Annotated in this window: 110 protein-coding genes, 1 pseudogene and 1 other annotated feature (2 of these 112 cut by a window edge); of the genes and pseudogenes, 27 read left to right on the top strand and 84 right to left on the bottom strand. The window is 37.5% G+C overall.

Going from position 1 to position 115,343, the window contains the following annotated elements:
* The 7 genes in view from FRX51_RS02030 to FRX51_RS02000 are tightly spaced (at most 58 nt apart) and all read left to right on the top strand, a layout consistent with a single transcriptional unit that may run on beyond the window.
* Positions 1 to 137, top strand: the end of a protein-coding gene (locus FRX51_RS02030) for a thymidine kinase (protein WP_146495397.1). The gene continues 442 nt to the left of window position 1, outside the view; the window shows 137 of its 579 coding nt (coding positions 443-579); its start codon lies off the left edge, out of view; its stop codon occupies positions 135 to 137.
* A gap of 18 nt (positions 138 to 155) precedes the next feature.
* On the top strand, positions 156 to 1,235 hold the full coding sequence (gene prfA / locus FRX51_RS02025) for a peptide chain release factor 1 (RefSeq protein ID WP_146495395.1): 1,080 nt from the start codon (positions 156 to 158) through the stop codon (positions 1,233 to 1,235).
* Complete coding sequence (prmC, locus tag FRX51_RS02020; RefSeq protein WP_146495393.1) at positions 1,235 to 2,089, top strand: peptide chain release factor N(5)-glutamine methyltransferase; 855 nt, start codon at positions 1,235 to 1,237, stop codon at positions 2,087 to 2,089. Before prfA ends, prmC begins: the two co-directional genes overlap by 1 nt.
* Positions 2,058 to 2,708 (top strand): L-threonylcarbamoyladenylate synthase, encoded by a 651-nt coding sequence (locus tag FRX51_RS02015; RefSeq protein WP_146495391.1) that lies wholly within the window; start codon positions 2,058 to 2,060, stop codon positions 2,706 to 2,708. Before prmC ends, FRX51_RS02015 begins: the two co-directional genes overlap by 32 nt.
* Positions 2,709 to 2,766: 58 nt before the next feature.
* Positions 2,767 to 4,020, top strand: coding sequence for a serine hydroxymethyltransferase (glyA, locus tag FRX51_RS02010; RefSeq protein WP_146495389.1), 1,254 nt, complete (start codon positions 2,767 to 2,769; stop codon positions 4,018 to 4,020).
* 1 nt (position 4,021) lies between these two features.
* Complete coding sequence (locus tag FRX51_RS02005; RefSeq protein ID WP_146495542.1) at positions 4,022 to 4,996, top strand: nucleoid-associated protein; 975 nt, start codon at positions 4,022 to 4,024, stop codon at positions 4,994 to 4,996.
* Positions 4,993 to 5,607 (top strand): lysozyme family protein, encoded by a 615-nt coding sequence (locus FRX51_RS02000; RefSeq protein ID WP_146495387.1) that lies wholly within the window; start codon positions 4,993 to 4,995, stop codon positions 5,605 to 5,607. The genes FRX51_RS02005 and FRX51_RS02000 overlap by 4 nt, the downstream gene beginning before the upstream one ends.
* A 26-nt stretch (positions 5,608 to 5,633) precedes the next feature.
* Here the strand turns inward: FRX51_RS02000 and FRX51_RS01995 are convergent, their stop codons facing one another.
* The 4 genes from FRX51_RS01995 to FRX51_RS01980 form a co-directional block, all read right to left on the bottom strand.
* On the bottom strand, positions 5,634 to 7,352 hold the full coding sequence (locus FRX51_RS01995) for a phospho-sugar mutase (protein ID WP_146495384.1): 1,719 nt from the start codon (positions 7,350 to 7,352) through the stop codon (positions 5,634 to 5,636).
* Between the two features lie 88 nt (positions 7,353 to 7,440).
* Complete coding sequence (locus tag FRX51_RS01990; protein WP_146495382.1) at positions 7,441 to 8,007, bottom strand: ECF transporter S component; 567 nt, start codon at positions 8,005 to 8,007, stop codon at positions 7,441 to 7,443.
* Entirely contained in the window at positions 8,000 to 8,545 is a 546-nt protein-coding gene (gene coaC, locus FRX51_RS01985) for a phosphopantothenoylcysteine decarboxylase (protein WP_146495380.1), read from the bottom strand. The genes FRX51_RS01990 and coaC overlap by 8 nt, the downstream gene beginning before the upstream one ends.
* Positions 8,538 to 9,227: a phosphopantothenate--cysteine ligase gene (locus tag FRX51_RS01980; RefSeq protein WP_146495378.1), complete on the bottom strand. Its 690-nt coding sequence runs from the start codon at positions 9,225 to 9,227 to the stop codon at positions 8,538 to 8,540. The genes coaC and FRX51_RS01980 overlap by 8 nt, the downstream gene beginning before the upstream one ends.
* Before the next feature lie 129 nt (positions 9,228 to 9,356).
* On the opposite strand from FRX51_RS01980, the gene FRX51_RS01975 reads away from it, so the two are divergent.
* From FRX51_RS01975 to FRX51_RS01960, 4 genes and pseudogenes are all read left to right on the top strand, one after another.
* Positions 9,357 to 11,027, top strand: coding sequence for a formate--tetrahydrofolate ligase (locus tag FRX51_RS01975; RefSeq protein WP_146495376.1), 1,671 nt, complete (start codon positions 9,357 to 9,359; stop codon positions 11,025 to 11,027).
* A gap of 451 nt (positions 11,028 to 11,478) precedes the next feature.
* Positions 11,479 to 13,077, top strand: a complete 1,599-nt coding sequence (cls, locus tag FRX51_RS01970; RefSeq protein WP_146495374.1) for a cardiolipin synthase — start codon at positions 11,479 to 11,481, stop codon at positions 13,075 to 13,077.
* Between the two features lie 535 nt (positions 13,078 to 13,612).
* Positions 13,613 to 14,211: pseudogene (locus tag FRX51_RS01965) on the top strand (IS3 family transposase); the annotation flags it as partial.
* A gap of 166 nt (positions 14,212 to 14,377) precedes the next feature.
* Complete coding sequence (locus FRX51_RS01960) at positions 14,378 to 14,545, top strand: hypothetical protein (RefSeq protein WP_261379784.1); 168 nt, start codon at positions 14,378 to 14,380, stop codon at positions 14,543 to 14,545.
* A gap of 96 nt (positions 14,546 to 14,641) precedes the next feature.
* Here the strand turns inward: FRX51_RS01960 and FRX51_RS01955 are convergent, their stop codons facing one another.
* Together FRX51_RS01955 and FRX51_RS01950 are read right to left on the bottom strand one after the other, a co-directional pair.
* The gene (locus FRX51_RS01955) at positions 14,642 to 15,886 is read right to left on the bottom strand and encodes a restriction endonuclease PLD domain-containing protein (protein ID WP_261379783.1); all 1,245 of its coding nucleotides are present in this window, start codon (positions 15,884 to 15,886) and stop codon (positions 14,642 to 14,644) included.
* Between the two features lie 64 nt (positions 15,887 to 15,950).
* Entirely contained in the window at positions 15,951 to 17,201 is a 1,251-nt protein-coding gene (locus tag FRX51_RS01950; RefSeq protein WP_146495370.1) for a DNA cytosine methyltransferase, read from the bottom strand.
* A gap of 134 nt (positions 17,202 to 17,335) precedes the next feature.
* Here FRX51_RS01950 and FRX51_RS01945 point away from each other — a divergent pair, with 134 nt between their 5' ends.
* From FRX51_RS01945 to FRX51_RS01925, 4 genes are all read left to right on the top strand, one after another.
* Positions 17,336 to 18,637 carry a hypothetical protein gene (locus FRX51_RS01945; RefSeq protein ID WP_146495368.1) on the top strand — a complete coding sequence of 434 codons (1,302 nt, stop codon included), beginning with the start codon at positions 17,336 to 17,338 and terminating at the stop codon, positions 18,635 to 18,637.
* A gap of 607 nt (positions 18,638 to 19,244) precedes the next feature.
* Positions 19,245 to 19,454: a hypothetical protein gene (locus FRX51_RS01935; RefSeq protein WP_146495366.1), complete on the top strand. Its 210-nt coding sequence runs from the start codon at positions 19,245 to 19,247 to the stop codon at positions 19,452 to 19,454.
* Positions 19,455 to 19,535: 81 nt separating this feature from the next.
* Positions 19,536 to 20,606, top strand: a complete 1,071-nt coding sequence (gene xerS / locus FRX51_RS01930) for a tyrosine recombinase XerS (protein ID WP_146495364.1) — start codon at positions 19,536 to 19,538, stop codon at positions 20,604 to 20,606.
* Positions 20,607 to 20,730: 124 nt separating this feature from the next.
* A complete protein-coding gene (locus FRX51_RS01925; RefSeq protein WP_146495362.1) occupies positions 20,731 to 21,450 on the top strand; it encodes a PASTA domain-containing protein in 720 nt (239 codons plus the stop codon).
* Between the two features lie 55 nt (positions 21,451 to 21,505).
* Here FRX51_RS01925 and trmFO read toward each other — a convergent pair whose 3' ends face one another.
* Positions 21,506 to 22,840: a methylenetetrahydrofolate--tRNA-(uracil(54)-C(5))-methyltransferase (FADH(2)-oxidizing) TrmFO gene (trmFO, locus tag FRX51_RS01920; RefSeq protein ID WP_146495360.1), complete on the bottom strand. Its 1,335-nt coding sequence runs from the start codon at positions 22,838 to 22,840 to the stop codon at positions 21,506 to 21,508.
* Positions 22,841 to 22,996: 156 nt separating this feature from the next.
* Between trmFO and FRX51_RS01915 the strand changes: the two genes are divergently transcribed.
* Positions 22,997 to 23,887: a transporter substrate-binding domain-containing protein gene (locus tag FRX51_RS01915; protein WP_146495358.1), complete on the top strand. Its 891-nt coding sequence runs from the start codon at positions 22,997 to 22,999 to the stop codon at positions 23,885 to 23,887.
* Between the two features lie 79 nt (positions 23,888 to 23,966).
* On the opposite strand, the gene topA is transcribed toward FRX51_RS01915, so the two are convergent.
* From topA to FRX51_RS01890, 5 genes are all read right to left on the bottom strand, one after another.
* A complete protein-coding gene (gene topA / locus FRX51_RS01910) occupies positions 23,967 to 26,084 on the bottom strand; it encodes a type I DNA topoisomerase (protein ID WP_146495356.1) in 2,118 nt (705 codons plus the stop codon).
* A 180-nt stretch (positions 26,085 to 26,264) separates the two neighbouring features.
* On the bottom strand, positions 26,265 to 27,119 hold the full coding sequence (gene dprA / locus FRX51_RS01905) for a DNA-processing protein DprA (RefSeq protein ID WP_146495354.1): 855 nt from the start codon (positions 27,117 to 27,119) through the stop codon (positions 26,265 to 26,267).
* 82 nt (positions 27,120 to 27,201) lie between these two features.
* Positions 27,202 to 27,960 carry a ribonuclease HII gene (locus FRX51_RS01900; protein WP_146495351.1) on the bottom strand — a complete coding sequence of 253 codons (759 nt, stop codon included), beginning with the start codon at positions 27,958 to 27,960 and terminating at the stop codon, positions 27,202 to 27,204.
* Positions 27,950 to 28,804, bottom strand: coding sequence for a ribosome biogenesis GTPase YlqF (gene ylqF / locus FRX51_RS01895; RefSeq protein WP_146495349.1), 855 nt, complete (start codon positions 28,802 to 28,804; stop codon positions 27,950 to 27,952). The genes FRX51_RS01900 and ylqF overlap by 11 nt, the downstream gene beginning before the upstream one ends.
* Positions 28,805 to 28,949: 145 nt before the next feature.
* Positions 28,950 to 29,660, bottom strand: a complete 711-nt coding sequence (locus tag FRX51_RS01890) for a CPBP family intramembrane glutamic endopeptidase (RefSeq protein WP_146495347.1) — start codon at positions 29,658 to 29,660, stop codon at positions 28,950 to 28,952.
* Between the two features lie 130 nt (positions 29,661 to 29,790).
* Between FRX51_RS01890 and pepF the strand changes: the two genes are divergently transcribed.
* A complete protein-coding gene (pepF, locus tag FRX51_RS01885; RefSeq protein WP_146495345.1) occupies positions 29,791 to 31,584 on the top strand; it encodes an oligoendopeptidase F in 1,794 nt (597 codons plus the stop codon).
* 42 nt (positions 31,585 to 31,626) lie between these two features.
* Here pepF and FRX51_RS01880 read toward each other — a convergent pair whose 3' ends face one another.
* The 4 genes from FRX51_RS01880 to FRX51_RS01865 all read right to left on the bottom strand — a co-directional run bounded on the left by FRX51_RS01880 (position 31,627) and on the right by FRX51_RS01865 (position 34,775).
* Entirely contained in the window at positions 31,627 to 31,965 is a 339-nt protein-coding gene (locus tag FRX51_RS01880) for an ATP cone domain-containing protein (protein ID WP_146460474.1), read from the bottom strand.
* A gap of 152 nt (positions 31,966 to 32,117) precedes the next feature.
* Positions 32,118 to 33,680 carry a signal recognition particle protein gene (gene ffh, locus FRX51_RS01875; RefSeq protein ID WP_146495343.1) on the bottom strand — a complete coding sequence of 521 codons (1,563 nt, stop codon included), beginning with the start codon at positions 33,678 to 33,680 and terminating at the stop codon, positions 32,118 to 32,120.
* A gap of 9 nt (positions 33,681 to 33,689) precedes the next feature.
* Positions 33,690 to 34,022: a putative DNA-binding protein gene (locus FRX51_RS01870; protein WP_146460478.1), complete on the bottom strand. Its 333-nt coding sequence runs from the start codon at positions 34,020 to 34,022 to the stop codon at positions 33,690 to 33,692.
* A gap of 54 nt (positions 34,023 to 34,076) precedes the next feature.
* Positions 34,077 to 34,775 carry a GntR family transcriptional regulator gene (locus FRX51_RS01865; RefSeq protein WP_146495341.1) on the bottom strand — a complete coding sequence of 233 codons (699 nt, stop codon included), beginning with the start codon at positions 34,773 to 34,775 and terminating at the stop codon, positions 34,077 to 34,079.
* A gap of 162 nt (positions 34,776 to 34,937) precedes the next feature.
* Here FRX51_RS01865 and guaA point away from each other — a divergent pair, with 162 nt between their 5' ends.
* Complete coding sequence (gene guaA, locus FRX51_RS01860) at positions 34,938 to 36,500, top strand: glutamine-hydrolyzing GMP synthase (RefSeq protein ID WP_146495339.1); 1,563 nt, start codon at positions 34,938 to 34,940, stop codon at positions 36,498 to 36,500.
* A gap of 110 nt (positions 36,501 to 36,610) precedes the next feature.
* Here guaA and FRX51_RS01855 read toward each other — a convergent pair whose 3' ends face one another.
* The 10 genes from FRX51_RS01855 to FRX51_RS01815 form a co-directional block, all read right to left on the bottom strand.
* Entirely contained in the window at positions 36,611 to 37,081 is a 471-nt protein-coding gene (locus FRX51_RS01855; RefSeq protein ID WP_146495337.1) for a hypothetical protein, read from the bottom strand.
* A 134-nt stretch (positions 37,082 to 37,215) separates the two neighbouring features.
* The gene (locus FRX51_RS05870; protein ID WP_261379782.1) at positions 37,216 to 37,404 is read right to left on the bottom strand and encodes a hypothetical protein; all 189 of its coding nucleotides are present in this window, start codon (positions 37,402 to 37,404) and stop codon (positions 37,216 to 37,218) included.
* A 19-nt stretch (positions 37,405 to 37,423) separates the two neighbouring features.
* Positions 37,424 to 37,936: a tyrosine-type recombinase/integrase gene (locus tag FRX51_RS05865; RefSeq protein WP_261379781.1), complete on the bottom strand. Its 513-nt coding sequence runs from the start codon at positions 37,934 to 37,936 to the stop codon at positions 37,424 to 37,426.
* A 406-nt stretch (positions 37,937 to 38,342) separates the two neighbouring features.
* Positions 38,343 to 38,711, bottom strand: coding sequence for a 50S ribosomal protein L7/L12 (gene rplL / locus FRX51_RS01845; RefSeq protein ID WP_146460436.1), 369 nt, complete (start codon positions 38,709 to 38,711; stop codon positions 38,343 to 38,345).
* A 71-nt stretch (positions 38,712 to 38,782) separates the two neighbouring features.
* Positions 38,783 to 39,283, bottom strand: coding sequence for a 50S ribosomal protein L10 (gene rplJ / locus FRX51_RS01840; RefSeq protein ID WP_146460434.1), 501 nt, complete (start codon positions 39,281 to 39,283; stop codon positions 38,783 to 38,785).
* Between the two features lie 26 nt (positions 39,284 to 39,309).
* Positions 39,310 to 39,438: a sequence feature (ribosomal protein L10 leader region), on the bottom strand.
* An 85-nt stretch (positions 39,439 to 39,523) separates the two neighbouring features.
* A complete protein-coding gene (gene yihA, locus FRX51_RS01835) occupies positions 39,524 to 40,120 on the bottom strand; it encodes a ribosome biogenesis GTP-binding protein YihA/YsxC (RefSeq protein WP_146495335.1) in 597 nt (198 codons plus the stop codon).
* A gap of 9 nt (positions 40,121 to 40,129) precedes the next feature.
* Positions 40,130 to 41,341 (bottom strand): ATP-dependent Clp protease ATP-binding subunit ClpX, encoded by a 1,212-nt coding sequence (gene clpX, locus FRX51_RS01830; protein ID WP_398586610.1) that lies wholly within the window; start codon positions 41,339 to 41,341, stop codon positions 40,130 to 40,132.
* A 26-nt stretch (positions 41,342 to 41,367) separates the two neighbouring features.
* Entirely contained in the window at positions 41,368 to 41,541 is a 174-nt protein-coding gene (locus tag FRX51_RS01825) for a hypothetical protein (RefSeq protein WP_146460428.1), read from the bottom strand.
* An 8-nt stretch (positions 41,542 to 41,549) separates the two neighbouring features.
* A complete protein-coding gene (locus FRX51_RS01820) occupies positions 41,550 to 42,053 on the bottom strand; it encodes a dihydrofolate reductase (protein WP_146495333.1) in 504 nt (167 codons plus the stop codon).
* Positions 42,054 to 42,066: 13 nt separating this feature from the next.
* Positions 42,067 to 42,906 (bottom strand): thymidylate synthase, encoded by an 840-nt coding sequence (locus FRX51_RS01815; RefSeq protein WP_146495331.1) that lies wholly within the window; start codon positions 42,904 to 42,906, stop codon positions 42,067 to 42,069.
* Between the two features lie 186 nt (positions 42,907 to 43,092).
* On the opposite strand from FRX51_RS01815, the gene FRX51_RS01810 reads away from it, so the two are divergent.
* Both FRX51_RS01810 and FRX51_RS01805 read left to right on the top strand, forming a co-directional pair.
* Positions 43,093 to 44,262 carry a hydroxymethylglutaryl-CoA synthase gene (locus FRX51_RS01810; RefSeq protein ID WP_146495329.1) on the top strand — a complete coding sequence of 390 codons (1,170 nt, stop codon included), beginning with the start codon at positions 43,093 to 43,095 and terminating at the stop codon, positions 44,260 to 44,262.
* A 1-nt stretch (position 44,263) separates the two neighbouring features.
* The gene (locus FRX51_RS01805; protein WP_146495327.1) at positions 44,264 to 45,550 is read left to right on the top strand and encodes a hydroxymethylglutaryl-CoA reductase, degradative; all 1,287 of its coding nucleotides are present in this window, start codon (positions 44,264 to 44,266) and stop codon (positions 45,548 to 45,550) included.
* A 73-nt stretch (positions 45,551 to 45,623) separates the two neighbouring features.
* Here FRX51_RS01805 and FRX51_RS01800 read toward each other — a convergent pair whose 3' ends face one another.
* From FRX51_RS01800 to udk, 33 genes are all read right to left on the bottom strand, one after another.
* Complete coding sequence (locus FRX51_RS01800; protein ID WP_146495325.1) at positions 45,624 to 46,082, bottom strand: hypothetical protein; 459 nt, start codon at positions 46,080 to 46,082, stop codon at positions 45,624 to 45,626.
* Between the two features lie 92 nt (positions 46,083 to 46,174).
* Entirely contained in the window at positions 46,175 to 46,633 is a 459-nt protein-coding gene (locus tag FRX51_RS01795; RefSeq protein WP_146460415.1) for a hypothetical protein, read from the bottom strand.
* 93 nt (positions 46,634 to 46,726) lie between these two features.
* The gene (locus FRX51_RS01790; protein WP_146495323.1) at positions 46,727 to 47,185 is read right to left on the bottom strand and encodes a hypothetical protein; all 459 of its coding nucleotides are present in this window, start codon (positions 47,183 to 47,185) and stop codon (positions 46,727 to 46,729) included.
* A gap of 93 nt (positions 47,186 to 47,278) precedes the next feature.
* Positions 47,279 to 47,737: a hypothetical protein gene (locus tag FRX51_RS01785; protein WP_146495321.1), complete on the bottom strand. Its 459-nt coding sequence runs from the start codon at positions 47,735 to 47,737 to the stop codon at positions 47,279 to 47,281.
* 15 nt (positions 47,738 to 47,752) lie between these two features.
* Positions 47,753 to 47,902 carry a DNA/RNA non-specific endonuclease gene (locus FRX51_RS05915; RefSeq protein WP_398587220.1) on the bottom strand — a complete coding sequence of 50 codons (150 nt, stop codon included), beginning with the start codon at positions 47,900 to 47,902 and terminating at the stop codon, positions 47,753 to 47,755.
* An 82-nt stretch (positions 47,903 to 47,984) separates the two neighbouring features.
* Positions 47,985 to 48,983 (bottom strand): type 2 isopentenyl-diphosphate Delta-isomerase, encoded by a 999-nt coding sequence (gene fni, locus FRX51_RS01775; RefSeq protein ID WP_146495319.1) that lies wholly within the window; start codon positions 48,981 to 48,983, stop codon positions 47,985 to 47,987.
* Positions 48,980 to 49,981: a phosphomevalonate kinase gene (locus FRX51_RS01770; RefSeq protein ID WP_146495317.1), complete on the bottom strand. Its 1,002-nt coding sequence runs from the start codon at positions 49,979 to 49,981 to the stop codon at positions 48,980 to 48,982. Before FRX51_RS01770 ends, fni begins: the two co-directional genes overlap by 4 nt.
* Positions 49,974 to 50,918, bottom strand: a complete 945-nt coding sequence (gene mvaD, locus FRX51_RS01765; protein ID WP_146495315.1) for a diphosphomevalonate decarboxylase — start codon at positions 50,916 to 50,918, stop codon at positions 49,974 to 49,976. Before mvaD ends, FRX51_RS01770 begins: the two co-directional genes overlap by 8 nt.
* A complete protein-coding gene (gene mvk / locus FRX51_RS01760; RefSeq protein WP_146495313.1) occupies positions 50,900 to 51,775 on the bottom strand; it encodes a mevalonate kinase in 876 nt (291 codons plus the stop codon). Before mvk ends, mvaD begins: the two co-directional genes overlap by 19 nt.
* A gap of 149 nt (positions 51,776 to 51,924) precedes the next feature.
* Entirely contained in the window at positions 51,925 to 54,333 is a 2,409-nt protein-coding gene (gene pheT / locus FRX51_RS01755; protein ID WP_146495311.1) for a phenylalanine--tRNA ligase subunit beta, read from the bottom strand.
* 23 nt (positions 54,334 to 54,356) lie between these two features.
* Positions 54,357 to 54,866 (bottom strand): N-acetyltransferase, encoded by a 510-nt coding sequence (locus tag FRX51_RS01750; RefSeq protein WP_146495309.1) that lies wholly within the window; start codon positions 54,864 to 54,866, stop codon positions 54,357 to 54,359.
* An 8-nt stretch (positions 54,867 to 54,874) separates the two neighbouring features.
* On the bottom strand, positions 54,875 to 55,915 hold the full coding sequence (pheS, locus tag FRX51_RS01745; RefSeq protein ID WP_146495307.1) for a phenylalanine--tRNA ligase subunit alpha: 1,041 nt from the start codon (positions 55,913 to 55,915) through the stop codon (positions 54,875 to 54,877).
* Positions 55,916 to 56,219: 304 nt separating this feature from the next.
* Complete coding sequence (locus tag FRX51_RS01740) at positions 56,220 to 57,095, bottom strand: DNA/RNA non-specific endonuclease (RefSeq protein ID WP_146495305.1); 876 nt, start codon at positions 57,093 to 57,095, stop codon at positions 56,220 to 56,222.
* 5 nt (positions 57,096 to 57,100) lie between these two features.
* The gene (locus FRX51_RS01735) at positions 57,101 to 57,289 is read right to left on the bottom strand and encodes a DNA-directed RNA polymerase subunit beta (RefSeq protein ID WP_146495303.1); all 189 of its coding nucleotides are present in this window, start codon (positions 57,287 to 57,289) and stop codon (positions 57,101 to 57,103) included.
* A complete protein-coding gene (gene murA, locus FRX51_RS01730) occupies positions 57,282 to 58,562 on the bottom strand; it encodes a UDP-N-acetylglucosamine 1-carboxyvinyltransferase (RefSeq protein WP_146495301.1) in 1,281 nt (426 codons plus the stop codon). The genes FRX51_RS01735 and murA overlap by 8 nt, the downstream gene beginning before the upstream one ends.
* 26 nt (positions 58,563 to 58,588) lie before the next feature.
* Entirely contained in the window at positions 58,589 to 58,822 is a 234-nt protein-coding gene (locus tag FRX51_RS01725) for a DUF1146 family protein (protein WP_146460392.1), read from the bottom strand.
* Positions 58,823 to 58,905: 83 nt separating this feature from the next.
* A complete protein-coding gene (locus FRX51_RS01720; protein WP_146495299.1) occupies positions 58,906 to 59,325 on the bottom strand; it encodes a F0F1 ATP synthase subunit epsilon in 420 nt (139 codons plus the stop codon).
* A 12-nt stretch (positions 59,326 to 59,337) separates the two neighbouring features.
* Positions 59,338 to 60,744 (bottom strand): F0F1 ATP synthase subunit beta, encoded by a 1,407-nt coding sequence (atpD, locus tag FRX51_RS01715; protein WP_146495297.1) that lies wholly within the window; start codon positions 60,742 to 60,744, stop codon positions 59,338 to 59,340.
* Between the two features lie 25 nt (positions 60,745 to 60,769).
* On the bottom strand, positions 60,770 to 61,651 hold the full coding sequence (locus tag FRX51_RS01710) for a F0F1 ATP synthase subunit gamma (RefSeq protein ID WP_146495295.1): 882 nt from the start codon (positions 61,649 to 61,651) through the stop codon (positions 60,770 to 60,772).
* 11 nt (positions 61,652 to 61,662) lie between these two features.
* Complete coding sequence (atpA, locus tag FRX51_RS01705) at positions 61,663 to 63,168, bottom strand: F0F1 ATP synthase subunit alpha (RefSeq protein WP_146495293.1); 1,506 nt, start codon at positions 63,166 to 63,168, stop codon at positions 61,663 to 61,665.
* Positions 63,169 to 63,183: 15 nt separating this feature from the next.
* Positions 63,184 to 63,708: a F0F1 ATP synthase subunit delta gene (locus FRX51_RS01700; protein WP_146495291.1), complete on the bottom strand. Its 525-nt coding sequence runs from the start codon at positions 63,706 to 63,708 to the stop codon at positions 63,184 to 63,186.
* A 3-nt stretch (positions 63,709 to 63,711) separates the two neighbouring features.
* Positions 63,712 to 64,206, bottom strand: coding sequence for a F0F1 ATP synthase subunit B (gene atpF, locus FRX51_RS01695; protein WP_146495289.1), 495 nt, complete (start codon positions 64,204 to 64,206; stop codon positions 63,712 to 63,714).
* A 14-nt stretch (positions 64,207 to 64,220) separates the two neighbouring features.
* Positions 64,221 to 64,934 carry a F0F1 ATP synthase subunit A gene (gene atpB, locus FRX51_RS01690; RefSeq protein ID WP_146495287.1) on the bottom strand — a complete coding sequence of 238 codons (714 nt, stop codon included), beginning with the start codon at positions 64,932 to 64,934 and terminating at the stop codon, positions 64,221 to 64,223.
* Between the two features lie 33 nt (positions 64,935 to 64,967).
* Entirely contained in the window at positions 64,968 to 65,168 is a 201-nt protein-coding gene (locus FRX51_RS01685; protein WP_146495285.1) for a F0F1 ATP synthase subunit C, read from the bottom strand.
* A gap of 191 nt (positions 65,169 to 65,359) precedes the next feature.
* Entirely contained in the window at positions 65,360 to 66,376 is a 1,017-nt protein-coding gene (locus tag FRX51_RS01680) for a diacylglycerol kinase family lipid kinase (protein WP_146495537.1), read from the bottom strand.
* 4 nt (positions 66,377 to 66,380) lie between these two features.
* Positions 66,381 to 68,339, bottom strand: a complete 1,959-nt coding sequence (ligA, locus tag FRX51_RS01675) for an NAD-dependent DNA ligase LigA (protein ID WP_146495283.1) — start codon at positions 68,337 to 68,339, stop codon at positions 66,381 to 66,383.
* A gap of 106 nt (positions 68,340 to 68,445) precedes the next feature.
* A complete protein-coding gene (locus FRX51_RS01670; RefSeq protein ID WP_146495281.1) occupies positions 68,446 to 69,591 on the bottom strand; it encodes a mannitol-1-phosphate 5-dehydrogenase in 1,146 nt (381 codons plus the stop codon).
* Between the two features lie 27 nt (positions 69,592 to 69,618).
* Positions 69,619 to 70,056, bottom strand: coding sequence for a PTS sugar transporter subunit IIA (locus FRX51_RS01665; protein WP_146495279.1), 438 nt, complete (start codon positions 70,054 to 70,056; stop codon positions 69,619 to 69,621).
* 1 nt (position 70,057) lies between these two features.
* Positions 70,058 to 72,019, bottom strand: a complete 1,962-nt coding sequence (locus tag FRX51_RS01660; protein WP_261379787.1) for a BglG family transcription antiterminator — start codon at positions 72,017 to 72,019, stop codon at positions 70,058 to 70,060.
* Between the two features lie 18 nt (positions 72,020 to 72,037).
* On the bottom strand, positions 72,038 to 73,780 hold the full coding sequence (locus FRX51_RS01655) for a PTS mannitol-specific transporter subunit IIBC (RefSeq protein ID WP_146495275.1): 1,743 nt from the start codon (positions 73,778 to 73,780) through the stop codon (positions 72,038 to 72,040).
* Positions 73,781 to 73,928: 148 nt separating this feature from the next.
* Entirely contained in the window at positions 73,929 to 75,593 is a 1,665-nt protein-coding gene (gene dnaX, locus FRX51_RS01650; protein ID WP_146495273.1) for a DNA polymerase III subunit gamma/tau, read from the bottom strand.
* Positions 75,593 to 76,090, bottom strand: a complete 498-nt coding sequence (locus FRX51_RS01645) for a GAF domain-containing protein (RefSeq protein WP_146495271.1) — start codon at positions 76,088 to 76,090, stop codon at positions 75,593 to 75,595. Before FRX51_RS01645 ends, dnaX begins: the two co-directional genes overlap by 1 nt.
* 13 nt (positions 76,091 to 76,103) lie before the next feature.
* On the bottom strand, positions 76,104 to 76,727 hold the full coding sequence (gene udk, locus FRX51_RS01640) for a uridine kinase (protein WP_146495269.1): 624 nt from the start codon (positions 76,725 to 76,727) through the stop codon (positions 76,104 to 76,106).
* A 94-nt stretch (positions 76,728 to 76,821) separates the two neighbouring features.
* Here udk and FRX51_RS01635 point away from each other — a divergent pair, with 94 nt between their 5' ends.
* The gene (locus FRX51_RS01635) at positions 76,822 to 77,904 is read left to right on the top strand and encodes a DEAD/DEAH box helicase (protein ID WP_146495267.1); all 1,083 of its coding nucleotides are present in this window, start codon (positions 76,822 to 76,824) and stop codon (positions 77,902 to 77,904) included.
* 33 nt (positions 77,905 to 77,937) lie between these two features.
* Here the strand turns inward: FRX51_RS01635 and FRX51_RS01630 are convergent, their stop codons facing one another.
* From FRX51_RS01630 to FRX51_RS01615, 4 genes are all read right to left on the bottom strand, one after another.
* On the bottom strand, positions 77,938 to 79,191 hold the full coding sequence (locus FRX51_RS01630; RefSeq protein WP_146495265.1) for a polysaccharide deacetylase family protein: 1,254 nt from the start codon (positions 79,189 to 79,191) through the stop codon (positions 77,938 to 77,940).
* Positions 79,192 to 79,261: 70 nt separating this feature from the next.
* Positions 79,262 to 80,689, bottom strand: a complete 1,428-nt coding sequence (locus FRX51_RS01625; RefSeq protein WP_146495263.1) for an NADP-dependent glyceraldehyde-3-phosphate dehydrogenase — start codon at positions 80,687 to 80,689, stop codon at positions 79,262 to 79,264.
* A gap of 135 nt (positions 80,690 to 80,824) precedes the next feature.
* The gene (gene ptsP / locus FRX51_RS01620) at positions 80,825 to 82,558 is read right to left on the bottom strand and encodes a phosphoenolpyruvate--protein phosphotransferase (protein WP_146495261.1); all 1,734 of its coding nucleotides are present in this window, start codon (positions 82,556 to 82,558) and stop codon (positions 80,825 to 80,827) included.
* Positions 82,559 to 82,563: 5 nt separating this feature from the next.
* Positions 82,564 to 82,827: a phosphocarrier protein HPr gene (locus FRX51_RS01615; protein ID WP_146460337.1), complete on the bottom strand. Its 264-nt coding sequence runs from the start codon at positions 82,825 to 82,827 to the stop codon at positions 82,564 to 82,566.
* Positions 82,828 to 83,158: 331 nt separating this feature from the next.
* Here FRX51_RS01615 and nrdH point away from each other — a divergent pair, with 331 nt between their 5' ends.
* From nrdH to nrdF, 4 genes are read left to right on the top strand one after another with little or no spacing between them, the layout of a single operon-like run.
* A complete protein-coding gene (gene nrdH, locus FRX51_RS01610) occupies positions 83,159 to 83,383 on the top strand; it encodes a glutaredoxin-like protein NrdH (protein ID WP_146495259.1) in 225 nt (74 codons plus the stop codon).
* A complete protein-coding gene (nrdI, locus tag FRX51_RS01605) occupies positions 83,383 to 83,748 on the top strand; it encodes a class Ib ribonucleoside-diphosphate reductase assembly flavoprotein NrdI (protein ID WP_146495257.1) in 366 nt (121 codons plus the stop codon). Before nrdH ends, nrdI begins: the two co-directional genes overlap by 1 nt.
* Entirely contained in the window at positions 83,738 to 85,897 is a 2,160-nt protein-coding gene (gene nrdE / locus FRX51_RS01600) for a class 1b ribonucleoside-diphosphate reductase subunit alpha (protein WP_146495255.1), read from the top strand. The genes nrdI and nrdE overlap by 11 nt, the downstream gene beginning before the upstream one ends.
* Before the next feature lie 13 nt (positions 85,898 to 85,910).
* Positions 85,911 to 86,870: a class 1b ribonucleoside-diphosphate reductase subunit beta gene (gene nrdF / locus FRX51_RS01595; protein ID WP_146495252.1), complete on the top strand. Its 960-nt coding sequence runs from the start codon at positions 85,911 to 85,913 to the stop codon at positions 86,868 to 86,870.
* 74 nt (positions 86,871 to 86,944) lie between these two features.
* On the opposite strand, the gene ftsY is transcribed toward nrdF, so the two are convergent.
* The 19 genes from ftsY to cdaA form a co-directional block, all read right to left on the bottom strand.
* Complete coding sequence (ftsY, locus tag FRX51_RS01590) at positions 86,945 to 88,243, bottom strand: signal recognition particle-docking protein FtsY (RefSeq protein WP_146495250.1); 1,299 nt, start codon at positions 88,241 to 88,243, stop codon at positions 86,945 to 86,947.
* A gap of 2 nt (positions 88,244 to 88,245) precedes the next feature.
* Positions 88,246 to 89,067 carry a Cof-type HAD-IIB family hydrolase gene (locus FRX51_RS01585; RefSeq protein ID WP_146495248.1) on the bottom strand — a complete coding sequence of 274 codons (822 nt, stop codon included), beginning with the start codon at positions 89,065 to 89,067 and terminating at the stop codon, positions 88,246 to 88,248.
* 13 nt (positions 89,068 to 89,080) lie between these two features.
* Positions 89,081 to 92,623 carry a chromosome segregation protein SMC gene (smc, locus tag FRX51_RS01580; RefSeq protein WP_146495246.1) on the bottom strand — a complete coding sequence of 1,181 codons (3,543 nt, stop codon included), beginning with the start codon at positions 92,621 to 92,623 and terminating at the stop codon, positions 89,081 to 89,083.
* Between the two features lie 2 nt (positions 92,624 to 92,625).
* On the bottom strand, positions 92,626 to 93,318 hold the full coding sequence (gene rnc, locus FRX51_RS01575; RefSeq protein ID WP_146495244.1) for a ribonuclease III: 693 nt from the start codon (positions 93,316 to 93,318) through the stop codon (positions 92,626 to 92,628).
* A 122-nt stretch (positions 93,319 to 93,440) separates the two neighbouring features.
* On the bottom strand, positions 93,441 to 94,250 hold the full coding sequence (locus FRX51_RS01570) for an MBL fold metallo-hydrolase (protein ID WP_146495242.1): 810 nt from the start codon (positions 94,248 to 94,250) through the stop codon (positions 93,441 to 93,443).
* Positions 94,250 to 95,614: a cell wall metabolism sensor histidine kinase VicK gene (gene vicK, locus FRX51_RS01565; RefSeq protein WP_146495240.1), complete on the bottom strand. Its 1,365-nt coding sequence runs from the start codon at positions 95,612 to 95,614 to the stop codon at positions 94,250 to 94,252. Before vicK ends, FRX51_RS01570 begins: the two co-directional genes overlap by 1 nt.
* The gene (gene yycF / locus FRX51_RS01560; protein WP_146460315.1) at positions 95,607 to 96,317 is read right to left on the bottom strand and encodes a response regulator YycF; all 711 of its coding nucleotides are present in this window, start codon (positions 96,315 to 96,317) and stop codon (positions 95,607 to 95,609) included. Before yycF ends, vicK begins: the two co-directional genes overlap by 8 nt.
* Positions 96,318 to 96,398: 81 nt before the next feature.
* On the bottom strand, positions 96,399 to 97,415 hold the full coding sequence (locus tag FRX51_RS01555) for a DUF3114 domain-containing protein (protein ID WP_146495238.1): 1,017 nt from the start codon (positions 97,413 to 97,415) through the stop codon (positions 96,399 to 96,401).
* Positions 97,416 to 97,483: 68 nt separating this feature from the next.
* Positions 97,484 to 99,427 (bottom strand): threonine--tRNA ligase, encoded by a 1,944-nt coding sequence (gene thrS, locus FRX51_RS01550; RefSeq protein ID WP_146495236.1) that lies wholly within the window; start codon positions 99,425 to 99,427, stop codon positions 97,484 to 97,486.
* A 14-nt stretch (positions 99,428 to 99,441) separates the two neighbouring features.
* On the bottom strand, positions 99,442 to 99,762 hold the full coding sequence (locus FRX51_RS01545; protein WP_146460312.1) for a MazG-like protein: 321 nt from the start codon (positions 99,760 to 99,762) through the stop codon (positions 99,442 to 99,444).
* A 267-nt stretch (positions 99,763 to 100,029) separates the two neighbouring features.
* Positions 100,030 to 101,361: a glycosyltransferase family 4 protein gene (locus FRX51_RS01540; RefSeq protein WP_146495233.1), complete on the bottom strand. Its 1,332-nt coding sequence runs from the start codon at positions 101,359 to 101,361 to the stop codon at positions 100,030 to 100,032.
* A 127-nt stretch (positions 101,362 to 101,488) separates the two neighbouring features.
* Positions 101,489 to 103,318, bottom strand: a complete 1,830-nt coding sequence (lepA, locus tag FRX51_RS01535) for a translation elongation factor 4 (protein ID WP_146495231.1) — start codon at positions 103,316 to 103,318, stop codon at positions 101,489 to 101,491.
* A gap of 82 nt (positions 103,319 to 103,400) precedes the next feature.
* A complete protein-coding gene (locus FRX51_RS01530) occupies positions 103,401 to 104,021 on the bottom strand; it encodes a TIGR01906 family membrane protein (protein ID WP_315897490.1) in 621 nt (206 codons plus the stop codon).
* Positions 104,008 to 104,784, bottom strand: coding sequence for a TIGR01457 family HAD-type hydrolase (locus FRX51_RS01525; protein ID WP_146495229.1), 777 nt, complete (start codon positions 104,782 to 104,784; stop codon positions 104,008 to 104,010). Before FRX51_RS01525 ends, FRX51_RS01530 begins: the two co-directional genes overlap by 14 nt.
* Entirely contained in the window at positions 104,774 to 105,508 is a 735-nt protein-coding gene (locus FRX51_RS01520; protein ID WP_146495227.1) for an acyl-ACP thioesterase domain-containing protein, read from the bottom strand. Before FRX51_RS01520 ends, FRX51_RS01525 begins: the two co-directional genes overlap by 11 nt.
* A gap of 6 nt (positions 105,509 to 105,514) precedes the next feature.
* The gene (gene hemW / locus FRX51_RS01515) at positions 105,515 to 106,648 is read right to left on the bottom strand and encodes a radical SAM family heme chaperone HemW (protein WP_146495225.1); all 1,134 of its coding nucleotides are present in this window, start codon (positions 106,646 to 106,648) and stop codon (positions 105,515 to 105,517) included.
* Positions 106,649 to 107,176: 528 nt separating this feature from the next.
* Complete coding sequence (gene glmM, locus FRX51_RS01510; protein ID WP_146495223.1) at positions 107,177 to 108,526, bottom strand: phosphoglucosamine mutase; 1,350 nt, start codon at positions 108,524 to 108,526, stop codon at positions 107,177 to 107,179.
* Between the two features lie 50 nt (positions 108,527 to 108,576).
* Positions 108,577 to 109,539 (bottom strand): YbbR-like domain-containing protein, encoded by a 963-nt coding sequence (locus FRX51_RS01505; RefSeq protein WP_146495221.1) that lies wholly within the window; start codon positions 109,537 to 109,539, stop codon positions 108,577 to 108,579.
* A complete protein-coding gene (gene cdaA, locus FRX51_RS01500) occupies positions 109,532 to 110,383 on the bottom strand; it encodes a diadenylate cyclase CdaA (RefSeq protein WP_146495219.1) in 852 nt (283 codons plus the stop codon). The genes FRX51_RS01505 and cdaA overlap by 8 nt, the downstream gene beginning before the upstream one ends.
* A gap of 105 nt (positions 110,384 to 110,488) precedes the next feature.
* Between cdaA and murT the strand changes: the two genes are divergently transcribed.
* Both murT and gatD read left to right on the top strand, forming a co-directional pair.
* The gene (murT, locus tag FRX51_RS01495) at positions 110,489 to 111,832 is read left to right on the top strand and encodes a lipid II isoglutaminyl synthase subunit MurT (RefSeq protein ID WP_146495217.1); all 1,344 of its coding nucleotides are present in this window, start codon (positions 110,489 to 110,491) and stop codon (positions 111,830 to 111,832) included.
* On the top strand, positions 111,833 to 112,621 hold the full coding sequence (gene gatD, locus FRX51_RS01490) for a lipid II isoglutaminyl synthase subunit GatD (protein WP_146495215.1): 789 nt from the start codon (positions 111,833 to 111,835) through the stop codon (positions 112,619 to 112,621).
* A 44-nt stretch (positions 112,622 to 112,665) separates the two neighbouring features.
* Here the strand turns inward: gatD and FRX51_RS01485 are convergent, their stop codons facing one another.
* Positions 112,666 to 114,681 carry a hypothetical protein gene (locus FRX51_RS01485; protein WP_146495213.1) on the bottom strand — a complete coding sequence of 672 codons (2,016 nt, stop codon included), beginning with the start codon at positions 114,679 to 114,681 and terminating at the stop codon, positions 112,666 to 112,668.
* Positions 114,678 to 115,343 carry the 3' portion of a glycosyltransferase family 2 protein gene (locus FRX51_RS01480; protein ID WP_146495211.1) on the bottom strand. The gene runs 279 nt beyond the window's last position, so 666 of the gene's 945 nt are visible here — the last part of the coding sequence; its start codon lies off the right edge, out of view; the stop codon is at positions 114,678 to 114,680. Before FRX51_RS01480 ends, FRX51_RS01485 begins: the two co-directional genes overlap by 4 nt.

Genomic DNA, 115,343 nt, shown 5'->3' with positions numbered 1-115,343 from the left:
AAAAAGCGACGATGGTACTACGAACTGAAGATGGCAAACCAATCTATGTTGGTAATCAAATTCAAATTGGCGGTAATGAAAGTTACACATCTGTTTGCCGCAAACATTATTTTAATCCAGAACCATTAACTATTTAAATTACAAAGGAGAAACGGATGAATATTTATGATCAATTACAAGCAGTAGAAGACCGTTATGAAGAGTTAGGCGAGCTACTGAGTGATCCACAAGTGGTATCGGATACTAAGCGATTTATGGAATTATCTCGTGAAGAGGCTAACACTCGAGATACGGTAACGGCTTATCGTGAATATAAACAAGTGATTCAAAATATTGCTGATGCAGAAGAGATGATTAAAGATGCTGGTGGCGATGCAGAATTGGAAGAAATGGCCAAAGATGAGTTGAAAACAGCAAAAGCAGAAAAAGAAGATTATGAAGAAAAGTTAAAAATCTTGCTACTGCCAAAAGATCCTAACGACGATAAAAACATCATCTTGGAAATTCGTGGTGCAGCAGGTGGTGATGAGGCGGCTCTTTTTGCTGGTGATCTCTTAGCCATGTATCAAAAGTATGCTGAAAGTCAAGGCTGGCGTTTTGAAGTCATGGAGGCCTCAACAAATGGTGTCGGTGGCTTAAAAGAAGTTGTAGCTATGGTATCAGGGCAGTCTGTTTACTCAAAACTTAAATATGAATCAGGTGCCCATCGTGTTCAGCGAGTACCTGTAACAGAAAGTCAAGGACGTGTCCACACATCAACGGCGACAGTTTTAGTGATGCCAGAAGTAGAAGAAGTTGAATATGATATTGACCCTAAAGATCTTCGCGTAGATATTTACCATGCTTCTGGTGCAGGTGGTCAGAACGTCAACAAGGTAGCAACAGCAGTACGTATTGTTCACTTGCCAACTAATATCAAGGTTGAAATGCAGGAAGAGCGAACGCAGCAAAAAAATCGTGAAAAGGCGATGAAGATTATCCGAGCTCGTGTTGCAGATCATTTCGCTCAGATTGCTCAAGACGAACAAGATGCCGAGCGTAAGTCAACTATTGGTACAGGTGATCGCTCAGAACGTATTCGAACTTATAACTTCCCACAAAACCGTGTGACAGACCATCGTATTGGTTTGACGTTACAAAAATTAGATACCGTATTGGGTGGTAAGATGGATGAAGTAGTAGATGCCCTGGTTCTTTATGATCAAACTCAAAAATTGGAAAAATTAGCTAACTAATGAATTATGCAAGCTTACTAAATCATTATGGTGATCAGTTAGAGCTGGTTGGTGAAGAAAGAGAAGCTCTGAATTTCGTTTTTAGAGAAATGAAAGCTTGGTCTTACACTGAGTTTGTTCTTAAATTGTCCCAAGAAGTTGAAGTCGAAGATGCTTCTATCATAAAAGAAATTTTTGAGCAACTTTATAGGCACTATCCAGCTCAATATATTTTAGGAAAAAGTCAGTTTTATGGGCTAGACTTGATGGTGGATGAACGTGTTTTGATTCCACGGCCAGAAACAGAAGAATTGGTGGATTTGATTTTGGCTGAGAATTCTGCTGCTATTTTAGACGTTTTAGATGTTGGAACAGGTAGTGGAGCTATTGCTTTGAGTTTAGCTAAAACTAGACCTAAATGGCAAATAACTGCTAGTGATTTGGCACAAGAGGCTCTTGATTTGGCACAAACGAATGCTCAAAAAAATAACTTAGAGCTTACTTTTGTTCGGTCTGATTTACTGACAAATATTGAAGGTAAGTTTGATATTATTGTTTCTAATCCCCCCTATATTGCCTATGAAGATAAGGAAGAAGTTGGGCTAAATGTGCTGACTTCTGAACCGCATTTAGCACTTTTTGCTGACGAGAAAGGACTAGCCTTGTATCGTCGTCTGGCTGAGATCAGTGCTTCTTACCTTAAACCAAAAGGTAAAATTTATCTAGAAATTGGTTACAAACAAGGACAGGCAGTGAAAGACTTGTTTACCAAATATTTTCCCAATCATAGAATTAGAGTCTTAACGGATCAATTTGGTCAAGATAGAATGGTGGTGATTGATCATGAGTTTATTACTAGAACAACTGGTGACTAAGTTAAAACGAGGTGACGCTCTTGTGTTACCGACTGAAACAGTTTATGGGCTATTTGCTGATGCCATGAATGAAACAGCAGTCAATCATGTGTACCATTTGAAAAAACGACCAAGAGATAAGGCCTTAAACCTTAATGTTAGTAGTCTAGAGGACATTTTAGCTTATTCTAAAAACCAGCCTGCTTACCTAAAAAAGCTCTATCAGGCTTTTTTGCCAGGCCCATTAACGCTAATTTTACTTAGTAACGATGCGGTGCCAACATGGATTAACTCAGGACTAGATACGGTTGGTTTTCGACTGCCTAGTCACCCAATCACTCGAGAAATCATTCAGCAAGTGGGACAACCTTTGATTGGTCCATCTGCGAATTTGTCTGGTCAAGTCAGTGGTCGGGTATTTGAACAAATTATTAAGGATTTTTCTAATCAAGTGACTGGTATAGCTGATGATGCTGCAATTTTGGGAGTGGATTCGACAATTTTAGACTTGTCTAGGCCACAAGCTCGTATTTTAAGACAAGGCAGTATTACCAAGCAGCAACTACTTGAGAAAGTACCAGAACTTGTTTTTGAAGAAGATAGTTTATCAGGTTATCATGAGATGGATTCATCAATCTAATTTGTGATTACAAGAGTGAACAGCTCAATAGACAATTTTTAGAATTTAGGAGAAAAAGATGATTTTTGATAAGGAAAATTACCGAGATTTTGATCCGGAACTTTGGCAGGCTATTGATCAAGAAGGACTTCGCCAACAAGATAATATTGAGCTAATTGCCTCGGAAAATGTGGTGTCAAAAGCAGTTATGGCAGCTCAGGGTTCTCTATTGACGAATAAATATGCTGAAGGTTACCCAGCCAAACGTTATTATGGTGGCACAGACGTGGTGGATGTGGTGGAAAATTTAGCTATCGAACGTGCCAAGAAGCTTTTTGGTGCTAATTTTGCTAATGTACAACCCCATTCGGGTAGTCAAGCCAATGCAGCAGCCTATATGGCTTTGCTTGAACCAGGTGATACGGTTTTGGGAATGGATTTATCAGCTGGGGGGCATTTAACTCATGGTTCTCAGGTTAATTTTTCAGGTAAGACTTATCATTTTGTTGCTTATGGTGTTGATAAAAAGACCGAACAATTGGACTATGAGGAAATCTTGTCCTTGGCTAAAGCACATCAACCTAAAGTGATTGTTGCTGGAGCATCTGCCTATTCTCGTACGATTGATTTTGCTAAATTCCGTGAGATTGCAGATCAGGTTGGGGCAAAGCTCATGGTCGATATGGCTCATATCGCAGGTTTAGTTGCGGCTGGTTTACATCCAAATCCTGTTCCTTATGCTGATGTGGTAACTTCAACTACTCATAAGACCCTGCGTGGACCTCGTGGTGGTTTAATTTTGACTAATGATGACGAACTAGCTAAAAAACTCAACTCCGCTATCTTTCCAGGTTTGCAGGGTGGGCCATTGGAGCATGTCATCGCAGCTAAGGCAGTAGCTTTCAAGGAAGCCTTAGATCCAGCATTTAAGGATTATATGAAGGCAGTTTTGGCGAATAGTCAAGCTATGGCTCAAGTTTTTGAAAAAGACTCTGATTTTCGTTTGATTTCTGGTGGCAGTGACAACCATCTTTTCTTGATTGATGTGACGAAAGTAGTGGAGAATGGAAAAATTGCTCAGCACATTCTAGAAAGTGTTAATATTACCTTAAATAAAAATAGTATTCCATTTGAAACCTTATCACCGTTCAAAACGTCTGGTATTCGTATTGGTACTCCAGCCATTACCAGTCGTGGTATGGGGATTGTAGAAAGTCAGACAATCGCCCGTTTGATGATTAAGGCTTTGAAAGAAGCTGATAATGAAAACACTTTGTTTGAAATTCGCCGTGACATTAAACGATTGACTGATAAATTCCCTTTATATGACTAAGATAGACGATTTTTACTTAAAAAAGATTATTATTCATCAATTTAGCCCTGCGGATACTGATTTGCTCTTATCTGATAGGGAAATTGTTTTAACCCCTAAACTAGATGATTATTTTAGAAAAAAACTTGCCAAGGTTTTTTCTGATGAAGCCAAACGAGGTCAGTTTTCAACTGACAGCCCTTTTCTTTCTCATTTATCTGATGATTTTCTGTTGACTTCCATTAAGATTAGTCAGATATGGAAAGAAGAATTTGTCATTAGTGAAGATCAAAAGGTCAACGACTTAATTTTTATTCAATTTGATCGTGAAGGCCAAGCTTATTTTGCCTTTTTACGCCTAACCCTTCGTGAACAATTAGCACATATTGGTCAAGAAGATCGACCAATAAAACTTAGTCAAAATAATCTACCTAGTCCTAGTCAAACGCCAGATGAAGCTCTAGTTATTAACTTGGATAATTTAACTTATTATCTGATTGAAAAACGTGTCAAGCATAATGGTTCATTTGCCAATTATTTTTCTGAAAACCTGTTACAAACAACTCCACAAGAGTCCGTTAAAAAATCAATCAAGGTGCTAGAACAAGCGGCACAAAAGGTAGCCAACCAATTTCACCAAGATGATTTTACTTTTCAATCTAAGATGAAATCAAGCATTTATGATCAACTAGAAGAAAAAGCAGAATTATCACCAGAAGACTTGGCTAATCAATTGTTTGATGATAATTTGACAGCTCGCTTAACTTTTGTTGATCAAGTTAAGGAAAAAATTCCAGAGCCAATTAAACTAGCGGATATTGATCATTCACGTCAGATTAAGAAATTGGAAAATCAAAAATTATCCTTATCTAATGGCATTGAGTTAATTGTGCCTAATAAGGTTTACCAAGATGCAGAAGTAGTGGAATTTATCCAAAATGATAATGGAACCTACTCAATTCTAATTAAAAATATTGAGGATATTAGTAATAAATGAAAAAATGGCTTGGCCGATTTATCTCCTTTTTTATATTGCTTGCGATTTCGATAGCTTTTTGGTTAATTTATCAAGATAGTCAGCGAGTATTGTCTTATAGACCTTTGGTTAAACAAGTGTTGAACACGCGTCAGAGTAACCTAAGTGAAGAACTAATTTTAGCTATGATTTACACGGAAAGTAAGGGAAAAGGACAAGACATCTTACAAGCTAGTGAGAGTTTGACTGGTCAAGTCGGTCAGATTAGTAGCTCTAAATCTAGTTTGGAAGTTGGTATTGACTTATTTGAGCAAAATGTAAGTTTAGCGACTAAGAAAAAGACAGATAGTTGGACAGCTGTTCAGGCTTATAATATGGGTACAACTTATATTGATTATGTAGCTGAAAATGGTGGAAAAAGTAACATAAATTTAGCAAGAAGATTTTCACGAGATGTTGTTGCTCCTAGTTTAGGCAATACTAATGGCGCAACCTATACTTACTATCATCCTTTGGCTATCATGTATGGTCAGCCTAGTCTGTATCAAGATGGTGGCAATAGTTATTATGCTGAACAGGTTAAACTTAATCGTTTTATTTTGAAAATCATGTCGTGGCTAATCAAAAACTAGAAGAGTTGAAAACTCTTCTAGTTTTTTTATTTGATAAAATCATTGATTTCTTGTTCAATATTAGCGATTTTTTCTTCAGCTTGAGCAAGACTCTCACCCACCGTAGCAATATAGAATTTAATCTTTGGTTCTGTTCCAGATGGACGAACTGCAAACCAAGAATCGTCAGCTAGAGTGTATTTGAGAACATCACTTGGTGGCGTTGTAAGTTTTGTTACTGAGCCATCTTCATAAATGGCTGTTTGTTGATCAAAATCTTCAAATAAACGAATAGCCGTTTGATTGAACTGACTTGGTGCTTGTTCACGGAATTTAGTCATAATGGATTTGATTTGAGCCGAACCGTCAACACCAGATAATTCAATTGAAATTGTTTTTTCAGCAAAGTAACCATATTCTTGATAAATTTGTTCAATACCATCAGCTAAGGTCAAGCCTTTTGAACGATAGTAGGCAGCAATCTCAGCAACGAGTAGAACAGCTTGGATCGCATCTTTATCACGAACGAAAGGTTTAATGAGATAGCCAAAACTCTCTTCAAAACCAAACATGTAGGTATGATTATGTTTCTCCTCAAATTCTTGAATTTTTTCAGCAATAAATTTGAAACCAGTCAAAACATTGAACATGGTTGCCCCATAGCTTTGAGCAATCTTAGTTACCAAATCTGTTGACACAATTGATTTTGCCAAGGCAGCATTTTCAGGTAGAGTACCTGCTTGCTTATGGGCTTCTAAGATATATTTGGCAATGATGGCTCCAATTTGGTTTCCAGAAAGGTTTTTATAAGAGCCATCAGCTTGACGAATTTCAACGCCTAGACGATCTGCATCAGGATCAGTTGCTACTAATACATCAGCATTGACTTGACGACCTAATTCTTCAGCTAGGGTAAAGGCTGCTTGACTTTCTGGATTTGGTGATTTAACTGTTGAAAAATCTGGATCTGGCATGGCTTGTTCAGATACGATTTCAATGGATTCAAAGCCAGCTTGTGCCAATGCACGTCGAGTCAACATCTCCCCTGTTCCATGCAATGGGGTATAGACAATTTTCATGTCTTTACCATATTGTTCAATGAGATTTTTGTTAATGTTAACCGATTTGACTCCCTTGAGGTATTCAGCGTCAATAGCTTCACCAAGTATGTCAATCAGTCCTTGAGCTTTAGCTGTTTCAAAATCAGCGATTTCAATGGTAAACGGATCGTCAATAGAACGGATAAAATCAGTTAAGGCCGCTGCATCTGTTGGTGGCATTTGTCCCCCATCTTCACCATAAACCTTGTAGCCATTAAAAGGTGCAGGGTTATGACTAGCTGTAATCATGATACCCGCAAAGGTTTTTAGGTGACGAACTGCAAAAGATAGTTCGGGTGTTGGGCGTAGGCTTTCAAAAACATAAGATTTGATGCCATGTTGAGCCAAAACACGTGCTGAATCTTGAGCAAATTCTGGTGAGAAGTGGCGTGAATCATAAGCAATGGCAACACCACGTTCTTTAGCTTCCTGACCTTTACTTTCAATCAATTTAGCTAGTCCTTCAGTTGCTTGACGAACAACATAAGTATTGATACGATTAGTTCCAGCTCCGATATAGCCACGCATACCAGCCGTTCCAAATTCTAGGTTGGTATAAAAGGCATCTTCTTTTGTTTTTTCATCCATAGCTAAGAGTTCTTCTCTAAGATAGCTTGGTAGGTTGGTCACAGTTAACCATTTGTCGTATTGTTCTTGATAAGACATGGATTTCTCCTCTATTTTATATTGTAAATCGCTTTCATTATATCACATTTAAGCAAAAAAATCATGAATTTAGTCATGATTTTTTGATTTATTTGAATTTTATTAGGCGAGGAACGATAGTAGCTGTGAAAAAACTAGCGAGTAACATTTCAGCCAAGGAATTGATGGTTAAGATACTTGCCAAGAGAAGTTTGACATTACCATTATAACGTTCTGCAAAAAAGAGAAAAATACCAGATAGGACAAAAACGGTATTGGTCAATGAGCCAAGAGCACCAGCTAAGATCAGTCCAACTTTATTTTTCATTAGACAATAGACTAAATAAGGACTAAGGCCGATAAGGAATCTAGGAATAATGGCAATGAGTACAGAATAAAGATTGCCACCTTCGACAAATGGAGAAAAGAGATAGCTAGCTGGAGAAATGACGAGACTATTTGTGATTAAGCTAAGTAAGCCCATGAGACCGCCAAGTAAGACTCCTGTACGCCAACCATAAGCAATAGAGGCAATGATGACTGGAATATGAACCAATGTTGGCTTAATAGGTAGTGGCAAAATACTAAAAACAGTCGTGGTTAAATACTGGATAACAAGCATCAATCCAAAGAAAATAGCAATTCTAGCAATTTGAGATGATTTTTTTTTATTCACTAAGTGTATCTTCAACTTTCTGTAAAATAATGTCAAGGTCAGCTAAAGCTCCCTGACCAATCTCTCCACAGGCTAATAAACTATCGCGTGGAGTGATTTCCTTATAACCAATTTCTTGTAGGATTTTAAGATTTTTTTGGGTAAGGGGATGGCAATACATCTTGGTATTCATGGCTGGAGCAATTAGTTTAGGAGTATCTGCTGGTAAGGCCAAGGCAGTCGCTGTCAACATATTACCAGACAGACCCTGAGCCAGTTGTGCAATCGTGTTGGCGGTTGCTGGAGCGATTAAGAAAAGATCTGCCTCCTTACCAAGATCAATATGATTGATTCGATTAGCCAATTTTTCTTCCATGATATCCAAATGAACAGGTTGTTTGGATAGGATTTGTAGAGTTAAGGGAGTGATAAACTGAGTGGCTGCTTGGGTCATGATGACATGAACCTCATAACCTTTCTTGGTTAGTTGACTGACTAAATCAGCCCCCTTATAAGCTGAAATACTGCCACTTAAAGCTAGAACAATGGTTTTAGCCATTTTGTTTCACCACTCTTTCGTAAATTGCTTTGGCAATCTCCTGTTTAGAATGAACTTCTTGATAACCATCTTTATCTAACAGGTAGGCCTTGTGCTGATCACCTGTAATATGACTGAGATCATTAGCAACAATCAATTCTGCTTGATTGATTTTCAGACTTTTTTTGGCTACTTGGAGTAGCTCTTCTTGAGAAACATTAACCAAGAGCTTAAAACCAATCAGACGAATGGCAGGATTCCACTCTTTAACTTTCTTGATGAGCTTTGGTGTTTTTTTCAAAAAGAGAACTTGGTAGTCAGCCGTAGAAGAAATCTTATCTTGAGTATTTTGCTTGCTTAGTAATCGAGCGACATCTGTATTTTGTTTTAGCTCGTCAAGGTCAGTCATATAAATAGGGCTATAATCAGACACTGCCATACTATGAATTAAGACCTCATGTTTAGTAATCTGTTCTTGTAAACAAACTTGCAAATCAGCGACTGTTCTCACTTCAATCAGTTCTAAGTTAGAATGAGGTTGGGGGCGATGACTATTTGGGCTAGTGATTAAGGTCACGTTATGACCATGATTTAAAAAGGTCTGGGCGATAATTTGCCCTAAGCGACCTGTTGCATGATTGGTGATACTTCGTACCCGATCAATAGGTTCGCTAGTGCCACCAGATGTTATCAAAATTTTCATATTCCATATTATACAAGAAAAAGCGAGTTTCGTAAATGTAAAACATAGAAAGTAAGATATTATCTAGGCATTTAACTGAGGATATGATAAAATGACAATATTAAATTGAAGGAAAAGGATGGGTTAGACATGAAAACAGATATTGAGATTGCACAAGAAAGTCGTCTGAAGCCTATTAGCCAAATTGCTTATAAGTTAGGCTTAACGGAAGCGGATTTAGAACTTTATGGTTCTTATAAGGCCAAGTTATCTTTTGATAAAATCAAGACTTTGGAACATCAAGCCTTGGGTAAATTGATTTTGGTGACAGCCATCAATCCAACACCAGCAGGGGAAGGGAAGTCAACGGTGACCATTGGCTTGGCAGATGCCTTAAACCATCAAGGTCATCAAGCTATGATTGCGCTTCGTGAGCCGTCTTTGGGGCCTGTTATGGGCGTAAAAGGTGGTGCAGCAGGTGGAGGCTATGCACAAGTCTTGCCTATGGAGGACATTAATCTTCATTTTACTGGAGATATGCACGCTATTACAACTGCTAATAATGCCTTGTCTGCCTTGATTGATAATCATCTTCATCAAGGCAATTCCTTGAATATTGATCCAAGACGGATTATTTGGAAGCGTGTTCTGGATTTGAATGATCGAGCTTTGCGTCAAGTGACTGTTGGCTTGGGTGGGCATTTGAATGGCATTCCTAGAGAAGATGGTTTTGACATTACGGTTGCTAGTGAAATGATGGCGATTCTTTGTTTAGCGACGGATTTGGCGGATTTGAAAAAGCGTTTGGGTCAGATTCTTATTGCTTATCGTTATGATCAGACCCCTGTATATGTTAAGGATTTAGCTGTTGAAGGTGCCTTGACTCTAATTTTGAAAGATGCGCTTAAACCCAATTTGGTTCAGACAATTTATGGCACACCAGCTCTTGTTCACGGAGGCCCTTTTGCCAATATTGCTCATGGTTGTAATTCCGTTTTAGCAACTAAAACAGCCTTACAACTGGCAGACTACACGGTTACTGAAGCTGGTTTTGGGGCGGATTTAGGAGCTGAAAAATTTCTTGATATTAAAGTCCCCAATCTTCCCAAGGCACCAGATGTTATTGTCATTGTAGCAACGATTAGAGCCTTAAAAATGCATGGTGGTTTGAATAAGTCTGACTTGACTAAGGAAGACCTAATTGCTCTTGAAAAAGGATGTGCCAATTTGGAACGTCATATTAAAAACATGCAGTCCTATGGTATTCCAGTAGTGGTCGCCATCAATCAATTTGTTTCAGATACTCAAGCTGAACTAGTTTGTTTGAAAGCATTTTGTCAAAAACAAGGTGTCGCAGTTGCCTTAACTAAGGTTTGGGAACAAGGTGCCAAGGGTGGTGTTGAACTAGCTGATTTAGTTGTTCAAACGATAGAACAAGAAAGTAGTTCTTACCAAGCAATTTATCAAGCAGAAGATAGTTTGACTGAAAAAGCTAGAAAGATTGTGACTAAAATTTATGGTGGTCGTTCGATACAGTTTTCAGCTAAAGCTCAAAAACAACTGGTTCAGTTTGAAACAGATGGTTTAGAGAATTTGCCACTTTGCATGGCAAAAACCCAGTATAGTTTTTCAGACAATCCTCAACTTCTAGGAGCACCAGTTGATTTTGACATCACTATTCGTGAATTTGTTCCTAAAACAGGTGCAGGATTTATTGTTGCCTTGACTGGTGACGTTTTAACCATGCCAGGTTTACCTAAACAACCAGCCGCCTTAAACATGGATGTCACAGTTGATGGTAAAGCACTTGGATTATTTTAAGTGACAGTTTAGACAAAACAATATATAATAAAGAAGAGGAATAGAAGTAGAAAAATATCGGCCGCACACGCACCTAGCAATAGGTATCTGAGAGGTGGGGAAGGGCCGTCCCACCTATTCCTAAGCACTTAGTATTCTAAGTGTTTTTTTGTCTGTCCAAATTGTGCTGAAGACATTGTATCACTGATTGAAATGTAATGTCGTTTGGAGCAGGGATGAAAAGTAAGGGACAATTTATCGGTTAATGGAAAGATGTCCTGGATACTCTGGTAGAAAAATTGAAAAGAGAATGCTATTGAGTTGTACATGCGTTATTGTGATTGTTTTAATAGGCATGATATTATTAGTTACTCTATTTTTGGATTATTTTAATTTTTGCCAGCCTCTTCTTTCAAAAAATTGCTCAATTATGATAAAATATGATGAAGCATAAAAGATGGAAAGGATTAGAATGAGCACCAAGAAAAATCAAAAAAACAAGAACAAACTAAAGACCAGGTATTTATTAGATAAGGGACGACGTAGTTTATTAAGAGGAATTTTTAGTCGAACAACGGTGATTGCCATTCTCTTAATTATTCAAGTTCTTTTTCTTATGGCAACATTTTCTTGGTTTAATCAATATCAAGCTTATTTCCGAGCCTTAGAAATTGTCTTAGGTTTGGCAGCTATTTTATACTTAATCAATAGTGAGATGGATGCCCTTTCTCGTCTGACTTGGTCGTTATTGATTATGTTGACGCCACTTTTAGGCGTTTTATTCCTGATTTATACCAAAGTTGATTGGGGTTATCGTGGTTTAAAAACTCGATTGGCTGAATTAACGACCATGAGTCAGCCTTATTTATCTGATAATATTAAAGTAACCAATCAATTAAAAAAAGAAAAATCGACTACCTATAATCTTGTCAAGTATTTTCAACGAACTCGAGATGGTTTTCCAGTCTATCAAGGGACTAAAGTGACTTATTTCCCTAGTGGTGAAGCTAAATTTGCTGAACTCAAACGTCAGCTCTTGCAGGCTAAAAAGTATATCTTTTTAGAATACTTTATTATTGATGAAGGTCTGATGTGGGGGGAAATCTTAGCGATTTTGGAAAAAAAAGCTAGCGAAGGAGTAGAAGTCAGAGTGATGTATGATGGCATGATTGAGTTTTCAACGCTATCATTTGATTATACAAAACGTTTGGAAACTTTGGGAATCAAGGCTAAGGCCTTTCTAGGTATCTCTCCTTTTATTTCGACCTATTATAATTATCGTGATCATCGAAAAATTGTTGTGATTGATGGTAAGGTTGCATTCACAGGTGGTGTCAATCTAGCTGATGAATACATTAACCATATTGAACGTTTTGGTCATTGGAAAGACAGTGCCATCATGTTAGAAGGTAAAGCTGTTGATACTTTTACAGTTTTATTCTTGCAAATGTGGTCAATCACAGATAGTAATCCTGATTTTTCTGCTTATCTGCCTAGGCATCAAGAAGCAAGTAAAAAAGAAGATGGCTATGTGATTCCTTATGGTGATTCCCCTCTTGATTCTGATAAGATAGGGGAAAATGTCTATATTGACCTGCTTAATCATGCCCGTGACTATGTTTATATCATGACCCCTTATTTAATCTTAAATAGTGAACTTGAGCATGCCATTAAGTTTGCCGCTGAACGTGGTGTAGATGTTTGTTTGATTTTACCTGGTATTCCTGATAAGCAAGTACCTTATGCCTTGGCTAAGACTTATTATAAAACCTTGTTAAAATCTGGTGTTAAAATCTATGAATACACTCCTGGTTTTGTTCATGCTAAAGTGTTTGTTAGTGATCATATTAAAGCTGTTGTTGGAACTATTAACCTAGATTATCGTAGTTTGTATCACCATTTTGAATGTGCAACCTATCTTTATAAAGTCCCAGCAATCAAGCAAATTGAACAAGACGTTCAGCAAACCTTAAGTCACTGTCGTCAAGTCAGCTTAGAAAACTTAAAAGAAGAACCGTTAGCAACAAAACTAACTGGTTATGTCGTTAAAACTATTGCACCTTTACTTTAAATATGATATGATAAATAACATGCGATGAGTCGATACATGATTTAGTTAATAAATCATTATTGAGCATGGGACGTCATAAGGCAGGAGCCGACGTTGATAGGTTGTGTGAACCTTCCTATCACATCATGATTTGATGCCCTATCCCCTCTATATCAGAGGGGATTTTTTTATTTTTCTTCATGGGGTACTTGTTATTTGCAAATGAGTTAACAGACAACGAGACTTATTTCAAAAGTATCTAGTAATATTTATAAGGAGAGGTTGGCTAGTATTGTTCAGAGTGAAAACTAAAAATTTATGTACTTTATATCTAACAGTACCTAAACCCTTGATACATCTACAATTGAAGCATAAAGTACATAATTTAAAAAGTGTACTTTATTTTTATTATGTACTTTATTTTAGAGTGCAATATGGTACATAATTTAGTTACGATATTCCAGTTTGGATGGGAATTCAATTGAATAGGTTACACTAAACTTAAACTAGACAGAAATTATAAAGTGTTCTACACTAAAACGATTAAGAAGTTAATATGTCTAGAAAAGTACGTCGCCAATTCACAGATGAATTTAAACAACAAATTGTTGATCTTTACAATGTTGGTAAAAAACGTAGTGAGATTTTCAAGGAATATGACTTGACGCCATCCAGTTTTGATAAATGGGTCAAACAAGCTAAAACAACCGGTTCCTTTAAGAACGTTGATAATCTAGCAGATGAGCAACGTGAGTTAATAGAGCTCAGAAAGCGAAATAAGGAGCTGGAGATGCAGGTCGATATCCTAAAGCAAGCGACAGTGATTATGGCACAAAAAGGAAAGTAATCACTGCCAATAAAGAAAAATACAGTATTTCAGCCATGTGTCGTTTATTGGGAATGCTTCGCTCAAGCTATTATTATAAAGCTGTGGAGCAGGTAGCTGAAGCGGAAGCTGAAGATGCTGTTCAATCTATGTTTTTAGAAAACAAGGCTCGGTATGGTGCTAGAAAAATAAAACAAGCTCTTGAAACGAAAGGGATTATGATATCACGTCGCCGTGTTCGTCGTATGATGAAACGACTTAATCTGGTATCCGTTTATCAAAAAGCTAGCTTTAAGCCTTATACTAAGGGTAAAAACAAGGCCCCTATTACTATATCAAACGCGCATGGCATAGAGAGTTATTGCTTAGGACGTAGAAGAACTTTATGATAATCTATCGGTTGAAATATCAAACTTAGGGATTCATCTTGATAAAAATGTATATCAGGGGACTCAGAAGCAAACACTATTAGATTTTTTAAAAGAATTTGAAGTATTGTGCAAAGATAAGGAGTTTAATGTAGAATTTACTCAAGTAGTTTCCTTGGCTAGTTATGAAAATTTAATTAAGGTCACTGCTCAAGAAAGTGTTGAGTATGTAGCTAATACCATCCAGAAATTCTATACTGATTTTATTGAATCAATCAAGGATGAATTGTACTAACAATAAGTAAAAAAGAGGTGATTCCTCTTTTTTATTCTTCTTTTTCAATTGCTTCATTATTCATAAATGCTTCGAAACTACCAATTGGTGCAAAATCTATATAAATGGTTGAATAATCGTCTTTTTTCTCCAAAGTCTCACTGAATCTGTCCCCTTTTTTTGAAGCCAATCTCTGGTAACAATTTGTCTTTCATTTAGCCCAAGTACATCAACTAGGAGCCATTGACCTAGTGCTGACTGTCCGTAACGTTTATTTGTCTCAGGGTCACGCTCAGTCAAACTACCCGATTGTAGACTTTTCATTCTTTCTTGGCCAACAAGAGCAGGGATCAACTTTCCATTCGGTAATTTTAAATGAAATCGAACTTGTGGTTTATTCTTCTTATCCCCAGTATAGTTATTTTGCATTCGTTCTACTTCAAAAATATCGGAACAGAAAAAGTTAGGAACTTTTTTATGAAATTCTCTTGGGATCGGGATGTATATTTCATTGAGTGGACGTAGTGTTGAACTTCTACGATTTTTAGGTGCGGAATTCCAAGAATTAAGTCCTGATTTTTCTTCTACTTCTTTGCTACGATATGAATAAAGCGGTAAATACACTTCAATAATATCATCCTGATGTGATTTGTTTTTGAAATCATCTATGAAATTAAAATACGATTGTAAGAGAAATTCAAATGGATCATCAATAATATTGACATCAAATGTATTAAGAACTAAAGTATCTTTTTTATTTGAGTCAAAATGTTGCCATATTTGTGAATCACTATAAGTAAATTTATAATCTTTATGACCATCAGACCATTGAAACGCAGTAGAAGTACGTTTAAAATCTCTGAGATTATTCAAGTCAACCAAAGGGTATAGAGTTTCTTGAATAACAAATTTTCCTGCGTCCCTAGTAATATAATGATAGATGTTACCATCTTCTGTGAGCCCTAGACGTTTATAGTCAGCTAACATTCTATCATTTTTAATTTGGGATAATTTTAAAGCGAGTTCTTCATCTGATTTGCTAAAAAATGGATCAATTTCAGCTTTATAGCGTTTCAGTTGCATTACTTTTTGAAAAGATGGGCTTGAGTTCATCCATGTTTTCAAACCTATACCTATTCTTTTATCAGCAAATATTGATAAGATATCATGAGGAGTATTACCGATGTCAACATTCTCACTTTTAAAAACCTTTGCATAGATTGTCTCTTGAAACTTTGAATCAAGATATGGAATAGGATCTCCATGTTTTTGTCTAAAAAGGTTAGTTAATGCACCATATATCTGAAGAAATTTTATATATTCCTCTCTTTCCTCCTTAGTATACTTTTCCCATATTGACATATTCGTCTCCTTTGTAATTCTTGTCTACATACTCTTTATTATAACAGAAAAAGCTAGTCTAAAACTAGCTTTTATCATATTCATTTTCTACGATACTATAAAATTCTAAATTGCCTTTTTTCTTGATAAATCTAAAATATTCTTCGTCTGAAAAAATACTCAATCCATCTTTATAAGATTTAATAATTTTTTTAGCTTGTTCGTAGTTGTCAACAAATTCCTTAACATAAGATTCCCCTTCAAATTGTCCGTTCATCTTAGTATAAATAATTGCAAATTTACCATTTCTAGCTAGTTGTGATTCTCCTTGTTGATTCAAAGCAACAGAAATATTTTCCGCAATACGTTTAATTACTGGGACAACCACACTATTACCAGCCTGTTTATACAGTTGACCATTTGATAGTTTTTCTGGAAGTTTAAACTCTTTAGGAAAACCTTGAACATTAAACGTCTCTTTAGGTGTCAATTTACGAATCTCATGATTATTGGTTAAAATCAATGGCACATTATGCCCACCTGTTCCCATATTAGCAGTTAAAGTAGGTACAACTCCATTTTTATTCTCGCGTACATATTGTCTACGCCATTGATATACTGTATCCTGACTATCAATAGCATGTTTCAGTTCTTCATAAAATTTTTGTTTACCTTCACGGTAGTAATAGGTTTCATCTATCTCTGCCCCAAAATCAATAACGTCTTTTAGTGTTGTTGTTAGTTTAATTTCTTCAGGAAATTCAAAAGCATCATAAGATTCTTTATTATCAAAACCTACTATATAAATTCTCTCCCGATTTTGTGGAATGTTACCATAGTCTTTACCATTTAAGACTTTCCACTTAATAAAATAGTTATTATCCGTCAAAGCTTCTCGTATGACTTTAAAAGTATTACCATGATCATGGGAAACCATATTTTTTACATTTTCGATAAAGACAACTTTTGGTTTCTTGGCTTCAATAATTCGGAGTAATTCAAAGAATAAATCTCCTCTATCATCATCAAAACCTTTTCTATAGCCCGCTATACTAAAAGCTTGACAAGGAAATCCACCAACAACAACATCAATGTTGTCTTTTCCAGTCTCATCCAATACTTCATCAGCCGGTACTTTGTGAATATCTCGGCTATCAAGAGGGGTGTTGGGATGGTTGAGAGCGTAAGTAGCACGAGCATACTTATCAAATTCATTAGCATACACCACTCTGAACTCGTTGGTTTGTTCAAAACCTAACTCAATTCCACCAACTCCACTAAAGAAAGCAGCGATGTTCTGCTTCATGGAAGTTTTGGAACTTACAGAATTTGTCATGTATTTTCTCCTTAATTTAATTATCAACTTGATAATTATATCACTATTAGGTGAAAAAAGCAGCTAGGAGACCTAGAAATATCGTAAAAAAAATAGTAGAATATCTTTATAATTATATAGGAGATATATAAAATATGGAGTTATCCAACTATTCTGATATTGAACAGTTTGCAAAAGATAATTTTACATTATTTGAATCGGACAGTAGACATTATAATATTTCTAGTCAGAGAAAAGCTTTTGAAAACCAAAAACAGGAGCCCCCTAAATCTTTACACAAATCAACTTTGATAAAAGCTGAACTAGAAAATATTGTTAAAGAGCGTTTAAGCTCTATTGAACAATCAATTTTAAGCTACTATCGAGAAAATAGGTATAATAAGGATATTACTATTGAGCATTATCAAAATACACCTTGTTTATCAAGTAATAAGTTAAGAGCATTTTTAATAGAAAAAGATAAAGAGATAGATATAATTTTTACGGAAGAGCATTTTACAGATCCCAAAAAAGAAATTGATAAAATTGATGAAATTGGAGACTTTGTTCGTAATAATATTGTTGCATTTAATTCACAGCCATCAAGGTTTAATAAAAATACAATAGAAACCTATGCAAAACCACTCTTTAGCATCGAACGACCAGAACTTTATTACCGTTCTGATATTGAAAGATATTTAAAGCAAAGATTTTTTGAATTGGATAGTGAACAGCGTGAGTTAATTTATTCACATTATATGCAGGGACATACTCTCTCTCAAACTGCTAAATATTTTTCTGAGAAACTAATACTTAATAAAAATGATATTGAACATTTTTTAACTCAAACCTCTTTTGAAAAGTTAAATGAAAATATCGAAAATGAACAAGAGATTGTAAATGAATTAACCTCAGTATTTGAAAAAAAATTCGACTTAACAGGTATTAAAAATGATTTAAAAAATATTATATCTCGATTTTTACCTTTAATTTTATCCAATGGCTTTCCAACTAACATCACAAATGTAGATTCTGGAATTATGGTAGCGAACGCTGGAGATTCAGCTCAATTTATTTTTATTGCAAGAGCCATTTTAGCAGGGTTTGATAGCTCGAATGTAGATGTTAGAAGTTCTAGATATGATTGTATTGTAGATTTTAAAAATAAAATCTTCCGAGTGCAAGTAAAAGGTATTTCTAAAAATACTGTACATTACAAAGATAGAGATAGAGGCGGTAAGGGAAATACACATAGTGCGAGTACAAATAGAGGTCGAAGAATAACCTCTGAAGATTGTGATATTTACGCAGCTGTCGACAAGAAGACAGGAGTTATTTATCTTATTCCAATTAGCCATTTAGATGAAAATTCAGCTAAAAATTCTGAAAATATTAAAGACTTAGTTCAATTTAGAGAGAATTGGGATATCTTTGAAGAGTTGAGTACCCCTGATTAAACTGAGGTATCGCTACATTCTTCTTATTGACTTTGATACAGTTCTCCTTAAAGTGAGTTATCACAAGGATGGTATTATGTATCATAAATATCAAGTTAGTTTATTAAATCTATTTCCGAGATGACATTTTAACAAAAATATGCTATAGTACGAAAAAAGTAAAAATAACAAAAGTAAACGAAACTTAGTAAAAGAAAAAAGTAAATATCCAACCATAGTGGACATCACACTCATTGCTTGAGGAATTCTACTATGGTTGTTAAGGTTGCTGAACTATTTAATAGTTCCAATTACTAAGATGAAGTTACTTTTGTTATTAGATCAATTTTAAATATCATAACGATCAATGAAAGTACTCATCGATGTTTCCTCTTTGCAGTTTGTTGCATAGATGAGAATGGTACTGAATTGGTCGTTTTTTTTTGTGTGTTTCTGAAATCAGTGAATTAATGTCAGAACGCGGAGACAAGTCCCCTGAGAGTGCTTGGGTGTATTTACAAAACAAAGGGGAAATCGCAAAATAGTATGGTCAGGTAAATGATGGAGTATTTGATTATATGAGTCGGCAAGCAGAAAACTTATTTGGTAATGAGTAAAGGAGGGAACAGTGAGCATTTATGTGAAAGATTTTCTTGAAAAGATATTGAGAGACTTGAATAAGGATAACTTTAAAGTTAGAGAAAAGATAAGTCAATTTTTACTTGATAATAATTGGTTTGGCATCTCAGTGAATACAGATAATAAATACTTTCAAACCTATTTAGCTGAAAATGATTATATGATGTGTAATATTGTTCAGAGTGAGTTTTCCCTATAACATCTTTCCGAAAAACTATAATTTTCTTGAAAGATGGTGAGGTATATGTTATACTAGCTATATAAATATGGAGGATATCTTATGCGTCGTGAACTACTACTCGAAAAAATTGATGACTTGAAACAGATGATGCCTTGGTATGTTTTGGAGTACTATCAGTCCAAACTGGCAATTCCTTATAGTTTGACAACCCTCTATGAATATTTGAAAGAATACCGACGTTTTTTTGCTTGGATTTTAGATTCTGGTTTAAGTCAGGTGGCGACTATTTCTGAGATTCCTTTAGAGACTTTGGAGCATTTGACTAAAAAAGATATGGAGGCTTTCATCCTTTATTTGCGTGAACGTCCTTTATTAAATGCCAATACCCACAAAAATGGTCTATCTCAAACGACAATCAACCGTAGCTTATCAGCCTTATCTAGCTTGTACAAGTATTTGACCGAAGAGGTTGAAAATCAAAATGGTGAACCTTATTTTTATCGCAATGTCATGAAGAAAGTTTCAACAAAGAAAAAAAAAGAAACCTTAGCAACTAGGGCTGAACAAATTAAACAAAAATTATTTTTAGGGGATGAAACCACGGCGTTTTTGGACTATGTTGACCACACTTACGCTACCAAGTTATCCCCACGAGCCCTCTCCTCCTTTCAAAAAAACAAGGAACGTGACCTAGCAATTTTAGCACTACTGCTTGCTTCAGGTGTTCGTCTGTCTGAAGCTGTTAATCTTGATTTGCGGGACCTTAACATGAATCTAATGATTATTGATGTGATTAGAAAAGGTGGGAAACGTGATTCTGTTAATATTGCTGCTTTTGCTAAGCCTTACTTGGAAAATTACCTGGCGATTCGCCAAGTACGTTATAAAGCTGATAAAACTGACTTAGCTCTCTTTTTATCAGAATATGCAGGCAAGGTGAACCGCATGGATGCTTCAAGTATTGAAAAAATGGTGGCTAAATACTCTGCTGACTTTAAGGTTCGTGTTACCCCACATAAATTGCGTCACACGCTAGCTACCCGACTGTATGATGCGACAAAATCTCAAGTTTTGGTTAGTCATCAATTAGGTCATGCCAATACTCAAGTCACAGATCTTTATACTCATATTATTGATGATGAGCAAAAAAATGCCTTGGACAACTTGTAAACATAATAAAATTTATGTAAAATAACTATCTACTGCTTAGGACGGATTTTTTAAAAGTGGAGCACAAAAAAAGACAAAAAGACTGATATTTTGTATAATCAAGGCATAGAAAGAGGAGAATGAGATGAAAAAAGCAGGAAATTTAACAAAAACCTCAGGTAAATTATTGGGAAATGTTAGTAAGGTTTTTGGGCTCTTAGATACGGTTGATATTGTGAGCAAGGTGACCGATAGTACCATTCCCTTAATTGATAAAGCCTTAGATCGTCATCATGAACATCGTCGTAGCTTAGTTCGTTTGGATAATCTAGTTCATATGGATCTCTTTGAAGCCAAGGCGCACTTAGAACAACAAGGTTTTATTGTAAGTACTATTTTAGCCAAACCTAGTAAAAAATATCAACAAGCAAAAATCAATGAAGTGGTTGAGATGTCGCCCAAATCTGGTAAATTACCAATTGGGTCTTTAGTTAAACTATACTATTTGGATCACAGTCTTATGAATCAAATCAAGGAAATGATTAGTTTACCAGATTTAGTTGGTTTACCCATTAGTCAAGCTCAGGACATTCTTGACGAACTAGGTTTAAAGCCTGTTCCACTTCTATTGCCAGCGAGTAAGGAATATGCTAAATATCAGCCTAATCAAGTCATTAACATGTCACCCAAACCAAACTTGGTTAAAAATCAAATCAAAAAAGGAAGCTTGGTTAAACTGAATTATTTAAATGAAGAGAATTTACTAGCCAGTCAAGCATTGGCACAAGCTTGGGCAGAAAAACAGGCAAACCGTCAGGAAAAAGTATTAAAGACTCTTAAACAAACAGGGAAAATCTTTAAGTAGTCTAATTTTGAAGATAATAAAAAGGAGTTGTTTATACAACTCCTTTTAAATTTGTTTAATAAGTTAAATAAGTTTCTAGGTCAGTCAAGGCACGTTTGGCAATGGCTTCATAACGTTCTTTTTTATCGCGGATGCGTGGGCCATCTAATTCTTTGATGATTCCAAAGTTAACATTCATGGGTTGGAAATGTTTGCTTTCTGTATGGGTGATGTAATAAGGCAAGCTACCGATAGCCGTTGTTCGTGGAAAGACAACTTCTGCTTCTGATTTGAATAGACGAGCCGCGTTGATTCCTGCAACTAAGCCACTTGCAGCAGATTCGACATAACCTTCAACCCCTGTCATTTGTCCAGCAAAAAAGAGATTATCTTGACGTTTTGAACGGAATGTCTGAGTTAAGAGATTTGGTGAATCCATGTAAGAATTGCGATGCATCACACCATAACGAACAAAATCTGCATTTTCTAATCCAGGAATCATTGAAAAGACTCGTTTTTGCTCTCCCCATTTCAGATGGGTTTGGAATCCAACAATATTATAAAGGCTACCTGCAGCATTATCTTGACGTAGTTGGACAACAGCATAAGGCGTTTTATAGTCTCCGTCACGTTTGCCAGTATAGTCTTCTGGGTATTCCAAACCAACAGGTTTCATTGGGCCATAAAGCATGGTTTTAATGCCACGCTTTGCCATAACCTCAATTGGCATACAACCTTCAAAATATTTCTCTTTTTCAAAGGAATTAAGTGGTGCCTCTTCAGCATTAACCAAGGCCTCATGGAAAGCCATAAATTCTTCCTTAGTCATCGGACAATTTAGATAGGCTGCTTCTCCTTTATCATAGCGAGATTTCAAATAAACCTTGTTCATATCAATGCTTGATTTATCAATGATTGGAGCTGCTGCGTCATAAAAATAAAAACCAGTGCCACCATTTAAGGCATGAATTTTTTTAGCTAAACGATCACTAGTTAAAGGCCCTGTGGCAATAACGGTAATGGCATCGGTTGGTAAATCTGTAATTTCCTCACGCATTACCTCAATTAAAGGATGTTGATGAAGCTCTTCAGTAACCATTTGTGAAAACTGATCACGATCAACTGCTAAAGCTCCACCAGCCGGGACACGATGAGTTTCTGCAGCTTTCAAAATAAGAGAATCTAACCGTCTCATCTCTTCTTTTAAAAGCCCAACAGCATTGGTTAAGGCATCGCCACGCAAAGAATTTGAACAGACTAATTCCGCAAACTGATCAGTCTTATGCTGAGGTGTTGCTTTAACCCCACGCATTTCATAAAGTTTAACAGGAATACCACGTTTAGCAATTTGATAAGCTGCTTCACTACCAGCAAGACCAGCTCCAATAACATTAATATAAGTTGCAGTCACAATTTTTCCTCCTAGTTTTTACTTGGCTTATTATAGCAAAATTGAGGATAAAAGACCATTACTTTGTAGTTTTTTGCTAAGAGTTTACCTAAAAAACTTGTAAGCGATTAAATTTTTAGATATAATGACATTATCTTACTTTTGAAAGGACTTATTATGAAAAAACGACATTTTTTGGCAATTTTGGGAGCAACTGCATTACTAACAGCCTGTTCTAGCCAAACATCAACGACCCAATCAACAACTTCTGACAGTAAGACAACTTGGCAGGTAATTCAAGAAAAAGGAGAGTTGACAGTAGCAACGCCTATGACTTACCAACCAACTTCTTATTATAATGATAAAAAAGAATTAGTTGGTTATGAAGTTGATCTGATGAAAGAGATTGCTCAACGTCTAAAAGTCAAGGTTAAATTTGTTGAAACTGGCTTTGATCAAGCATTCTCAGCTGTTGACAGTGGGCGTGTTGATGTATCACTTAACAACCTTGACATCACACCAGATCGTCTAGAAAAATATAATATTAGTGAAGCTTACAAATACAGTGTTAGTGGCATGATTGTTCGTGCAGATGACTCTTCTAGTATTTCAGCTAAGGATTTAAGTGACTGGAAAGGCAAGAAGGCGGCTGGTGCTGCTGGGACAAACTTCATGAAGATTGCTAAAAAACAAGGGGCAGAGCTAGTGACTTATGATAACGTTGCTGGTGATGTTTACCTAAACGATGTGGCTAATGGTCGTACAGATTTTATTCCAAACGATTACATTTCTCAAAAGTTATTTGTTGAAGCTATGAAAAAAGAGAACCCAGATCTAAATGTTAAGGTTAGTGATGTTCTCTATAATCCAAGTCAACAAGGGATTGTGATGAGCAATAAAGATGATACCCTAGTTGATGAAATTGATCGTGTCTTGCATGATATGAAAGCAGACGGTAGCCTTAAAAAACTAGCTGAACAGTATTATGGCGAAGATGTTAGCAAGCCTTACGAATCAGATCAAGAAATTCCAACCATTGACATCAGTGATGTTGATAGTGCAGAGTAAAAAATAGAGCCGTTCTAGGCTCTATTTTTTATTTATTAACATAAATAAAATTATGTAACATTAAAATAGGCAATAAGACCTATTTTATTTTTGCTTCTTGATAGTCACAGTTTTCCGTATTACTACAAATAATTTGCTTACCACCACGGATTTTCTTTTCAATCAGATAAGATTGGCATTTAGGACAAGAACGGTCAATCGGAATATCCCAAGATGTAAATTCACACTCTGGAAAACGATCGCAACCGTAGAAAATACGATTTTTCTTACTCTTTCGCTCGATAACCTGTCCTTTTTGACAAGTTGGACAAGTTACACCAATCTCCTTGGTAATAGCTTTGGTATTGCGACAGTCAGGGAAATTACTACAAGCATAGAATTTACCATAACGACCTAATTTGATGACCATGTCATGTCCACAATTATCACAACTAAAGCCAGCAGGTTCATCCTTAATTTGAATTTTTTCGATTTCTTCTTCTGCCTTAGAAAGCTCCTTAGCAAAAGGATGATAGAATTGATCAATGACTTTTTGCCACTGAGCTTCTCCTAGCTCTACCTTGTCTAATTTCCCTTCCATATCGGCAGTGAATGCCACATTAACAATATCTGGGAAAAACTCGACAATCAGGTTATTAACAATCTCACCTAACTCAGTCGGTTCAAAACGCTTGGCTGCTAACTTAACGTAATAACGTCTTTGAATGGTTTCCAGAGTCGGTGCGTAGGTTGAAGGACGACCAACCCCATTTTCTTCCAAGGTTTTAATCAAGGTTGCTTCTGAGTAGCGAGCTGGGGGTTGAGTAAAGTGTTGTTCAGGATTAAGTGATAATTTATGAACAACTTCTCCTTCTTCCATCTCAGGTAACATCTTATTTTTATCTGAATCATTGTAAACGGCTAAATAGCCGTCAAATTTAATTTGACTACCATTAGCAGTAAAGATAACTTGATTTTGAGTTAAAGTGACTTTAACCGTATCAAAGATAGCCGCTGTCATTTGACTAGCTACAAAACGATTCCAAATTAATGTATAAAGTTTTAATTGATCTTTATCAAGGTATTTTGCGATTGATTCTGGCGTTTGATAAACATTTGATGGACGAATGGCTTCGTGGGCATCTTGAGCACCAGAAGTGTTTTTAGTTGGGTTAGTATTTTTACTATAATGTTTACCAAATTTTTCAGTAATAAATTTAGCAGCGTCAGCTTTAGCCAATGGACTGATACGAGTAGAGTCTGTACGCATATAGGTAATCAGACCTTGTTGGCCACTACTTCCAAGGTTAATTCCTTCATAAAGTTGTTGAGCAACCATCATGGTTTTACGTGTTCGGAAGTTGATTTTGTTAGCGGCATCTTGTTGCAATGAAGAGGTTGTATAAGGAAGAGGAGCATGACGTCGTCTTTCTTTCTTTTCAACCTTTTCGACTAAAAATTCATCAGAAGTCAGACGTGCTAAAACTAGCTTAACATTTTCATTTGTTGCTAATTTGAACTTTTTCCCATCTAGACCATAAAAATTAGCCTTGAATTTCTTAGTTCCTTTTTTGAAAATCCCATCAATAGACCAGTATTCTTCAGGTTTGAATTGTCGGATTTCTGCTTCGCGATCGATAATGAGTTTCAGAGCAACGGATTGAACTCGGCCGGCTGAAAGTCCTTTTTTAACTTTCTTCCATAATAAAGGCGAAATCGAATAACCAACAATACGGTCAAGCACGCGGCGAGCTTGTTGAGCATCGACTAGATCCATATCAATTTCTCTTGGTGCGATAAAGGCATTTTTGACAGCATCTTTGGTAATTTCATTGAAAACCACTCGGTTTTTATCGGATTTATCTAGCCCTAAAATATGAGCTAAATGCCAAGAAATCGCTTCTCCTTCACGATCCGGGTCACTTGCCAAATAGACTTGTTTGGCATTTTTAGCTTCTTTTTTTAGGGAATTGATGAGTGGTCCTTTACCACGGATATTGATATATTCTGGTTCATAATTATTATCAAAATCAATCGACATGGTTGATTTTTTCAAATCACGAATATGGCCAACACTAGCTACAACTTTATATTGACGGCCAAGATATTTTTCAATGGTTTTTGCCTTGGCTGGTGATTCGACAATAACTAAATTTTTTTTAGGTGTGGTCTTTTTACGACCGGTGCTTTTCTTTTTTGTTGCAAGGGTACTTGCCATAGAGTATGATTACACTTTCTTTGAAAATTAAAACTTATAGTATAATATACCACTTTTATTAAACTGTCAAGACTTACCCTAATATAGAAGAAGTCTGTTAAAAAGTGTGGACTACTATTGAATATAAAAGTGCAATCAATCGGTTTTCTTTATTGAAATCAATTACCTTTTCGCTACCAGCTATAGTGATGTTCCTACTTGTAGTTCTGCTAAAATATCGCTAGCTGAGGTGGTACACTTGGCCCCTTCTTGTATGAGATGATGGCAACCGTCTGAATAGCCACTTAAAACATCACCTGGAACAGCAAAGACTTCTCGCCCTTCTTCCAAGGCACGTTCGCAAGTGATTAGACTACCAGAACGTTTCTTGGCTTCTACCACTACTAAACCTCTTGCTAGTCCTGCAATAATGCGATTTCTTTCAGGGAAATGATGGCGTAAAGGTTGGGTATTAACGGGATATTCAGATAAAATCAAATGATTTTTGCCAATATAATCCTGTAGGCTGCGATTTTCCTTTGGATAATAGACATCAAGTCCTGTTCCGATGACTGCAATGGTTGCCCCGCCATTTTTCAAACAAGCTAGATGAGCTGCAGTATCAATACCACGCGCTAAACCACTCACAATAACAAACTGATTGGCAAGTTCACTGACCAGCTTTTTGACAATTTGAGTGCCTGATTTTGAACAGTTTCTAGCACCGACCATAGCTAATTTAGGTTTCTGTAACAGCTCTAAGTTGCCTTGATAAAAGAGTAAGACAGGTGGATTGTAGATTTCTTTCAGTGCGTCTGGATATTCCTTGTCTAAAATAGAGATACAAGGAAATTGATTAAATTCCTGTCGAAGTGTCTTACTATCTAATTTTTTATAGGTTTCGATGAATTGAATGGGATGTTTGCATTTAGACACAACTGCTATGTCACGCAAGGCTAGAGATGATTTAACATTTTTTTGATAAGTTAAGATGTTGAGAAGATTTAGATTGGTTAGTCCAGCTTTTTTAAATTTATACAGTTCAAAATTATTCATGTCTGACCTCCTTATTTTTCTATTCGTAAGAAGCTAATATAAAAAAGACTTTCTAAAACAATTCTTAGAAAGTCTTTTTTGTTTATTTTAGCCTACTTTTAATTGGTTCAAAGCTATGACGATGAATAGGACTGATACCATGTTGGGAGAGAGCTTTTAGATGGTCAGGTGTCCCATAGCCGGCATTTGTTTCAAAATGGTAATTTGGATAAAGATCCGCATAGCTTGCCATAATTTGATCACGAGTGACCTTGGCCACAATAGATGCTGCGGCAATTGACAAGGAGTTAGCATCTCCTTTAATAATAGCTTTTTGTGGTAAATCAACAGGCAATTCCATGGCATCAATCAAAAGGGCATCAGGTTGAGAAACCGCATTAAGTGCATCGAGCATCGCTAGTTTAGTTGCTTCATAAATATTGATTTGATCAATGACCTGATGATCTCGAATACCAAGACCTACTGAGATAGCCTTGTCCATAATTTCTTGATAGAGAGCCTGATGTTTCTTTTTAGCAATCTTTTTGCTATCATTTAAGCCTGTAATATTGCAGTCCTTGGGTAAAATAACACAGGCAGCAACTACAGGACCAGCTAGTGGGCCACGTCCCACTTCGTCAATCCCAGCAACTAGCTCATAGCCTTTAGCCCAATAAGATTTTTCATAGCTAAGCATGGCCTCTAAACGTTCTAGTTCTTTGATTTCTTTGATAATAGCTTTTTTACGTTGACTGATAGCAGCTTGGACTCCCTTACGTTCATCTGCTTCAAATTTTTTCCAACGTTTATCAGTCAATGATGTGATTTTTTTAAGTTCTTCTTTAATTTCTTTAATTGTCATCCTTATTAAAATCTCCAATTCTATCTAGGGTATAATAGCCTAGTTTTCCATCTCGAACATCTTTGATAAATAATTGGTAAAAGCGATCATAATCATCTCGAAAGCCTAACTTTCGTGTTAAATCCATAATAATTTCAGGAGCTTCTGCTTCTAAATTGACTTGCTTAAAGCGTTGAATCAGTCGTTCTGGATAATGCTCTTTAAAATAATTAAGACCAAAAATGGTGACCTCATCTAAAGGTAGCAAATTATCTTTTATTGCTCCTGTTAACGCCAATTTTAAACCAACCAGTTGATCTTCAAACTTCGGCCACAAAATACCAGGTGTGTCTAGAATTTCTAATTCCTTGTTTGATTTTAACCATTGTTGCCCCTTGGTTACACCAGGTTTATTGCCCACAACAGCAATCTTTTTACCGGCTAAGCGATTCATCAAGGTTGATTTTCCTGCATTGGGAATACCGATAATCATGGTTCTAAGCGTTTCTTTTTTGATGCCACGTTCTTGCAACTTATGCAATTTATCAGCCATTAAACTTTTGGCAGCTTCTGTAACTTTTTTAACCGTGGCTTGTTCTTTGGAGTTAATGGCTAAAGTGGTAATTCCTTGTTTTTCAAAATAGTGTCGCCATTCTTTTGTCTGTGCTTTATCTGCCAAATCAGCCTTATTTAAAATTAAGAGTTTAGGCTTATCTCCAACAATCTTAGTCAACATAGGATTTTGACTAGACAAGGGTAGGCGAGCATCTACTAGAATCGTCACAAAATCTACAAATTTTAGATTTTCTTGAACCTGTCGTCTAGCCTTGGACATGTGACCAGGAAACCACTGAATTGTTGCCATAACATTTTTCCTTTCATAACAATAAATAATAATTGAGATAAGTAGGATAAAAATACTTTAATTGTTATACTATTATATCATAAATATCAGATTTTTTAATATTAAGACATAAAAAACTCCCAGTTTTTATGGGAGTTTTAGTATATTATTGCCCTAGTAAGAATAAAATGTAATTGATTACTGATCCGATTACAAAAAGACCGTTATTCAATCCATGGACGACCATAGCATCCTTGATATTTCTTCGACGAGCATAGGCAAGGTAGAAAATAGCTCCCAGAGCAAAATAAATAATGAATTCAATGAAGTTAAATGCCCAAAGATGTGGTAATGAAAATAGCGTTGAGCTAACGATTAAAGGGAGTATTATTTGGTTGTCACGGAAGAAATACCGACTGAGGAATCCACGATAAGCTAATTCTTCTAAAATTGGAGCAAAAAGTCCAATAGCTAGATGAAAACAAATAAAATAAAGTGGGAATGTTTCCTTTAATTGTTGGGCTGTGGCCATAATGGCCGCATCATTTGCTGTTATATCATTGCCATTGAGATAGGCATTAAGAAGGGTGCCCAAAATAGCAATTATTCGAGTGGCTAGAAAAAATAACAAAGCAATTCCAAAATCTTTCCATCCAAAACGTAATTGTTTGACGTGTTCAGATTCCTTAGTGGAATAGTTTTTCCAGACGAATTTAATGATAACAGTTGCAACGAATAAATAAGCCAAGCCAGTTACCCATTGAAGTGGAATTGATAGCTCATTTTGTGCTGCAATTAAAATAAAAGGTGTGCTATTTAAGACCAAAATAAGCAAGAACAATCCAAATTGCTTGGCTAGTTTTTTCATAAAATTCATGGTTTGAGTGACCTTTCTATTTTTGATGAACGGTATGGCGTCTAGTCTTTGACACCTTTGTTATGCTATTATACCACATTACAATTGAGAAAAATATGATATAATGAGAGCAAAATGAGAAAAGGAGACTATTATGAAAGCTATGCTTAAACGTCAAGAAGTTGATACTCAATTAACTTGGGATACCAGTCTTATCTTTGAAACAGATGCAGATTATCAACAAGCACTAAAAGATTACGCTCAAGCAGTTGGTGAATTTGAAAACAACTATAAAGGAAAACTAAATCAAGCAGATGCTATTGTTGCGGCTTTGACAGACTTTGAAAACTTATCAATTTTGCGTGACCAACTGAGCCATTATGCTTTTCTTCCCTTGGAAGTGGATCGGATGAATACCGAATCAGCAAGTCTATCTAATGAATTTGATTTGTTAATGGAAGACACCCTGCCTCGTTTATCCTTTTTAAATATTGAGCTAGGGGCTTTGGAAACAACTTTTTTAGAAGAGTTAATCTCCAAACAGCCACAATGGAAGGCTTACTTTCAACAGTTGATTGATTTTAAACCACATCAACTTCCCCCGCTTCAAGAAGAACTATTAGCTAGTTTATCTACTGTTTGGCAACAGCCCTATAATGCTTACAATACGACCAAGTTTGAAGATTTGACTTTTGAGGCATTTGAAGTTAATGGGCAAACCTATGAAAACAGCTATGTTTATTTTGAAAATGACTATGAACTCAGTCATGATCAAGAAATTCGTCGTCAGTCGGCTAAAAGTTTCTATCGCACCTTAAAGAACTATCAGAATACCGCTGCCACAAGTTTACTTGCTCAGATGAAAAATGAACAAATTCAAGCCAAGTTGCGTGGTTTTGAATCGACGATTGATTATTTGTTATTCCAACAACAGGTATCAAGAGAGTTGTTTGACCGTCAGATAGATGTTATCATGAAAGAGCTAGCCCCTCACATGCGACGCTATGTTAAGCTAGTTGCTAAGGCCCATGGTCTTAAAGAAATTACCCATGCCGATTTGAAAATCAGTATGCCATCAAGTTTCAATCAACGCATTACTCCAGAAGAATCTAAAGCATTCTTGTTAGATTGTCTAAGTATTTTGGGTTCAGATTATCAAAAAATGATTGAGCAAGCATTTGATGAACGCTGGATTGACTTTGCACAAAATGAAGGCAAATCAACAGGTGGATTTTGTGCGACACTTTATAATGGGCCATCTTATATTTTGTTGTCTTGGACTGGTTTGATGAATGAGGTTTTGGTATTGGCTCATGAACTGGGGCATGCAGGTCATTTCCAACTGGCTAAAAAGCAGAGCATTCTCAGTTATGAGCCGTCACTCTACTTTATTGAAGCCCCATCAACTGCCAATGAGGTGCTAACTTGTAATAGCCTACTGAAGAAAAATCAAGATCCTGATTTCCAAATTTACCTAATTAGTGAATTGATTAGTCGAACTTATTTTCATAATATGGTCACTCATTTACTTGAAGCGGCTTTTCAACGAGAAGTCTATACCCGTTTGGATAATAATGAGTATCTAAATGGTGATATACTTTGTCAAATCAAATTGGATGTGATAAAGCAATTTTGGGGAGAGGACTTTGCTATTGGTGATGAGGCAGGCTTAATTTGGATGCGTCAGCCACACTATTACATTGGTCTTTATCCTTATACTTACTCAGCAGGTTTGACCATTGGAACAGCCATGGCTAAACAACTGGAAGAAAATCCTGAACAAGTTGTTGCCAAATGGCTAGATACCCTGTCTTTAGGTGCGAGCCTATCAGCTCAAGAACTAGCACAACATGCAGGAGTTGATGTCACAACTGACCAACCACTTCTAGAAACCATTGCTTATGTGGCTTCTTTGGTTGACCAATTAGAAAATCTACTTGCCTAATCAATAAAAAAAGATTGAGATAGTTTATCTCAATCTTTTTAATTAGCGAATTTGTTCAAAAGTAAGATGAACAATAATCTTATCACCATAGCCATTACGCTCCAAATCACGTTGTAAACGATAAGAAATATAATGTTCAGCGATATTGATATATCCTGCTTCCATCAAACGATTTTCAACCAATGATTGGACCATACTGATGGTCGGACGCTCCACCTGTGCATCTTCTAAGTCAATCACAACTTTTTTAGTCACTTGTGCTAAATCTTTTGCCAATTTATCATCAATCACATAGACGGTTTTAGCTGCTTTTAAAATTGCTTGGTAGATTTTGTCTGGATTAAACTCTACAATTTGTCCATCACGTTTTGTAATTTGCATGTTATTGTCCTCCTTTTATTTCTTTTGTAGTTTATTAGTCTGATTATACCATGTTTTTACTTATAATCAAAGAATTTGTCGAAGCAAGCATAATATTACATAAATTTATTTATGTAATATTATAAGCTCCAATTACATTGGAGCCTATTTTATTATTTTCTTTTCTTCTTAGCTTTTTTGAGTTTGTTAACTTGGCGTTTCATGGCTTGTTTCATTAGGAAGTTACCTGCCTTACCTTTAAGACCACCACCAAGAAGTTGGCTCATGTCCATATCACCTAAGCCAGATAAATCTGGCATACCACCTTGCCCCATCATACTTTCAAGAGCTGACAAGTCCATCCCATCCATATTAGGCATGTTTTTTGGCAAATTATTAGGGTTAATTCCCATTTGCTTCATCATCTTGTTCATATCACCAGACATCATCCCTTGCATCATGCCCTTGGCTTGATTGAAATCTTTGATGAATTTATTGACTTCGACAAAACTGTTTCCTGAACCAGCAGCAATCCGACGACGGCGACTTGGGGTTAAGAGTTCAGGATTTTCTCGTTCGGCTGGGGTCATTGATGATACGATAGCTCGCTTACGAGCAATATCTTTTTCATCTACTTTGATGTTGGCAAGGGCAGGATTATTGGCCATTCCAGGTAACATTTTAAGCAAATCTTCCATTGGCCCCATATTTTGCACTTGATCTAATTGCTCAATGAAATCATTGAAATCAAAGGTATTTTCTCGCATTTTTTCAGCCAGTTCAAATGATTTTTTCTCATCATATTCTTGACTGGCTTTTTCGATAAGGGTTAAAAGGTCACCCATTCCCAAAATACGACTGGCCATGCGATCAGGGTGGAAGGTTTCAATGTCAGTAATCTTCTCTCCAGTCCCTGTAAACTTAATCGGCTTACCAGTAATTTCACGAATAGATAGAGCTGCACCACCACGAGTATCCCCGTCAATCTTGGTTAGCACTACCCCTGTAATATCTAGTTGTTGGTTGAATTCAAAAGCAACATTGGCAGCCTCTTGACCAATCATGCTATCGACAACCAGCAAAATTTCATTTGGTTGAGCAAGTGCTTTGACATCTCGCAATTCTTCCATGAGCTTTTCATCAATTTGCAATCGTCCTGCCGTATCAATGATGACATAATCATGGCGTTTTTCTTTGGCAAGGGTCAAGCCTTGGGCAACAATCTCAACAGCTGACACTTCGGTTCCCAAATCAAAAACAGGAACATTGATTTGCTGACCTAAAGTTTTTAATTGATCAATGGCGGCTGGACGGTAAATATCAGCCGCAATCATCATTGGTCGAGCATTTTTTTCTTTAATCAGTTTATTGGCTAGTTTACCAGCAAAGGTAGTCTTACCTGCCCCTTGTAGCCCGACCATCATGATAATGGTTGGAATTTTATCTGAGACAGTTAATTCTGCTGTTTCAGCTCCCAAGATGGTGGTCAATTCTTCATTGACAATTTTAACAATTTGTTGGGACGCATCAAGTGTTTCAATAATCTCATGGCCCACGGCACGTTCACGCACACGTTTGATAAACGATTTAACGACTGGTAGGGCAACGTCTGCTTCAAGAAGGGCAAGACGAATTTCCTTAGTCACTTCTTGGACGTCTTTTTCAGATAATTTACCTTTACGGCGTAAGTTTTTAAAAACACCTTGTAGGCGCTGGGTTAGATTGTCAAATGCCACGTTTTTCTCCTAATCTCTATTATCAATTTGACTCAAGGTCATAATTTGTTCTTTTAAATACGAATCGTCTGGGTATTTGGCTAACAAATCATCAAAAATCTGACTACGGACGATATAATCCGAATACATGTGCAATTTCATCTCATAGTCTTCTAAAATCTTTTCAGTTCGCTTGATATTATCATACACTGCCTGCCTACTGACCTGAAACTCTTCAGCAATCTCAGTTAAACTGTAATCATCAGCATAGTATAGCTCGATATAGTTCATCTGCTTATCTGTTAATAAGGCAGCGTAAAATTCAAATAAAGCGTTCATTCGATTGGTTTTTTCAATTTCCATAAGCCTTATTTTACCATATTTATCAAGATAATTAAACTCCTATCGTGACTTGGATCAATGGTTTTCAAGATAAAATTCAAACCGCTCGCCAACATATTGACTACGGACATATTCAAAACAAACGCCGTCGTCTAAGTAAGAGGTTTGAATGAGGCTTAAAATAGCAGACTGTGGTTGAATATTTAGATAATGTGCCATCTCTTTGGAAGCCAATTTGGCTGAAATGGTTTGTTTACTTTTACCAATAACAAAACCTGCTTCAGTCAAGGATTGGAAAAAGTGTTCACTAATAGCTTGTTTATCTAATTTTTTAGCAATCTTTTCTGGAATACTGGCAACTTCAAAAACTACAGGCAAGTCATCTGCGTAACGAACACGTTCCATACGAATAATATGGGAATTTGGTGGGATGTTAAGGTGTTTTATTTCCTGCTCATTGGGAAGAATACGTTGATAAGACACCAAATGTGTCGAGGGTGTTTTTCCTTGCGATTTGATGATTTCTGTAAAACTGGTGGTTCCCCTCATGCGCTCTTGTACACGTTGGTTGGCAACATAGGTACCACTGCCGACACGTCTTTCAACAATTCCTTCTTCGACCAAGACGCTAATGGCTTGTCTTAAAGTCATGCGGCTAACAGCAAAACGACTGGCTAAGTCACGTTCACTAGGTAGGCGGCTACCAATTTTCCAAGTTCCTTGATCAATTTCTGATTTTAATTCATCACGAATTTTAATATAGGCTGGTAACATTTGGCTCAAACTCCTTTACTTTCCACTTCTTATTATAGCATGTTATGGTTTGATTTAGAAAAGAGATGAAAGAAAAGCAAGAAAAGAGCTTTTTAATTGAATGAAATATGTTACAATGAGATAAGACATTTCGTCAAATGATGTAAATAAGAAAGGTTAACCATGACTGAATTTTCTCAATCAGCAGAGCTACAAAAAATTATCGTTTTGGATTATGGTAGTCAATACAACCAGCTCATTACTCGACGTATCCGTGAATTTGGGGTGTTTTCTGAACTCATGAGCCATAAGATTTCAGCTCAGGAAGTTAAGGAGCTAAACCCTATCGGTATCGTCTTATCTGGAGGGCCAAACTCTGTCTATGCAGACGGTTCGTTTAGTATTGATCCAGATATTTTGGAGCTCGGCATTCCAATTTTAGGTATTTGTTATGGTATGCAGTTAATTACGCATACGCTTGGTGGCCAGGTACTTCCTGCTGGTGATGCGGGAAATCGTGAATATGGTCAATCAACCCTTAGTCAAGATCAAAGCTCTCAGCTCTTTACTGATACACCTGCTGAACAATTAGTCTTGATGAGTCATGGCGATGCCGTGACCGAAATTCCAGATGGTTTTGTCCGTACCGGTCAATCTGTTGACTGTCCTTATGCAGCGATGGAAAATCCTGACAAGAAAATCTATGGTATCCAATTCCATCCAGAAGTCCGTCATTCTGTTTATGGCAATGATCTTCTCCGCAATTTTGCGATCACTATTTGTGGTGCGCGTGGCGACTGGTCTATGGATAATTTCATTGATATGGAAATTGAAAAAATTCGCCAAACTGTTGGTGATAAAAAAGTTCTCCTTGGTCTATCTGGTGGTGTGGATTCGTCTGTTGTTGGGGTACTGCTTCAACGTGCCATTGGAGACCAACTGACCTGTATCTTTGTCGATCATGGGTTGTTACGAAAAGGCGAATCCGACCAAGTCATGAACATGCTAGGTGGTAAATTTGGCCTAAATATCATCAAGGCTGACGCAGCTAAACGCTTCTTAGACAAGCTGGCAGGTGTTTCTGATCCAGAACAAAAACGTAAAATTATTGGTAACGAATTTGTTTATGTCTTTGATGATGAAGCAAGTAAGTTAGATGATGTTGCCTTTTTGGCTCAAGGAACCCTTTACACTGATATTATCGAATCAGGTACTGAAACAGCCCAAACCATTAAGTCTCACCATAATGTCGGTGGTCTGCCTGAAGACATGCAATTCAAGCTGATTGAACCCTTAAATACCCTTTTCAAAGATGAAGTACGAGCTTTGGGAACTGCCCTAGGCATGCCAGATGAGATTGTTTGGCGACAACCTTTCCCAGGTCCAGGATTAGCCATTCGTGTTATGGGGGAAATTACTGAAGAAAAATTGGCGACTGTCCGTGAGTCTGACGCTATTTTGCGTGAAGAAATTGCGGCAGCAGGTTTAGACCGCGATATTTGGCAATACTTCACTGTTAATACAGGTGTACGCTCAGTCGGTGTTATGGGAGACGGTCGTACCTATGACTATACTCTAGCTATCCGTGCAATCACTTCTGTTGATGGGATGACTGCTGACTTTGCTAAGATTCCTTGGGAAGTTTTGCAAAAAATCTCCGTTCGTATCGTCAATGAAGTTGACCACGTTAACCGTATCGTCTATGACATCACCAGCAAACCCCCAGCAACAGTTGAGTGGGAATAGAATAAGTTACTCAATAAACTGCATGAAACCAATGTTTTCAGCAGTTTTTTGCTATTAAGACCAATTCAGCACTAATAAAGAAAAACTACCATGATATATGGTAGTTCATTTTAATTTAAATAACATATTTCTCGCATTTCACTTTCTGTTAAATCATGTTCACAAGGGATATAATTCAAGTCTTCTTTACTCTTTAAATCACTAGAATATAGTATCCAATTTCCAAATCGAAACATTATTAAATCATTTGGCTTAGCTCCTGTTTCTACTTTTCCCAAGATTAAACAATCATAATCAGTAAATACAACTGGATATTCAGACAAAGCGTTTTCTAGTATATCCCACTCTTTTAACGATATTACATTGTCTGATTGAATAGCAATACGAACCACTTTATCTTTTCTTTTATGTGTACGTGGATGTGTATATTCTCCATATAAATAAACTTTGACAAAGTTCAATGACTTAGCTAAATCAAAAACAATAGACCGAATATTATCTATATCATTCAACCAATCATCATAATAGGAAAAATCTTCATCATCATCCCATAAATCTTCAATTTTATCTGATTTTATCATGCACAATTCTCCATTTATAAATTTATGAAAATATTATATCACTATCAAAATAAAAAATACAGTAAACTTTCGCAGTTTACTGTAACAGTCCACGTTTTTAAAAACAGACTTTGCTAGTTTTTAAAAATTTAGGGCTATAATTTCAAAGTATGCTGATTACCATTAAACTTACTTTTTCTAACCTTGTTGTTGTCTACCACTACTTGTCCTGCCATACGATTAGCAACATCTTTTATAGCATTAGGGCGAAGATGAGAGTATGTCCCTAGTGTTGTCTTAATATCAGCATGACCTAGACGATTTTGCATTTCTAAGTCATTCATACCAAACGAAAGCATAAAATTAGCATGAGAGTGCCCTTAAATCATGAATACGAATAGACTTGATACCAGCATAGTCACTATGAATTTGCAAGACTCTTTTTAGCGTTGGCTTAACTAAGGGGCTATCTGCCAAAGAAAATACAAAACGATGATTTCCTATTTCAGCTTGTATTTCTTGCCAATCTTTTAAGTATTTTAAAGTATCATCATCAAGATATATTAATCGAGTGCCAGAGATTAACTTTGTGTCAGTTATATACCACTCTTTTTGATTTTTATAGTACATAGAGCAATCAATCAAGACTGAGCCAGTATTCCAATTTACTTTTGACCACTCAATAGCTTGCAATTCGCTTGTACGGACACCAGTCATAAAGAAAAAACAAAATGTTGTGAAGTAGAGTAAGTTATAAATATTGGACTTGTCAAACGTGCCAATAAATTTTTGAAACTCTTTAACTGTCCAAAAGTCAACTTTCGGACGGTTTTTTCTCACATTGCCAACTTGTTTAGCTACATTACTAGATAACATATCTAGCCGAACAGCTAAATCAAGGACTTGCTGCAATATTTAATGATTTACCTAGATATTCTTTTAATCGGAAGAGCTCTTCAATTTTAGTTTCTTATAAAATTGTAGAAGAGAAAACTGTTAAAAATTACATTTTGGAAAACAAAAAACAGCCAACAAATAGAGTGGCTGAAATACTAAAACAAAATCATTTTCAAAAAGTCTTAAAAAATGAGAATTTGTGATATTTACTTAAAGTATTTTATCAATTATTTAATGAAAAAAGATTAAAATAGAAAACCCCCACAGCAATTTGTGAGGGTGTCTATGGGGGGATTTCAAATGAAACTTCCCATTTTTTTAATCGCCCTAAGCGACTTGAAAACCTTGATTTACTAGGTTTTCGTAATCAAATTGTGATACTCTATTATTTAAGAGTAACTGAAGCTCCTGCTTCTTCAAGCTTAGCTTTGATTTCTTCAGCTTCAGCTGCTGGAACACCTTCTTTAAGCATAGATGGTGCACCGTCAACGATAGCTTTAGCTTCTTTAAGGCCTTCACCTGTGATTTCACGAACAACTTTGATAACGCCAACTTTTTTGTCGCCAGCAGATGTCAATTCAACGTCGAATGAATCTTTAGCACCAGCATCATCAGCACCACCTGCAGCAGCAACTGCAACAGGAGCAGCAGCTGTTACACCAAATTCTTCTTCGATAGCTTTTACAAGATCGTTAAGCTCAAGGATTGAAGCTTCTTTAATTTCAGCAATAATGTTTTCAATGTTCAATGCCATTGTAATGTCCTCCAAATATGTTTTATAAATATGATAATTGTGGTAACACTAGGCTACCAAACTGCTTATAATTAAGCAGCACCTTCTTTGCTTTCTGCAACCGCTTTGACCGCGTACGCCACATTGCGAACTGGTGCTTGAAGTACAGATAGAAGCATAGAAAGAAGTCCTTCGCGGTTTGGCAATGTCGCAAGGGCAACGATTTCTTCTTTAGAAGCAACAGCACCTTCGATTGCACCACCTTTAATTTCAAGGGCTTCAGCAGTTTTTGAGAAATCGTTAAGGATTTTCGCAGGTGCGATAACATCTTCGTTTGAAAATGCAACTGCAGTTGGTCCTACAAAGACATTTTCCATACCTTCAAGACCAGCTTTTTCAGCAGCACGACGTAGGATTGAGTTTTTAATAACTTTGTACTCAACACCACTCTCACGAAGATTACGACGTAGAACAGTATCTTGATCTACAGTCAATCCACGTGCGTCAACCACAACGATAGACGCTGCTGCTTTCATTTTCTCAGCAACAACTTCAACCAATTCTGCTTTTTTAGCAATACTTGCTTGACTCATTAGTTTTACCTCCGTTTTTATTTTGGCTAGGCACAAAAAAAGTGCCTAAACCCAGACACGAAAGTACAATACGCTCATAAATATCACGTTTTGTGCCTCGGTAGGATTTACGAGCTAGGCTCACCTACTGTCTTAGGTCAGTTTTATTTTAAAACCTCTATTATCATATCATTCTTTGTAAAAGCTGTCAAGGATTTTTATTTATTTTTTGAAAAAACTTCCTAAAAAATTAGGAAGTTTTCATAATTGCTCTAAAATACTATCCCAAGCCTGATCATAACCTTGTTTGGTTTCTGATGAAAAAACGATAAAGGTATCATTTTTATCAAAATCTAATTTTTTCTTGATTTCAGACTCGTGTTTATTCCACTTACCACGGGGAATTTTATCGGCCTTAGTGGCGACGATAATGACTGGAATTTCGTAATATTTTAGAAATTCATACATTTGAACGTCTTCGGTTGTCGGCAAATGGCGAAGATCGACTAAGCTAACCACGGCTCTTAGATTATCTCTTGTGACCAGATATTCTTCAATCATTCTTCCCCATTTGGCACGTTCGGCTTTGGAAACTTTAGCATAGCCATAACCTGGGACATCGACAAAGCGTAGCTTATCATCAATATTATAAAAATTGAGTAACTGAGTTTTTCCAGGTTTACTGGACGTTCTAGCCAGGTTTTTCCGACCTAATAAGGTGTTAATAAAACTGGACTTACCGACGTTTGAACGACCAGCCAATGCAATTTCAGGCAAATCATCTTGGGGATAATGAGATTTATTGGCAGCACTGAGTTGGATAGTCGCATTATGGGTATTCAAATAAACTTCATTCATTCAACTCACCTATGCCGTTTCTAAGATAGGACTATCAGTACCTTCAACGGCTGATTTGGTAATTCGTACCGTTGTGACATTTTGTTGACTTGGCACTTCAAACATGATGTCTAGCATGGTTTCTTCAATGATTGAACGTAAACCACGCGCGCCAGTTTTGCGTTCAATAGCCTTTTGAGCGATCGCTTCTAGAGCAGCTTGTTCAAATTCTAGCGTGACACCATCATAAGATAATAAGGTTTGATATTGTTTAACCAAGGCATTACGAGGTTCAGTTAAGATGTTAACCAAGTCATCTACCGTTAATTGCTCTAGAGCTGCTGTTACTGGTAATCGACCGATAAATTCAGGAATCAGTCCAAATTTTTGGATATCTTCAGCGATAATTTCTTGCATATAAGAGGCATCGTCAGCAATCTTGCGATTATTTTGACCAAAGCCAATGACTTTTTCACCTAAACGTTGTTTGACAATATCTTCAATGCCATCAAAAGCTCCACCCACGATGAAGAGAATATTTTTGGTATCAATTTGAATCATTTCTTGTTGTGGGTGTTTGCGGCCGCCCTGAGGTGGCACACTGGCAACAGTTCCTTCAATGATTTTCAAAAGAGCTTGTTGCACTCCTTCACCTGATACGTCACGAGTAATTGAAACATTTTCACTTTTTTTGGCAATCTTATCAATTTCATCAACGTAGATAATACCACGTTCCGCACGTTCAACATTATAATCTGCTGCTTGAATGAGTTTTAAGAGAATATTTTCGACATCTTCTCCTACATAGCCTGCTTCTGTTAAGGCCGTTGCATCTGCAATAGCAAAAGGAACATTCAAACTTTTGGCCAAGGTTTGAGCTAAGAAGGTCTTCCCAGAACCAGTTGGACCAATCATCAGGATATTTGATTTTTGTAAATCGACATCATCGTCTTCACGGCTTTCTGTAAAGGTGATTCGTTTGTAATGGTTGTAAACGGCAACAGCCAAGGCACGTTTAGCTCGGTCTTGTCCAATAACGTAGTTATTTAGAATCTCTAACAATTCTTTTGGTTTTGGCACTTCTGCCAAGTCGGCTAGAATGTCTTCTGCCAATTCTTCTTTGATAATTTCTTGTGATAAGGCAACACACTCATTACAGATATAAACATGCTTACCTGCAACAATTTTTCTCACTTCATTTTGATTTTTACCACAAAATGAACAATTAACAATTTCAGTCATCGTATCTCCAGACATTTTTCACTTTCCTAATTAAATAATGTGCCATAAAAGGCATGAATGGTGTTGACAAGATTTGTAAAGGCATTTAATAAGAATAAAGTCCCTAATCCATAGCGTTTTTTCTTGATAGCTACTAGGGCGCATAAGACACAAATGCCACACAAAAAGGCGGTAAAGACACCGAAAACACTTCGTTGCATCCTAAAAATTACTCCTTATTTCTCTCTAAAACAACTATATGAAAATCATAAGCGTTTTTTTCATCTTTTTCATAAAATACATTTGATACTTGCTCAAAGGTAGTTAAATCTAGCTTTGGAAAATAAGTATCTCCGTCAAATTCTCCATCTACCTTGGTTACTATCAACCGGTCGTAATAAGGTTCAAACAAGCGATAAATCTCACTGCCCCCAGCAATATAGAGGTTCTTATCTTGTTTGTCAAACCATTCAAGAACTTCTTCTACGGAATGAAGTATCTGTACGCCCTGAGCTTGAAATGTCTTATCTCGGCTAAGAATTAAATTCGTTCGATTGGGTAAGGGACGTCCTCCCAAACCTTCAAAAGTAACTCGTCCCATTAGAATAGCCTGTCCACTTGTTGTGGCTTTAAAATGAGCTAAGTCTTTAGGAAGATGCCAAGGTAGGTGACCGTCTTTGCCAATTAGTCCCTTGTTGTCTTCTGCCCAAATAGCGCTTATTTTTTTTGTCATCAAGGCCTCATTTCTAAATTGCCAAGTCAAATGTTAATTGTGGTTTGATTGGGTCATAGTTCAGCAACTCAAAATCTTCTGATTTTATGGCGAAAAAGTCGGTTTTATCTGGAACATTAAGTACCAACCTTGGTTGACACTGACTTGGTTGACGGCGTAATAGTTCTTCTGCTTGCTCAAATTGATTGTCATAGATGTGGAGATTATTAACAAAATAGAAGAATTTTCCTACCTGCCAACCAAAATGTTTGGCAATCATCATTTGCAAAGCCACATACTGCATGGCATTGATGTGATGAGCAACTAACATGTCATTACTTCTTTGAGTAAGCGTAGCATCTAAATAAATGGTATCTTCGACCTGACGCACGTCAAACATGGTCTGAAAGGCACAAGGCAAAAGTCCTTCTGATTCTTCAAATGCTTCATAGTCCCAAAGAGAAATCACATTACGGCGATTCCAAGGATTTTCTGCGAGTTGTTTTAGCAGTTTGTTGATAATGTCATGCTTTTTAACGACGGCACCATAACGTTGACCAATCGTACCCGTTTTGCCAACCTCCCAATCATTCCAATACTTGACCCCGTACTTGTCATTTAATAGTGACAGGTCGTTACTCTGATCCTGGTAAATCCAAAAAATTTCCTTGATAGCCGACTTTATCGGAATAGGACGCAAGGTGGTAATGGGAAATTCGCCTTGTGACAAATCATATTGGGCAAAAGCACCTGTGATATATTTAGAATGAGCAACACGTCCATCTTTATATTGGGGACGGGCTTGTTGACTAAAGACACCTGTTGTCATGATTTCTTTGATATTATCTTGAAATATCTGATCTGCTTTTGTCATGATTACCTCGTTTGTATTGATTACTTCTAGTTATTTTACCTAAATTAAATCAAAAAATCCAGTAAAAAAGATAGCTACCAATTAGCTTGACATCTCGAAGTTTTTTCAATGGCAAATGGGCTTTTTTATGTTAGAATTAAGAGCAACTAAATAAAGATAAACCTAAATAAGATAGGAGATAAAATCATGCTAATCGGCATTGATAAAATCGGTTTTGCAACCCCAAAATATCAATTAAAAATGACAGAACTGGCTATGGCTCGAGATGTTGATCCAGCTAAATATAGCGAAGGCTTGTTGCTAGACGCATTGAGCATTGCTCCAATTAGTGAAGATATTGTGACGTTAGCGGCCAGTGCAGCTCAAAGTATCCTCACTGATGATGATAAAGAAAAAATTGACATGGTGATTGTGGCGACGGAGTCTAGTATTGACCAAAGTAAAGCGGCAGCCGTTTATGTTCATGCGTTGTTAGGCATTCAACCGTTTGCTAGAAGTTTTGAGATGAAAGAGGCTTGCTATAGTGCCACTGCAGCTCTCAATTATGCTAAATTACACATTGAAAAGTCGCCAACTTCTCGTGTCTTGGTTATTGCTAGCGATATTGCCAAATATGGTATTCAATCAGCAGGCGAGCCAACTCAGGGAGCAGGAAGCCTTGCTATGTTGGTCACTGCCAATCCACGAATACTGGCTTTTGAAGATGATAATGTCGCTCAAACCAGAGATGTCATGGACTTTTGGCGTCCAAATTATTCAGAGGTTCCTTTTGTCAATGGCATGTATTCGACCAAGCAATACCTAGATTCTTTGACAACTACTTGGGCAGAGTATCAAAAACGTACTGGTTTGACCATGGCTGATTTTACGGCTTTTTGTTTCCACCTTCCCTTCCCTAAACTAGCACTCAAGGGTTTAAACAAATTGATAACAAAAGACTTAGCTTTACCTCATCAAGAACAATTAAAGGAAAATTTTGAGCATTCGATCGCTTATAGCAAGCAAGTTGGAAATATCTATACCGGTTCGTTGTACTTGGGATTACTTTCTCTTTTGGAAAATGCAAAAACACTACAAGCAGGTGATCGCCTTGGCTTTTTCAGCTATGGTAGCGGTGCTGTGTCTGAAATTTTTAGTGGACTTTTAGTTGAAGGATTTGAGAATCAACTCTCATCGACTAGACAAAATGACTTAGATCAACGCACTCCTTTGTCTATCTCTGAGTATGAACAACTTTTCTTTGAACAGGCTCAGTTGGATGAAAATGGCTCAGCTAGTTTTGCAGAGCACCAAACCAATACATTTAGATTAACTGGTATCGAGCAGCACCAAAGACAGTATAGCAAGGTGGACTAAGATGAACTGGACTGGATTTGCTAAAAAAACACCCAAAGAACGACAAGAACTGATGAAGCAGCTGCCTCATCTTTCTGACCAAAGTCGTGATATTTTAACCACTAATCAACAACTGCCACTTACTGTGGCAAATCAAATGGCAGAACACGTTTTTGGTCAATTTAGCCTACCATTTAGTTTGGTGCTAGATGTTATGGTAGATGGCCACGTTTATCAAGTTCCTTTTGTTACAGAAGAACCTTCAGTGGTTGCAGCCGCTAGCTTTGCTAGTAAAATCATTAAGCGTTCGGGAGGCTTTGAAACGACCTTGCACAACCGCCAAATGATTGGACAGGTGATTTTGTATGATATTCCTGATTTAGCTATTGCCAGTCAGACAATTTTAGCCAATAAATCTGACTTATTAGAGCTTGCTAATCAAGCCTATCCTTCTATTGTCAAACGTGGTGGTGGAGCGTGTGATTTGTCAGTTGAAACCTATCAAGATGAACAATCCTTTTTAGCTGTATTTGTCACTGTCGATACCCAAGAAGCTATGGGAGCTAATATGGTCAATACGATGATGGAAGCTCTGAAGCAACCACTTGCAGACCTTAGTCAAGGTCAGTCTTTAATGGCAATTTTGTCTAATTATGCGACAGAATCCTTAGTCACGACAAAGTGTGCTGTTGACCTACGTTTTTTGAATCGTAATAAGGAAAAAGCTAAAGAAATTGCCCAAAAAATCGTTTTAGCGAGTCAGTTTGCTAAGCTCGACCCCTATCGAGCAGCCACTCATAATAAAGGGATTTTTAATGGAATTGATGCTCTGATTATGGCTTTAGGAAATGATTGGCGAGCGATTGAGGCGGCAGGACATGCTTATGCCAGTCATACGGGAACTTATCAGGGGTTAAGCACTTGGACCTATGAGGCTGAGCTAGAGCAACTCGTGGGAGAAATGACCCTACCTATGCCGACGGCTAGTAAGGGGGGCTCCATTGGCTTAAATCCTAGTGTTCAGTTAGCACATGATATACTTAGGCAAGTTGACGCCAAATCATTGGCTAGACTTGTCGTGTCTATTGGCTTAGCTCAAAATTTTGCTGCCTTGAAGGCTTTGGTTGATACGGGTATTCAAGATGGTCACATGAAATTACACGCCAAATCATTAGCCCTATTGGCAGGAGCTGATGACAAGGAAGTGACGCCGCTTGTCAAACAATTATTAGTTGAAAAACACATGAATCTTGATACGGCTACTGTTCTTTTAGAAAAACTGCGACAACATTCTAGTGAAAGAATTTAGTAAGAGCAATTCAAAAATAGTGAATAGAAAAAGTCTTATTTTTTAATAAGACTTTTTGTGTGATTATACAAAATTACAATCTTTGTGATTTGGCTTGCTCAAACCACTTCTCTATTTCTTCATATGGTGTCATGTGAACATGATCAGGGCGTGTTTCATAACGAGCTTCATAGCTATAGGTTGTTTGCCATTGCTTGGATGTATGGTCATAGATAATCCATAACTCCGTTGGATAGGATTGTTCATAGCTCAAACATAATTGTTGTAAATCTTCTCCATACTCAAGACCTTTTGTAAGCATATCAAAGACGGTATCAGAAGAATTATCTATTTGCTTATCTGTATCAAAAAAATGATTTAACTCATGCCTGTCAATATAAGTGTCTTTAATTCGATAAAAAAGATCGAAACTTTGTACATATTTTTCTGTGACACAATAAATATAAACACCATCTACTTGATGATTCGCATAATTTAATGCTAAATCAATCATCTGTTTTTCAATGGATTTGAGTTTTGTTTCTAAAGTCATTGTTTTCTCCTAACCTATCTAAAAGAAATGATATCATAATTTACTAAACTCTCTTGGAATACTATCACAAGAGAGTTTAGATTGATTAGCTTTTACAATCCTTGTGATTTGACTTGATCAAACCATTTGTAAAATTCTTCGTATGGTGTTATTTGGACATGCAATGGAGCTTTTTCATAACGAGCTTCATAGCTATAGGTTGTTTGCCATTGATTTGATGTATGGTCATAGATTACCCATAATTCAGTTAGATAGGGGCTATCGCTTGATTGATGTAAATCAATGATTTTAAAAATTAAATCTAAACCATCTTCTAAAAATTCAAATTGATAATCACTTGATTTATCTATTTGATAGTCTGAACTTAAAAAATCATTTAAAAAATGTCGTTCTACGTAATTATTTTGAATACGGTAAAAAGCATCAAAACTTTGTACCGTTCGTTCTAAAACAGCATAAATATAAATACCATCCACTTGGTGATTTGCAAAATCTAATGCTAAATCAATCATCTGTTTTTCAATGGATTTGAGTTCTGTTTGTAAAGTCATATACTTTCTCCTAACCTATCTAAAAGAAATGATATCATAATTTACTAAACTCTCTTGGAATACTGTCCCAAGAGAGTTTAGATTGATTAGCTTTTATAATCCTTGTGATTTGGCTTGCTCAAACCATTTATCAAACTCTTCTTCAGGAGTCATATGAATATGATCAGGACGTGTTTCATAACGAGCGTCATAACTATAGGTTGTTTGCCATTGATTTGATGTATGGTCATAGATTACCCATAATTCAGTTAGATAGGGGCTATTGCTTGATTGATGTAAATCAATGATTTTAAAAATTAAATCTAAACCATCTTCTAAAAATTCAAATTGATAATCACTTGATTTATCTATTTGATAGTCTGAACTTAAAAAATCATTTAAAAAATGTCGTTCTACGTAATTATTTTGAATACGGTAAAAAGCATCAAAACTTTGTACCGTTCGTTCTAAAACAGCATAAATATAAATACCATCCACTTGGTGATTTGCAAAATCTAATGCTAAATCAATCATCTGTTTTTCAATGGATTTGAGTTCTGTTTGTAAAGTCATATACTTTCTCCTAACCTATCTAAAAGAAATGATATCATAATTTACTAAACTCTCTTGGAATACTGTCCCAAGAGAGTTTAGATTGATTAGCTTTTATAATCCTTGTGATTTGGCTTGCTCAAACCATTTATCAAACTCTTCTTCAGGAGTCATATGAATATGATCAGGACGTGTTTCATAGCGAGCATCATAAATATAGTCTATATCTAGTTTATTATTATCAACATCATAAATCATGAAACATTCTGTATGAGAAGGTTTTCCCAATTCAGCATAATGCTTCCTTATTTTTTTAATGAGTTCTAAACATGAATCTAATAAAATATTTTGTTTTTCATCAGATTCATCAATAAATTCAATACCTGACAAAACTTGATTGAGTTCCCCTCTTTCAACATATTTGTCATCAATCTTGTAAAAAACATCAAAACTTAACAAATATCTTTCAGAAACATAATAAATATAAATGCAGTTGGCTAAATGATTAACATATCTACTAGAGGCAATAATCATTTGATCATGATAGTCTCTTAATTGTTCATCTAATATCATTTTGATTTAACCTTTCTAATTGTTACTAATTATTCTACTAATTATTTTACCATTATCAATTTTATATTTGATATTAAACTCACTTGGTCGTTTAGAGGCACCATCATATCTAAGTTTGATAGAAACTTCTACTTGCTTGCCTGCCTTAAGGGCATTACTCCAGATTCTTTCAAAATATTGTCTAGTATAAAAAGATTTAATTCTTTCTATTCAAGTAGAACTAAATCTTAGGTTAATCAGTTTTATGCTAATTGGGATTGGCTGCTGCTAGCTTGCCATAAAGTAAGTAATCAACGTTTTTTAAGTCTTCAATCGTGCGACAATTTAAGGCACACATGATGCGTTTTAGGTCATCTTGCCATTGTTGGATAATCTCAATCACTTCTGCTACGTCTTTTGTTTCAACAAGTTCTAGAATAGGTCGAGATAGTCCAACTCCTTTAGCTCCTAAGACCAAGGCCTTAATCATATCAAGGGGATGACGAATGCCTCCACTAGCCAATAGCTCCACCTTATCAGACAAGTGATGAGCATTTAGTAAGGCTTGAACGGTTGATTGTCCCCACTGGTCTAAGTAATGACGCCTTTGACTGCGTTGGTTTTCAATATAGGCAAAACTAGTTCCCCCACGCCCTGAAATATCAACGGTTTTAATGCCTAAATCATAAGCCTGTTGGATTGTTTTAACATCCATACCAAAACCGACTTCTTTTAAGACTACTGGTATAGGGATATTTTTCACATATTCTGTCAAATGGTTTTTCCAGTGTGAAAATTGTCGCTCGCCTTCTGGCATTAACAATTCTTGCATGACATTGACATGAACTTGCAAAAAGACAGGTTGCAAGGCTTCTACGGCTTGTAAACCTGCTTGATAAGGTTTATCTAAGCCGATATTGGTCGCTAAGAGTAAATCAGAATTCTCCTTTTTCAATTTAAAAGAAGCATCAGAAGGATTGTTTAAGGCAGCACTGTAGGAGCCTGTCACCAATAGAATCCCACAAGTTTCAGCAATTTGAGCCAATTTTTCATTGATAATTCTTGCTTTTTCGCTACCACCAGTCATGGCATTGATATAAAATGGATAAGCAAAATCATGACCTGCAAAATGGGTAGATAAATCAATCTCTGCTAAATCATAATCTGGTAAGGAACAATGAATGAGCTCCATATCATCAAAACTATTATAGGGTGACTGATACGCGAGTGCGTGACGAATATGATCATCTTTACGATTACTAGTCATGCTAACACCTCCTGCCATAATAACTCAATTCCAGCTTGCTGCCACTTTTCAATCAAACAGCAACTGCTTTTTGTATCAAACGTTAGGGCCACGCCACAATCACCCCCACCAGCCCCACTACTTTTAGCAATTGCTGTGAGATTTTTTGTTGCTCCAACCAGGTCTTGTAAAGTTTTTGAATAAATAGCAGGGTGAAGTTTTTCCAATAGTTGCCCAGCTCTTTTTAGCCCAGCACTAACCAGTTCTTGATCAGCCTTTTTTAAGCCTTGCTCAATCTGTTCAACCGCAATTTGAGTTTGTTCAAGAAAATCTGAACTAATTGATGCTTGAACTAACGCAATCATGTCTTTGGAAATCGCAGGTGTTCCTGTCCAACCAACTAAAAATTCACAAGGAAGTGTCACCTTAATTGGTCTAATCTGATACCCCCAATCTGCCGTCAAAACTGTTAATAATTCGTTTTCAGCAATCAATTCTCTGATTTTCTGACGATTAAAACTAGTAAAAGCAATGAAATCTTCATAGGCAATGCAAGCCAAATCGCCCATAGACCCATTATCTCCACGTTTTAGAAGCACATAGCTGGCCAAACGAAAAAGTAAATCTGCTGAAAGATGGATTTTGTAAAATTCAGCCATAGCTTTGATGGTTAGGATAATCACACTACCGCTAGATCCAATACCAATTTTTTTACCATTTTTTTCAAATTTACCTGAAATTCGAAGACGAAAAGGAGAAAGTGTGTGCCCTAATTTTACCAGGTAATCATTGACAATCGACACAGTTTCTTGTATCAAGGCATACTGTTTATCTGGATACAAATCGACACTATAATCAAACAGATCAGATGACAACTGATAATCTGGATTGGCTTGTATGGTTGCCTCCATCAAAATAGGAATATATTTAATCAAGGCAGTTTGACCAGGTGTTAAAACGGCATACTCACCTGCCAAGTATAACTTACCTCCTGTAGTCACATGATAGGTTTTAGTCATTAGGCAAATCCTTTGTTTTAGACACAATAATACGATAGTGTTTTTCAAAGAGTGGCACTAACTGATCAAGGTCTTTTTCTAGACAAAGAACCTTAACATTAGGTCCAGCGTCCATTGTAAAATAACACTCATGTCCCTCTTGACGTAAATTTTTTACAAAGGCCATCGCCTGATACGATTGCTCAGTTAGGTAAGAAAAAGCTGGATGGGCAGTTGTAGTCGTTGCGTGCATCGCCAAAGCGTTTTTTTCTGTTAATTGACCAACTTTTGTAAACTCATTGGCTGCCAAAAATTCTAACATCATCTTATAGTCAGTAGTTGATTGCTCAATCCAGTCAGAAAAGTTTGTTGAAGTATCCATACAGCGTTTCATACCGTCACGACTAGAGATTGGTTTTTTTTGATCATTTAACACCAACATAATCATGGCTAATTTCAAATCTGTTTTAACTGGATAAATAGCACCTGTTTCCTTATCCCAAGCGGCCAAAGGGCCAAAAAAACTACGAGCAGATGAACCAGAAGCAAACTTGGCTTCTTGGGCCAATTCGGCTCGACTTAAATCAGTTTTAAAAAAATCATTACAAGCCATAACCAAGGCTGATAACCCACTGGAACTTGATGACAATCCTGCTGCAGTAGGCATGTTATTACTAGTATCAACACGAACAAAAACAGGTTGATCTTGACGAAAACGGTCAATAATTTGACTGATTTTTTGATGTTCAAGATCATTTTGCAAAATACCATCAATATAAAATTGATCCGCTGAAGCATTGGAATCCAAGGCAGTCAAGCGTGTTTGAGTGTACATGTTTTCAAGCGTTAAAGAAATGCTGCTGGTCGCAGGTACCATATTTTTAGCATCTTCTTTTCCCCAATATTTGATAATGGCAATATTGGCATAAGACTTGACACTTACAGATTTCGAATCCATGTCTGACAAGCTCCTTCTTTTTTGAGATATTGGCTCAATTTTTGAGCGTTTGTTTTATTTTTTATAAGGGCAATGACACAACCACCCAAGCCACCACCACTCATTTTGGCTCCTAAGCTCCCATAGGCTAGAGCTTTTTCAACCAGATGATCCGCAACCTCGCAAGACACACCTAATTGGGCTAGTTGTTTATGAGCTTTCGTCATACTATGACCAAGTTTCTCTAACTCCTTAGCTTTAATGGCTTTTTCAGCAGTTAAGGTTAAATCACCTAATTGCTCTAAGTAAGGACTAGCTTTTTTTCCTAAATCTGCGATTTTTTGTACCGCTTCACTGGTATGACCATGAATACCCGTATCAGCAATAACTAAATAGGCATCTAAATCGATTGATAGTGGTTCAAAACCTTGGTTTTTAATAAATTTAATAGCTTGATGACTCATACAAGTTTTAACATCTAAGCCACTAGGATTGCTATGAGCTATTTTTTCTGCTTGATTTGCTAGATTGCTCAAAACATGGTCTGGTAACTCCTCTTGAAAATAATCAAAAACAGCTCGTATTCCTGCTAAACTAACAGCTGCCGAAGACCCCATACCTCTTTTTTCTGGGACTTGTGACACCAATTCATAACGTAATTGACACTCTGTTTTTCCTAAATAATCCTTGGCTAAAGCGATAGCTCGTGCCAAACTATTTTCTGCTTGAGGAACACTTTGATAAGCTGGTTTGATTTGACAAGTGACGTTAATATCGGTTAAGGGAAGAGCAATAGCTGGATAGCCATAAACAACAGCATGTTCTCCCATTAAAATAATCTTACTGTGGGATTTTCCCACTCCTAGATGTTCTTTCATTGTTACATTCTCTTTATATATGATCTTATCTATTTTAATATAAAAGCTCGAAAAATGCGACTACGAACTATAAAATAGAAATATTCCTTGTTCTTATTATTGTATCACAAAAAACCGAGCAGTTAAGCTCGGTTCAGCAGTTATTTAAACTAGCGGATTTCAGCACCTAGTTCTTCTTTGAGTGATTTAACTATTTTATTCATGTAGTTAAGAACTTCGTCATCTGTCAGACTAGCTTCTGGATTTTGGAAAGTTAAGTTATAGGCCATTGATTTTTTATCAAAATCAATATTTTGTCCTGTGTAAACATCAAAGAGTTTAACCGCTGTCAGACGTTTGACTCCCGCTTTTTCAATGGCTTTGATAATGTCACCATGAGTTATTTCACGTTTGACTAAGAGTGCCACATCGCGAGAAATAGCTGGATACTTAGTAATTTCGGTAAAGGTCTTATTGTTAGGCAACAATCGTTCTAACAGGCTAACATTTACTTCAGCCACATAGGTTTCTGAAATATTGTAGGCCTTAGCAGTCTGTGGATGTACTTGACCTAGGAAACCAACTAATTGTTCTTGACAATAAATCAGGGCAGTACGACCTGGATGTAGCTCTGCTAACTCTTGACTAGCTACAAAATCAAATGTTAGATTTAATTTCTCAGCCAATGCCTCAATCATTCCTTTAGCATAGAAGAAATCAACAGGAACTGCTTGTGTTTGGAAATCTTTATCTTGAACTAGACCAGTTAAAGCCAGGGCAAAATGCTCCAACTCAGTTGGTAACTCCTCTTTTACATGACCTGTTTGTTCAAAAACACGACCAAGTTCATAAAGTGACAGATTGGTATTTTTACGAGCGATATTATAGGCTAGTGTTTCTAACATACCAGCAATCATATTTTGACGAAGAGCGGAACGTTCAGTAGTCATCGGCCACATTAATTCAGTTAATTGGCTAGGTTGTGGGGTGAAACTAATCGCTTTTTCAGGTGTCGTTAAAGAATAAGTAATGACTTCAGATAAACCTAAGCCCTCTGCCACCGTTTGTACTTGACGACGCAGTTTTTGCATTTGGGTTAATTCCCCAATTGTGCCATCTGTTTCTGGTAATTTAGTTGGCAACTTATCATAGCCATAGATACGAGCAATTTCTTCAACCAAATCAGCTGGAATACTAATATCCCAACGACGTTTTGGCACGGAAACTGTAAATTCTTTTTTATTATTAGCTGTAAAATCAAAGCCTAATTGAGCAAAAATAGCTTTAATGTCATCCATAGCCAAATCTGTTCCTAAGCGCGTGTTGACATAGTCTAAATCAGTTGAAACGTCAACTGGTTCTAAATCGAGTTGACCTGCTTCGACTCGACCAGCTAATACTTGTCCTTGACTTAGTTCTGCTAACAAACTAGCAGCAAAGTCCAATGCTTCATAAACATCAGCCTGATTGACACCTTTTTCAAAACGAGTTGAACTCTCTGAGCGTAAGCCCAGACGACTGCTTGTCTTACGAATAGATTGCTTCTCAAAAATTGCTACTTCTAGTACCACTCTTTGAGAGTTATCGTCAATTTCAGTATTCGCTCCTCCCATAACACCAGCTAGGGCAACTGGTTTGTCTGCAACAGTGATGACAATATCTTCACTAACTAATTCACGTTCTTCGCCGTCAAGTGTAACTATTTTTTCACCTGCTTTGGCTTGACGTGGTACAATTGTTTGGCCTTCAAATTTATCAAAATCAAAGGCATGCATAGGTTGACCAAAATAAAGCAAGCAATAGTTAGTCACATCAACCACATTGTTGATTGGACGAATGCCTTGGTTCATCAAGAGATTTTGCAACCATTGTGGGCTTGGTTGGATCTTGACATTTTCAATAACTCGTGCTGAATAAAATGGCACTTTATCAGTTTCAAGAGCAATTGAAAGGACTTGACTGGCAGATTTTTCACTTTCAGTAACATCTCGTTTTGGAAACTTGACACTTTTACCGTAAATAGCTGCAACTTCATGAGCAACTCCTCGCATAGAAAGAGCATCCGCACGGTTAGGGGTGATTGATAATTCGATAATTTCATCATGCAAATCAAGATAGGCAAGGGCATCATCTCCAACCTTGGCTTCAAGTGGCAAATGATAAATACCATCAGCATAAGATTTCGGAACGACAGAATCAGAAATGCCTAACTCACTCAATGAACAAATCATCCCTAATGATTCAAAACCGCGAATTTTTCCTTTTTTGATCTTGTAATTATCTTTAATTCGAGCACCAGGAAGGGCGACGATGACCTTAATTCCTGCTTCAACATTAGGAGCACCACAGATAATTTGACGTGGCTCTTCATCTCCTGTATCCACTTGGCAAAGATGAAGATGAGTATCAGGAATGTCTTCACAAGTAACAACTTGACCGACCACGATTTTTGATAGGCCAGCCCCTGCTTGACTAATTCCCTCAACTTCAATTCCTGTTGTTGACATTTTATCTGCTAAGTCTTGACTTGATACGTCAATATCAACCAAGTTTTTTAACCATTTATAATTTACTAGCATTTTTTTCCTTTCTTTTAATACAGTTATTTGAGAGGTCGGCGTAACAACCAATCAATATCAACGGTTTCTCCTGTGATAAACTCATGTTGGCTAAATTTTTCAAAACCATACTTGGTATAAAAGGCTTGCGCTTTATAATTATGCTCCCAAACCCCTAGCCATACCCAGTCGCAACCAGACGCTTTAGCTAAATCTAAAGCAAATTCAAATAATTTTTTACCCAATCCTAGCCCTTGATAGCCTTTTTTCACATATAAACGTTGAATTTCAAAGGCATTGTCTAACTCTTGTTCTGTTTGGGCAAAACCTTGATTGACTTTGACAAAACCAACAGGTTGATGATCGACAAGTATAAAGTAATATTGAGATTCTGGGTTTCTTAATTCTAATGATAGGGTGTCTAAAGATAAGTCTGTTGCAAAGTAAGTTTGTAAATCTTCGTCTTTGATTGACTCTCCAAAAGTATCAGCAAAGGTTTCCATTGCCAATTCTCTTAATATTGATACATCTTTTTCTAAAACGTTAACAATCATCTCAACTCCTAAAATTGTTCAGAAAAACGACTGTCTCCCTGATAAAAACCACGAATATCATTGATTCCATAACGCAACATAGCAATTCGTTCTAGTCCCATTCCAAAAGCAAAGCCAGAGTATTTGTTACTATCAAGACCACTCATTTCTAAGACGCTTGGATGGCTCATCCCCGCACCGAGAATTTCAATCCATCCTGTTTTTTTACAAACTGAACAGCCTTTGCCTTCGCATTTGAAGCATGACACATCAACTTCCACTGACGGTTCTGTAAATGGGAAGTAAGACGGACGCAGACGAATTTCACGATCTTTACCAAACATTTTTTGACTAATCATCAATAAAGTACCTTTGAGGTCTGCCATTGAAATTTTTTTTCCCACCACAAGACCTTCAATTTGATGGAACTGGTGGCTATGTGTGGCATCATCTGTATCACGACGGAAAACTCGCCCTGGCGAAATCATTTTCAACGGTCCTTTGCTAAAATCATGCTGATCCATGGCACGAGCTTCAACAGGACTGGTATGTGTACGAAGTAGAATCTCTTCTGTGATATAGAAGCTATCTTGCATGTCACGTGCTGGATGATTTTTTGGTAAATTCATTCGCTCAAAGTTGTAGTAATCTTTCTCAACTTCAAAACCATCGATAATTTGATAGCCCATACCAAGAAAAATATCTTCGATTTCTTGACAGGTCTGCGTTAAAACATGACGGTGTCCTAGATTTTGTTTGCGACCTGGCAAGGTCACATCAAGACTTTCTTGCTCTAATTGAGCTTGAATCGCCATTTCTTCAACTAATTTAACACGTTCATCAAAGGCTGTCGTCAAAAGGTCACGCACCTCATTGACTTGTTTACCAACAGCAGGACGTAGCTCATTTGGCAAATCTTTTAAGCCCTTTAGTAACTCGGTTAAACTACCTTTTTTGCCCAAAACCTGTACGCGTAAGTCTTGCAAATCACGGGCATGTTTATGAGTCATACCAGCTAATTTTTCCTGCGTGCTACGTTTTAACTCTTCTAGTTGTGCTTGTAAATCCATATTTCCTCCAAATATTTAGTGGCTTAAACAAGAAAAACGTGCCAAAACTCCTAAGCGGAGCGTTGACACGCGGTACCATCCGTTTTTATCTAACATAAAGCTAGACCTTACTTGTTTGATCTTTGATGTGAGTGAATTGGCTAAATTTCCCTTGAGTAAGCTTTCAGTCACGGCTTACACTCCCTAACAAGTTCCCTTTAGTTACTAATCTCACAGACCACTATTAAATTCCTTTTTATTCTATCAAAAAATAGCAAAGCTGACAAGTCAAAAAATTCATTAAAAGGTCTAAATATGCCCTAAGTTATGAGTTAACACTCACTTGTCCTGTTTGATAGTTAAAGGTCAGACCACTTTGAACATTAGGAATAAAAACATTAAATTCTAAGCTGCCATCTGAAGATTTAGCCTCCAAATGACTACCTGAAGCTAAAATGTTGTTGCCATCATAGATAAGAGTTACGCGATAACGAACTCGCTTATTGTTGTCCAAGGCACGACGAATAAGGGTTTCGTAATAATTTTGTCCAGTTGAATCGGCTGTATCAGCTTGATTAGCCCAGGCAGCTTGCGTTGCAATATTTTCAGGGTTACTAGCCGAAGCATCAAACCCCTTCAAACCACCAGTAATGGCATAGCCTAATAGATGACCACGATCGACCGCATGACTGTATTCACCAGCCAAATCATATAATTGGTTCCAACCTGCTGGTTTCCAAGAAGTTGACCCATTGCCTGTCTCTTCACGATTTTTATACTGACGTGTAGCTCTTGATAAGAGAGCATTGGCAACAGTTGGAACGGTTTTTCCTTGTACTTTTTTGGTTTGGTTAGTCGCATAGGGTAAACTAGCGACATCTGCTTCTAAAGAGGTTTTATTATCGTTAATGATAAAGGCACCAGCACCATTGAACTTGATTTTTGTTCCCAGCTGCTTTTTAACGGCTGGAGTTAGAACAGATCGCGCTAGACTTTCTGTCGGGGTACTCTCACTAGCTTTTGATCCATTATTTGTAAGGGATTGATTATTGGTTTGTCCTGTTACTTGACTGATAATGGCTTGAACAGGATTACTAGCACTGTCCGTATTAACACCTAAATAGCCTAATCCCAAACTAGCTAAAACAGCAATAAGCGATAAGGTTGATTTGGCTTTTTTTCCAGATTTCATTTGAACCATTTAATTTATCTCCCTGCAAATTTATCAAAAATCGCTTGCCATTTATCTGGTGATAGAATGGCTAAAGGATTGCGACCTGTTCCTAAGACAGCATAGCCAATCATTAGGCCAATAGCAAAGCATAAAAGACTTAATAAAAACACGAGACCAAGAAGTCGAAACTGTTTTTTGACATACTTTCTTCTATTAGACATGTTCTACCTCACTAACACGTTCAATTTTAGCTCCCAGAGCCTTTAACTTTTCATGGAATTGGTAGTAACCACGATCTAAATGATTTAACTTAGTGACTTTTGTTTGCCCTTTAGCCACCATCCCTGTCAGAATCAAGGCTGCACTAGCACGCAAATCCGTTGACATCACTGGTGCCCCCTGTAAATCTTGTCCTCCATGAATAATTGCAGTGTCACGCAGAATTTCTGAATGTAGTCCCATACGACGCATTTCTTCTAAATGCTGGAATCGATTTTCAAAAACTGTTTCAATCATGGTTGACTCTCCATTAACCACAGCCATTAAGGCTGTAAACTGAGCCTGCATGTCAGTTGGAAAACCAGGATGTGGTAAGGTCTTAACGGTTACAGGTTTTAATTTAGTTAAATCAGACTTGATTCGAATTCCATCTGCTTCTTCTGTTGCTTCAACGCCCATTTCTGTAAGTTTGGCGAGCAATGGACGATTATGTTCCCAAATGGCATCTTTAATCAATACATTCCCAGAAGTCATTGCCGCTGCAACCATAAAAGTTCCTGCTTCAATGCGATCTTGTACCACATCATGTTCAGCACCATGAAGTCGTTCTACGCCTGTGATGATTAAGGTTTCTGTACCAGCTCCTTTGACATCTGCCCCCATTTTATTGAGTAAGACTGCTAAATCGACAATTTCAGGTTCACGAGCAGCATTTTCAATCACAGTCACACCATCAGCCAAGGTAGCTGCCATCATTAGATTTTGTGTGGCTCCAACACTTGGAAAGTCCATATAAATGTTAGCACCTTTTAGCTTTTCTGCTGTGGCAGTAATATCTCCACCCACTTGAGAAATCTTAGCCCCCATCAATTCCAAACCTTTAAGGTGCAAGTCAATGGGACGACTGCCAATACTGCAACCGCCTGGCATCGATACCTTGGCATGTCCTTGACGAGCTAAAATTGGACCTAAAACGACAATAGAAGCTCTCATTTGGCTGACATATTCATAAGGGGCCTCATCAAGAATATCTCCAGTAGCATCTACTAAAATTTCTTTTTTTTCTTGATTAAATTCAAGGGCGATATTTAACCCTTTAACCACATTGTTCATGGTAAAAACATCTGATAAAATAGGAACATTTCGTAATAGTGTTTTACCTTCTTGTGGTAAAATTGTAGCAGCTAGCAAGGGTAAAACAGCATTTTTTGCCCCTTCAATCGTCACTTGACCTTTGAGACGAGTTGAGCCACCTTCAATAATAATCGTATCCATGATTTCTCCATTCTTTTTTCTTAAAGTTAATTGCGCCACATGATTAAGCGACTAAAACTAAGAACATCTAAAACAAAATTGCTGACTAAATAGCCTAAAGCAATACTTAAAAGCAAAATAAAGAGCCTTAATCTCCAGCCATTATCTTGATTAACCTTGATGATACGCGACCAATCAAATAATTGGTAAAATAATTGATGAAAAAGGCTAATAAAAATAAAATGACTAAAAAGATTGATGGTATTTTCTATTAGTTCCATGTTTTTATTATAGCAGTTTTAGAGAACTTCTCAAAATTTTTGACATTAAAAAGAGTAGGCAACACTTTGCCTACTCTTTTCTTTTAACGATGGTTACCAACACGAATACGGTTAATCGCACGTTGAAGAGCAATCTTAGCCCTTTCCATCTCATCCACTCGATGAGTTTTTTCAGCTTCTGCCAATTCTTTTTCGGCTCTGACTTTGGCACGTTCTGCTCGACTTAAGTCAATGTCACAATCACGCTCTGCCGAATCAGCAATAATGGTTACCACGTTATCTTTTACTTCAATAACGCCCTTATTCACGGCTACCCAATCGACATGACTATCATGATCAGTTCGACGAATTTTCATCTCATGCACTTCTAACGGGGCAATTAAATTAACATGATTAGGTAAAATTCCCATTTCACCATCTGGTGTTCTAATGGAAATAAAGCTTGCTTTATGGTTGTAACGAATACCGTCTGGTGTGACAATTTGTACTGTCATTTCTGCCATAAGCCTACCTCACTAAAAGCCCATTTTATTGGCTTTTTCAATCACATCTTCAATACGTCCAACATTACGGAAAGCATCTTCTGGAAGGGCGTCATGCTTGCCTTCTAAAATTTCTTTGAAACCACGAACAGTTTCAGCAACAGGGACATACGATCCTGGTTGACCAGTAAACTGTTCAGCAACATTAAAGTTTTGTGACAGGAAGAATTGAATACGACGTGCACGTCCGACCAAGACTTTTTCATCATCAGATAATTCATCCATTCCCAAGATAGCGATAATATCTTGTAATTCACGATAACGCTGTAATACACGTTGCACTTCTGTTGCCACTTGATAATGTTCTTCCCCAACAATTTCAGGTGCTAATGCACGCGAACTTGATGCCAACGGATCTACTGCTGGATAAATTCCCATCTGTGTTAAACGACGTTCCAAGTTGGTTGTTGAATCAAGATGGGCAAAGGCTGTTGCCGGTGCAGGATCAGTATAGTCATCTGCTGGAACGTAGATGGCTTGGATTGAGGTAACAGATCCTTTTTTAGTTGATGTAATCCGTTCTTGTAGTTGGCCCATCTCAGTCGCTAAGGTTGGCTGATAACCCACTGCAGAAGGCATACGACCCAATAGAGCTGATACTTCTGAACCTGCCTGAGTAAAGCGGAAGATGTTATCAATAAATAGTAAGACATCTTGGCCTTCAACATCACGGAAATATTCAGCAATAGTCAAACCAGTTAAGGCAACGCGCATACGAGCACCAGGTGGTTCATTCATTTGACCAAAAACCATGGCTGTTTTTTCAATAACACCAGATTCTTTCATTTCCCAGTAAAGATCGTTTCCTTCACGAGTACGTTCACCAACACCAGTAAAGACTGAAATCCCTCCATGTTCTTGAGCAATGTTATGAATTAACTCTTGAATCAAGACGGTCTTACCAACACCGGCTCCACCAAATAGTCCAACTTTTCCACCTTTTAGATAGGGCGCTAAAAGGTCAATAACCTTAATTCCTGTTTCTAAGATTTCTGATGAAGCTGACAGCTCATCAAAGGTTGGAGCTTTTTTATGAATTGCATGGCGCTCAACATCTTCACCGAATGGTTCTTCAAGGTCAATTGTATCTCCCAAAACATTGAAAACGCGTCCCAAGGTTTTAGGACCAACTGGTACACTAATAGCACGGCCAGTATCTAATACTTCCAAACCACGTGTTAATCCATCAGTTGATTCCATGGCGATGGTTCTAACAAGACCTTCACCTAATTCAAGAGCCACTTCTAAAACAACCTTCTGTGTTTTATCCTTATCTTTATAGACAATTAAGGCATTGTTAATCTCGGGCAATTGTTCCCCTGTTTCAAATAAAACATCAACAACAGGACCGACTACCTGAGCAATTTTACCTGAACTCATGTCTTTCTCCTTCTAACTAATACTTCTACTCCAAGGCATTGGCACCTGCTACAATTTCAGTAATTTCTTGAGTGATAGTAGCTTGCCTTGCACGATTATACTGAATGGTTAAATCATTGATAATTTGATGAGCATTATCCGTTGCTGTTTGCATGGCAGTCATACCTGCTGCATGCTCTGCCGTTTTAGCATCAATAATCGCACCATAGATTAAACTTTCTGTATATTGTGGGAGTAATTGTTTCAAAATTGCTTCTCTGCTTGGTTCTAATTCAAAGACAGCTTCTTTACTCTCTCTTGCTTCATCCGCAATTAAATCAACGATGGGTAACATTTGTTGAACCCTGACTTGACTCGTCAAGCTATTGACATGATGATTATAGCAAACATAGAGTTTATCAAAAATTTCTTCTTGATACATCTCAACAGATTGAGAGATAATTTTTCTGACTTCTTCAAAGCTTGGCTGATCTTCTAAACCACGTAGTTCAAAACTAACATTCATTCCTCTAGCTTTAAAAAAGTCTGAACCAACACTACCAATGGAAATAATGGTATATTCATTAGGATTATTATCATGATAATCTGCAATCATTTCCATAACGGCTTTAAGAATTTTTGAATTATAGCCGCCAACCAATCCCTTGTCAGAAGTAATGACTAAATAAGCCGTCTTCTTAACAGGTCTAGCGACCAACATTGCATTATCAGAACCAAAAATTAACTCGCTTTTTAGCAAATCTGTTGTGATTTGGCGAACTCGACTGGCATAGAGCTGAAAATCTTTAGTCGCCTGCTCTGATTTCACCAATTTAGCAGATGACACCATACGCATAGCACTGGTAATTTTACTGGTTTTTTCAGTAGAAACAATTTTTCCTTTAATTTCGCTAAGAGATCCTGCCATCTGTTACCCCCTTAGTTAAAGTTTGATTGATTCTTAAATTCTTGAATGGCAGCATCCAGCTTGGTTTCTTCAGGCAAATCTTTAGTCTCACGAATTGTCGCTAAAAGATGCTCATAATGAGTATCAAAATAGTCATACAATGCCATTTCAAAAGCTAGAATATCCTGAACAGGAACACTATCTAAGAATCCATGCGTCAAAGCATACAAAATCAAAACTTGTTTCTCAACTGGAAGCGGCTTATGAAGTGGCTGTTTCAAGACTTCAACTGTTCGACGTCCACGATTCAATTTGGCTTGAGTTGCTGAATCTAAGTCTGAACCAAATTGAGTAAAGGCCTCTAATTCACGATAAGATGCCAGGTCCAAACGTAATGTTCCAGCTACTTTTTTCATGGCCTTAATCTGTGCTGAACCACCGACACGAGATACAGAAGATCCGGCATCAATAGCTGGACGAATCCCAGAATTAAAGAGATTTTCTTGCAAGAAAATTTGACCATCTGTAATCGAAATCACGTTAGTTGCAATATAAGCTGAGATATCTCCTGCTTGTGTTTCAATAAATGGCAAGGCAGTAATTGAACCACCACCCAAAGCATCAGATACCTTAGCTGAACGCTCTAACAGGCGACTATGCAAGTAAAAGACATCTCCAGGGTAGGCCTCACGTCCTGGTGGACGACGAAGCAATAATGAGAGTTCACGATAAGCTACCGCTTGTTTTGACAAATCATCATAAACAATTAGAACATGTTGGCCATTATACATAAATTCTTCAGCCATGGCAACCCCAGCATAAGGTGCGATGTAGAGCAATGGCGAAGGCTGTGACGCTGAAGCAGTCACAACAATTGTATAATCCATCGCACCGTACTGACGTAGGGTTTCAACTTGTGAACGAACTGTTGATTCTTTTTGACCGATGGCAACATAAATACAAATAATATCTTGCCCTTTTTGATTGATAATGGTATCAATCGCCACAGAAGTCTTACCAGTCTGACGGTCTCCGATAATCAATTCACGTTGCCCACGACCTATTGGTACCAAAGCATCAATCGCTTTAATCCCTGTTTGTAAAGGTTCTGAAACTGATTTGCGTTGCATTACTCCAGGAGCCGGTGTTTCAACAGGACGAGTCGCTTGAGTTTGAATAGCTCCCAAACCATCCACTGCTTGCCCTAAAGGATTCACAACACGACCAATTAGTTCTGGGCCAACTGGTACCTCCATGATTTTGCCTGTTCGTTTAATCATATCGCCTTCACGAATAGCAGAAAAATCTCCAAGTATAATAATACCAACATCCGTTGATTCCAAATTTTGTGCCATACCATAGGTGCCATTAGCAAATTCTAATAGCTCGCCACTCATGGCATTATCTAAACCACGAGCACGGGCAATGCCATCACCCACATAAGTAATGACACCTGTTTCTGTGACATCAAAATTTGGCTTAAAATTCTCTATTTGTTGCTTAATTAAAGCACTAAGTTCTTGTGTGTTAATTGCCAAAAGTCACACCACTTTCTATTTTAAATTTAATTTAAAGTCTTGTAATTGACGACGAATACTAGTATCAAGTACCTTATTGTTAGCTGAAACAAGAAAACCAGCAATTAAGCTTGGATCAATGTGTTCAATCAACTGACGCGGTTCAAGATTAAATTTATTTTTAACCATCTTCAAAAGACGTTGCTTTTGTTCTTCAGATAAAGCTTGAGCACTGGTTAAATGAACATCAAAGCTACCTCTGATTTGACTAATTTTCGCAAGAGCCATTTCAAAAATTGGAAAAAGAAAGGCTTCTCGCTCATTTTGCAAAATTACCTCAAGAAAATTTTTCAGATAAACTGAACTAGACTCTTGAAATAACCTAACAAGTTTAATCTTAGCTTGTCGATCATAAGATTGATTTGCTAACAAGCTCGGTAATTGATGCTCTTGTCCTAGTTGGATAAAGGTCGATAGTTCTTGATCAAGCTGTGACAAGCAATTTTTTTCTGTTGCAACCTCGACGATACTTTTTGCATATTGCTCAATGACCTGTTTCATTCACTATTCTCCCAACTGCTCCAAGTATTGATCAATCAATTGACTTTGTTTTTGTTGATCTAATTGAGTCAACATCATTTTTTCAGCTAAAGCAACGGTTAAATCAGAGATTTCTCCCTTAATATCGGCCAAGGCTTCTGTTTTAGACTGAATAATATCCTGCTCGGCTTGTTCTTTCAGTTGCTTAGCATCTGCTTCTGCTTGCTCAATTATTTTAGCACCTTGAAGTGCACCAGTTTCCTTGGCACTATCAATAATTCGTCCTGCTTCTTGACGTGCAGTAGCTAATTCAGCTTGACGTTTATCTGCAAAAATCTCTGCCTGACGACGTGCCGTTTCCGCACCATCAATATCTTGAGCAATCTTTTCTTCACGTTCTTTAAAAACAGCAGTCAACTGTTGCCAAGAAAATTTCTTGATTAAAACGACTAATAGAAGAATGGAGCCCAGCGTAATGATGATGTTACCAAGACTGGTCGCATTAAACAATAACGACATAGTTTATTCCTTTCTTATTCTTCTTCTGAATTGATTTTATTTCCTAAATAAGTTGACGACAGAATGATAAAGACGTATGCTTGAATGCATGAGATAAAAATCGAAAATCCTGCCCACAGCATATTAAGAATAAAAGCAAAAGGTGCCAAAACAATACTTGCACTTGGCATTTGTAAGATTAGACTGGTCATGACTTCACCAACAAAAATATTACCAAACAAACGTAATGATAGAGACAAAATGCTAGTCACTTCTTCAAGAATATTCATCGGTAACATGGCTGGATGTGGTTGTGTAAAACCAGCTAAATAGCCCTTCAAGCCATTCTTTCGAATCCCTTCCACATGGCAAATTACTGCTATGATACCGGCAAGGGTCAAATCAACTGCAAAAACAGAAGTTGGCGAGGTCCATAAATTAAAATGTTCCGTTTCTAATTTAACTAGTAAGCCTAGATTATTGGCAACAATGAGAAACAAGAACAAGACAAAGAAGAAAAGACTATAATTATCTGTATATTTTCCCAGTTTAGGACTAATGGTTTCACGCACAAAATCATAAAGGTATTCTATGACATTTTGCTTACCCTTGGGTTTGATGGTCAATTTTCTAGTGGACCAAGCAACTAGACCAAAAACGACAAATACTGTCATTAAGGACATCGCAAGAATGGTCAAATCAAACTCAATACCAAACAAGGTCACACTGGGATTGGCTAATGTTTCCAATTGTTTCCCTCCTTGTTAATCTAAAAACTTGGTTTATTTGACCAAGAAAGTGAAGACAAAGAGAATGAAGAATGTTCCCTCGATAAAAGCAACGCCTAAAAACATTAAAGCACGAAGTTTGTCAAACATTTCAGGTTGACGAGCAGCGGCTTTGGCAACATTGGATACCAACAAGCCTTCACCGATACTAACACCAAGTACTGCAAGCCCTAAGGCTAAAATCGCTAGATTCATTATGAATCCTCCTTTAGATATAATATTTTTTACTCTTTAAGTCTAGTCCTATTTTTTAAAAATGTCAATCAAAATAGAGGAATAATTTCTTTTTTTCTTTGATATATTAAACCTTTACTGACCTTTGGAATCTCATTATTTTGATTATATAAATAGGAAAAGAACTGGAAATCTTCCAGTTCTTTTCCTATTTAATTGGACTCATTATTTATTTCTAAATCTTCTACTTCATGAGCAAATCTTTCAGCAATTTCTTTTAATTCTGGATCAAAGCTAAGTGCTGCATCAGAAATCTCGTCAGTATTAGCAAAAAAGCTGATATGATTTTTTAAATTTTTTAAGGTAATTGGTGCATCACCGCCATATTCACCATCTAAGTTAATCATCATCCGTCGTTCACTTTGAGGTTCAATTGTTAATTGACTGGTTTTGATATACTCCACTCGAGGATCTTCGATGTGTTTGCCACCTTGAATAACTAAACTAATCAATCGACTAATCTCTAAAAAATTATCTGTCTTAACCAAAATCAAGGTGAAATTGCCATCATCTAACTTGGCATCTGGAGCAATTTGTTCAAAACCACCAACTGAATTGGTTAGTGCAACAAAAATCATCGACACATCTCCTTCGAAGATGCCATCATCATAAGTGATTTTGACAGGAGCGTTGCTAATCTGTGGCAGCAGTTCTACTCCCTTTGCCAAATAGGCAAGATAGCCAAACATGGTTTTCATGTTACTCGGCACACTATAGGTTAATTCTGTTAAACTACCCGCAGCAGCAATATTGATAAAATAACTATCTTGATAAGCCAAGCCAATGTCTTGATAAACCAGTTGTTGTTTGCCAATAATTTTGGCAGCCTCAATTGGATTACTCCGAGGAATTTTAAGGGCACGCGCAAAATCATTAGTTGTCCCTGTAGGAATGATCGCCATTTGAGGTCGTTTATCCAGAGGGGCGATACCATTAACGACTTCATTGATCGTACCGTCTCCCCCTGCTGCAATAATCAAATCAAAGCCAGCTAGGGCTGCTCTGGTGGCTTCATCCATGGCTGAGTTGGCTTCTGCTGTCGTTTGAAAAGCGGATGCTTCATAACCAAAACTCTCTAAAATATGTAAAACATCTGCTACATGTTTTTTCATCATTTCCTGTCCCGAAACAGGATTGTAAATTAAACGTGCTCGCTTGGTTTCTTTTATCATATTATAAATCCTCTAACCATAATTCATCTTTAATGACTAGTCCTAACTCTTGCGCCTTGGTTAACTTACTACCAGCATCTTCTCCAGCTATGACTAGATTGGTTTTTTTAGAAACACTCCCTGTAACTTTGGCACCCAAGGCTTGTAGCTTATCTTTTGCTTCTTGTCGTGTTAAATTTTTGAGTTTACCTGTTAAAACAACTGTTTGACCAGATAATAACGCATCTTTGACAATCCCCTGTCCTTTGAATTGAAGATTAACTCCAGCTTGTTCTAGTTCCATCAATAACTGTTTAGCTCCTTGTCTTTCAAAATAAGAAACAAGAGCCTGTCCCACCGTTTGCCCTAATCCATCAATCTTCGCAATAGTGTCTTGGTCAGCACGACTAAGGCTTAATAGGTCACCAAAAACTTCTAGTAACTGATAGCTAACTTTACTGCCAACATGTCTAATGCCTAAACCAAACAATAGCTTCTCTGCTGAATTGGTTTTAGAGGCTTGAATGGCCTGATAAAGTTTCTCTGCCGACTTATCTTTTATTCCCTCTAAGCTCATCAAATCATCCACAGTTAATTGATAAAGATCAGCCACATCATGAACCAAGCCAGCTTGGAATAATTTGTTAATCACAGATGGTCCCATCCCTGCAATATTCATGGCTTGGCGACTAGCAAAATGAATGAAACGTTCCTTGATTTGACTTGGACAAAGAGGATTGATACAACGTAGAGCAACCTCATCTTCATAATGAATCAATCGACTTTCACAAGATGGACAGTAATCAGGAATAACTAATGGAGTTTGAGTCGTTCGCTTACTCATCACAACTTGTAAAACCGCAGGAATAATGTCACCTGCTTTATAAACCAAAACAGTATCGCCTAGACGAATATCCTTTTCTTTAATGTAGTCAACGTTATGTAAGGTCGCTCGACTAACTTTAGTTCCTGCCAAAGAAACTGGACTTAAATTAGCAGTCGGTGTCACAACCCCTGTGCGCCCAACAGTCCAATCGACACTTTCTAAAACAGCTTCTTTTTCTTCTGCTGGAAACTTATAGGCAACTGCCCAGCGAGGAGCCTTGACGGTAAAGCCCAGTTCTTCTTGTATCGTTAAGTCATTGACTTTAATCACAATGCCATCAATCTCATAGGGAAGTTGATCACGCTTTTGACCAATCTCTTGAATAAACTGCCAAATCTCATCCATAGAGTAAGACACTAAATAGTTTTGATTGACGGAAAAGCCATATTGAGCTAGTTTGGTTAAAACTGCTTCTTGACTTGATTGCTGACTTGGGCTAGCTTCTTGATACAAAAAACTAGCTAGTTGACGTTGAGCGACAATACTAGTATCCAACTGACGTAAGGTTCCTGCTGCTGCATTTCTAGGATTAGCAAATTCCTGTTCCCCTTGTTCACGTCGCTTAGCATTTAAGTTTTCAAAAGAAACCTTAGGAAGATAGGCTTCCCCACGAACTGTTAAATTAACTGGTTGAGGAAGTTTGAGAGGAATATCTTGGATACGACGTAAATTTTCCGTGATATTTTCCCCAATAGTACCATCTCCTCGAGTTGCCCCAACTTGTAGCACCCCCTCAACATAGGTTAGCGAAATGGACAAACCGTCAATTTTTAATTCAGCCAAGTAAACAACTTCAGGAAACTCCTTTTTGATCCGTTGATCAAAAGCATCTAATTCTTCTCTTGAAAAAGCATCTTGTAAGCTATACAAAGGGTATTCATGAGAATATTTTTCAAAGCCCGTCAAAATAGGCCCACCTACTCGATGAGTCGGGCTGTCTGAGCGTTGGTATTGAGGGTAAGCTGCTTCGAGTTCCACTAATTGACGATAAAGTTGATCATATTCATGATCTGAAATACTGGGCTTATCATCAGTGTAATATTCTTTAGCGTAGCGATTTAGTTGAGCTACCAAGTTTGCTATTTTTTTTTCCATAATGTTATTTTAACATAGAAAAAACTGGCAATCAAAAAACAAACGTTAGTTTATCGTCATAAAAGACAAACCATCGCCCTTCTATACGAAAGGACGATGATTAACGTTAATTAGCTTCTATTTTAGCAACAATTTCATCAAGTAACTCTTGATCTGCTAAATGAGTGACTTCCTTAACCACTTCTTTTAATGGTTTTTGAACAAGAAGGTTTTGCAATTGAACAGCTTGTTCATCAGTAGCATCAGTGTAAGTAAAGGTATAAGCCACCGTCTGTAATAATTGTTGATAAGACAATCCTCGTTCCTTGAGTTCGCGAATTGGACGAATAAAGCGTTCATCAAACCCAAGTTTTCGAATAGGAGTACGAGCCACTCGACTAATATCATCTACAATAAAAGGATTTTCGAACCGAGTTAGGATAACCTTGTGGTAGTCTGCTAAATCAGCTTCGTCAAACGCCCACTTAGCTACGAGTAAACTACGAATTTCTGACAAAACAGTTTCCACATTCGTTCTAACCATTTCATTTTTTAGGGCTTCTAAGATTGTCTTTGCTCCATAATAGGCACCTGTATAGGCTGCAGTTGCGTGGCCTGAATTAACAGAAAAAAGTTTTCGTTCAATAAATGGCTCTAAATCTGTCACATAATGAACATTCTCTAATTTTAAATCAGGATTTTTCATGTGATTCGTTTCTACTACCCATTCATTAAAAGGTTCTACAATCACAAATAATGGATCATCGTGGCTCTGAGCTGGAACGATGCGATCCACTGCTGAATTAGGAAAACCAATATAGTCTTTTGCAAAAGCCAACCCATCTTTTGATAAGTGTTTTTGCACTTCTTGATTTAGAAAATCGGACCCACCAATCATATTTTCACAAGCTAAAATATCTAAAGGTGTCGTATTTCCTATTGCTTGACGAGCCTCAATACCTTGTGCAATCAATTCAGCAATAAATGGCAAAATATTGGGGCCAATAGCTGTTGTGACAATTGATGCCTCCGCAATGGCAGCGACAACCTTTTCTGGATGTTTCGCATTATTGATACCACGCACACCAGACACTATAATATGGCGTTGCCCTTCTTCAGCAACTTCAATCTCATAAGTTCCACGCGCATTCAAGGCATCAATAATCTGTTCATTAACATCAACAAAAGCGATTTCAAAGCCGTTTTCAAACAAAATTTCACCAATAAAACCACGGCCAATATTACCTGCACCAAAATGAACTGCTTTTTTCATGTACTCCTCCTTTTTCTCGGTTATCCATTAAACAACACTATTAAGCAGCGCAATAACTTCATCTGCTGATTGTGCATCAGCTAGTTTTACGACATTATCGACATCTGCACAGAAAATAGAAATTTTTTGAATAATTTCCAAATGCTCATCTCCAAGTCCTGCAATACCAAAAAGAATAGTGGCAACTTGGGGATCATCTTCGGTACCAAAATCAACACCTGCTGGAACTTGAACAATCGTAATTCCTGATGAACGCACATCTTTTTTAGCCGCATCAGTTCCGTGAGGAATGGCAATAAAATTCCCCATATACACCGATAAGTCTTTATCACGCTGAATCATGGCTTCAATATAAGATTCATTAACATGACCTGCTTCGAAAAGTTGACGCCCACAGTAACGAATGGCTTCTTCTTTTGTTGCAAAGGCTTGATTTAATTTAACTAGTTGTTTTTGAAATTCCATTTTAATTCTCCAATTTCTTAATTTTTTCAGTAAATATCGTATTGAGTAACTGATAGATAATTTCTTGATTACCGGTACGGTAAATTTCTGTATAAAGATTGCTTTCTATTATAGATTGACTGATCGCAGTCATTAACTCTCGAATTTCTTCTTTTTCTCCCATTTTTGTTAACATGACTAAAATTCGTCGAACACTCTCATTTTGATAGTTCATCGAAACTGCAGGTACTGAGTCAGTTAAATCCGCAATCAGAAACTGACTTTCTGTCACCGTATGAGATTGGGTATGAATTAGAGCTAGATTGGTGTTTGGAATAGCCATTGGACTTAATTTAAAACGAGATAAAAGCTTATTAACGAGGTACTGACGATCGCCAACAAAATCCAAATCTTGCACAATTCTTTTAACAGATGATTCAAAATCTTTTGGGCTATCTAAAACAAACAGTTTGAAATGCTGTAATAATTGGCTAGAAGCTTCTAAATATTTTTGTAAATCATAGGCCTGTTGTGGAATAAGATCGTGACGTCTAGAAATTGTCCGATGTTCCTGAATATCTTGAAGTGTTTTTTGTAAAGAGAGAATTTCTTGAGTATTGGGAAATGTAGAAATTAACTCAATGTCATGATTTGGAAGTGGCTTTGTCGTCAACCAATAATCATACTGGTTTCTGTCGATTTGAGATAAACTTGTTGTGCTTTTGACATCAATCAATTCAACAAAAGGGGCAATATTTTTGATTTTGGAAACCAAGACACTGACTGTCAAGGGACGTTCGTCTGTTACAAGTAAAAGCCGAATAGGATAAATATCTGGACTTCTTCTTAAACTGGAAGTAAAATGCAAAGTCACCAACTCATATTCAAATTCATTTTGCAGAAAGTGTGGAAAAATATCCTGCATAACCAAACTAATCATATGATGTAAAAATTGATTTTGTTGGGTTTCTAAATAAGCGATAGGTAATCTCACTTGTTCAGGAAATAATATAGGAACAGCTAAACTTAGCCTTAGATGATTAAACAGTAATTTGAATAAAAGTTTATCTCGAAAAAAATCAATCTTTGTAAAACGTGAGACGGCATCAATTAGTTGAGACACGCTATAGTAAAACTCACTATCAAATTTTTCTCTAAATAAAGGTACCTCTTGACGTTTAATAATTAACTCGTCAAGTAAATTTGCAAAATAAATAATCTCTTGTAAATTGTAAAACTTCTTGGTAGCTTTAGCCAAATCAGCAAAAATTTTCTGTGAAAAATCCAGAGCTTCCTTAGACACATTGACAGCTGTCAACAGTTCTTTTTGATTATCTGCTAAGCCTAATAGAATAATCAAAAATTGTTTCAACTTAGGATCAATCTCCCCCAGAGCCTGTTGATGTCTTTCAAAAGTAAGACGCGCCTGCTGAATTTGATGACAATCCAAGATTGAAAATCGACTATAGTTATCTTGCCAAAAATCCTGAATAGAAATCGCATTACTAAGGAGAATGGCTAAACAACGCCGTTTTTGAATAGTTGCCCCTTTAATTTGATAGCCTTTTTTCCGATGGATAGAAAGTTCAAACTCTTTAAGTCGCTTTTCAATTTCTGATATATCTTGAATCACTGTCACATTAGAAACACCAAAAAAATCTTGAAGTTCTTCATTGATAATAGGAGCTGAACTCGTCAGCAAACGATAAGTGGTTAAGATTAACCGTTCATGGCTATCATAAACGTCTATTGCTTGTAAATCAGATAACCGACTAACGTCTCCTATCAGATGATATTTTTTTCCTTCCTTGACAATTTTAATGTCTTGACTGGCTAAGGTGTCAGTTAGCTCCGATAGCGTTCGATAAACGGTTCTTGAGGAAACTTGTAAAATATCTGAGATTTCTTTCAATGAAAGCTTCCCTACTTGGAGGAAAGCTTTCACTAGTTGTTCTTCTCTTTTGGTTAGTAACATATTGTTTATTATACTATTTTTATCAAATTATTTGTGCATTCGCTCAACAATTTTATCATATTCTGGTGTTGTTACTAAACTATCTACAACTAAAAGTTGAGCGTTTGGGGCAGCAGCTTGTACTTCTGACTGTTTAGCAATCGTTGTGACCACTAGAATATTTTTAGCATTATGCTCGTTTAATTCTCCATAAGGTACCGTAGCTACTGGAATTTGAATGCCTTTATTTTTGAAAATCGCTCGAAGAATTTCTTGTCCCATTGTGGCAGAACCTTGAGCCTTACCGTAAGCAAATACTACTTCATCGATATAATTTAAATCAACCTCTGATACTGACTCTACAGTGGTCACTTCATCTGTCATAAGATGCTGACCGGATAATTTTGCGATGATTTCATCATATTTTGGTGACGTTAGGAAGTTATCTACTGCCACATGAGCAGCACTTGGAGTTCGTTGTGCTGCACGAGCCGCCAATTCTTCTTGGGTAACGATGAGGACATTAGCTTCATCTGTTAAATTTGAAATAGCTTTATTGGTAACAGGAATCGTCAAGCCGGCTTTTTTGACTTTATCACGCAAGAGTGACGCTCCCATAGCTGAACTACCCATACCTGCATCGCAAGCAAAGATAATTTGTTTAACATTATCTGTTGAAATATCTGCTGAAATTGGTACTACTTGACCTTTAGCTTGAGCCTTAGCTGATTTTGTTGCTGCCTGAGCTTCAGCAAGTTTGTCATCATCTGATTTATCTGTTTTCAAAATAATTGAAGCAACTAAGAATGCCACAACTGCACCAACCAATACACCGGAAATAACTGAAAGATAGCTACCTTTTGCTGTCATTCCCAGAATGGCAATAATTGAACCTGGCGATGCAGCACCTGTCAAACCTGAACCCAATAGTTGATTCACAAAGGTACCAGACACCCCACCAGCAATAACAGCTAAAAACATCAAAGGTTTCATCATGACATAAGGGAAATAGATTTCATGAATCCCACCTAAGAAATGAATCACACTAGCTCCCCAAGATGATGATTTAGCAGATCCTTTACCAAATAGACCATAGGCAAGTAAGATACCTAAACCAGGACCAGGATTAGCCTCAATCAAAAAGAGAATAGATTTACCAGTTTTAGCTACTTGTTCTGCTCCCAATGGAGTGAAAATACCGTGGTTAATCGCATTATTCAAGAAGAGAATTTTTGCTGGCTCAACTAAAATATTAGCCAATGGTAGTAATTTTGCGTCAACAATAGCTTGTACGCCATTACCAATCCATTCAGTCAAGCTTGACACAATTGGCCCAACACCAAGATAAGCCAAAATAATTAAGACAAACCCAATCAAACCTGCTGAGAAATTGTTAACCAACATTTCAAATCCAGCACGGACTTTATGTTGGAAGCTCTCATCAAATTTTTTGATGCACCAACCACCAAGAGGTCCCATAATCATAGCACCAATAAACATTGGTACAGAAGCTCCTGCAATCGCTCCAAAAGTGGCAATGGCCCCTACAACTGCTCCACGTTGACCATGTACCATGTGGCCACCTGTATAACCAATTAAAAGTGGCAATAAATAAGTAATCGCTGGGCCAACCATAGCACCAAGTTGTTCATTTGGTACCCAACCTGTTGGAATGAACAGTGAAGTCAAAACACCCCAAGCAATAAAGGCCCCGATATTTGGCATCACCATGTTTGATAAGGACGTACCGAGTTTTTGAACTCGAACTTTAAAAGAAGATTGTGTTTCCATGTCTTCTCCTTTCTTTTTTCTTGATAATCTTATTATACCGAACCCTTGATGACAAGCAAACTCAAATCTTGTCACTTTTTTTATGACAAATTAAAAAGAAATAGTGTCATACACTATTTCTTTCATTTTATTAAAGCGAATCTTCTATCTAATCATCAGTCAGGGTAATCTTATCCTTTAGAAAGGCAAATTCATCTGGAACCGTAGGTGTTTCGTCAACTGATTCTGATTGGTCGTTCATTTTTTCTTGTCGGTGTTTCTGAGCAAATTCCTGTCGAATTTGATTAAAATCTGCTCGAGGAACCGCTAAAATTTGGGGAGAAAAGCCTGCCGCCTGACTCATAATATTACCAAACATCAAATTTAAGTCACTTCTTTTCATCACCTGTTCAGCATTGAATGCAGCGTCAAATGCTAAAATCGCATGGTCTGCATTGGCTAAAACAGGTTCAGAACCTAGTAACAGGGCACGTTCTTGAGCCGATAGACTCTCTAATATTTCCTGCCAAGCTCCCTTCAACGCTTCCAAATATTGACGCGATTGCTGACTATTTTCTACCGTTTCAGTCATAATCGTTATGATTTTAGTCTTATCAACCTTGAAAGTTGATAAAGGCAGTTTTTGTGGCGAAGGTGTACTAGTTTTCACTTGTCCTTTAGCAATGTCAACTTTCAACTGAGCTAGTTCTCGACGTAATTGTGTGACTTCTTCTTGAAGTTTTGAGAAGACTTCTTTTTTTTCTACACTAGGCAGTTCTTGAGCCAAACGAATGGTCATCATTTCAGCATAAATTTTGGGATGAGAACTGGTTTTTATCTGCTGCAAACTGTCAGTTACTTGTTCAATCATGGCAAACAACCGTTCGTTAGCTAATTGTAAATTAGTTTGAAATAACTCACTAACAACACCCAAATCCTGACCTTGTTTAATCAAGAGCAAATCTCTAAGATAGGCTAATAAATCCGTTGTTAGTCTAGTCATGCTCTTTCCTTGATTAAAAATGTCTTCTAGTCTTGATAGGGCTGTCAAGCTATCGTTTTGAGCTAAACTAGCTACATATTCATCAAGTGCCAAAAGAGAAATACTTCCTGTTATCTCCTCTGCAACAGGTAAGGTCAAGCCCTGACTATCACTCAAACTCAAGGCTTGATCCAAAATAGACAAGGCATCCCTCATACCACCTTCTGCTCTTTTAGCAATCATTTCAAGTGCCAAGGGGTCATACTCAAGGTTTTCCTTAGCCAAAATCATAGCCAAATGCTGGCTGATGTCCTGACTTTTGATTGACTTAAATTCAAAACGTTGAACACGCGATAAAATCGTCGCAGGAATCTTATGCAATTCAGTTGTTGCTAAAATAAACACCACTTGTTCAGTCGGCTCTTCCAAGGTTTTCAAAAGTGCATTGAAAGCACCTGTTGACAGCATGTGGACTTCATCAATGATATAAACCTTGTAACTAGCTCGACTAGGAGCATAGGTTGATTTATCTCGAATGTCACGAATTTCATCGACACCATTGTTTGAAGCAGCGTCAATTTCAATAACATCTTCCAAATTCCCTTTTGTAATATCTCGGCAAATATCACATTGATTACATGGCTCTCCCTCAATCTGATTTGGACAGTTCATCGCCTTGGCAAAAATCTTCGCAGCACTAGTTTTACCTGTTCCTCTTGGGCCAGAAAATAGATAGGCATGGCTGATTTTTCCAGTAGCAACAGCTTGCTTTAAGGCTGTTGATACAACTTCTTGCCCCACCATTTCAGCAAAGGTTTGGCTACGATATTTGCGATAAAGGGCTTGATACATTAAGCTTTTTCTCCAAACATTGCAAAATTCCACTCCGTTTTAGCCAAGAGAATGTCGATAAATTTTGCCAAATATTCTTGATCTACTTGATCATAATCTGCAATTTCGTGAGAATCTAAATCTAAAACACCTAATAACTGACCATCTTTGACCATAGGTAAAACAATCTCACTCATAGCCGCTGAATCACAAGCGATATAATTTTCATGCTCTTTCACGTTATCTACAATGAGCGTTTCTCTTTTTTCAGCAGACTCACCACAAACTCCCTTGCCCAGCGCAATACGAGTACAAGACACTTTGCCTTGGAAAGGTCCTAAAATCAATTCTTTGCCATCGTAAAGATAAAAACCAGTAAAAACAGAGTTAGGTAAAGTTTGCATTAACATGGCAGACGCATTTGATAAATTAGCAAGGACATTATTTTCTGTATCAAATAATAGGTTAGCTTGAGCTAAAAGCAGATCGTAATTTTCTTTTTTAACTTGATTTTCCATGTTCTCTCCCTTTTTATTCTGCAAGAATACTTGCAATTTTCGTATTGATCACATCAATAGCTACCACATTTGACACCCCTTCTGGAATGACAATATCTGCGTAGCGTTTGGTTGGCTCAATAAATTGATGATACATTGGTTTAACCACACCAGTATATTGCTCAATAATACTATCTAGACTTCTTCCACGTTCTTGCATGTCTCGCTTGATACGGCGAATAATACGAATGTCATCATCGGTATCAACAAATAATTTAATATCCATCAAATCACGCAGACGCTTATCTTCAAGTACTAGAATCCCTTCAACAATCAAGACATCTCTAGGTTCTTGACAATAGGTTTCTTCACTCCGAGTATGCTTGGTATAATCATAAATTGGAATATCTACTGATTCTCCCTGAGATAAAGCTGCTAAATGATCAATTAACAAATCCGTATCAAAAGCTAAAGGATGATCGTAATTCGTTTTAATTCTTTCTTCAAAGGTTAAATGACTTTGATCTTTATAATAAGAATCATGCTGAATCATAGCCACTTTAGCATCTGGAAAATTCTCTAAAATCGCATTAGAAACACTGGTTTTACCACCACCTGAACCACCTGTCACACCAATGATAATTGTCTTTTTTTTCATGTCTTCTCCATCTCTACACTAAAATCTTTCTCTCTATTTTATCAAAAATCATGATATAATAAAAGAAACAAAATAGAAAAATAAGGATTTTTACATGATTGATACTTTCCCACCTAGTTGGCAAAAGCAAATCCATTCACTCGGTTTCACTCAACTTACTCCTGTCCAAGAACAAGCTTTTTCCCCTATCCAAGAAGGACAAAATTTGTTGTTAGTTAGCCCGACTGGTACTGGCAAAACCTTGGCTTATTTATTGCCTAGTTTACTTAAATTACAGCCTAAAAAAAGCCAACAATTGTTGATTTTGGCTCCTAATACAGAACTAGCTGGACAGATTTTTGACGTAACTAAAACTTGGGCGGAACACCTCAACTTAACAACTCAACTCTTTATTTCAGGCTCTAGTCAGAAACGGCAGATTGAACGATTAAAAAAAGGACCAGAAATTCTTATTGGTACCCCTGGTCGCATTTTTGAGTTGATTAAATTGAAAAAGATTAAAATGATGTCAGTGGATACTATTATCTTAGATGAGTTTGACCAATTATTAGGCGATTCCCAAGAACATTTTGTTCAAAAAATTACGCATCATGTTCCGAAAACACACCAATTAGTTTATGTTAGTGCCACACAAGCTATTGAAGAAAGTAAGTTGGTTGAAAACACACTTACCTTAGATTTATCTCAACAAAAACTTAATACGATTGAGCATTATTACCTAAGCATAGAGAAACGACAACGTCTAGACATTCTCCGAAAATTTTCCAACATCCCGAATCTTCGTGGTTTAGTTTTTTTCAATAGTCTAGCAGATTTAGGAGCAGCTGAAGAACGTTTGCAATTCTCTAGAGCTAGTGTGGTATCACTTGCAAGTGACATCAACGTCAAATTCCGTAAGACCATTCTTGAAAAATTCAAAAATCATGAGATTTCTCTACTCTTTGCGACTGACTTGGTTAGTCGAGGAATTGATATTGACGCATTAGAATTAGTGATTAACTATGACGTTCCTAGACAAAAAGAAGATTACACTCATCGCTCAGGTCGAACAGGACGCATGGGGAAAAAAGGGATGGTCATTACCTTAATTAGTCATCCAGAAGACTTGAAAAAACTGAAGAAATTTACAAGGGTTCAAGAAGTGATTCTAAAAAATCAAGAATTACACATTAAATAAAAAACAATCATGACATGAAGTCATGATTGTTTTTTAATAACCGTATAGCTCACTAATTGTGACAAATTTATAACCTTGCTCTGTTAAATAATCTAAAACGGCAGGCAATGCTTCAATGGTCGTTTGGTGAATGTCATGCATCAAAATTACACTACCTGGTGCTAAGCCATTTTTTACATTTTCTAAAATCATGCTCGGATTGCGATTTTGCCAATCGTAAGTATCGATTGTCCACATCACTGGTGGAAGTTTCAAGGCTGCCTTAACCAGATCATTATCAGCCCCATAAGGCGGGCGGACGAGTTTAGTGCCCTCTCCGACAATATCTTTTACGGCATTACTGGTTTCATCTACAGAAGCCTTGATTTGCTCAAAGGTCATTTGGCTAAGATTGCTATGATCCCAACTGTGATTACCAATCTCATTGCCTAATTTTTTCATTCGTTTGAGAAGCTGTTCATTTCCAGCTATATTTTTACCGACAAGGAAAAAGGTCGCCTTAGCCTTGTATTTTTCTAAAAGATCTAAAGTTTTAGCTGTCAATTCAGCATTTGGTCCATCATCAAAGGTTAAAGCAACAATTTTTTCAGTAAATACTCTATTTTCTTTTTGATATTGTTGATAAGCTGCTAAATCTTTTTCATTTAGGTAATTGCTATTGATGACATCATAGAGATTTTTCAAAGGAATTTTAGTATCATTTGTCAAAATCAATTGCCCTTGCTGATAAGAAAATTCGTCTGTTTCCGAAATCTGCATGTCTTTTTCTGGATATAAAGTCGCTAATTCTTCATTTAAGCGCTCTAGTCCTTTATTACTATCTGTAAACAGTTGACCAATTTGGAACATCTCATGTTCACTATTTATTTGATAAGTTTCCAAGTTTTGTTCTTGACGATTTTTAACACCAAAAGCACCTATATCATAGCTCACCTGTTTAATAGTTAACTCTTTAACATTTTTTAATTGAGTCTCTTTAGCGACTGGGTAAACCAAAGTTAGCTTAGGATTTTTTTTGTCGTTTGGTAAAGTCTTCTGATCAAGCAAGAGAGTTTGATAAACAGAGGTTCCTTTTTTTGTTGGACTGAGATAATAAACTGGATTGATTTTGTCCTTATTTTGTTCAACAAGTTGAATGGGTAAACTTTTACTCGCTTCAGCTTTTTCCGTGTTAACGGCTTGGTTAATGGAATAATTAACCGTCCAAGTAAAAACAGCGTTCCATATTAGCAAACCAGCTAATAAACCTAAAGAACTCACAAGAGCCATATCCAAATATTTTTTCATCTACTTTTCCTTCTAAATATCCTCTTTATTCTTTTATTCGTCAAACTCCTTCCTTATGATAAACATTAGTTTATTGAATATCAAAAACGACTGATTTGACTTGAGTCATTGCTTCAATGGAATACTTGATTCCTTGTACACCTGCACCAGATTTTTTCGCCCCAAGGAATGGAAAATTATCTGTTCCACGTTGTGTTTTATTGTTAATATGAACTGTACCAACCTCAAGTTGTTCAGCAATCGCAAAGGCTTGAGGGTAGTTTTGAGTAAAGACAGAAGCTTGTAACCCATATTCTGACTCATTTGATAAAGCAATAGCCTCTTCAACAGTTGATACACGAATGATTGGTAATACTGGCCCAAAAGGCTCTTCCCAAGCCAAACGCATTTCTCTTGTAACGTTATCAAACAAAACTGGCGTAATCAAATTACCTTCACGTTTAAATTCAGTGAGAGCCTTAGCTCCTTTATTGGCTGCACCTTCAACTAAACCTTGAATAAAGTCAGCAGAAGCCGTATCAATCAATGGTGTGATGTCTGCATCTTCTTCCGGCATCCCCACACTTAATTGTTCCACTTCTGTTTTAATTAGAGAAGCTAACTGGTCAGCCACACTGTCTATAACCATAACACGTTTAACTGCTGTACAACGTTGACCAGAATAACCAAAAGCACCTGAAACAATGTGCTTAGCTGCTAATTCCAAGTCGGCATCTTCTAAAACAATGGCAGAGTCTTTACCACCTAATTCAAGCATGATTGGACGCATACCTGCCAAACGACCAATTCGCTCACCAACTGGGGTAGATCCTGTAAAGTTAATAAAATTAACTGCTGGGTGTTCAACAATATAATCACCTATTTCTGACCCACGACCTGTGATGGTGTTAAATACACCTGCTGGTAAACCAGCTTCAACAAATGCTTCAGCTAGAAGAAGACCTGAAATAGAGCCTTGTGTTGGTGGTTTGAACATTACCACATTTCCAGCAATCAAAGCCGGTGCAATTTTGGAACCAGCCAAATTAACAGGATAATTAAACGGTGAGATGGCTAAGACAAGACCAACCGGTTCACGACGAACCATAGCAATTTTTTTCTTACTTGCTGCTTCAAAACTACCGCCTTCCAAGACTTCGCCAGATAGACGAACACCTTCTTCTGCGGCATAACGAATAATATCAGCCGTACGTACTACCTCACTGATAGCTGCCTTGTAGCCTTTAGCGACTTCTTTAGATAAGATTGCACCAATCTTTTCTTGATCACGAACCAAAATATCTGCTACTTTATGAAGGTAGGCTGCTCGTTCAACATAAGATAAACTACGCCAAGCTGGTAGTGCTTCACGAGCTGCTGCCATGGCTTGATCTACTTCTGTCTGGCTCATGGCAGGAACTGTACCTAGAGATTCATTGGTTGCTGGAGCAAAAATCTCAATTTCATTTTCAGAAAGTTTCCACTCGCCATTGACATAATTTTTATATTGTTTTGACATCATTGTCTCCTTTTAGTCATACTACTATCATTATAAAACTTTTTTGATTTGTTTTCAAAAAATAAAATTATGTTTCCTATTTAATGTAAAAAAGTTTAGTTCTAAATTGAGAACTAAACTTTTATAAATTTAAGACTAGTCAAAATTGACATATTCTTTTTCCAAAGCAAGTACTTCTTCTGCTGTTGAACATTCAGTCAAAGCACGACGAGCATATTCTTGCATTTTGCTTGTATCAAGTTTCTTCATCAAGCTACGTGTACGAAGAACAGAAGTTGCACTCATAGAGAATTCATCTAATCCCATACCAACAAGAAGTGGAACAGCTTGTTGATCACCTGCCATCTCACCACACATACCTGCCCATTTACCTTCAGCGTGAGCTGCCTTGATGACATTGTCAATCAAACGAAGAATTGATGGGTTGTAAGGTTGGTATAGATAAGATACTTGTTCATTCATACGGTCAGCAGCCATAGTGTATTGAATCAAGTCGTTTGTTCCGATTGAGAAGAAATCAACTTCTTTAGCGAATTGATCAGCTAGCATTGCTGCTGCTGGAATCTCAATCATGATACCAACTTGAATATCATCAGCAACTGCCACACCTTCTGCTAGCAAGTTAGCTTTTTCTTCATCAAATACTGCCTTAGCCGCACGGAATTCTTTCAGTAAAGCAACCATTGGGAACATGATGCGTAGTTGACCGTGAACTGAGGCACGAAGAAGGGCACGAATTTGCGTACGGAACATAGCATCGCCCGTTTCAGAAATAGAGATACGAAGGGCACGGAAACCAAGGAATGGGTTCATTTCTTTTGGCAGGTCGAAGTAAGGTAATTCCTTATCACCACCAATATCCATGGTACGAACAACGACAGGTTTACCATTCATGCCTTCAAGTACAGCCTTATAAGCCTCATATTGCTCATCTTCTGATGGGAAATCTTGAGAATCCATGTATAAGAATTCTGTACGGTAAAGACCAACAGCTTCTGCACCATTATCATTGACACCTTCAACGTCTTTTGGTGTACCGATATTTGCTGCCAACTCGAAGTGCTTACCATCAGCAGTAACCGTTTGAGCGTCTTTCAAAAGAGCCCACTCTGCTTTTTGTTTAGCATAGGCTTCACCAGCAGCTCTAAAGTCAGCGATTTCTTGTTCACTTGGATTGATAACCACTTCACCAGTGATACCATTAACCGCCAAAACATCACCATCTTTAACGAGTTCAGTAATATTGTTAGTTCCTAGTACCGCTGCAATTTCAAGTGTACGAGCCATGATCGCAGAGTGACTTGTACGTCCACCAATATTGGTTACAAAGGCTTTAACAAATTTCTTATCAAGCTGAGCTGTATCTGATGGCGTCAAGTCATGAGCGATAACAATCGATTCTTCAGCAATTGTTGCTGGATTTGGTAATTTAACACCAAGAAGATGTGAAAGAACACGTTTTGCCACATCACGAATATCTGCAGCACGTTCTTGCATGTATGGGTTGTCTTCCATACCTTCAAAAATCATGATGAACATGTCCGTCACTTCTTTTAGACCTGCTTCTGCATTAACTTGCTTAGCACGAATCGTTTCTTTAATCTGACCAATCATTTCTGGGTCAGCAAGAACCATCAGGTGAGCATCGAAAACTGCTGCCGCTTCTTCTCCTAGGCTATCTACTGCTTTTTCACGGATAAGAGAAAGCTCGTTTTGTGAAGCTTCAAGAGCTGCATCTAAACGAGCCTCCTCTGCACTTGTATCTGAAACAGTTACTGTTTCAAATGATAAATCCGGTTGAACCAGTAAATATGCCTTAGCAACAGCAACACCATCAGAGGCAGCAATTCCTTTTAGCATATTTGTCATTTTGATTATACCAAACCTTCTTTTGTCATTGTTTCTTCGATAGCAACAAGAGCTTCATCAGCATCTGCACCTTCAGCTGAAATTGTTACATCTGCACCTTGACCAACACCAAGACTCATAACACCCATGATTGATTTAAGGTTTACTGCTTTACCTTTGTAATCAAGTGTAATATCTGAAGCAAATTTGCTAGCTGCTTGAACAAGCAAAGTTGCTGGACGAGCGTGAATACCTGTTTCTGCCACAATGTGGAAATCTTTTGAAGCCATAATGGTTCTCCTTTAATTATTACTAAAATTTCAGATTATCTATGATAACCCTTACAAAAAAATTATAGCACATTGCTATTTTTTTATCAAGTAGAAAAAGCAAATTATCACCTTAAAATGAAATATTTTCCATTCTTTTACAAGGTGCTTTTTCAAAAATCACAATCTTTGCTAGCAATAAGCATAGCAACGATAAAACACTATATCTTGTGCCTGTTTATCTATCCAACCACAAGATAAGCCAAAACATTAGTTTTCCTAGTTGATTTTTATTTTTTTTTTAGGTATGATATTAAAGTGCTATCACACCTAACAGAAAGGAATCAATAACATGGCTAAAATTACTGTTTTCTCTAAAAACAATTGCATGCAATGTAAAATGACCAAACGTTTTCTTGAAGAAGCTGGAGCTGATTTTGAAGAAATCAATATTGAAGAACATCCTGAGAAAGTTGACTATGTCAAAAGTCTAGGTTTTACTGCTGCTCCTGTAATCGAATCTGGAGATGTTGTTTTTTCTGGTTTCCAACCTGAAAAATTAAAAACTCTACTATGATGCAGTTAGTCTTTTATTCACTGACAGGCCAGTGCCAACGTTTCGTCAAAAAGCTAGGCTTGGAGCAAGTTGCTCTTGAATTAAGTGTAACCACTCCTCTTCCTACTGTTGATACTCCCTTTATTCTTTTAGTTCCTAGTTATGACCAGGGAGATGTTGAAGTGGTTGATGAGTTTTTAGCTGACAATCATCTTCATTGCAAAGGAGTTATTGGTTCTGGTAATCGTAATTTCGGTCCCAATTTTTGTAAAACTGCCCGACGCTATGCTCAAACCTATCAACTACCGCTTTTATACGAATTTGAATTTAATGGTACCGAGCAAGATGTCGATTATGTAAAAGGAATATTATCCCATGAGTCTTAAAAACCTTACTGATGTTTCTTATTTTCGATTAAATAATGAAATCAATCGTCCAATCAATGGACAAATCCCCCTCCACAAAGATAAGGAAGCCTTGAAGGCATTTTTCAAGGAAAATGTTCTACCAAATACCATGACTTTTGCAAGCATGACTGAGAAAATTACTTATCTTTTAGCACATGATTACCTTGAAGAAGGCTTTATCAAAAAATATCAGCCTGAGTTTATTGAAAAGCTCGCTCAAGAATTGAAAGAACAAAACTTCCGCTTCCAGTCCTTTATGGCAGCCTATAAGTTTTATCAACAGTATGCTTTAAAAACAAATGATGGTGATTATTATTTAGAAAGCATTGAAGACCGTGTGCTTTTCAATGCCCTTTATTTTGCTGATGGACAAGAAGAGTTAGCTCGTGACTTGGCAATGGAAATGATTCATCAACGTTATCAACCGGCAACACCAAGTTTTTTGAATGCTGGCCGTAGTCGCCGTGGTGAATTGGTGTCTTGTTTCTTGATTCAAGTCACGGATGACATGAACTCAATTGGACGTTCAATCAATTCAGCTCTACAACTTTCTCGTATTGGTGGTGGGGTTGGAATTTCTCTTAGCAATCTTCGTGAAGCTGGTGCGCCAATCAAAGGATTTGCTGGTGCAGCTAGTGGTGTCGTTCCAGTCATGAAATTGTTTGAAGATAGTTTTTCTTACTCTAATCAACTGGGGCAACGTCAAGGGGCTGGTGTTGTCTATCTCGATGTCTTTCATCCAGACATTCTTAATTTCCTTTCAACCAAAAAGGAAAATGCTGACGAAAAAATTCGTGTTAAAACATTATCTTTGGGCATTACTGTCCCAGATAAATTTTACGAATTAGCTCGTAAAAATGAAGAAATGTATCTATTTAGTCCTTATTCTATTGAACGTGAATATGGGGTGCCATATAGCTACATTGACATCACAGAAAAGTATGATGAATTAGTTGCCAATCCTAAGATTAACAAGACGAAAATCAAGGCGCGTGATTTGGAAACTGAGATTTCTAAACTACAACAAGAATCTGGCTATCCTTATATCATCAATATTGATACTGCCAACAAGACCAGTGCTATTGACGGTAAAATCATTATGAGTAATCTCTGCTCAGAGATTTTGCAGGTGCAAACACCTAGCCAGATTAACGATTCCCAAGAATTTGTCAAAATGGGAACTGATATTTCATGTAACCTTGGTTCAACCAATGTCTTAAATCTAATGACATCTTCTGATTTTGGTCGCTCAGTACGTACCATGACTCGCGCCTTGACCTTTGTTACTGACGCATCAAGTATCGAAGCCGTGCCAACTATTAAACATGGTAATGAACAAGCCCATACCATTGGTTTAGGTGCAATGGGGCTACATAGTTATTTTGCCCAACACCACATGGAATATGGTAGCCCAGAATCAATTGAATTTACCCATATTTATTTCATGTTATTGAATTATTGGACCTTAGTTGAGTCTAATGCCATTGCCAAGGAACGTGGCCTTACTTTCAATAATTTTGAGCAATCGGCTTACGCTGACGGTAGTTATTTTGATAAATATATCACTGGTCAATTTGTGCCAAAATCTGACCAAGTTAAAGAACTCTTTTCTGGTCACTTTATCCCACAGGCTGAAGATTGGCAGGCACTGAAAAAAGCGATTATGGCTGACGGTCTCTATCATCAAAATCGTTTAGCTGTGGCTCCTAATGGCTCAATCAGCTATATCAATGATTGTTCTGCGTCTATTCATCCGATTACGCAACGTATTGAAGAACGTCAAGAAAAGAAAATTGGTAAAATCTACTATCCTGCTAGCGGGCTTTCAACCGATACCATTCCTTATTACACGTCTGCTTACGATATGGACATGCGTAAAGTGATTGATGTCTATGCTGCTGCTACAGAGCATGTGGACCAAGGTCTTTCGATGACACTCTTTATGCGGAGCGAAATTCCACTTGACCTTTATGAATGGAAAACAGAAACCAAACAGACCACTCGTGATCTTTCTATTCTCCGTCATTACGCGTTTAATAAGGGAATTAAATCGATTTACTATATTAGAACCTTCACAGACGATGGCGAAGAAGTCGGATCGAACCAATGTGAAAGTTGTGTCATTTAAAAAGGAGTTTGTCATGAGCTATTATAATGCAATTAACTGGAATGAGATTGAAGATTCGGTTGATAAATCAACTTGGGAAAAATTAACCGAGCAATTTTGGTTGGATACACGAATTCCTTTATCAAATGACCTGGATGATTGGCGTAAACTGTCGGCGGTTGAAAAAGATTTAGTTGGAAAAGTTTTTGGTGGCTTGACCCTTCTTGATACGGTTCAATCTGAAAGTGGTATGTCTGCCCTAAAAAAAGATGTCAGAACCCCACATGAAGAGGCTGTGCTTAATAACATCGAATTTATGGAGTCTGTCCATGCCAAGTCCTACTCGTCTATCTTCTCAACCCTTAACACCAAGTCAGAAATTGAAGAGATCTTTGCTTGGGTAGCTGAAAATCCCTTCTTACAGAAAAAGGCTGAGATTGTCAATGAGATTTACAAAAATGGCAGTCCTTTGGAGAAAAAAGTTGCCAGTGTTTTCCTAGAAACCTTCCTTTTCTACTCAGGATTTTTCACCCCCTTATATTATCTCGGAAATAATAAATTACCCAATGTGGCTGAGATTATCAAGCTAATTATCCGTGATGAATCTGTTCACGGAACTTACATCGGTTATAAATTCCAACTTGGTTTCAATGAATTAAGCGAATCAGAACAAGAAAATCTGAAAAATTGGATGTATGACTTGCTTTATACCCTTTATGAAAATGAGGCAAATTATACCGAGTACCTTTACGATGCTGTTGGCTGGACTGAAGAAGTTAAAACGTTCTTGCGTTACAATGCCAATAAAGCTCTCATGAATCTGGGACAAGAACCTCTCTTTCCAGACACAGCTAATGATGTCAATCCGATTGTTATGAATGGTATCTCAACAGGAACCAGTAACCATGATTTCTTTAGTCAAGTCGGCAATGGCTACTTGCTAGGAACGGTGGAAGCTATGAAAGATGAAGATTATTTGATTGGATTAGATTAAAATTAAAAAGAGCCAACAAAGGCTCTTTTCTTCTCTAAACAATAAAACTCCTTGAATCATTCAAGGAGTTTTATTTATACTAAGCCTGCAAGCAGACCTCTCACAAATTCTTCTGAATTAAATTGACCAATGTCATCAATTTTTTCGCCAAAACCAATAAATTTAACTGGAATGTCTAATTCTTCGCGAATAGCCAAGACCACACCCCCTCGGGCTGTTCCATCTAACTTGGTTAAAATCAAACCAGTCAAAGGTGTCATTTTTGAAAATTCCTTGGCTTGACTCAGAGCGTTTTGACCTGTTGACGCATCCAGTGCTAAAAGGGTTTCATGTGGGGCATCTGGAAGAACACGTTTAATAATTCGTCCCATTTTTTCCAATTCTGCCATCAGATTATCCTTGTTTTGTAAGCGTCCTGCAGTATCAATCAATAAAATATCAACGTCTTGGTCAATGGCTTGTTCCATACCATCATAAACCACACTAGCTGGATCTGATTTTTCTTTTCCTGTCACCACTGGAACATTAACACGTTTGCCCCATTCTACTAGTTGGGCAACTGCACCTGCACGGAAGGTATCGGCTGCCACCAACATGACTTTTTTACCTTCTTGTTGGTATTTATAGGCTAATTTACCTATCGAGGTCGTCTTTCCGACCCCATTCACCCCAACAAACATCATGACGGTTAAGCCTTCTTGCAAGTTGATTTTTTCCTTAAATTGCCCATTTTTTTCATAGATATCAACCAACTTTTCAATAATGACACGTCGTAAAGCTTCTGGTTTCTTGGCCTTTTCCAATTTAGCTTCAAAGCGTAGTTCTTCTACTAGATTAGTCGCTACTTTTACCCCAACATCTGAAAGAATTAAGAGTTCTTCTAGTTCCTCAAAAAATTCCTCATCTACCTGACGAAATTGGGCAAAAAAACTATTTAATTTTGCTCCAAAACCAGTCCTAGTCTTAGCTAGAGTTCGCTCATACTTTTGACTTTCTGTTTCAGGTTCGGTCATTGTCAATGACGATGACGATTCTTCTTCACTAGATTGAACATCTTCTACTACATCAAGTGCTGCCTGATTATTCGTAGCCCTTCTTGAGCTTAGTTCATCTTCAACCATCTCTATTGCTTCTTGAGATGAATTTTCCTGCTCAGATAATGTGCTTACTTCTGTTACTAGACTATCGGTGTCGCCTTGAGTTTGTTCTTGCTCTTTTTCTGCAAATTCTTGACGCAGACGAGCCAACTTGGCCATGACATCTTCTGTTTCCACTGGTGTTTCTGCTACAACACTCTCCTCTTGGATAGTTTCGTCCATGTTTGGCACGTCTTCTTGATGACTGCTACCAAATAATCGATCAAATAATCCCATTATTATTTTCCTTTCAAAATATAGGTTTCAACAGCTTCAGCCACCCCTGATTCTTCATTAGTCTTGGTTGTGACATGATTGGCTTTAACCTTAATCATTTGACTGGCATTGGCCATGGCAATTCCTAGGCCTGCCCAGGTTAGCATGGTCAAATCATTTTCTTCATCCCCCATAGCCATCACTTGAGCGGAACTTAAACCTAAATGTTTGGTTAAATGTTCCAAACCGACTGCTTTATGGATGCCTTTTGGCATGATTTCAAAAACAATATCGCGTGATTTAAAGAGTTCAAATCGTTCTGACAAATCTGCTGGCAAGTGCTTAATCTGCTGATCCAAGACACTTTGCTCACAAACAGACACGACTTTATTGATGACAACATCTTCTGGTAGATCAGTAAGGCTTTCAATTGAAATAAATTCCAACATTGGATTTGCCGTAGGATAAAGTGTCTGACGTGTGGCACTAGATAAACTATAGACAGTGCCACCACTTAAAATATCCATTGGTAAATCTAAGTCCATCAAGGCTTGATAGATAACGGGTAAATCATTTCTTGTTAAGCCACTCTTTGCTAAAATTTTCCCTGTATTGCTTTGAACCAAACCACCATTAAAGGTAATACTATACTCATTTTCCCCCAATAAATCAAGTTCAGTCAAGAGATGTTCGATGGCCTTTAAGGGACGCCCTGTCGTGATAACCACCTTGACCCCCAACTCTCTTGCTGCCTTTAGGGATTCGTGATTAGCTTGAGTGACTTCTTTTTTACTGGTCAAAAGAGTGCCATCTAAATCCAAAGCTAATAATTTAATGTCTGTCATCTTCTCTTCCTTTCTACTTGCTCATCATCGTTTCTGCTTCAGTTAGTTTGACAGAAACTAACTTGGAAACACCCGATTCCTGCATGGTAACCCCATAAATACTATCTGCGGCAGCCATGGTGCCTTTACGATGAGTGACAACAATAAACTGGCTTGATTTATCAAAACGGTTAAGGTAGTCACCAAAACGTTTAACGTTAGCCTCATCCAAGGCTGCTTCCACTTCATCTAGGATAACAAAAGGAATGGTTTTGACTCGAATAATCGCAAAAAGCAAGGCCAAGGCTGTCAACGCTTTTTCTCCACCGCTCATTAAGTTAAGTGATTGGATTTTTTTTCCAGGTGGTTGAACCGAAATATCAATACCAGTCGTCAGCAAATCGTCTTCCGTCAGTAATAAATCACTACGACCACCACCAAACATCTGCTTAAAGGTTTGGTGAAAACTATAGCGAATAGCCTCAAATGTCTCTCTGAATCGCTCTTTCACTTCGTCATTCATTTCCTTAATCGTATCAGTTAATAGGGTTTTAGCTCCCATTAAATCAGCTTTTTGTTCTGAAAGAAAAGCCAGTCGTTGAGAAATCTCTTCAAATTGTTGAATGGCTTCTAGATTGATTGGGCCTAACTGTTTGATTTGTCGTATCAAATCAGCCAATATCTGCCTTGCCTCAACCACATTATCGAGAGGATGACTAATTTTTTGAGCTTCTTCAAAACTGATTTGATAATCTTCTGCCAAACTCTTGGCTAGTTGACGTAACTTATCAGAGTAATGTTCAATGGTTAATTCCAATTGCGTCTGTTGGCGAATTAGCCCTTCATGTTGTTGATTGATCTTGGTTAATTGTAGGGCCACTTCTTCTAAACTAGCTTCACAATCTTCTAAATTTAACTTTAAGCGAATAATTGCTTGTTCTGTTTCTTCTTTTCGATGACAAGCCTGATCTAAATCTGTTCTTAACTGCTCTAGTTTCTCTGGATTGAGTTTTTGTGTTTTACCACTAAGTTGTCCTTGAAGTTTCAATAATTCAGTGGTCACTTGCTCCAAATCAGCTAACAATCGTTTATAATCTTCTTGTTCAAATCTCAAGGTATTGAGCAAATCACGTTCAGCCAGTCTTGCTGCTGCCACTTGTTCAGTCAGATCATCTAATTGTTTTTGCACATGATTTCGATTTTCTTTAATCTGTTCTAATTGTCGAGAAAGGGCTTGTTTGCTCTCAGCTAGTTCTGATAAATCAGTTTTTAATAATGATTCTCTTTCTCCTAAAGATACTAGATAATCTTGATTCGTAATGGCATCGACATCACCCACAATTTGAGTCAGTTCTTGATGACGTTTAATGAACTGCTCTAACTCCAATTGAGCTTTTTGATGCCCCAAACGTGCTTGTTCTCCCTCTTCTTTAATCAGTTGAAGTTCTTCAGTTAAGGTTGACAAGTTCTCCTTAGCTTGTTTCAATTGTTCTTCTTTAAGAACGAGTTCTTCTTTTTGCTGCTTGATTTTTTGAGCTAATTGTTCTAATTCTGGTTTGATAAAGGTCATATTATTTTGACGCTGCGCCCCCCCAGCAAAAGAACCGCCAGGTCTTAACTCTGTGCCATCCAATGTTACTAAACGCACTTGATAATGGGTAAGTCTGGCTGCTTGATTGGCTTGATCAATCGTTTCAAAAATAGCAGTTGCCCCTAAAAGATTTGCAAAAATATTGGCTAGATTGGACTCATAGGTCACTAAATCATTAGCAAAACCTAAAAATCCTGGGCTTTGACGTAAGGTTTGTTCATGTTGTGGAGCAGGTTTTCTCCCCTTAATCGTTGTTAAAGGCAAAAAGGTAGCTCGTCCTTGACGACTTGTTTTCAAGGCTTCAATAGAGCGTTTTGCAGCTTGTTCATCAGCCACAATAATATGCTGGCTACTAGCCCCCAAGGCAACTTCTATGGCAGTTTGATAAGTTAACTCAAAACTAACATGCTCACTAACTGCTCCAATAATTCCACCTAAACGATCTGCCTGCTGCAAGACATACTTAACTCCTGCATAAAAATTACTATGATTTTTTAAGATACTCACCAAACTTGATTGACGTGCTTCCTTAGCTTTAAGTTGGTCTAAGAGAGCAAAAAAGCTAGTCTGCTCTTTTTCATAACATGCTTTTTTTTGATTCAACTCTTGAGTTAAGACTTGATAACGATTACGAAGCTCTGTTAAATGGTGCTCTTGTTTCGTTAACTTAGTTTGAGCATTAGTTTTCGCAATTTCTACTTCCTTTAATTCTTGACTTAATTTATCTAATTCAGCTGATTTTTGTTGAGAAATTTGAGTTTGACTAGCCCTTTCAGCTTGTAATGCTGTTAAATCATTAGATAGGTCTGCTTCTTTCTCTAGTAAACCAACAAACTCTTCCCGCAGATTTTCTATCAATTGATCTGGACTTATCGCATATTGTTCCTGTTGGTTAACTAGTTTATGCAATTCAGCTTGCTTAATTGTTAAGTTTTGTTTTAATTTGGTAATCAAGGCTTGTTTGTCATCAATCTGTTCTTGTAGCTGACCTTGTTGTTTCGTTAATTTGTCTGTTTGTTCTTGAAGTTGTTCTTTTTGTATGGTTTGCTGACTCTGTTCTAATTGAGCCAAATCAAGTTGACCTTCTAAATGTGAAGTCAGACGTGTCAATTCTACCAAATTATCTTGAAGCTGGTCTTGCTTTCTTGAAAGGGACTGACGCTTGTCTTTCTTTGTCGAATAATCAGCCTCTAGTTCTTCTCTTTCTTGATAATAAACGGCTAACTGATTTTGAACCTTTTCTAACTCACTTTGGGTATGAGTTAAATCCTGCTTGTAAGTAGAAACATCAGCAACCAATAAATCTAATTGAACTTGTTTACGCTTTTCATCCAGACCTAAGAATGCTTTGGCGACCTCAGCTTGCTTACCCAATGGTTTGACTTGCAAGTCTAATTCATAAATAATATCATCCAAACGATCCAAATTATCTTGAGTTTGGTTAAGTTTTTGCTCGGTTTCTTTTTTCCGTGTTTTATATTTCAAAACACCTGCAGCTTCTTCAAAAATGGCACGACGTTCTTCTGGCTTACTATTAAAAATAGCTTCTACTCGTCCTTGTGAAATAATAGAAAACGAGTCACGTCCAAGACCTGTATCCATAAACAAATCATGAATATCACGCAGACGAACCTTTTTACCATCAATGAGATAGTCACTATCACCATTGCGATAAAGCTGACGCTCAATGCGGATTTCTTGACCAGCATCAGCAATAAAACCATCTTGGTTATCTAAAATCACAGCAACTTGAGCATAATTTAAGGCATGACGATTCTCTGTTCCTGCAAAAATCACATCGGGCATCTTGCCACCACGCAAACTTTTAGCACTCGATTCACCTAAGGCCCACCGCAAACTTTCTGTAATGTTACTTTTACCCGAACCATTTGGTCCGACAATAGCAGTAACACCCTGGTCAAATTCAATCTTGGTCTTGTCAGCGAAAGACTTAAAGCCTTGCATTTCAATTGCTTTTAAAAACATGCTCACCCTCGTCCCAAGATAGCTAGAGCCTGTTTTGCGGCTGCTTGCTCAGCTAATTTTTTAGATTTCCCAGAACCACTACTAATCTGTTCTTCATTAACCCAAACTGTCACCTCAAAGGTTTTGGCATGGGCTGGTCCTGTTTCTGAAACTACTTGATAATCAATGGATACTTCTCCTTTGGCTTGTAGGAACTCTTGTAAACTGGTTTTATAATCCTTAACCTGTTCAAAATTACCACGTTCAATTTCTGGAATCATCACTTGATTGATAAAACGGGCAACGGCATCCACTCCCTTATCCAATAACACAGCTCCTAAAAAGGCTTCGAATAAGTCCCCTAAAATCGTCGCACGATCGCGTCCGCCAGAACGTTCTTCTCCTTTTCCGAGTTTAATGTAATCCGCAAAACCTAGCTGACGAGAAAAGCCTGCCAAACTTTCTTCACGAACAATCATTGAACGCAATTTGGACAAGTCCCCCTCAGGTTTTTTGGGATATTTACTGAAAAGGTACTGGGAAATCATTAACTGTAAAACAGCGTCTCCTAAAAATTCCAAACGTTCATTATGTGAAATCTTTAGGAGGCGGTGCTCATTGGCGTAGCTAGTATGAGTAAAGGCTGTTTCTAGTAAGGTTAAATCCGAAAAAACAATACCAAAATCATCTGCAATTTTTTGTTCAAGTGCTTTCATAGCTTATCCTTTCTAAATACCCTATTATTTCCATTATAGCAAAAATCATATAAAATTACTTCTTCTAATTGATTTATTCGTCAGAAAAAACTAGGATAAGTCCTAGTTTTATTAGTCTTTTATTAAATTCTAGTCAATGGACTGGCTGAATCAGGTGACGTGTCATAGATTTTAACATCTTGACCAACTGCAATATCTGCTTGTAGCAGTGCCGTTTTCATGGTCATGTGAGCTAGTTCCTTGATATTATTTTCCTTACTCAAATGTCCCAAATAAATCTTTTTAGTCTGTTGCCCCATGGTACGCAAAATACTATCTGCCCCATCTTCATTTGACAAATGGCCCTTGTCTGACAAGATTCTTTGTTTGGTTCGCCAAGGATAAGAACCTGCACGCAAAATTTCAACATCATGATTAGACTCAATCAGATAAGCATCTGCATTGGTTAGTAAATCTGCCATCCGATCACTGACATAACCTGTATCGGTTAACATGACAAAGGATTTATTGTCCTTCATAAAGCGATAAAATTGTGGGGCTACTGCATCATGGCTGACGCCAAAACTTTCAATGTCCAAATCACCAAAGGTAATCACCTGTCCTTGTTCAAAGACGTGTTTTTGAGCCACATCAAGTTTACCTAGCATATTATTTTCATCCATAATTTGCCAAGTTTTTTGATTGGCATAAATATCTAAATGATATTTACGAGCCAATACCCCTACACCATGAATGTGATCACTATGCTCATGTGTAATAAAAATAGCATCTAAATCTTCTGGTTTGCGATCGATTTCTGCCAATAACTGACTAATTTTCTTACCTGACAGACCCGCATCTACAAGGATTTTTTTTTGAGGACTTTCCAAATAAAAAGAATTGCCACTGGAGCCAGAAGCTAAGATACTGTAACGAAATCCTTTTTCTTCCATTAGTCTAATTCTACATCCTCCCATTCCTCAAAACTTGTCTGTGCTTTTTCATAAGGTAGAATAATATTAAACGTAGAGCCCTTTCCTTCTTGACTTTTAGCCCAAATAAAGCCCTTATGCTGTTTGATAATTTCTTTAGCAATTGATAAACCAAGCCCTGTTCCACCTTGAGCACGACTGCGTGCCTTATCAACACGATAAAAGCGATCAAAAATCAATGGCAAATCTTTCTTGGGAATACCCAGACCTTGATCGGTAATTGATAGCATCAGACGATTTTCACTGGTTGCCATGGTGACAATAATCTGACCACCATCTGGTGAATACTTAATGGCATTATTTAGCAAATTATCCAAAACCTGTGTCATCTTATCAGTATCAATTTCCAACCAAGCAGGATTTAAGGGGTAATCCCTGATGATTTCAAATCGTTTGCCATCACTATTATTTTGATTTTTTATCTGCTCAAAACGGTTAAGAATAGCTGTCACAAAAGCTGTGAAATTGGTCATTTCCACATTTAATTGATTGGCCTTATTATCAATTCGTGACAAGTTTAGCAAATCTGAAATCATTCGCATCATCCGATTGGTTTCATCTAAGGAAACCTTGATAAATTCTGGGGCAACAGGTTCATTTAAGGCACCATCATCTAGGGCTTCTAAGTAAGATTTAACAGAAGTTAAAGGGGTTCGTAACTCATGACTAACATTAGAAACAAACATGCGACGCTCTCGTTCTTCTTTTTCCAAATTGGTGGTATCATGTAGTACCGCAATTAAGCCTGACACAAAACCATTTTCCTTACGATTGAGGGCAAAACGAATCCGTAAAGTAATAAATTCGCCATTTTCATCTCGACTATTTAAAACCACTTCTGGTGTTTTTGTGATCAAATCTTGATAACTATAAGGATTATCACGACCTAAAATATCTAAAATCGACAAATCAAATGCCTTTTCACGAGAAATATTAAGGTATTTTTCTGCTGTGGCATTGATCATGATAATACGACCAGTACGGTTGGTAGCTAGCACCCCATCGGTCATATAAGCCAAAACACTGGCTAGGCGATTACGTTCTTGAGCCAGACTGTCGTGGGTATAACTCAAAACATTAGACAAATCATTGAGATGATTGGCGAGATCTACCATTTCATGATCACCCTTAATTTCAGGCAAAGTATCACTGTAATCTCCAGAAATCATTTGCTTGACTTTAATATTTAGACTCTTAACATTTTGAGCGTGGCGATAATCCCTAATAGCCAACCAAATAAAATAGAAGGCTACAAAACTCAGTAAAAATAGTAAGGCTAGTTCAAACTGCGTTAAATTATTAATAACAAGATTTGTATCATTCATGAATTCTCATATAATAGCCCACACCCCGTCTCGTCATAATATAGTCAGGACGGCTAGGCGTATCCTCCAATTTTTCTCTCAAACGACGAATGGTCACATCAACGGTTCTGACATCTCCAAAATAATCATAGCCCCAAACAGTTTCTAAAAGATGCTCACGCGTCATCACTTGACCAATATGGTTGGCTAAGTGATGCAACAACTCAAACTCACGATGTGTCAATTCTAAGTCTTCTCCACGCTTTTGTGCAAGAAAGGCATTAGGAATAATCTCTAACTCACCTATGGTAATCTTGTCAACGCCAAGTTCACCTTGTTCTTCACTAAGCGCTGTTTCAATATTTTCAGTACGACGCAAATGAGCCTTGATACGAGCAAGTAACTCACGATTAGAGAAAGGTTTGGTGACATAATCATCTGCACCAATTTCCAGTCCAATTACCTTATCAAATTCACTATCTTTAGCTGATAGCATGATAATCGGCACATGGCTTGTTTTTCTAACTTCTTTAGCAACTTCCAAGCCGTCCAATTCTGGCAGCATCAAATCCAACACAATCAAGTCAGGTTCTTCAGCTGCAAAAATCTCTAAGGCTTCTCGACCATCAAAGGCCGTCAGTGTGTCATAACCTTCCTTGGTTAGATTAAACTTAATAATATCCGAAATCGGTTTTTCATCATCAACGATTAGAATCTTTTTCATCTAAATCCTCATTTCTACTGGATTTTATTTTTTTACATTATATCAAAAATACCACAAGAAACCTATTATTTAACTAAGTAGTCAATTACTTCTACGTAAGAGCTTGGCAAAATGGCGAGTCGCCTGTTTCACTAATTGATAATTAGAACATCCATTTTCTGCATAAAATCCCTGGGGATTAAAGTAACTATGGCTGTAATTTGCTTGTCGCCTATGACTACGATTAGGGGCTTTGAAACCTTTCTTCATTTGCCTACGAAAGTTTGGGTCATGTGGACTGACAGGATTAACATCGAGTTCCCAATGCCGTTTATTTGGCCTGCCATAATTAAAACTAGCCCCATTAACCACACCATTTTCAGTGATTGCTTGCGTATCCACTTCATTAAGAAAATTACCCTGACTATCAAGGATAAACTCCGTATGAAAGTTAATCAACACCTTAATATTAACCGATGGATAGCCAGATGGATACTGTTTCTTACCATCACTCAACTTAATTTTATTATGTAAACGAGCTGAATAAGACAAGCGATAACTAAAGCGTCGCCACCAAGGAAAAGTCGTCTTGAGATAGCTCGCCAGAGCCTCGGCATCTGTTCTTTGAGATTGACCAAAATGGTGACGAATATACTGGGCCTGTTGACTGGAAATAACATAGCGAAGCTGATGAATCTGCCTAGCCAACAAACCTTTTTGAACTAGCTCTTGATTTGGAAAGGCTTGATTGACCAAATTAGCCAAGTCCCACCAGAACACATCATGGGGGGCTAGATTTATCGAAAAACGATTGACTAATGTCTGATTTTCTAAGATAGTTCCTGACAATTCTGCTGGAAAACGAAGATATCGAACCAATAAACCCAACAATTCCTTGGCTGACAGATTTTCTTTTTCTATCTGCCACAGCGTCATAAAATCAACTGTTCCCACCCTTAAATCCAACAACTCATTTTTAGATGAAAGAAGAGCTTTTAGGCTGCTTTCAGACCAGCCCATATCCAAGAGTTCCAATAACTGTTGAGCCAAGGCATAACGCTTTTTCAGATGATTTTGATTAAACTCGTTAAGTCCAGTTTCTGATAGTAAACGCCACATAAACTTCTCCTTTCTATCTTATCTATTATACCATAGAAAAAGGAGCTGATAAATCAGCTCCTTCAAGTCTAGTCAACCACACGAGAATAGTTAGCAATATCTGCCAAAATATTATCAACAAAAGCAGCCAACTCTTCTGTATGGGTTTCCTTGCTACCATAGCGACGAACATTAACTGCTTGATCCGCCATTTCCTTATCACCAACAATCAACTGGTAAGGAATTTTCTTGGTTTGACTTTGACGAATCTTGTACTGCATTTTCTCATTACGCTCATCAACAACTGCACGAATACCACGATCTTGGAGTGTCTTAGCCACTTGCCAAGCATAGTCAGCATGAGCTTCATTAGAAATTGGAATCACAGTCACTTGAGTTGGTGCCAACCAAGTTGGGAAAGCGCCTTTATAAGTTTCAATCAAGTAAGCTGTAAAACGTTCCATGGTCGATACAACACCACGGTGAATCATAACTGGACGATGTTCTTCACCATCAGCTCCGACATAAGATAGTTCAAATTTCTCAGGTAACAAGAAATCTAGCTGAATCGTTGATAAGGTTTCATCATTACCAAGAGCTGTTTTAACCTGAATATCTAATTTTGGTCCATAGAAAGCCGCTTCACCTTCTGCTTCATAGTAGTCTAATACCATGTCATCCATCGCAGCTTTCAGCATGGCTTGAGCATTTTCCCACATCTCATCATTATCAAAATATTTTTCCTTATCTTCCGGATCACGATAAGATAAACGGAATGAATAATCAGTCAAGTTGAAGTCTGCATAAACATCAATGATTAGTTGCAAAGTACGCTTAAATTCCTCACGAATTTGCTCTGGTGTGACAAAGATGTGACCATCATTAAGGGTCATTTCACGCACACGTTGCAAACCAGATAGCGAACCTGATTTTTCATAACGGTGCATCATCCCAAGTTCAGCAATACGAATCGGCAACTCACGGTAAGAATGAACATGGTTTTTATAAACTTGAATATGGTGTGGGCAGTTCATTGGACGCAAAACAAGATGTTCCCCTTCACCCATATCCATTGGTGGAAACATATCGTCACGGTAATGATCCCAGTGACCAGAAGTTTTATAAAGATTAACGTTCGCTAACGGTGGCGTATAGACATGTTGGTAACCAGACGCAATTTCCTTATCTGTGATATAACGCTCAACTGTACGACGAATCGTCGCCCCATCTGGTAACCAGAATGGCAGACCTTGTCCAACTTCTGGATTAACCATGAACAAATCCAATTCTTTACCGAGTTTACGATGATCACGTTCCTTGGCTTCTTCACGCATTTGAATATATTTCTTCAAATCTTTCTTATCAAACCAAGCTGTACCATAAACACGTTGCATCATTGGATTTTCACTCTTACCACGCCAGTAAGCCCCAGCAACATTTAACAGTTGGAATACTTGAATATGACCTGTCGTTGGCACATGTGGGCCACGGCAAAGATCAGTGTATTCTCCTTGGCTGTAAATGGTCAAGCCACCCTCATCTTCTGAATGTTCTTCAATCAATTCGAGCTTATAAGGGTCATTTTTGAAGATTTCACGCGCTTCTTCTTTAGACACTTCCTTACGGATACTTGGGAAGTTTTCTTTGACGATTTTACGCATTTCTTCCTCAATCATCGGTAAGTCTTCATTAGAAATTTGCCCTGCTGCATTATCCGTATCGTAGTAGAAACCGTCTTGAATAGCTGGTCCAACCCCTAAGTGAATATCTGGGAAGTGACGACGTGCCGCTTGAGCAAACAAGTGAGCTGCTGAATGACGCAAGAGATCAAATGCGTCTTCATGATCTGGCGTCACAATTTCCAAGCTACCATCTTCTGTAATGGCACGAGTGGTATCAATCAACTTACCATTAAATTTACCTGCAAGAGCTTTTTTAGCGAGAGAATTACTAATTGATTGAGCAATCTCAAACGTTGTTACACCAGATTGAAACTCACGAACCGCTCCATCTGGAAAAGTAATTTGTACCATTTATAGATACCTCCTTAATCTTTTTTAATTTGTAGTAACTGTTCCTTATCGTTCAAAAATGTTTCCATTTCTGTTTGAACATCAATATCTAATCGATCAGCCAAGGTGATCAACCACCAAATATTTTCAACCAGTTTTTGTTCTAGTTGATAAGGCGTTTCATCATAATATCGCCCTTGATGTGTCATAACCAAACGATTTAAGTTTCCAATATCATTCCCCAATGCCAGTAAATCTTCTTCTATCGACCATTCCTGACCATGATGACGTATTTCTAATTGCCGATAGGCTTGACGAATAGCTTGACAACGCTTAATCCAATCATCTGATACCATATCGTCTCCTTTATTTTTATAAAATAAAAACGTCCTTACAAAAAGGACGTCGTAACGTGGTTCCACCTTAATTTGTGTGAACTTAGTCCACACCTCATTAACGGTTATAAGGTGACCACCCTTTTATGTTTGCATAAAATCAAGGGAAGAGTATTTACTCGCTAAGGTTTACGTCACTCTCAGCAAACGGACGCTCTCTTAGAAACCTAACACAAGAAACATGTTTCCACTTACATTATAGCACACCAATCAAAAAAATGGCAAGAACTAATCTAAAAAATCTTTGATTGAACGAATCATGTGTCTTGGAACTTTGACAACCTTAACAGATGTTCTAGCAGTTTTCTTCACCGCTTTCTTGGGTAAGCTCATGGCTGAACGAACTAATTTTACTGACTTCTCTGTTCGACTGCTTTCAATGGTCAATGAAATCGGAGTTGTTTTTTGCGACTTAGAAATCAAGACATCCAAATAGAACTGATAGACGGATTGACCAAAATGTTGTGCTGAAATCTGATAGAGTTTTTCATCCCACTGGGTCATATCCTTTTCTGGTTTAACCAATAAGGCCTCTAAAATAGCACCTGCCAAGTCGTCTGGATCGGCATACAAGACACCAAACATTGAATCACTAATCAAGTCATCTAAGTAGGGATTAGTTTGGGCAATAATCGGCGTCCCACTGGCTAGACTTTCTGTATAGGTCAGTCCTTGGGTTTCACTGGTTGACGCACTGATAAAAAAGTCAGCAGCCTTATAATAAAGAGCCGTTTTTTCATGAGATATCATGCCAGTAAAGACTACATGCTCCGTAATACCTAGCTCCTTAGCCTGAGCTTTCAGCGTTTCAAGATAAGGTCCATCGCCCACAACGACTAATTTAACAGTTTGAATTTGAGAAAGTACATCAGGCAGACTTGATAAAATCGCTTGGATATTTTTCTCATAAGACACTCTTGATAGGCTAAGCAAAATCTTTTCATCGGCTCTTAGATTAAGCTCCGCTCTCAAATCAGCAATCATCTGTGGAGAAATATCATCACGACGATAGTTTTCCAGATAAATTCCTGTCGGAATAATGCGTTTTGGCACCTTAATCTCATAATTGTTCATCAGATTAAGCACAATACGACTAGGACAAATCAAGCCATCAAGATCCTTCAAATAGCCACGCATAATATACTTAACCATGCTCGGTCTGATAATCATCCCTTTAGCAATATAGTTAACATAATCTTCATACTGGGTATGGTAGGTATGAACTACAGGGATTTTTAAGGCTCTGCCCAATATTTTTCCTAAAACACCCACGTTAAACTCAGTCTGTGTATGGATAATATCAAGTCGATACTTTTTAGCAATCTTATACGATGACAAGAGCCCACGATAAGCCACTCGCCGATCGGTAAATGAAATAAAAGGAACGCTTGGTAAACGGATAATGGTTGGGTCATTATACGAACCTAAATTTTTATCTGTTGTGGTAAAAATATAAACCTGATGACCTGCTTCTTCCAAAACTTGTTTCAAGGTTTGAATACTAGTCGCAACACCCGACACCTGTGGAAAATAAGTGTCCGTAAATAAACCAATTCTCATCTGTCGCTCCTTTCCATTATGTTTATCTTATCATAAAATAGTTTAAATTAAAAGCCAAGTAAAACCCTCTCAACTCAAAGTCAAGAGGGTTAAAAGTTATATCAAAATTAGCTTAGTCTAAAGCGTTTTACTTACTATCATCATCCATACTAAGCACACTCAAGAAAGCTTCTTGTGGGACTTCTACTGAACCGATTGATTTCATGCGCTTTTTACCAGCTTTTTGTTTTTCTAGAAGTTTACGTTTACGAGAGACATCTCCACCATAACATTTAGCCAAGACATTTTTGCGAAGGGCCTTAATGTCTGTTCTCGCCACAATTTTATGACCAATAGCTGCCTGAATTGGCACTTCAAATTGCTGACGAGGAATGATTTTTTTCAGTTTTTCAACGATAATTTTACCACGTTCGTAGGCAAAATCACGGTGGACGATAAAGCTAAGGGCATCAACCTTATCACCATTTAGGAGAATATCCATCTTAACTAAGCGAGAGGTACGATATTCAGAGATTTCATAGTCAAAGCTGGCATAGCCACGCGTTGATGACTTGAGCTTGTCAAAGAAATCAAAGACAATCTCAGCCAGTGGAATTTGATAAATGACATTAACACGATTATCATCAATGTATTCCATGGTCACAAAGTCACCACGTTTTCGTTGGGCAAGTTCCATAACGGCACCGACAAACTCCTGTGGCACCATAATTTGTGCCTTAACGTAAGGTTCTTCAATGCTATCAACCTTGGTTGGATCTGGAAACTCACTTGGGTTGGATACTTCAAGCTGATTACCATCTGTGGTATTGACATGATAAACCACCGATGGTGCAGTCATGATTAAGTCAATGTTAAATTCACGCTCCAAACGCTCTTGAATAACGTCCATGTGAAGTAAGCCCAAGAAACCACAACGGAAACCAAAACCAAGAGCTTGAGATGTTTCTGGTTCAAATTGCAGACTAGCATCATTGAGTTGTAATTTTTCTAGGGCTTCTCGCAAATCATTGTATTTATTAGACTCGATTGGATAAATCCCTGCAAACACCATTGGATTCATCTGCTTGTAGCCTGCAAGAGCTTCTTGGGCTGGATTGTTGGCTAGGGTAACGGTGTCACCCACTCGAGTATCAGCAACCGTCTTAATAGACGCTGCAATGTAACCAACATCTCCTGTTGCTAGAAAATCACGTCCCATAGCCTTAGGAGTAAAAATCCCAACTTCAGTCACATCAAAGGTCTTGCCATTAGACATCATCTGAATCTTATCGCCTGGCTTGACCATGCCATCCATGATACGAACTTGAAGAATAACCCCACGATAAGCGTCATAAACCGAATCAAAAATCAAGGCTTTCAGTGGAGCTTTCACATCACCCGTTGGGGCTGGTACCTTTTCAACAATCTGCTCTAAAATGTCTTCAATCCCAATTCCTGCCTTGGCAGACGCCAAAACAGCTTCACTGGCATCTAAACCAATCACATCCTCAACCTCAGCTCGAACACGCTCAGGGTCAGCGGCAGGCAAATCAATCTTATTGATAACTGGCAAGATTTCCAAATCATTATCCAAGGCCAAGTAAACGTTGGCCAAGGTTTGTGCTTCAATCCCTTGAGCCGCATCAACGACCAAAATTGCTCCCTCACAGGCAGCCAAACTGCGTGATACTTCATAGGTAAAGTCAACGTGACCTGGTGTGTCAATCAAGTGGAAAATATAGGTTTCGCCATCTTTAGCCGTGTAATTCAACTCAATCGCATTAAGTTTAATGGTGATCCCACGCTCACGCTCCAAATCCATGCTATCAAGGAGCTGATCTTGCATTTCACGACTTGATACGGTTTCTGTTTTTTCTAAGATACGGTCAGCCAAGGTTGACTTCCCATGGTCAATATGGGCAATGATGGAAAAATTACGAATTTTTTCCTGCCGTTTTTTCAAATCACTACTATTCATTTCTTATCCTTTACTATATCTTATCAATTCATTTTATTATATCAAAAAACTTACCTAATGACACTCCTTTACACAGTAAAGTCTATCTTTTTCGCCCCCAAAAATACAGTCCCCAAAAGACTAATTCATACAAGACGAAAAAAATGACAAAACAATGTAAGAAAAAGGTTTCTGGCAAAATTAGAATCACTGGATCTGTAAAAGGATTAAATAGCCAGTTGCTCTTGCCGGCAAAAAAGATTTGATGGAAAAGATAAAAGAAGGTTTCAAACCCAACTAACATCACAACAACTGCGATACCCAAAGGCAAAAGTGCAAAGCCTTTTATGGCCAGGCGATAGGATGCAAAGCTGGTTTGACGCCAATCTTGTCCAAAAAAGCGTATGGCTGGCCAAAGGGTTAACAAAAAAATGCCTTGAGTTAGTAAAAACAAGCCTTTCACATCTGCAAAATGCTTTAAGCCTGCTTCTGACGATGGAAAATCCGTCATGCTTAACCTAGGCGACCAAAATTGAGTGAGATAGGTCATCAGTTGATTAAAATTGCTTAAAATCACTGATGAACTAAGCGACACTTGCTTAGGCAAATCTAGCCAACCAATCTCTAACGGAAATATCAGCCAAGCTAAATAAATGGTCGCTAGAACAAGACTTGTCAGTAAACATAGCAAGGTCAGATAAAATCGCCACTTACTCGTCATCATCAATAGACCATTCTGAAAGACTAGCAACCACATGGCTAGGTGCTTGTGGTAGGTTTGGCACTTCTTCTAGTTTAGTAAATCCTGTCGTCACTAAAAGGGTAGGAAAGCCATTATCCAAACCTGCTCGAATATCCGTCAAATAATTGTCACCCACCATAACCGTTTCTTCTTTTGGTGTACCTAAGCGTTGCAAGGCTTTTTCCATAATAATGGCATTGGGTTTTCCAATCACTGTTGGGACAACTCCTGTTGCTGCTTCAAGTAAGGCAAGCAATGACCCACCACCTGGTAAAAGTCCTTGTTCTGTTGGGATATTAAGATCTGGATTGGTCCCAATAAATCTAGCACCTTTTTGAATGGCTAGGGTGGCAAGAGCCAATTTGTCATAGGTGACTTGACGATCTAGCCCAACCACAACATAGGCTGGATTGTCCTTATCCTCTTGATAGCCTGCCTCAAAAATGGCAGACTTTAGCCCGTCTTCGCCAATGACATAGACTGTTTTAGCTAGATTAAGGTCATCCATATAATCCACTGTCGCCAAGGTTGCTGTATAAATCTGACCTAAATCCGTGTCAATCGCAAAGGTCTTGTCTAGCAATTCTTGGACTTGCTTCGGAGTTCGTGTGGTGTTATTAGTTAAAAATAAATGCGGTAGTTGTTTTTCTTGTAAACGATAGATAAAGTCACGTCCGGCTTCAATCACTTGATTGCCTGTGTAAATCGTACCATCTAAATCAATTAAATAACCCTTATAGTTCATCTTTTTTCCATTCTATGATTGCTTTGGCGTGAGTGCCTTGATGAGAGGTGATGACATAATGACTGGTTAGCCCATCTTGCTGATAGTGAGTGGTTAGCTCTGTCTGTGCTTGTATTTCCTTTAGATAACTCAAACGAATGCGACTTGGGTAATGATGTGTCAGAAAATCAAATGGCAGCTCATCATAGAACCAATCTAAGTAGCGTGTGTTATTAACATGCCCATTCAAATCCAAGTCAGAATATACCACTTGAACCAAGCGTGAATGAGCTTTGGTTAACTCTGGATAGGTATAGGTTGGCAAACGCTTTTGCCATTTTTCTGAGCCAAATGGGCTGATGATGTCCTCTAACACACGATGAGGACGGCGACTTTGGTAATTCAACAAGACAAAGGTCGCCTGAATACTGACCAATAACTCGCCTGATTCTGATAAGATGTGAAAATCACGGTAACAAGTATAGGTTGTATAAGCCGTCGGCTCCGTCTTTATCCTTAACCGTTCATGATAAGACGGCAAACGATTGATGACCACATCATAAGCTGTCACTACCCAGACTAGACCATGTTCTTGAAATAACCACTGGTCGCTAATTCCCAGTGCTTCTGACTGTTGAGTAGATACTTGTAAGGCTAAAGAAATCAGATGAGCTAGGCGCATTCTCCCATGACAATCCATCTGATAAAAAGGCACTTGCAACTGGTATTCAAATAGTTTTCCCATAGCTTCTTACTCCAAAATAAATTTTTCAGCAACGGTATCTCCCAAAAAGAGACCCTTTTTCGTCATGCGGATAAACTCTCTGTCTGCTGACAATAGACCATCTGCTCGCAATTCTTCAACAATCTGACCATACTGGGCGTCAAAGGACACGCCAAACTTTTCCTCAAATCGCTTGATGGATACACCAGATTTTTTACGCAAGCCAAGGAAAAATTCTTCTTCCATTTGTTCATTTTTGGTCAAAAACTCTTCGGACAGGCGTGAATGTTTTTCTTCACGAATAGCCTTCAAATAGTGTTGAATTGGCCCGCGGTTGCGATAACGCATACCATTGATGTAGCCAGACGCTCCCGCTCCACAAGCAAAGTACTCGGCATTGTCCCAATAAACGAGATTATGACGACTCTCAAAACCTGGCTTGGTGAAGTTAGAAATCTCATAATGCTCAAAACCATTAAGTTCTAACTGCTCGATGATATATTCAAACATCTCGGCTTCTAAATCTTCCGTCGGGAGATTGAGTTTGCCCCGACGCATCTTGTTCATAAAGACCGTGTGATGTTCTAAAATCAAACTATAAAGACTAAGATGAGGAATATCCAAGGCCAAGGCTTTTTTTACATTTTCCTTGACATCTTCCATGGTCTGACGTGGCAGAGCATAGATTAAATCAATGGAAATGTTATTAAAACCAGCTTGTTTAAGGCTGTCAATGGTGCTATAAATCTGAGCTTCGTTATGACTACGACCAATCTGTTTCAAATGCTTGTCATTAAAGGTCTGAACACCAAGAGATACTCGATTGACTGCCGAATTTTGCATGACTGCAATCTTGTCAGGTGTCAAATCACCAGGATTGGCTTCAATGGTAAATTCTTCGAGCATGTCAAGATTAAGCTCTTTGGTTAAATTGCTCAACAGATAGTCTAGTTGTTCAGCAGAGATTGCTGTTGGAGTTCCCCCACCGATATAAAGGGTTCTTAAATCATGAATATCATAAGTCCTAAACTCAGTCATCAAGGCTTCTAAGTAGTCATCAACTGGCTGATTTTTGATAAATACCTTAGAAAAATCACAGTAGTAACAAATCTGAGTACAAAAAGGAATATGGACATAAGCTGATGTTGGTTTGTTTAACATAGTTCTATTTTATCATTTTTAGAGCTAAATGCTAAGGAATTGTTTGAGTTAATCTCCTTTTTGCCTAAGTTAAGTTCCTAGACTGTCAAAAATAGGCTGAGTTGACAAACTTGTACTATTGACCTTATCCCAATCACAAGTCTAGACAGTTAAAAAACTTTAGGATTGTTCGGGAATTACTGCTTGAACTGCTCTGCCCTTTTTGGGCAAACACCATCACACTTTTAGACAGCAAAAAACCTTTGGAATTGTTCGGGAATTACTGCTTGAACTACTCTGCCCTTTTTGGGCAAACACCGTCACACTTTTAGACAGTAAAAAACCTTTGGAAATAGTCAAGAATTACCGTTTGAGCTGCTCTGCCAAAAAAAGGCAGACCTCAGCACACCTACTGAGTAAGCAAGTTCTTATCAAAAACTCTAACCAGTAACCAGTTTACTCACCTATTCTTTTAAGGTGCTTCAATCTCTCTTTTATCTAGTGACTAACAAAAAAATAGCCCACTAGATTTCTCTAGTCGGGCTATGCTTATTTTCCAATTTCAGCTTGAACAACTTGGGCAATGGTATCCACGTAATAGTTAACTTCATCATCTGTTGGTGCTTCTGCCATGACACGCAAGAGTGGCTCTGTTCCACTTGGACGTACCAAAATGCGACCGTTACCTGCCATCTCAGTTTCCATTTTTTCAATAATGGCTGCAATAGCTGGCACTTCCATTGCTCGATGCTTCATTTGATTATCAACAGGAATATTGACTAATTTTTGTGGGTAAATCGTCACCTCAGCTGCTAACTCTGATAAGGACTTACCTGTTTCTTTCATAATCTTGGTTAGTTGAATGGCTGTCAGTTGACCATCACCAGTCGTATTATAATCCATGATAATCACATGACCTGATTGTTCGCCACCAAAATTATAGCCAGAGCGACGCATTTCCTCAACGACATAACGGTCACCAACTGCTGTAACAACCTTGTTGATCCCTTGACTATCCAAGGCCTTGTGGAAACCTAGATTGGACATAACTGTGGTCACAATGGTATTTTTAGCCAGTTGCCCTTTTTCAGACAGGTACTTACCGATGATGAACATAATCTTATCACCATCCACCAACTGTCCTTTTTCATCAACGGCAATCAGACGGTCGCTATCCCCATCAAAAGCTAAACCAACTGCTGCTTGTTCGGCAAGCACCAATTCTTGCAATTGTTCTGGATGAGTTGAGCCAACCGCTTCATTGATGTTAAGACCATTTGGTGTTTCACCAATCATGCTCAACTCTGCTCCCAAATCCAAAAAGACATTACGAGCCGAAGCAACTGCTGCACCATTAGCAGCGTCAATCGCCACTTTCATGCCATCAAGTGCAACCCCTGTCGAAGTTAGGAATTTTTCATACTTACGAATCCCTTCAGGATAAGCGACCAAACGACCCAAACCTTGGGCACTTGGACGTGGCAAGTCGTCTTGTTCGGCATCTAGGAGGGCTTCGATTTCAAGTTCCACGTCATCATTGAGCTTGAAACCATCACTACCAAAGAACTTAATCCCATTATCCCTAGCTGGATTGTGACTGGCTGAAATCATGACACCTGCACTTGCATTTTCAGTGCGTACAAGATAAGACACGCCTGGTGTAGCTAAAACACCTAATTGATACACTTCAATGCCAACTGATAACAGCCCTGCAATCAAAGCCGACTCTAACATCTGACCTGAAATGCGTGTATCTCGTGCGACAAAGACACGTGGTTGATTCACTTCATGTTGACTTAAAATATAACCGCCAAAACGTCCCAACTTAAAAGCTAACTCTGGTGTTAACTCCAGATTTGCTTCACCACGAACACCGTCTGTTCCAAAATATTTACCCATAATTGTTTACTGTGCGACTTGCACTTCCTCAACTTTCTATCTTACTAAATTTATTTTTTGACCGGTGATAACTTCACTTCAACTTGACTAATAGATGCCGTTATCCCTTCTGGTACTTGTAAAGATGTCATCTGAATAACTTCTTTATTCACACCTGTAATATCCACCTTGGTTGTGATCTCGTTAATCGTATCCAACTGTTCTTGACTACCTTGAATGGTTACCTGTTCCTCTGTTAGTTTATAAAGGACATTGGATAGACTTTCTTCCATTTTTCCAGATAACTCAACCTTGATTGGTACTGTCTTTGTGATAGCTTCTACATTGACGGTCAATTTTGATTTTGACGGCTCAATGATGCTTGGCAAAACCGTGCCATCAGCTGCCACTGCCTGCAAGGTCACTGCACCGCTATATTTTTCTGATAGAGTCACATCTTCTGGTAGTTTAGCAATGACTCGACTGACTTGATCGATTGTATTTTCATCGCTGGTCACTTCTACCTTTTTATCAGCTATATCAACATCTAACAGACGATAACCCTGAGCTAGATTTATGCTATCCATATCAACTTCAACATTGAAGGTTTTGGTTTTCTTCAATCCTAAGGTGACACTCATGCTGGCTGGTATGACCTTTGCTGTCATTCCACTAGGTAGATTTCTAACTTTTAATTCCACCTTACTCGTGCCTTCTTTAACATTAGTTAAATCAGCCATCACCTTAAACTTCCTCGTATCACTGTTGATTTCTGAATCCAATTTCACACGATTGGTCGCTGTTAAATAGACTTCTGCATCATAAGAATAACCCACGATAAAATACTTACTATTGTCATATTGAATATCAATAGGAACATGTTCAATGGTATAAGTATAGGTTTCTGCTGATTCTTTGGTTGTATTGACCTTATTGCTATAACGTACCGACGTCGCTGTTAAAAAGAGCAAGAAGCTCAAGACTAACGATAACAGAACCATACTAAATTTGGTTTGAAAAAATCGTCTAAGCATGAGAACCTCCTAACAAACGAGACAACCAACTTATCTTTTTAGGCTTATCTGTTTTAAAGGTTTCTCGTAAGAGATCTTCAAACTGTGTCAGAGTCAAATCATGGTAAAACTGACTCATGTGGGTCACTGAAATGCCACCCGTTTCCTCAGACACAACAATGGTAAAGGCATCAGATAGTTCTGACAATCCAATAGCCGCTCGATGTCTCGTTCCAAATGTTTTTGAGATGTCCATAGATTCTGACAAAGGAAGGTAAGAACAGGCTGTGACAATCTCTTTTCCCCTAATGATTACTGCTCCATCATGTAAAGGAGTATTCGGAATGAAAATATTGATTAAGAGCTGGCTGGAAATCTCAGCGTTAAGTGCAATACCAGAGGCAATGTATTCTTGTAGGGTTTGAGTTTGTTCAACTGCGATTAAAGCACCTATCTTACGTGGACTCAGATAGGCCACTGATTTAACAAAAGCCTCAATCATTTGATCCTCATCATTATCTACTTTTTGTTTCATCAAGATATTGGTTGTTCGTCCAAAACGCTCTAATCCAGCTCGAATTTCTGGAGCAAAAATGATTACAAGGGCAATAACCCCATAGGTTAAGACCTGATTCATTAGCCAAGCTAGTGTGGGAAACCCAATAATTTCAATGACAAAACGTAACATAACAAAAAGAATAATCCCTTGAATCAAGGACATCAATTTTGTTCCAGCTAGGCTTTTGATAAAACGATAAATCAGCCAGGTTACGATGACAATATCAAATAAGTTTACTAAAATTGTCCATGGATCAGTAACCAAATCAGCCCAGAATCTAGCATCTAGTGCCAATATACTATTCATGCAACCCTTCCTTTCTCTTTTCAATCTATACTATTATGCTTATTATATCATTTTCTATGGAGTTTTTCCTTATCTTAATTCAAGATTTTGTGATAAAATAATGTCATGACAATAAAATCAACTTTTGCAAAATTAGCTGGGCAATCTGCCCATTTTATTCTTAATAAACTCGGTCGTGGTTCGACTTTACCAGGTAAAATTGCTCTGAAGATTGACAAGAATCTCTTGGATGACTTAGCCAAAGACTATGAAATCGTCGTTATCACTGGTTCAAATGGTAAAACCTTGACGACTGCTCTGACCGTTGGCATTTTACAAGAGGCTTATGGTCAAGTCTTGACCAATCCTAGTGGAGCTAACATGATTACAGGGATTACGTCAACTTTCTTGACTGCAAAAACAGGTGCTTCTGGCAAAAAAATTGCCGTCTTGGAAATTGATGAGGCTAGTCTGCCTAAAATTACTCAATATATCAAACCAAGTCTGTTTGTCTTCACCAATATTTTTAAGGATCAGATGGATCGTTATGGGGAAATTTATACCACCTATCGCTTTATCTTAGACGGAGCAAAAAATGCACCGGAAGCAACCATTTTAGCCAATGGGGATAGCCCACTCTTTCACCCTAGTAGCATGACAAATCCTGTCAAATATTATGGTTTTGATACTGAAAAGACGGCTGCTCATCTCCCTCATTACAACACCGAAGGAATTGTCTGCCCAGACTGTCATCAGATTTTGACTTATCAACTCAATACCTATGCTAATCTTGGGGATTATATCTGTCAAAATTGTGGTTTCAAGCGTCCACAACTTGACTATCGCTTGACCCAGTTAACAGAATTAACTCATGTGTCGTCACAATTTATCATTGATGGTCAAGAATATAAAATAAATGTTGGTGGGCTTTACAATATCTATAACGCCCTAGCCAGTGTTGCTGTTGCTGAACAGTTGGGAGTTTCTCCTGAAAAAATCAAGGCTGGATTTGAAAAGAGTAAGGCAGTCTTTGGGCGTCAAGAAACCTTCAAGATTGGCAATACCGATTGTACGCTTATCCTAATTAAAAATCCTGTCGGTGCCAGTCAAGCTCTTGAAATGATTAAACTAGCTCCTTATCCATTTACGCTATCTGTTCTATTAAACGCCAACTATGCTGATGGGATTGACACTAGCTGGATTTGGGATGCTGATTTTGAAAGTATTACCGAAATGAACATCACGCAAGTCTTTGCAGGAGGGGTTCGTCAGGCAGAAATTGCTCGTCGCTTACGTGTCACTGGCTATGATTCAGAAAAAATCCAAGCAACAGACAGTCTAGAAGACTTGGTTAACTTGATTAGTCAACAAGAAACACCAAATGCCTATATCCTTGCGACTTATACGGCCATGTTAGAATTGCGTGAGCTATTGACCAAGAAAAATGCTATCAGAAAGGAGGGGAACTAAATGACTTATACTTCTTTGCAATCACCAACAGACCGTGATTACTCCTACCAACTCAATTTAGCCCACCTTTATGGCAATCTCATGAATACCTATGGTGACAATGGCAATGTTTTGATGATGAAATACGTTGGTGAAAAATTAGGGGCTTCAGTAACGGTTGATATTGTTTCTATTGATGACCGTTTTGACCCAGACCACTATGACCTTGCCTTTTTTGGTGGTGGACAGGACTATGAACAAACTCTTGTTGCCAAAGATTTACCAAGCAAACGTCATGATGTTGCTCAGTTTATTGAAAACAACAAGGTCATTTTAGCTATCTGTGGTGGTTTTCAACTACTCGGCCAGTATTATATTCAAGCTAATGGGGTTAGGATTGAAGGAATTGGTGTCATGGGACACTATACCCTTAATCAGCAAAATAACCGTTTTATCGGTGACATTAAAATCCACAATGAAGAATTTAACGAAACCTACTACGGTTTTGAAAATCATCAAGGTCGAACCTTTCTTTCTGATGATGAAAAACCACTAGGTAAAGTTGTTTATGGCTGTGGCAACAACAAGGAAGACGGTACTGAGGGCGTTCACTATAGAAACGTCTATGGTAGCTACTTCCACGGCCCAATCTTAGCTCGAAATCCTCGCTTGGCTTATCGCCTAGTGACTACTGCACTGCGTAATAAATATGGTCAAGATCTCCAGTTACCAGCTTATGACGACATTCTTAAAGATGAAGTGGCTCAAGAATACGCTGATGTCAAACAAAAAGCTGATTTTGAAGGCTAAATAAAATGAAAAAACTTCCCAAGTTAAGACTTGAGGAAGATTTTTTATAGATTGGGCTGATAACGATAGATACGATTCCCATCACTATCTTGATAAATTTCTTGGAAAGATTGACCAAATAAATCAGTTAAATTGCGATTGGTTAAAATATAATCAATCCCCAAATTATTTAATGTTGTCATATTAAGTGAGATCGTTACATTATCAGGTGCGGGATTGCTAAATATCGTGGCTTCTGTTGTCAACAAATAACGTAGATGAGAATAACGATTCCACTCTGTTTCATAGAGATTTTGTTCATCTAGCTTGGTCATTAGTTGACGATCAGGATAGAATCTAACACCATCAATAGATTTAGCACCAAAAATTTGTAGGTAATTATAAAAATTGCCATTTTCACTCAACCACAAACCATTTGGATCTCGATTAACTAGTTTTCTTACTTGAATTGATAAGGCTTTCTCTTCAATAACGGCTGTTCCTTGTACCAAGGGATTAACTGTCATTCCTGATAAGATAATGAGACACATCAAAGCAAGGCTAGCTAATTTTCTATAGCCAAAACATATCAAGAAAAAGATAAAAATGAACCAAAACCAAGCCAGACTTAGCAAAATAGAATCAACGTAATCTTGATAAAGCTTATTTCCCAGTAATAAGAAATAAGAGAGAGCTGAACAAACACCTAACAGTAAGCCTGCCCACAGACTATTGACTTGATTTTTTTGTTCCCAAATATAAGACATAAACCAAATACTTACCCAAACAGAGATTACGGCCATAGCCTGCCACGCTCTACTAGAAGTTACATAGCTAAATAGACTTAATTTTGCTAAGATTTCAGGTAAGCCAATCAAAGCATAAAAGAGTAAGAAACTTGCTAAAACAATCAAGAAGAAACCTAGGCGATTTTCCTTGATTTGCCAGAATTTCTTAGACGATTTCAAATAAAAGGGAAGTAATAATAAGATGAAAGGAAGAAAATGATAGGAGCTTGCTAATTCAACCTGATTAGAAAAACTTGGAATATTGAATGGCAGAAACACGTTTAAGAGCATTTCAACCAGTTGGCTAAGATTTATTTCACCACCTGTTGAGATGCGACTTCCAGGATAAACTGTTGCTAGACTGGCTTGAATGGCGTCTCTACTTTGGTAAAGAGATAGACCAACGATTCCTAAAGACCAAACTAATGTAATAGCAATCATTAGCCAATCAAATCGTTTTATCATTTGTTTCTTATAGGCAGCTCTGAAACACCATACACTAAATCCTAGTAACAGATAAGCAAAAGGTACTTGAAAAGCCGGATAAATCACTAGAACATAACCAATAATACCAGATCCTAGACAGGCAGAAAGAAATACTTTTTTCTTTTTACTCTTGACTTCAAAATAGTGATACATGCTGACCATGATCAGTAAGGTAAAAAAGACAATATCTCCTAGGTGCTGCATGAACCACCATTGAATCGTTGGGGTAAAGGTCAACCACAAACTACCAAGTAAGGACAGGTATTTATTTTTTCGAGTTAAAATCATAGCAAACTCAAAAGCTAAAAGTAATAGAGCAATTAACTTAAAAGACCAATACCAAGCCAGTCCCCTACTGCTACCCAAGAAAAGAAAGCCCCAGTTAAATGGCTTACCAATCACAGATGGGTGCCAAACAGGTGCATTGTAGGCTACAATCATGTTTTGACCAGAAAGAGCATAACGATCATTGATTAACTGATTACCTGTATTGGCTTGCGATAGGTAAAAACTAGTTTGCACAAACCATTCATCACTTCGAATTAATCTTGGTACTCCCAAGATAACCCCATCTTCTGAGTTGAACTGAGGTAACCATAAGTTAGCTTTTTCCCAGCCTTTCAAATCACTAATCGTTGTCGTTTCAATTTTTTGACCATTACTAGCTTCTTGTAAGCCAAATTTATTCCAAACACTAATTGAGCTACCGTGCAGATTAAACATTACACCTAGTAAAAAGGCAAAAACAGCAATATAATACCGCCACTTAATTAGTCCGTCAAGACTTGCTTTCAAATATGTTTTCATACCTCTTTACTTTGGTACTTTTCATAGTACTCATACACTTTCAATTCATAATGCATGCGATTTTGACGAACAACGGTATCTAAAATGACTCCTGAAATAAAGAAGAGTCCTGCAAAAATCATCAAACCAGTTGCTAAAATGGCTGATGGGAATTTAGCAATCAATCCTGTCCGAGTAAATTCGCTAATGACAGGCAGACCTACCAATAAGCCCAAAATGACAAAGATAAGGGATAAAAGACTAAAGAAAAGTAAGGGCTTGTAATCTTTGAACAGGTTAAAGATAGTGCGTAAGACCTTAAAACCATCAGAAAACGTGCTTAACTTGGATTCACTTCCTTCTGGACGGTCTTGATAGGTGATTGGCACTTCAACCAACTTAAAGCGTTTATCTAAAGCATGAATTGACAATTCTGTTTCAATTTCAAAGCCTGGCGACAAGACTGGAAAGGTTTTGACAAACAAACGATTAAAGCCACGATAGCCAGTCATAATATCTTCATAATTTCCTTGATAAAGTCGGTTAATCAAACCCTTGACTAAATTATTACCAAAATCATGGAATCCTCGCTTGTTTTCCTTGGCATAACTACCATTAGATAAGCGATCACCAATGGTCATATCAGCCTGCCCTTGTCGCAAAGGATCTAACAACTTGTTGAC

Origin of the sequence: Streptococcus sp. sy010, from assembly GCF_007859175.1 — a bacterium.
Lineage (GTDB): Bacteria > Bacillota > Bacilli > Lactobacillales > Streptococcaceae > Streptococcus.
The sequence above is the reverse complement of the archived record's forward strand: the minus strand, read 5'-3'. Positions and strand labels throughout refer to the sequence as shown.

Excerpts from the sequence above, each read along its gene's own strand:
- nrdI (WP_146495257.1), top strand. The coding sequence starts at position 83,383 with ATGCAGTTAGTCTTTTATTCACTGACAGGCCAGTGCCAACGTTTCGTC.
- clpX (WP_398586610.1), bottom strand. The coding sequence starts at position 41,341 with ATGACTGAAATTGTTAATTGTTCATTTTGTGGTAAAAATCAAAATGAA.
- FRX51_RS01800 (WP_146495325.1), bottom strand. The coding sequence starts at position 46,082 with ATGACTTTAGAAACAAAACTCAAATCCATTGAAAAACAGATGATTGAT.
- ptsP (WP_146495261.1), bottom strand. The coding sequence starts at position 82,558 with ATGACAAATATGCTAAAAGGAATTGCTGCCTCTGATGGTGTTGCTGTT.
- FRX51_RS01720 (WP_146495299.1), bottom strand. The coding sequence starts at position 59,325 with ATGGCAGAAATGACAGTACAAATTGTCACACCAGACGGTATTCGTTAC.
- FRX51_RS01880 (WP_146460474.1), bottom strand. The coding sequence starts at position 31,965 with ATGCAAATTACAAAACGTGATGGACAAATTGTAGAGTTTAATCCAGAC.
- FRX51_RS01520 (WP_146495227.1), bottom strand. The coding sequence starts at position 105,508 with ATGGGAAAACTATTTGAATACCAGTTGCAAGTGCCTTTTTATCAGATG.
- ligA (WP_146495283.1), bottom strand. The coding sequence starts at position 68,339 with ATGGAAAAAAAAATAGCAAACTTGGTAGCTCAACTAAATCGCTACGCT.
- FRX51_RS01785 (WP_146495321.1), bottom strand. The coding sequence starts at position 47,737 with ATGATATTAGATGAACAATTAAGAGACTATCATGATCAAATGATTATT.
- FRX51_RS01815 (WP_146495331.1), bottom strand. The coding sequence starts at position 42,906 with ATGACAAAAGCAGATCAGATATTTCAAGATAATATCAAAGAAATCATG.
- cdaA (WP_146495219.1), bottom strand. The coding sequence starts at position 110,383 with ATGAATAGTATATTGGCACTAGATGCTAGATTCTGGGCTGATTTGGTT.
- FRX51_RS01870 (WP_146460478.1), bottom strand. The coding sequence starts at position 34,022 with ATGGAAATTGAAAAAACCAATCGAATGAACGCTTTATTTGAATTTTAC.
- mvaD (WP_146495315.1), bottom strand. The coding sequence starts at position 50,918 with ATGGATTCGAAATCTGTAAGTGTCAAGTCTTATGCCAATATTGCCATT.
- FRX51_RS01710 (WP_146495295.1), bottom strand. The coding sequence starts at position 61,651 with ATGGCAGGATCTCTTAGCGAAATTAAAGGAAAAATTGTTTCTACTGAA.
- FRX51_RS01525 (WP_146495229.1), bottom strand. The coding sequence starts at position 104,784 with ATGAACTATAAGGGTTATTTAATTGATTTAGATGGTACGATTTACACA.
- hemW (WP_146495225.1), bottom strand. The coding sequence starts at position 106,648 with ATGTTAAACAAACCAACATCAGCTTATGTCCATATTCCTTTTTGTACT.
- FRX51_RS01670 (WP_146495281.1), bottom strand. The coding sequence starts at position 69,591 with ATGAAAAAAGCAGTTCATTTTGGTGCAGGTAATATTGGCCGTGGTTTT.
- rplL (WP_146460436.1), bottom strand. The coding sequence starts at position 38,711 with ATGGCATTGAACATTGAAAACATTATTGCTGAAATTAAAGAAGCTTCA.
- FRX51_RS01585 (WP_146495248.1), bottom strand. The coding sequence starts at position 89,067 with ATGACAGACATTAAATTATTAGCTTTGGATTTAGATGGCACTCTTTTG.
- yihA (WP_146495335.1), bottom strand. The coding sequence starts at position 40,120 with ATGAATGAAGTTTATTTGAATACCCATAATGCGACTATCCAACTCAGT.
- FRX51_RS01855 (WP_146495337.1), bottom strand. The coding sequence starts at position 37,081 with ATGATAAAATCAGATAAAATTGAAGATTTATGGGATGATGATGAAGAT.
- thrS (WP_146495236.1), bottom strand. The coding sequence starts at position 99,427 with ATGGTACAAATTACTTTTCCAGATGGAGCGGTTCGTGAGTTTCAATCT.
- FRX51_RS01950 (WP_146495370.1), bottom strand. The coding sequence starts at position 17,201 with ATGACAAATTCTGTAAGTTCCAAAACTTCCATGAAGCAGAACATCGCT.
- FRX51_RS05865 (WP_261379781.1), bottom strand. The coding sequence starts at position 37,936 with ATGTTATCTAGTAATGTAGCTAAACAAGTTGGCAATGTGAGAAAAAAC.
- pheT (WP_146495311.1), bottom strand. The coding sequence starts at position 54,333 with ATGCTAGTAAATTATAAATGGTTAAAAAACTTGGTTGATATTGACGTA.
- smc (WP_146495246.1), bottom strand. The coding sequence starts at position 92,623 with ATGTTTTTAAAAGCAATTGAAATGCAAGGCTTTAAGTCTTTCGCTGAC.
- atpD (WP_146495297.1), bottom strand. The coding sequence starts at position 60,744 with ATGAGTTCAGGTAAAATTGCTCAGGTAGTCGGTCCTGTTGTTGATGTT.
- FRX51_RS01655 (WP_146495275.1), bottom strand. The coding sequence starts at position 73,780 with ATGGAAACACAATCTTCTTTTAAAGTTCGAGTTCAAAAACTCGGTACG.
- FRX51_RS01700 (WP_146495291.1), bottom strand. The coding sequence starts at position 63,708 with ATGAAACAGGTCATTGAGCAATATGCAAAAAGTATCGTCGAGGTTGCA.
- glyA (WP_146495389.1), top strand. The coding sequence starts at position 2,767 with ATGATTTTTGATAAGGAAAATTACCGAGATTTTGATCCGGAACTTTGG.
- dnaX (WP_146495273.1), bottom strand. The coding sequence starts at position 75,593 with ATGTATCAAGCCCTTTATCGCAAATATCGTAGCCAAACCTTTGCTGAA.
- FRX51_RS01980 (WP_146495378.1), bottom strand. The coding sequence starts at position 9,227 with ATGAAAATTTTGATAACATCTGGTGGCACTAGCGAACCTATTGATCGG.
- topA (WP_146495356.1), bottom strand. The coding sequence starts at position 26,084 with ATGGCAAGTACCCTTGCAACAAAAAAGAAAAGCACCGGTCGTAAAAAG.
- udk (WP_146495269.1), bottom strand. The coding sequence starts at position 76,727 with ATGAAAAAAAAGACAATTATCATTGGTGTGACAGGTGGTTCAGGTGGT.
- FRX51_RS01945 (WP_146495368.1), top strand. The coding sequence starts at position 17,336 with ATGGAGTTATCCAACTATTCTGATATTGAACAGTTTGCAAAAGATAAT.
- FRX51_RS01915 (WP_146495358.1), top strand. The coding sequence starts at position 22,997 with ATGAAAAAACGACATTTTTTGGCAATTTTGGGAGCAACTGCATTACTA.
- FRX51_RS01770 (WP_146495317.1), bottom strand. The coding sequence starts at position 49,981 with ATGACTAAAACCTATCATGTGACTACAGGAGGTAAGTTATACTTGGCA.
- fni (WP_146495319.1), bottom strand. The coding sequence starts at position 48,983 with ATGACTAGTAATCGTAAAGATGATCATATTCGTCACGCACTCGCGTAT.
- vicK (WP_146495240.1), bottom strand. The coding sequence starts at position 95,614 with ATGAATGATACAAATCTTGTTATTAATAATTTAACGCAGTTTGAACTA.
- FRX51_RS01820 (WP_146495333.1), bottom strand. The coding sequence starts at position 42,053 with ATGACAAAAAAAATAAGCGCTATTTGGGCAGAAGACAACAAGGGACTA.
- nrdE (WP_146495255.1), top strand. The coding sequence starts at position 83,738 with ATGAGTCTTAAAAACCTTACTGATGTTTCTTATTTTCGATTAAATAAT.
- rplJ (WP_146460434.1), bottom strand. The coding sequence starts at position 39,283 with ATGAGTCAAGCAAGTATTGCTAAAAAAGCAGAATTGGTTGAAGTTGTT.
- guaA (WP_146495339.1), top strand. The coding sequence starts at position 34,938 with ATGACTGAATTTTCTCAATCAGCAGAGCTACAAAAAATTATCGTTTTG.
- dprA (WP_146495354.1), bottom strand. The coding sequence starts at position 27,119 with ATGAATAATTTTGAACTGTATAAATTTAAAAAAGCTGGACTAACCAAT.
- FRX51_RS01625 (WP_146495263.1), bottom strand. The coding sequence starts at position 80,689 with ATGTCAAAACAATATAAAAATTATGTCAATGGCGAGTGGAAACTTTCT.
- FRX51_RS01805 (WP_146495327.1), top strand. The coding sequence starts at position 44,264 with ATGAACTGGACTGGATTTGCTAAAAAAACACCCAAAGAACGACAAGAA.
- mvk (WP_146495313.1), bottom strand. The coding sequence starts at position 51,775 with ATGAAAGAACATCTAGGAGTGGGAAAATCCCACAGTAAGATTATTTTA.
- FRX51_RS01890 (WP_146495347.1), bottom strand. The coding sequence starts at position 29,660 with ATGAATTTTATGAAAAAACTAGCCAAGCAATTTGGATTGTTCTTGCTT.
- FRX51_RS05870 (WP_261379782.1), bottom strand. The coding sequence starts at position 37,404 with ATGAATGACTTAGAAATGCAAAATCGTCTAGGTCATGCTGATATTAAG.
- nrdF (WP_146495252.1), top strand. The coding sequence starts at position 85,911 with ATGAGCTATTATAATGCAATTAACTGGAATGAGATTGAAGATTCGGTT.
- FRX51_RS02015 (WP_146495391.1), top strand. The coding sequence starts at position 2,058 with ATGAGTTTATTACTAGAACAACTGGTGACTAAGTTAAAACGAGGTGAC.
- murA (WP_146495301.1), bottom strand. The coding sequence starts at position 58,562 with ATGGATACGATTATTATTGAAGGTGGCTCAACTCGTCTCAAAGGTCAA.
- prfA (WP_146495395.1), top strand. The coding sequence starts at position 156 with ATGAATATTTATGATCAATTACAAGCAGTAGAAGACCGTTATGAAGAG.
- FRX51_RS01795 (WP_146460415.1), bottom strand. The coding sequence starts at position 46,633 with ATGACTTTACAAACAGAACTCAAATCCATTGAAAAACAGATGATTGAT.
- FRX51_RS01630 (WP_146495265.1), bottom strand. The coding sequence starts at position 79,191 with ATGAAAAAATATTTGGATATGGCTCTTGTGAGTTCTTTAGGTTTATTA.
- FRX51_RS01995 (WP_146495384.1), bottom strand. The coding sequence starts at position 7,352 with ATGTCTTATCAAGAACAATACGACAAATGGTTAACTGTGACCAACCTA.
- murT (WP_146495217.1), top strand. The coding sequence starts at position 110,489 with ATGACAATAAAATCAACTTTTGCAAAATTAGCTGGGCAATCTGCCCAT.
- FRX51_RS01545 (WP_146460312.1), bottom strand. The coding sequence starts at position 99,762 with ATGGTATCAGATGATTGGATTAAGCGTTGTCAAGCTATTCGTCAAGCC.
- FRX51_RS01955 (WP_261379783.1), bottom strand. The coding sequence starts at position 15,886 with ATGTCAATATGGGAAAAGTATACTAAGGAGGAAAGAGAGGAATATATA.
- FRX51_RS01750 (WP_146495309.1), bottom strand. The coding sequence starts at position 54,866 with ATGATTGTTAACGTTTTAGAAAAAGATGTATCAATATTAAGAGAATTG.
- FRX51_RS01735 (WP_146495303.1), bottom strand. The coding sequence starts at position 57,289 with ATGTCTAATAGAAGAAAGTATGTCAAAAAACAGTTTCGACTTCTTGGT.
- FRX51_RS01540 (WP_146495233.1), bottom strand. The coding sequence starts at position 101,361 with ATGAGAATTGGTTTATTTACGGACACTTATTTTCCACAGGTGTCGGGT.
- FRX51_RS01725 (WP_146460392.1), bottom strand. The coding sequence starts at position 58,822 with ATGGAACTAATAGAAAATACCATCAATCTTTTTAGTCATTTTATTTTT.
- FRX51_RS02000 (WP_146495387.1), top strand. The coding sequence starts at position 4,993 with ATGAAAAAATGGCTTGGCCGATTTATCTCCTTTTTTATATTGCTTGCG.
- FRX51_RS01635 (WP_146495267.1), top strand. The coding sequence starts at position 76,822 with ATGATTGATACTTTCCCACCTAGTTGGCAAAAGCAAATCCATTCACTC.
- FRX51_RS01665 (WP_146495279.1), bottom strand. The coding sequence starts at position 70,056 with ATGGAATTTCAAAAACAACTAGTTAAATTAAATCAAGCCTTTGCAACA.
- FRX51_RS01685 (WP_146495285.1), bottom strand. The coding sequence starts at position 65,168 with ATGAATCTAGCGATTTTAGCCTTAGGGCTTGCAGTACTTGGTGTTAGT.
- prmC (WP_146495393.1), top strand. The coding sequence starts at position 1,235 with ATGAATTATGCAAGCTTACTAAATCATTATGGTGATCAGTTAGAGCTG.
- xerS (WP_146495364.1), top strand. The coding sequence starts at position 19,536 with ATGCGTCGTGAACTACTACTCGAAAAAATTGATGACTTGAAACAGATG.
- glmM (WP_146495223.1), bottom strand. The coding sequence starts at position 108,526 with ATGGGTAAATATTTTGGAACAGACGGTGTTCGTGGTGAAGCAAATCTG.
- FRX51_RS01975 (WP_146495376.1), top strand. The coding sequence starts at position 9,357 with ATGAAAACAGATATTGAGATTGCACAAGAAAGTCGTCTGAAGCCTATT.
- FRX51_RS01790 (WP_146495323.1), bottom strand. The coding sequence starts at position 47,185 with ATGACTTTACAAACAGAACTCAAATCCATTGAAAAACAGATGATTGAT.
- FRX51_RS01615 (WP_146460337.1), bottom strand. The coding sequence starts at position 82,827 with ATGGCTTCAAAAGATTTCCACATTGTGGCAGAAACAGGTATTCACGCT.
- FRX51_RS01825 (WP_146460428.1), bottom strand. The coding sequence starts at position 41,541 with ATGCAACGAAGTGTTTTCGGTGTCTTTACCGCCTTTTTGTGTGGCATT.
- ylqF (WP_146495349.1), bottom strand. The coding sequence starts at position 28,804 with ATGGCAACAATTCAGTGGTTTCCTGGTCACATGTCCAAGGCTAGACGA.
- FRX51_RS01865 (WP_146495341.1), bottom strand. The coding sequence starts at position 34,775 with ATGTTACCAGCCTATATTAAAATTCGTGATGAATTAAAATCAGAAATT.
- gatD (WP_146495215.1), top strand. The coding sequence starts at position 111,833 with ATGACTTATACTTCTTTGCAATCACCAACAGACCGTGATTACTCCTAC.
- FRX51_RS01555 (WP_146495238.1), bottom strand. The coding sequence starts at position 97,415 with ATGTGGCGTTTACTATCAGAAACTGGACTTAACGAGTTTAATCAAAAT.
- FRX51_RS01645 (WP_146495271.1), bottom strand. The coding sequence starts at position 76,090 with ATGGAAAATCAAGTTAAAAAAGAAAATTACGATCTGCTTTTAGCTCAA.
- rnc (WP_146495244.1), bottom strand. The coding sequence starts at position 93,318 with ATGAAAGCACTTGAACAAAAAATTGCAGATGATTTTGGTATTGTTTTT.
- pheS (WP_146495307.1), bottom strand. The coding sequence starts at position 55,915 with ATGGATTTACAAGCACAACTAGAAGAGTTAAAACGTAGCACGCAGGAA.
- FRX51_RS01925 (WP_146495362.1), top strand. The coding sequence starts at position 20,731 with ATGAAAAAAGCAGGAAATTTAACAAAAACCTCAGGTAAATTATTGGGA.
- FRX51_RS01810 (WP_146495329.1), top strand. The coding sequence starts at position 43,093 with ATGCTAATCGGCATTGATAAAATCGGTTTTGCAACCCCAAAATATCAA.
- FRX51_RS01740 (WP_146495305.1), bottom strand. The coding sequence starts at position 57,095 with ATGGTTCAAATGAAATCTGGAAAAAAAGCCAAATCAACCTTATCGCTT.
- lepA (WP_146495231.1), bottom strand. The coding sequence starts at position 103,318 with ATGAATAGTAGTGATTTGAAAAAACGGCAGGAAAAAATTCGTAATTTT.
- FRX51_RS01570 (WP_146495242.1), bottom strand. The coding sequence starts at position 94,250 with ATGGAAGAAAAAGGATTTCGTTACAGTATCTTAGCTTCTGGCTCCAGT.
- cls (WP_146495374.1), top strand. The coding sequence starts at position 11,479 with ATGAGCACCAAGAAAAATCAAAAAAACAAGAACAAACTAAAGACCAGG.
- FRX51_RS01530 (WP_315897490.1), bottom strand. The coding sequence starts at position 104,021 with ATGATGACGAGTAAGTGGCGATTTTATCTGACCTTGCTATGTTTACTG.
- FRX51_RS01485 (WP_146495213.1), bottom strand. The coding sequence starts at position 114,681 with ATGAAAACATATTTGAAAGCAAGTCTTGACGGACTAATTAAGTGGCGG.
- nrdH (WP_146495259.1), top strand. The coding sequence starts at position 83,159 with ATGGCTAAAATTACTGTTTTCTCTAAAAACAATTGCATGCAATGTAAA.
- coaC (WP_146495380.1), bottom strand. The coding sequence starts at position 8,545 with ATGGCTAAAACCATTGTTCTAGCTTTAAGTGGCAGTATTTCAGCTTAT.
- atpF (WP_146495289.1), bottom strand. The coding sequence starts at position 64,206 with ATGTCGTTATTGTTTAATGCGACCAGTCTTGGTAACATCATCATTACG.
- FRX51_RS01900 (WP_146495351.1), bottom strand. The coding sequence starts at position 27,960 with ATGACAATTAAAGAAATTAAAGAAGAACTTAAAAAAATCACATCATTG.
- FRX51_RS01505 (WP_146495221.1), bottom strand. The coding sequence starts at position 109,539 with ATGCTTAGACGATTTTTTCAAACCAAATTTAGTATGGTTCTGTTATCG.
- yycF (WP_146460315.1), bottom strand. The coding sequence starts at position 96,317 with ATGAAAAAGATTCTAATCGTTGATGATGAAAAACCGATTTCGGATATT.
- ftsY (WP_146495250.1), bottom strand. The coding sequence starts at position 88,243 with ATGGGATTATTTGATCGATTATTTGGTAGCAGTCATCAAGAAGACGTG.